The 108,584-nt window shown below is 56.7% G+C and carries 115 protein-coding genes, 5 tRNA genes, 1 riboswitch and 2 other annotated features; of the genes, 50 read left to right on the plus strand and 70 right to left on the minus strand.

Annotated elements, in window-relative coordinates; translation table 11 throughout:
* Nucleotides 1–143 precede the first annotated feature (143 nt).
* Nucleotides 144–749, minus strand: coding sequence for a sugar O-acetyltransferase (locus ACTQ34_RS02610; RefSeq protein ID WP_441362366.1), 606 nt, complete (start codon nt 747–749; stop codon nt 144–146).
* Between the two features lie 36 nt (nt 750–785).
* On the minus strand, nt 786–1,970 hold the full coding sequence (gene metK, locus ACTQ34_RS02615) for a methionine adenosyltransferase (protein ID WP_373163882.1): 1,185 nt from the start codon (nt 1,968–1,970) through the stop codon (nt 786–788).
* A 78-nt stretch (nt 1,971–2,048) separates the two neighbouring features.
* A riboswitch (SAM riboswitch) is annotated at nt 2,049–2,152 on the minus strand.
* Nucleotides 2,153–2,389: 237 nt separating this feature from the next.
* Here metK and ACTQ34_RS02620 point away from each other — a divergent pair.
* Both ACTQ34_RS02620 and ACTQ34_RS02625 read left to right on the plus strand, forming a co-directional pair.
* Nucleotides 2,390–5,353, plus strand: coding sequence for an acyl-CoA dehydratase activase (locus ACTQ34_RS02620; protein WP_441362367.1), 2,964 nt, complete (start codon nt 2,390–2,392; stop codon nt 5,351–5,353).
* Nucleotides 5,328–6,596 carry a 2-hydroxyglutaryl-CoA dehydratase gene (locus ACTQ34_RS02625; RefSeq protein ID WP_441362368.1) on the plus strand — a complete coding sequence of 423 codons (1,269 nt, stop codon included), beginning with the start codon at nt 5,328–5,330 and terminating at the stop codon, nt 6,594–6,596. Before ACTQ34_RS02620 ends, ACTQ34_RS02625 begins: the two co-directional genes overlap by 26 nt.
* 51 nt (nt 6,597–6,647) lie before the next feature.
* On the opposite strand, the gene ACTQ34_RS02630 is transcribed toward ACTQ34_RS02625, so the two are convergent.
* Both ACTQ34_RS02630 and ACTQ34_RS02635 read right to left on the minus strand, forming a co-directional pair.
* Complete coding sequence (locus ACTQ34_RS02630; RefSeq protein WP_441362369.1) at nt 6,648–7,481, minus strand: zf-HC2 domain-containing protein; 834 nt, start codon at nt 7,479–7,481, stop codon at nt 6,648–6,650.
* Entirely contained in the window at nt 7,465–7,941 is a 477-nt protein-coding gene (locus tag ACTQ34_RS02635; RefSeq protein ID WP_441362370.1) for an RNA polymerase sigma factor, read from the minus strand. Before ACTQ34_RS02635 ends, ACTQ34_RS02630 begins: the two co-directional genes overlap by 17 nt.
* A gap of 176 nt (nt 7,942–8,117) precedes the next feature.
* On the opposite strand from ACTQ34_RS02635, the gene ACTQ34_RS02640 reads away from it, so the two are divergent.
* The 7 genes from ACTQ34_RS02640 to ACTQ34_RS02670 all read left to right on the plus strand — a co-directional run bounded on the left by ACTQ34_RS02640 (nt 8,118) and on the right by ACTQ34_RS02670 (nt 16,955).
* Entirely contained in the window at nt 8,118–8,363 is a 246-nt protein-coding gene (locus tag ACTQ34_RS02640; RefSeq protein WP_441362371.1) for a FeoA family protein, read from the plus strand.
* Nucleotides 8,363–9,523: a FeoB small GTPase domain-containing protein gene (locus tag ACTQ34_RS02645; protein ID WP_441362372.1), complete on the plus strand. Its 1,161-nt coding sequence runs from the start codon at nt 8,363–8,365 to the stop codon at nt 9,521–9,523. Before ACTQ34_RS02640 ends, ACTQ34_RS02645 begins: the two co-directional genes overlap by 1 nt.
* A 134-nt stretch (nt 9,524–9,657) precedes the next feature.
* Nucleotides 9,658–11,574 carry a metallophosphoesterase gene (locus ACTQ34_RS02650; RefSeq protein ID WP_441362373.1) on the plus strand — a complete coding sequence of 639 codons (1,917 nt, stop codon included), beginning with the start codon at nt 9,658–9,660 and terminating at the stop codon, nt 11,572–11,574.
* 148 nt (nt 11,575–11,722) lie between these two features.
* A complete protein-coding gene (locus ACTQ34_RS02655) occupies nt 11,723–12,877 on the plus strand; it encodes a YibE/F family protein (protein ID WP_441362374.1) in 1,155 nt (384 codons plus the stop codon).
* A 259-nt stretch (nt 12,878–13,136) separates the two neighbouring features.
* The gene (locus tag ACTQ34_RS02660; protein WP_441362375.1) at nt 13,137–13,661 is read left to right on the plus strand and encodes an adenine phosphoribosyltransferase; all 525 of its coding nucleotides are present in this window, start codon (nt 13,137–13,139) and stop codon (nt 13,659–13,661) included.
* A gap of 42 nt (nt 13,662–13,703) precedes the next feature.
* Nucleotides 13,704–15,065 (plus strand): NCS2 family permease, encoded by a 1,362-nt coding sequence (locus ACTQ34_RS02665; protein WP_441362376.1) that lies wholly within the window; start codon nt 13,704–13,706, stop codon nt 15,063–15,065.
* 138 nt (nt 15,066–15,203) lie between these two features.
* Nucleotides 15,204–16,955, plus strand: a complete 1,752-nt coding sequence (locus ACTQ34_RS02670) for an S-layer homology domain-containing protein (RefSeq protein WP_441362377.1) — start codon at nt 15,204–15,206, stop codon at nt 16,953–16,955.
* A 53-nt stretch (nt 16,956–17,008) separates the two neighbouring features.
* Here ACTQ34_RS02670 and ACTQ34_RS02675 read toward each other — a convergent pair whose 3' ends face one another.
* Nucleotides 17,009–18,631, minus strand: coding sequence for a recombinase family protein (locus tag ACTQ34_RS02675; RefSeq protein ID WP_441362378.1), 1,623 nt, complete (start codon nt 18,629–18,631; stop codon nt 17,009–17,011).
* Between the two features lie 193 nt (nt 18,632–18,824).
* Here ACTQ34_RS02675 and ACTQ34_RS02680 point away from each other — a divergent pair, with 193 nt between their 5' ends.
* Nucleotides 18,825–19,769: a nucleoside recognition domain-containing protein gene (locus ACTQ34_RS02680; protein WP_441362379.1), complete on the plus strand. Its 945-nt coding sequence runs from the start codon at nt 18,825–18,827 to the stop codon at nt 19,767–19,769.
* Nucleotides 19,770–19,884: 115 nt separating this feature from the next.
* On the plus strand, nt 19,885–22,287 hold the full coding sequence (locus ACTQ34_RS02685; RefSeq protein WP_441362380.1) for an ATP-dependent helicase: 2,403 nt from the start codon (nt 19,885–19,887) through the stop codon (nt 22,285–22,287).
* Nucleotides 22,288–22,381: 94 nt separating this feature from the next.
* Here the strand turns inward: ACTQ34_RS02685 and ACTQ34_RS02690 are convergent, their stop codons facing one another.
* The 4 genes from ACTQ34_RS02690 to ACTQ34_RS02705 all read right to left on the minus strand — a co-directional run bounded on the left by ACTQ34_RS02690 (nt 22,382) and on the right by ACTQ34_RS02705 (nt 27,109).
* Nucleotides 22,382–23,365: a sugar ABC transporter substrate-binding protein gene (locus ACTQ34_RS02690; RefSeq protein ID WP_441362381.1), complete on the minus strand. Its 984-nt coding sequence runs from the start codon at nt 23,363–23,365 to the stop codon at nt 22,382–22,384.
* 51 nt (nt 23,366–23,416) lie between these two features.
* Nucleotides 23,417–24,379: an ABC transporter permease gene (locus tag ACTQ34_RS02695; protein ID WP_441362382.1), complete on the minus strand. Its 963-nt coding sequence runs from the start codon at nt 24,377–24,379 to the stop codon at nt 23,417–23,419.
* 1 nt (nt 24,380) lies between these two features.
* On the minus strand, nt 24,381–25,886 hold the full coding sequence (locus ACTQ34_RS02700) for a sugar ABC transporter ATP-binding protein (protein ID WP_441362383.1): 1,506 nt from the start codon (nt 25,884–25,886) through the stop codon (nt 24,381–24,383).
* A gap of 62 nt (nt 25,887–25,948) precedes the next feature.
* A complete protein-coding gene (locus ACTQ34_RS02705; RefSeq protein ID WP_441362384.1) occupies nt 25,949–27,109 on the minus strand; it encodes a zinc-dependent alcohol dehydrogenase in 1,161 nt (386 codons plus the stop codon).
* 255 nt (nt 27,110–27,364) lie between these two features.
* Between ACTQ34_RS02705 and ACTQ34_RS02710 the strand changes: the two genes are divergently transcribed.
* Nucleotides 27,365–28,402, plus strand: coding sequence for a LacI family DNA-binding transcriptional regulator (locus tag ACTQ34_RS02710; RefSeq protein ID WP_441362385.1), 1,038 nt, complete (start codon nt 27,365–27,367; stop codon nt 28,400–28,402).
* Between the two features lie 85 nt (nt 28,403–28,487).
* Here the strand turns inward: ACTQ34_RS02710 and ACTQ34_RS02715 are convergent, their stop codons facing one another.
* From ACTQ34_RS02715 to ACTQ34_RS02755, 9 genes are all read right to left on the minus strand, one after another.
* Complete coding sequence (locus ACTQ34_RS02715; protein ID WP_441362386.1) at nt 28,488–28,925, minus strand: DUF5391 family protein; 438 nt, start codon at nt 28,923–28,925, stop codon at nt 28,488–28,490.
* Nucleotides 28,926–29,035: 110 nt separating this feature from the next.
* Nucleotides 29,036–29,743 (minus strand): sigma-70 family RNA polymerase sigma factor, encoded by a 708-nt coding sequence (locus ACTQ34_RS02720; RefSeq protein ID WP_441362387.1) that lies wholly within the window; start codon nt 29,741–29,743, stop codon nt 29,036–29,038.
* Nucleotides 29,740–30,156 (minus strand): anti-sigma F factor, encoded by a 417-nt coding sequence (gene spoIIAB, locus ACTQ34_RS02725; protein WP_441362474.1) that lies wholly within the window; start codon nt 30,154–30,156, stop codon nt 29,740–29,742. Before spoIIAB ends, ACTQ34_RS02720 begins: the two co-directional genes overlap by 4 nt.
* Before the next feature lie 22 nt (nt 30,157–30,178).
* Nucleotides 30,179–30,496 carry an anti-sigma factor antagonist gene (locus ACTQ34_RS02730; RefSeq protein WP_441362388.1) on the minus strand — a complete coding sequence of 106 codons (318 nt, stop codon included), beginning with the start codon at nt 30,494–30,496 and terminating at the stop codon, nt 30,179–30,181.
* An 87-nt stretch (nt 30,497–30,583) separates the two neighbouring features.
* The gene (locus tag ACTQ34_RS02735) at nt 30,584–31,888 is read right to left on the minus strand and encodes a bifunctional folylpolyglutamate synthase/dihydrofolate synthase (protein WP_441362389.1); all 1,305 of its coding nucleotides are present in this window, start codon (nt 31,886–31,888) and stop codon (nt 30,584–30,586) included.
* Nucleotides 31,889–31,991: 103 nt separating this feature from the next.
* Nucleotides 31,992–33,059, minus strand: coding sequence for a hypothetical protein (locus tag ACTQ34_RS02740; protein ID WP_441362390.1), 1,068 nt, complete (start codon nt 33,057–33,059; stop codon nt 31,992–31,994).
* A 186-nt stretch (nt 33,060–33,245) separates the two neighbouring features.
* Nucleotides 33,246–34,121, minus strand: coding sequence for a hypothetical protein (locus tag ACTQ34_RS02745; RefSeq protein ID WP_441362391.1), 876 nt, complete (start codon nt 34,119–34,121; stop codon nt 33,246–33,248).
* Between the two features lie 163 nt (nt 34,122–34,284).
* Nucleotides 34,285–36,906, minus strand: a complete 2,622-nt coding sequence (locus ACTQ34_RS02750; RefSeq protein ID WP_441362392.1) for a valine--tRNA ligase — start codon at nt 36,904–36,906, stop codon at nt 34,285–34,287.
* Between the two features lie 265 nt (nt 36,907–37,171).
* Nucleotides 37,172–37,387, minus strand: a binding site (T-box leader).
* 40 nt (nt 37,388–37,427) lie between these two features.
* Complete coding sequence (locus ACTQ34_RS02755; protein ID WP_441362393.1) at nt 37,428–37,610, minus strand: hypothetical protein; 183 nt, start codon at nt 37,608–37,610, stop codon at nt 37,428–37,430.
* Nucleotides 37,611–37,723: 113 nt separating this feature from the next.
* On the opposite strand from ACTQ34_RS02755, the gene ACTQ34_RS02760 reads away from it, so the two are divergent.
* The 20 genes from ACTQ34_RS02760 (at nt 37,724) to ACTQ34_RS02855 (ending at nt 58,663) form a co-directional block, all read left to right on the plus strand.
* A complete protein-coding gene (locus ACTQ34_RS02760) occupies nt 37,724–37,885 on the plus strand; it encodes a hypothetical protein (RefSeq protein WP_441362394.1) in 162 nt (53 codons plus the stop codon).
* Nucleotides 37,886–37,960: 75 nt separating this feature from the next.
* Complete coding sequence (locus ACTQ34_RS02765) at nt 37,961–38,755, plus strand: hypothetical protein (protein ID WP_441362395.1); 795 nt, start codon at nt 37,961–37,963, stop codon at nt 38,753–38,755.
* 14 nt (nt 38,756–38,769) lie between these two features.
* Nucleotides 38,770–39,234 (plus strand): hypothetical protein, encoded by a 465-nt coding sequence (locus tag ACTQ34_RS02770; RefSeq protein ID WP_441362396.1) that lies wholly within the window; start codon nt 38,770–38,772, stop codon nt 39,232–39,234.
* A 76-nt stretch (nt 39,235–39,310) separates the two neighbouring features.
* Nucleotides 39,311–39,549, plus strand: a binding site (T-box leader).
* A gap of 61 nt (nt 39,550–39,610) precedes the next feature.
* Nucleotides 39,611–40,630 carry a phenylalanine--tRNA ligase subunit alpha gene (pheS, locus tag ACTQ34_RS02775; protein ID WP_441362397.1) on the plus strand — a complete coding sequence of 340 codons (1,020 nt, stop codon included), beginning with the start codon at nt 39,611–39,613 and terminating at the stop codon, nt 40,628–40,630.
* Between the two features lie 223 nt (nt 40,631–40,853).
* The gene (gene pheT, locus ACTQ34_RS02780; RefSeq protein WP_441362398.1) at nt 40,854–43,262 is read left to right on the plus strand and encodes a phenylalanine--tRNA ligase subunit beta; all 2,409 of its coding nucleotides are present in this window, start codon (nt 40,854–40,856) and stop codon (nt 43,260–43,262) included.
* Between the two features lie 77 nt (nt 43,263–43,339).
* Complete coding sequence (locus tag ACTQ34_RS02785; RefSeq protein WP_031475480.1) at nt 43,340–43,585, plus strand: IreB family regulatory phosphoprotein; 246 nt, start codon at nt 43,340–43,342, stop codon at nt 43,583–43,585.
* A gap of 307 nt (nt 43,586–43,892) precedes the next feature.
* A complete protein-coding gene (locus tag ACTQ34_RS02790; RefSeq protein WP_441362399.1) occupies nt 43,893–45,809 on the plus strand; it encodes a YgiQ family radical SAM protein in 1,917 nt (638 codons plus the stop codon).
* Between the two features lie 186 nt (nt 45,810–45,995).
* On the plus strand, nt 45,996–46,391 hold the full coding sequence (locus ACTQ34_RS02795; protein ID WP_441362400.1) for a MarR family winged helix-turn-helix transcriptional regulator: 396 nt from the start codon (nt 45,996–45,998) through the stop codon (nt 46,389–46,391).
* Nucleotides 46,392–46,449: 58 nt separating this feature from the next.
* Nucleotides 46,450–47,802, plus strand: a complete 1,353-nt coding sequence (locus ACTQ34_RS02800) for an MATE family efflux transporter (RefSeq protein ID WP_441362401.1) — start codon at nt 46,450–46,452, stop codon at nt 47,800–47,802.
* A 181-nt stretch (nt 47,803–47,983) separates the two neighbouring features.
* Nucleotides 47,984–48,850 (plus strand): class I SAM-dependent methyltransferase, encoded by an 867-nt coding sequence (locus ACTQ34_RS02805; RefSeq protein WP_441362402.1) that lies wholly within the window; start codon nt 47,984–47,986, stop codon nt 48,848–48,850.
* 46 nt (nt 48,851–48,896) lie between these two features.
* Complete coding sequence (locus ACTQ34_RS02810; RefSeq protein ID WP_373163916.1) at nt 48,897–49,043, plus strand: hypothetical protein; 147 nt, start codon at nt 48,897–48,899, stop codon at nt 49,041–49,043.
* Nucleotides 49,044–49,065: 22 nt separating this feature from the next.
* On the plus strand, nt 49,066–49,914 hold the full coding sequence (locus ACTQ34_RS02815) for an energy-coupling factor transporter ATPase (RefSeq protein ID WP_441362403.1): 849 nt from the start codon (nt 49,066–49,068) through the stop codon (nt 49,912–49,914).
* A 43-nt stretch (nt 49,915–49,957) separates the two neighbouring features.
* Nucleotides 49,958–50,827, plus strand: coding sequence for an energy-coupling factor transporter ATPase (locus ACTQ34_RS02820; RefSeq protein WP_441362404.1), 870 nt, complete (start codon nt 49,958–49,960; stop codon nt 50,825–50,827).
* Entirely contained in the window at nt 50,827–51,630 is an 804-nt protein-coding gene (locus ACTQ34_RS02825) for an energy-coupling factor transporter transmembrane component T family protein (protein WP_441362405.1), read from the plus strand. Before ACTQ34_RS02820 ends, ACTQ34_RS02825 begins: the two co-directional genes overlap by 1 nt.
* The gene (truA, locus tag ACTQ34_RS02830; protein WP_441362406.1) at nt 51,627–52,397 is read left to right on the plus strand and encodes a tRNA pseudouridine(38-40) synthase TruA; all 771 of its coding nucleotides are present in this window, start codon (nt 51,627–51,629) and stop codon (nt 52,395–52,397) included. Before ACTQ34_RS02825 ends, truA begins: the two co-directional genes overlap by 4 nt.
* A 74-nt stretch (nt 52,398–52,471) precedes the next feature.
* Nucleotides 52,472–53,734, plus strand: coding sequence for a DUF5711 family protein (locus ACTQ34_RS02835; protein WP_441362407.1), 1,263 nt, complete (start codon nt 52,472–52,474; stop codon nt 53,732–53,734).
* Nucleotides 53,724–54,338, plus strand: coding sequence for a CvpA family protein (locus ACTQ34_RS02840; protein WP_441362408.1), 615 nt, complete (start codon nt 53,724–53,726; stop codon nt 54,336–54,338). Before ACTQ34_RS02835 ends, ACTQ34_RS02840 begins: the two co-directional genes overlap by 11 nt.
* Nucleotides 54,339–54,373: 35 nt before the next feature.
* A complete protein-coding gene (locus tag ACTQ34_RS02845) occupies nt 54,374–56,674 on the plus strand; it encodes an ATP-dependent Clp protease ATP-binding subunit (RefSeq protein WP_441362409.1) in 2,301 nt (766 codons plus the stop codon).
* Nucleotides 56,675–56,785: 111 nt separating this feature from the next.
* On the plus strand, nt 56,786–57,283 hold the full coding sequence (locus ACTQ34_RS02850) for an RNA polymerase sigma factor (RefSeq protein ID WP_441362410.1): 498 nt from the start codon (nt 56,786–56,788) through the stop codon (nt 57,281–57,283).
* Nucleotides 57,284–57,286: 3 nt separating this feature from the next.
* On the plus strand, nt 57,287–58,663 hold the full coding sequence (locus ACTQ34_RS02855) for a DUF4179 domain-containing protein (RefSeq protein ID WP_441362411.1): 1,377 nt from the start codon (nt 57,287–57,289) through the stop codon (nt 58,661–58,663).
* Between the two features lie 89 nt (nt 58,664–58,752).
* Here the strand turns inward: ACTQ34_RS02855 and ACTQ34_RS02860 are convergent, their stop codons facing one another.
* From ACTQ34_RS02860 to ACTQ34_RS02870, 3 genes are all read right to left on the minus strand, one after another.
* Entirely contained in the window at nt 58,753–59,448 is a 696-nt protein-coding gene (locus ACTQ34_RS02860; protein WP_441362412.1) for a hypothetical protein, read from the minus strand.
* Between the two features lie 123 nt (nt 59,449–59,571).
* Complete coding sequence (locus ACTQ34_RS02865) at nt 59,572–61,251, minus strand: sensor histidine kinase (RefSeq protein ID WP_441362413.1); 1,680 nt, start codon at nt 61,249–61,251, stop codon at nt 59,572–59,574.
* A complete protein-coding gene (locus ACTQ34_RS02870; protein ID WP_441362414.1) occupies nt 61,235–61,933 on the minus strand; it encodes a response regulator transcription factor in 699 nt (232 codons plus the stop codon). The genes ACTQ34_RS02865 and ACTQ34_RS02870 overlap by 17 nt, the downstream gene beginning before the upstream one ends.
* A gap of 176 nt (nt 61,934–62,109) precedes the next feature.
* On the opposite strand from ACTQ34_RS02870, the gene ACTQ34_RS02875 reads away from it, so the two are divergent.
* From ACTQ34_RS02875 to ACTQ34_RS02895, 5 genes are all read left to right on the plus strand, one after another.
* Nucleotides 62,110–62,183 (plus strand) — tRNA-Gly (locus tag ACTQ34_RS02875).
* Nucleotides 62,184–62,217: 34 nt separating this feature from the next.
* Nucleotides 62,218–62,294, plus strand: a tRNA-Arg gene (locus ACTQ34_RS02880).
* A gap of 25 nt (nt 62,295–62,319) precedes the next feature.
* Nucleotides 62,320–62,396 (plus strand) — tRNA-His (locus ACTQ34_RS02885).
* 75 nt (nt 62,397–62,471) lie between these two features.
* Nucleotides 62,472–62,546 (plus strand) — tRNA-Gln (locus ACTQ34_RS02890).
* A gap of 152 nt (nt 62,547–62,698) precedes the next feature.
* A tRNA-Lys gene (locus tag ACTQ34_RS02895) sits at nt 62,699–62,774 on the plus strand.
* An 89-nt stretch (nt 62,775–62,863) separates the two neighbouring features.
* On the opposite strand, the gene ACTQ34_RS02900 is transcribed toward ACTQ34_RS02895, so the two are convergent.
* The 45 genes from ACTQ34_RS02900 to ACTQ34_RS03120 form a co-directional block, all read right to left on the minus strand.
* Nucleotides 62,864–63,040 (minus strand): hypothetical protein, encoded by a 177-nt coding sequence (locus tag ACTQ34_RS02900; protein ID WP_441362415.1) that lies wholly within the window; start codon nt 63,038–63,040, stop codon nt 62,864–62,866.
* A gap of 137 nt (nt 63,041–63,177) precedes the next feature.
* A complete protein-coding gene (locus ACTQ34_RS02905; RefSeq protein WP_441362416.1) occupies nt 63,178–64,620 on the minus strand; it encodes an N-acetylmuramoyl-L-alanine amidase family protein in 1,443 nt (480 codons plus the stop codon).
* A gap of 9 nt (nt 64,621–64,629) precedes the next feature.
* Nucleotides 64,630–64,893, minus strand: a complete 264-nt coding sequence (locus tag ACTQ34_RS02910) for a phage holin (protein WP_441362417.1) — start codon at nt 64,891–64,893, stop codon at nt 64,630–64,632.
* 12 nt (nt 64,894–64,905) lie between these two features.
* The gene (locus ACTQ34_RS02915) at nt 64,906–65,349 is read right to left on the minus strand and encodes a hypothetical protein (RefSeq protein ID WP_441362418.1); all 444 of its coding nucleotides are present in this window, start codon (nt 65,347–65,349) and stop codon (nt 64,906–64,908) included.
* A gap of 102 nt (nt 65,350–65,451) precedes the next feature.
* Nucleotides 65,452–65,859: a putative ABC transporter permease gene (locus ACTQ34_RS02920; protein ID WP_441362419.1), complete on the minus strand. Its 408-nt coding sequence runs from the start codon at nt 65,857–65,859 to the stop codon at nt 65,452–65,454.
* Nucleotides 65,856–66,533, minus strand: a complete 678-nt coding sequence (locus ACTQ34_RS02925; protein ID WP_441362420.1) for a DUF4376 domain-containing protein — start codon at nt 66,531–66,533, stop codon at nt 65,856–65,858. Before ACTQ34_RS02925 ends, ACTQ34_RS02920 begins: the two co-directional genes overlap by 4 nt.
* Nucleotides 66,534–66,541: 8 nt before the next feature.
* Nucleotides 66,542–67,477 carry a hypothetical protein gene (locus ACTQ34_RS02930; RefSeq protein WP_441362421.1) on the minus strand — a complete coding sequence of 312 codons (936 nt, stop codon included), beginning with the start codon at nt 67,475–67,477 and terminating at the stop codon, nt 66,542–66,544.
* A gap of 9 nt (nt 67,478–67,486) precedes the next feature.
* Nucleotides 67,487–68,026, minus strand: coding sequence for a hypothetical protein (locus ACTQ34_RS02935; RefSeq protein WP_441362422.1), 540 nt, complete (start codon nt 68,024–68,026; stop codon nt 67,487–67,489).
* Nucleotides 68,019–69,080: a baseplate J/gp47 family protein gene (locus ACTQ34_RS02940; protein ID WP_441362423.1), complete on the minus strand. Its 1,062-nt coding sequence runs from the start codon at nt 69,078–69,080 to the stop codon at nt 68,019–68,021. Before ACTQ34_RS02940 ends, ACTQ34_RS02935 begins: the two co-directional genes overlap by 8 nt.
* Entirely contained in the window at nt 69,064–69,519 is a 456-nt protein-coding gene (locus tag ACTQ34_RS02945) for a DUF2634 domain-containing protein (RefSeq protein WP_441362424.1), read from the minus strand. The genes ACTQ34_RS02940 and ACTQ34_RS02945 overlap by 17 nt, the downstream gene beginning before the upstream one ends.
* Nucleotides 69,520–69,868: 349 nt before the next feature.
* Entirely contained in the window at nt 69,869–70,141 is a 273-nt protein-coding gene (locus ACTQ34_RS02950; RefSeq protein WP_441362425.1) for a hypothetical protein, read from the minus strand.
* Nucleotides 70,142–70,150: 9 nt separating this feature from the next.
* Nucleotides 70,151–71,659, minus strand: coding sequence for a CHAP domain-containing protein (locus ACTQ34_RS02955; RefSeq protein WP_441362426.1), 1,509 nt, complete (start codon nt 71,657–71,659; stop codon nt 70,151–70,153).
* Nucleotides 71,660–71,671: 12 nt separating this feature from the next.
* The gene (locus ACTQ34_RS02960; protein ID WP_441362427.1) at nt 71,672–72,103 is read right to left on the minus strand and encodes a hypothetical protein; all 432 of its coding nucleotides are present in this window, start codon (nt 72,101–72,103) and stop codon (nt 71,672–71,674) included.
* Between the two features lie 362 nt (nt 72,104–72,465).
* Nucleotides 72,466–74,607 carry a hypothetical protein gene (locus tag ACTQ34_RS02965; RefSeq protein ID WP_441362428.1) on the minus strand — a complete coding sequence of 714 codons (2,142 nt, stop codon included), beginning with the start codon at nt 74,605–74,607 and terminating at the stop codon, nt 72,466–72,468.
* Nucleotides 74,594–74,761, minus strand: a complete 168-nt coding sequence (locus ACTQ34_RS02970; RefSeq protein WP_441362429.1) for a hypothetical protein — start codon at nt 74,759–74,761, stop codon at nt 74,594–74,596. Before ACTQ34_RS02970 ends, ACTQ34_RS02965 begins: the two co-directional genes overlap by 14 nt.
* 38 nt (nt 74,762–74,799) lie before the next feature.
* Complete coding sequence (locus ACTQ34_RS02975) at nt 74,800–75,192, minus strand: hypothetical protein (RefSeq protein WP_441362430.1); 393 nt, start codon at nt 75,190–75,192, stop codon at nt 74,800–74,802.
* 12 nt (nt 75,193–75,204) lie between these two features.
* Complete coding sequence (locus ACTQ34_RS02980) at nt 75,205–75,633, minus strand: phage tail tube protein (protein ID WP_441362431.1); 429 nt, start codon at nt 75,631–75,633, stop codon at nt 75,205–75,207.
* 12 nt (nt 75,634–75,645) lie between these two features.
* On the minus strand, nt 75,646–76,743 hold the full coding sequence (locus tag ACTQ34_RS02985) for a phage tail sheath C-terminal domain-containing protein (RefSeq protein WP_441362432.1): 1,098 nt from the start codon (nt 76,741–76,743) through the stop codon (nt 75,646–75,648).
* Nucleotides 76,744–77,178 (minus strand): phage tail terminator family protein, encoded by a 435-nt coding sequence (locus ACTQ34_RS02990; RefSeq protein WP_441362433.1) that lies wholly within the window; start codon nt 77,176–77,178, stop codon nt 76,744–76,746.
* A complete protein-coding gene (locus ACTQ34_RS02995) occupies nt 77,175–77,645 on the minus strand; it encodes an HK97 gp10 family phage protein (protein WP_441362434.1) in 471 nt (156 codons plus the stop codon). Before ACTQ34_RS02995 ends, ACTQ34_RS02990 begins: the two co-directional genes overlap by 4 nt.
* Nucleotides 77,635–77,973, minus strand: a complete 339-nt coding sequence (locus ACTQ34_RS03000) for a head-tail adaptor protein (RefSeq protein ID WP_441362435.1) — start codon at nt 77,971–77,973, stop codon at nt 77,635–77,637. The genes ACTQ34_RS02995 and ACTQ34_RS03000 overlap by 11 nt, the downstream gene beginning before the upstream one ends.
* Nucleotides 77,957–78,265 (minus strand): head-tail connector protein, encoded by a 309-nt coding sequence (locus ACTQ34_RS03005; RefSeq protein WP_441362436.1) that lies wholly within the window; start codon nt 78,263–78,265, stop codon nt 77,957–77,959. Before ACTQ34_RS03005 ends, ACTQ34_RS03000 begins: the two co-directional genes overlap by 17 nt.
* A gap of 4 nt (nt 78,266–78,269) precedes the next feature.
* The gene (locus ACTQ34_RS03010) at nt 78,270–79,481 is read right to left on the minus strand and encodes a phage major capsid protein (protein ID WP_441362437.1); all 1,212 of its coding nucleotides are present in this window, start codon (nt 79,479–79,481) and stop codon (nt 78,270–78,272) included.
* Between the two features lies 1 nt (nt 79,482).
* Nucleotides 79,483–80,094, minus strand: coding sequence for an HK97 family phage prohead protease (locus tag ACTQ34_RS03015; RefSeq protein ID WP_441362438.1), 612 nt, complete (start codon nt 80,092–80,094; stop codon nt 79,483–79,485).
* Nucleotides 80,069–81,271 (minus strand): phage portal protein, encoded by a 1,203-nt coding sequence (locus tag ACTQ34_RS03020; protein WP_441362439.1) that lies wholly within the window; start codon nt 81,269–81,271, stop codon nt 80,069–80,071. The genes ACTQ34_RS03015 and ACTQ34_RS03020 overlap by 26 nt, the downstream gene beginning before the upstream one ends.
* Nucleotide 81,272: 1 nt before the next feature.
* Nucleotides 81,273–83,027 (minus strand): terminase large subunit, encoded by a 1,755-nt coding sequence (locus ACTQ34_RS03025; protein ID WP_441362440.1) that lies wholly within the window; start codon nt 83,025–83,027, stop codon nt 81,273–81,275.
* A complete protein-coding gene (locus ACTQ34_RS03030) occupies nt 83,020–83,175 on the minus strand; it encodes a hypothetical protein (RefSeq protein WP_441362441.1) in 156 nt (51 codons plus the stop codon). The genes ACTQ34_RS03025 and ACTQ34_RS03030 overlap by 8 nt, the downstream gene beginning before the upstream one ends.
* Nucleotides 83,172–83,534, minus strand: coding sequence for a hypothetical protein (locus tag ACTQ34_RS03035; RefSeq protein ID WP_441362442.1), 363 nt, complete (start codon nt 83,532–83,534; stop codon nt 83,172–83,174). The genes ACTQ34_RS03030 and ACTQ34_RS03035 overlap by 4 nt, the downstream gene beginning before the upstream one ends.
* An 81-nt stretch (nt 83,535–83,615) precedes the next feature.
* Complete coding sequence (locus tag ACTQ34_RS03040) at nt 83,616–83,942, minus strand: HNH endonuclease (RefSeq protein WP_441362443.1); 327 nt, start codon at nt 83,940–83,942, stop codon at nt 83,616–83,618.
* Nucleotides 83,911–84,117 (minus strand): hypothetical protein, encoded by a 207-nt coding sequence (locus tag ACTQ34_RS03045; RefSeq protein ID WP_441362444.1) that lies wholly within the window; start codon nt 84,115–84,117, stop codon nt 83,911–83,913. The genes ACTQ34_RS03040 and ACTQ34_RS03045 overlap by 32 nt, the downstream gene beginning before the upstream one ends.
* A gap of 66 nt (nt 84,118–84,183) precedes the next feature.
* Nucleotides 84,184–84,405, minus strand: a complete 222-nt coding sequence (locus tag ACTQ34_RS03050) for a cysteine-rich KTR domain-containing protein (protein WP_441362445.1) — start codon at nt 84,403–84,405, stop codon at nt 84,184–84,186.
* An 87-nt stretch (nt 84,406–84,492) separates the two neighbouring features.
* On the minus strand, nt 84,493–85,242 hold the full coding sequence (locus ACTQ34_RS03055; RefSeq protein WP_441362446.1) for a rolling circle replication-associated protein: 750 nt from the start codon (nt 85,240–85,242) through the stop codon (nt 84,493–84,495).
* Between the two features lie 161 nt (nt 85,243–85,403).
* Nucleotides 85,404–86,069: a DNA methyltransferase gene (locus tag ACTQ34_RS03060; RefSeq protein WP_297274533.1), complete on the minus strand. Its 666-nt coding sequence runs from the start codon at nt 86,067–86,069 to the stop codon at nt 85,404–85,406.
* Complete coding sequence (locus ACTQ34_RS03065) at nt 86,066–86,683, minus strand: hypothetical protein (RefSeq protein WP_441362447.1); 618 nt, start codon at nt 86,681–86,683, stop codon at nt 86,066–86,068. The genes ACTQ34_RS03060 and ACTQ34_RS03065 overlap by 4 nt, the downstream gene beginning before the upstream one ends.
* Nucleotides 86,680–87,003: a hypothetical protein gene (locus ACTQ34_RS03070; RefSeq protein WP_441362448.1), complete on the minus strand. Its 324-nt coding sequence runs from the start codon at nt 87,001–87,003 to the stop codon at nt 86,680–86,682. The genes ACTQ34_RS03065 and ACTQ34_RS03070 overlap by 4 nt, the downstream gene beginning before the upstream one ends.
* Entirely contained in the window at nt 87,000–88,556 is a 1,557-nt protein-coding gene (locus tag ACTQ34_RS03075; RefSeq protein ID WP_441362449.1) for a ParB/RepB/Spo0J family partition protein, read from the minus strand. Before ACTQ34_RS03075 ends, ACTQ34_RS03070 begins: the two co-directional genes overlap by 4 nt.
* Nucleotides 88,540–89,340 carry a ParA family protein gene (locus ACTQ34_RS03080; protein ID WP_441362450.1) on the minus strand — a complete coding sequence of 267 codons (801 nt, stop codon included), beginning with the start codon at nt 89,338–89,340 and terminating at the stop codon, nt 88,540–88,542. The genes ACTQ34_RS03075 and ACTQ34_RS03080 overlap by 17 nt, the downstream gene beginning before the upstream one ends.
* Nucleotides 89,337–89,687, minus strand: coding sequence for a hypothetical protein (locus ACTQ34_RS03085; protein ID WP_441362451.1), 351 nt, complete (start codon nt 89,685–89,687; stop codon nt 89,337–89,339). Before ACTQ34_RS03085 ends, ACTQ34_RS03080 begins: the two co-directional genes overlap by 4 nt.
* Nucleotides 89,688–89,698: 11 nt before the next feature.
* Complete coding sequence (locus ACTQ34_RS03090) at nt 89,699–91,018, minus strand: replicative DNA helicase (RefSeq protein WP_441362452.1); 1,320 nt, start codon at nt 91,016–91,018, stop codon at nt 89,699–89,701.
* A complete protein-coding gene (locus tag ACTQ34_RS03095; protein WP_441362453.1) occupies nt 91,009–91,776 on the minus strand; it encodes a hypothetical protein in 768 nt (255 codons plus the stop codon). Before ACTQ34_RS03095 ends, ACTQ34_RS03090 begins: the two co-directional genes overlap by 10 nt.
* Nucleotides 91,777–91,876: 100 nt before the next feature.
* Complete coding sequence (locus ACTQ34_RS03100; protein ID WP_441362454.1) at nt 91,877–92,077, minus strand: hypothetical protein; 201 nt, start codon at nt 92,075–92,077, stop codon at nt 91,877–91,879.
* An 84-nt stretch (nt 92,078–92,161) separates the two neighbouring features.
* The gene (locus ACTQ34_RS03105) at nt 92,162–92,641 is read right to left on the minus strand and encodes a helix-turn-helix domain-containing protein (protein ID WP_441362455.1); all 480 of its coding nucleotides are present in this window, start codon (nt 92,639–92,641) and stop codon (nt 92,162–92,164) included.
* A 35-nt stretch (nt 92,642–92,676) separates the two neighbouring features.
* Entirely contained in the window at nt 92,677–92,895 is a 219-nt protein-coding gene (locus tag ACTQ34_RS03110; protein ID WP_441362456.1) for a helix-turn-helix domain-containing protein, read from the minus strand.
* Nucleotides 92,896–93,096, minus strand: a complete 201-nt coding sequence (locus tag ACTQ34_RS03115; protein ID WP_441362457.1) for a helix-turn-helix domain-containing protein — start codon at nt 93,094–93,096, stop codon at nt 92,896–92,898.
* A gap of 28 nt (nt 93,097–93,124) precedes the next feature.
* Nucleotides 93,125–93,304 (minus strand): hypothetical protein, encoded by a 180-nt coding sequence (locus ACTQ34_RS03120; RefSeq protein ID WP_297274521.1) that lies wholly within the window; start codon nt 93,302–93,304, stop codon nt 93,125–93,127.
* A gap of 75 nt (nt 93,305–93,379) precedes the next feature.
* Here ACTQ34_RS03120 and ACTQ34_RS03125 point away from each other — a divergent pair, with 75 nt between their 5' ends.
* The gene (locus ACTQ34_RS03125) at nt 93,380–93,553 is read left to right on the plus strand and encodes a hypothetical protein (protein WP_441362458.1); all 174 of its coding nucleotides are present in this window, start codon (nt 93,380–93,382) and stop codon (nt 93,551–93,553) included.
* Here ACTQ34_RS03125 and ACTQ34_RS03130 read toward each other — a convergent pair.
* The gene (locus ACTQ34_RS03130; RefSeq protein ID WP_441362459.1) at nt 93,513–93,653 is read right to left on the minus strand and encodes a hypothetical protein; all 141 of its coding nucleotides are present in this window, start codon (nt 93,651–93,653) and stop codon (nt 93,513–93,515) included. The two genes, ACTQ34_RS03125 and ACTQ34_RS03130, sit on opposite strands and share 41 nt — an antisense overlap.
* A 163-nt stretch (nt 93,654–93,816) precedes the next feature.
* Between ACTQ34_RS03130 and ACTQ34_RS03135 the strand changes: the two genes are divergently transcribed.
* The 3 genes from ACTQ34_RS03135 (at nt 93,817) to ACTQ34_RS03145 (ending at nt 96,590) form a co-directional block, all read left to right on the plus strand.
* Nucleotides 93,817–94,167, plus strand: coding sequence for a helix-turn-helix domain-containing protein (locus tag ACTQ34_RS03135; protein WP_441362460.1), 351 nt, complete (start codon nt 93,817–93,819; stop codon nt 94,165–94,167).
* 300 nt (nt 94,168–94,467) lie between these two features.
* On the plus strand, nt 94,468–95,376 hold the full coding sequence (locus ACTQ34_RS03140; protein ID WP_441362461.1) for a BRCT domain-containing protein: 909 nt from the start codon (nt 94,468–94,470) through the stop codon (nt 95,374–95,376).
* A 101-nt stretch (nt 95,377–95,477) separates the two neighbouring features.
* Nucleotides 95,478–96,590 carry a tyrosine-type recombinase/integrase gene (locus tag ACTQ34_RS03145; RefSeq protein WP_441362462.1) on the plus strand — a complete coding sequence of 371 codons (1,113 nt, stop codon included), beginning with the start codon at nt 95,478–95,480 and terminating at the stop codon, nt 96,588–96,590.
* Nucleotides 96,591–96,987: 397 nt separating this feature from the next.
* Here the strand turns inward: ACTQ34_RS03145 and ACTQ34_RS03150 are convergent, their stop codons facing one another.
* On the minus strand, nt 96,988–97,680 hold the full coding sequence (locus ACTQ34_RS03150) for a response regulator (RefSeq protein WP_441362463.1): 693 nt from the start codon (nt 97,678–97,680) through the stop codon (nt 96,988–96,990).
* 17 nt (nt 97,681–97,697) lie between these two features.
* Nucleotides 97,698–99,308: an ATP-binding protein gene (locus ACTQ34_RS03155; RefSeq protein WP_441362464.1), complete on the minus strand. Its 1,611-nt coding sequence runs from the start codon at nt 99,306–99,308 to the stop codon at nt 97,698–97,700.
* Between the two features lie 192 nt (nt 99,309–99,500).
* Here ACTQ34_RS03155 and ACTQ34_RS03160 point away from each other — a divergent pair, with 192 nt between their 5' ends.
* From ACTQ34_RS03160 to ACTQ34_RS03200, 9 genes are all read left to right on the plus strand, one after another.
* A complete protein-coding gene (locus ACTQ34_RS03160) occupies nt 99,501–100,187 on the plus strand; it encodes a F0F1 ATP synthase subunit A (protein ID WP_441362465.1) in 687 nt (228 codons plus the stop codon).
* Between the two features lie 37 nt (nt 100,188–100,224).
* Entirely contained in the window at nt 100,225–100,440 is a 216-nt protein-coding gene (gene atpE / locus ACTQ34_RS03165; protein ID WP_373163965.1) for an ATP synthase F0 subunit C, read from the plus strand.
* A 16-nt stretch (nt 100,441–100,456) separates the two neighbouring features.
* On the plus strand, nt 100,457–100,948 hold the full coding sequence (gene atpF / locus ACTQ34_RS03170) for a F0F1 ATP synthase subunit B (protein ID WP_441362466.1): 492 nt from the start codon (nt 100,457–100,459) through the stop codon (nt 100,946–100,948).
* Nucleotides 100,945–101,460: an ATP synthase F1 subunit delta gene (gene atpH / locus ACTQ34_RS03175; protein WP_441362467.1), complete on the plus strand. Its 516-nt coding sequence runs from the start codon at nt 100,945–100,947 to the stop codon at nt 101,458–101,460. Before atpF ends, atpH begins: the two co-directional genes overlap by 4 nt.
* Nucleotides 101,461–101,466: 6 nt before the next feature.
* Entirely contained in the window at nt 101,467–102,975 is a 1,509-nt protein-coding gene (gene atpA / locus ACTQ34_RS03180) for a F0F1 ATP synthase subunit alpha (protein ID WP_441362468.1), read from the plus strand.
* A complete protein-coding gene (atpG, locus tag ACTQ34_RS03185; RefSeq protein ID WP_441362469.1) occupies nt 102,963–103,916 on the plus strand; it encodes an ATP synthase F1 subunit gamma in 954 nt (317 codons plus the stop codon). Before atpA ends, atpG begins: the two co-directional genes overlap by 13 nt.
* Nucleotides 103,917–103,932: 16 nt before the next feature.
* Nucleotides 103,933–105,330 (plus strand): F0F1 ATP synthase subunit beta, encoded by a 1,398-nt coding sequence (gene atpD, locus ACTQ34_RS03190; protein ID WP_441362470.1) that lies wholly within the window; start codon nt 103,933–103,935, stop codon nt 105,328–105,330.
* Nucleotides 105,330–105,731, plus strand: a complete 402-nt coding sequence (gene atpC / locus ACTQ34_RS03195) for an ATP synthase F1 subunit epsilon (RefSeq protein WP_441362471.1) — start codon at nt 105,330–105,332, stop codon at nt 105,729–105,731. The genes atpD and atpC overlap by 1 nt, the downstream gene beginning before the upstream one ends.
* Nucleotides 105,732–105,962: 231 nt before the next feature.
* The gene (locus tag ACTQ34_RS03200; RefSeq protein WP_441362472.1) at nt 105,963–108,347 is read left to right on the plus strand and encodes a phosphoketolase family protein; all 2,385 of its coding nucleotides are present in this window, start codon (nt 105,963–105,965) and stop codon (nt 108,345–108,347) included.
* Here the strand turns inward: ACTQ34_RS03200 and ACTQ34_RS03205 are convergent.
* The coding region (locus ACTQ34_RS03205) for a hypothetical protein (protein WP_441362473.1) at nt 108,292–108,584 on the minus strand (293 nt) is incomplete at its 5' end. The genes ACTQ34_RS03200 and ACTQ34_RS03205 overlap by 56 nt on opposite strands.

Consider the following 108,584-nt stretch of genomic DNA (forward strand, 5'->3'; position numbering starts at 1 on the left):
ATCTTCTTGAATTCTGGTGTGTAGCGTTTGTTTGGTATTCCTTTTGGCATAATAAAGCACCCCACTTGTTATCCAGTATATCATACTGTCTAACAAATGGGGTGCAGTTCAGAATCCCGGCAGGACTTTTCTATATTTTTCGTTCAAAGCAGATCCATCTTGGAGTCCGCTTCCGTAATTTGCCGCAGCGGGCGGCACGGCACGCCGACTGCGAGGTATCCCGCAGGAATATCCCGCGTCACTACACTGCCCGCGCCAATAACCGCGCCATCTCCGATGGTTACACCGCCCAGCACCACAACATTCGCCGCAAGCCAGACGTTGCTGCCGATGTGGATGTCCTTGGCAAACTCGGACATGGAAACATGCCCGTCCGGATAGCGCATGCTGGTGCGCTCGGACGCAATGAGCGGATGATCGGTCGCCATGAGTGACACATTTGGGCCGAACATCACGTTATCCCCGATAAAGATGCGCGCATCGTCCATGACGGTCAGGTTGAAATTGCAGAAGAAATTCTCTCCGATAAAGGTATGAGAGCCATAATTAAACTGAATCGGCCCTTGAAAATAGTATTTCTCACCGATCTGCCCGATGAACTCACGCACAATGGGCAGCCGCGCGGGGTCGTATTCGTCCATCGCATTGAATTTCTGACACAGGATGTGCGCCTTATGCTTGATGTCGCGCAGTTCCTTGGTGCGCGCGTCAAACAGCCTGCCCGCAAAAATTTTTTCTTCCTCCGTCATGCTTTGCCGCCTCCCGCAAGTTCCTTTACCGTGCGCTTACGCGAGCGCGGCCTTGAGTTCCTCTACCTTGTCGGTATTCTCCCACTTAACGCCCAGCTCCTCGCGGCCCATATGGCCGTAAGCGGCAAGCTGCTTATAAATCGGCTTGCGCAGGTCAAGCGTTTCGATAATTGCCGCCGGACGCAGGTCAAACACCTTGCGTACCGCTTCGGCCAGCTTGCCTTCGTCCACAGTGCCGGTGCCGAAAGTCTCGACCATGATGGAAACCGGCTCGGCTACACCGATGGCATAGGCCAGCTGAAGCTCACAGCGCTTGGCCAGTCCCGCCGCAACGATATTCTTGGCCACCCAACGTGCTGCATACGCCGCCGAGCGATCCACCTTGGTCGGGTCCTTACCCGAGAACGCGCCGCCGCCGTGACGGCCGATGCCGCCGTAGGTATCGACGATAATCTTACGACCAGTCAGACCCGAATCGCCCTGCGGACCGCCAATGACAAAGCGGCCGGTCGGGTTGATGAAATACTTGGTGTTCTCGTCAAGCAAATGGGACGGAATGACCGCCTTGACAACCTGCTCAATCATATCCTTGCGAATCTGCTGGAGCGAAACCTCCGGGCTGTGCTGAGTGGACAACACAACCGTATCCACACGCACTGGGAGATTGTCGTCATCATACTCAATCGTCACCTGACTTTTGCCGTCCGGACGCAGATAATCAAACATGCCATTCTTACGCACTTCGGTCAGGCGCTTTGCCAGCTTGTGCGCCAGGGAGATGGGCAGCGGCATCAGTTCGGGCGTTTCGTCGCACGCATAGCCGAACATCATGCCCTGATCGCCCGCGCCGATGGCGAGGTCGGCGTCCGATGCGCCTTCCTTGCGCTCGAGCGAGTTGTCTACGCCCAACGCGATATCGGCGGACTGCTCATCAATTGCGGTCAACACCGCGCAAGTGTCGCAGTCAAAGCCGTACTTGGCACGGTCATAGCCGATTTCCCGAATGGTGTCGCGCACGACCTTAGGGATGTCCACATAGCAGGTGGTCGAGATTTCGCCCATCACCTGTACCATACCGGTGGTGCAGGTCGTCTCGCAGGCAACGCGCGCATACGGATCATTCGTTAAGATTTCGTTAAGGATCGCATCCGAGATCTGGTCACAGATTTTGTCCGGATGTCCCTCCGTTACGGATTCCGAGGTGAAAAAATGATGTGCCATAATATAATTCCTTCCTTTCTGGTACGCCGGGACACAACAAAAAACGCTCCCGTCAGGGAGCGAAAAAACCGTTTTGCCCCCTCATCTTTCGTCTTTCTACGCCGGATTTGGCACCTTACGCATGGTTTTGCGCAGGTTGCCGGGTTTCATTGGGCCGTTCCCTCCACCGCTCTGGATAAGGTCGTATATTCACTTACGCGGTTTATTTTATATAAAAACAGAATATTTGTCAAGGGAAAAATTCAGCAAATTCGGATATTGTATGCGGATTGACATTTTCTTTGTACACCGTTATATTAAATATGTAGGAATGTGCCTTGCCGCCAGCCGGTCTGTGCGGCTTTTTGATATGTTCTTACTGGCATCCACCATGCGTCCTCCGGACGCATTGTTTTTATCATGGGAGAGAATAAGGATATATGAACGTAAATGTAGGAATCGATATCGGCTCAACGACAGTCAAAATCGTTGTTGTGCGCGATGGAGAGATCATCCACAAGCATTATGAGCGCCACTTTTCCAAGGTACGCGAAAAAGCGGTTGAACTGGTGCGGAATGCGCGCGCGCTGATTGGGGAAGACACCACGCTGCGCTGCGCCATCACCGGTTCGGCAGGCCTGGGCGTCGCCAAGGCTGCCGACATCGACTTTGTGCAAGAGGTTTTTGCCACGCGCAAGGCGGTCGGCGTGCATGTGCCGCAGGCGGATGTGGTTATAGAGCTGGGCGGTGAGGACGCCAAAATTGTGTTCCTGTCCGGCCAGCTGGAGGAGCGCATGAACGGCTCCTGCGCGGGCGGCACCGGCGCGTTTATCGACCAGATGGCTGTGCTGCTGGATGTAACCCCGGCCGAGCTGGACCAGCTCGCGCAAGGCGCGGAGCGCATCTACACCATCGCATCCCGCTGCGGTGTATTCGCCAAGTCGGATGTCCAGCCGCTGCTCAATGAAGGCGCGCGTAAAGAGGACGTTGCCGCGTCCATCTTCCAGGCGGTCGTCAATCAGACGGTCGCAGGTCTGGCGCAGGGCCGAGAAATCAAGGGTGACGTACTGTTCCTGGGCGGGCCGCTGTTCTTCTTTAAGGGCTTGCAGCACCGTTTTCAGGAAACGCTCGGTCTGGATGACGCGCATGCGCACTTCCCCGACCTTGCCCCCTATGCGATTGCAGCGGGCGCGGCGGAATACGCGGGCGACACACAGAAAACCTATACCGTCTCGTCGCTGCTCGACGCGCTTGAGCACGCGGCCGGCGCGCCGGTGGTGGCAAACTATCTGCCGCCGCTGTTTGAAAATGAAGCGCAGTACGAAGAATTCAAACACCGCCACGGCGTACACGACGTCATGACGCAAAACGTTACGATGTACGAAGGCGACGCCTATCTCGGTATCGACTGCGGCTCAACCACAACCAAGCTGGTGCTGATTGGCGAGGACCATCAAATCCTGTACCACCACTACCAATCCAATAAGGGCAACCCGGCGGACGTTATCCGTGAGCAGCTCACCCAGCTGTATGAGCTGTGTGGGGACCGCGTACATATCGTTTCCAGCGCGGTCACGGGCTACGGCGAAGCGCTCATCCAGAACGCCTTCGGCGTGGATTTCGGTCTGGTCGAAACGGTCGCGCACTTCCGCGCGGCGCGCCACTTCTGCCCGGACGTTGATTTCATCATCGACATCGGCGGACAGGATATCAAGTGCTTCAAAATCCGCAACAAGTGCATCGATAACATCTCGCTTAACGAGGCCTGCTCGTCGGGCTGCGGCTCGTTCATCGAGACCTTTGCCCGCTCGATGGGCTACTCTATCGAGGAATTCTGCAAGCTCGGTCTGTTTGCCCAGCATCCGATTGACCTCGGCTCGCGCTGCACGGTATTCATGAACTCCTCGGTCAAGCAGGCGCAGAAGGACGGCGCAGGCATCGACGCGATTTCGGCCGGCCTGTCGGTTTCGGTCGTCAAAAACGCACTGTATAAAGTTATCCGCGCGCACTCGCCGGATGACCTCGGCCAGCACATTGTCGTGCAGGGCGGCACGTTCTTAAACGACGCCATTCTGCGCTCGTTCGAGCAGGAAATCGGCCGCGATGTCACCCGTCCGGCAATTGCCGGCCTGATGGGCGCATACGGCGCAGCGCTGCACGCCAAGGACAACCGCCCGGAACAGACCTCGCTCATCGGTACTGACGTGCTTGCCGGTTTTGAACACACCGTGCGCACCGCGCGCTGCGGTCTGTGCGAAAACCACTGCAATCTGACTATCAACGATTTCGGCGGCGGCCGCCGTTTCATCTCGGGCAACCGCTGTGAGCGTCCGCTCGGCGGTGTGAAAAAGACCGAGCTGCCCAACCTGTATAAATGGAAGCTGGATAAACTCCGCAGCTACGGCGAACCGTCCGGCAATCCCGCGCCGCTCGCTACGATTGGTCTGCCGTTCGGTCTCAATTACTATGAACTGCTGCCGTTCTGGACGACTTTCCTGCGTTCGCTCGGCTTTGAAACCGTGCTGAGCGACGTGTCCACCCGCGATATGTACATGAAGGGACAGCACTCCATTCCGTCGGACACGGTATGCTACCCGGCAAAGCTGATGCACGGCCATATTGAAAATCTGCTGGAAAAGGGCGTGGACGCGATTTTCTATCCGTGCATGACCTACAATCTGGACGAGGGCCGCGCGACCAACTGCTATAACTGCCCGGTCGTAGCGTACTACCCCGAACTTTTGAAGGCCAATGTTGCGGCGCTTGCCGATTTCGACTTTATGATGCCGTATTTTGAGCTGGCTGATCCCAAGCGGTTCGGACAGCACGCGGCAAAATATTTCTGCGGCAAATACCCGCAGCTCAAGAAAAAGCAGGTGCTCGCGGCAGCCGATGCCGCCTATCAGGAGTTGGCCGACTATTACGCGCAAATCCGCACGGAGGGCCAGAAGGCCATCGCTTATGCCGACACACACGGGCTGGACATCGCGGTTATCGCGGGCCGTCCGTACCATGTCGACCCGGAGATTAACCACGGCATCGACCAGCTGATCGCCTCGTTCGGACTGGTCATCGTGTCCGAGGACGCGGTCTGGCAGTTGACCGAAGCGCCGCAGGTGCATGTCCTCAACCAGTGGACTTATCATTCGCGCATGTACGGCGCGGCGAAATACGTCACCAAAAAGGAAAACGCGCAGCTGATTCAGCTGGTATCCTTTGGCTGCGGCATCGATGCTATCACCACCGACGAAATGCGCGCCATTTGCGAAAATGGCGGAAAACTCTATACACAGCTCAAGATTGACGAGATCAGCAACCTCGGTGCGGCAAAAATCCGTATCCGCAGTATGCTGGCCGCCGTAGAGGAGGGCAGAAAACTTGCAAAGCAACAACACGACGCCTAAAACCTATGAATACGCGCAGTTTACGGAAGAAATGCGCAAGGATTACACCATTCTGGTGCCCAATATGCTGCCCGTGCAGCTCGGCCTGATGTGCCGCCTGATGAAAAACTTCGGCTATAACATGGAACTGCTCAACACGTTCGGGCCGAACATCGCGGAACAGGGCCTGCGCAACGTGCACAACGACACCTGTTACCCCGCGCTGCTGGTTATCGGCCAGCTGCTGGACGCCATCGAGTCCGGCAAATACGACATCCACAAGATTGCGCTCATCCTGCCGCAGACCGGCGGCGGCTGCCGCGCTTCCAACTACATCCATCTGATGCGCAAGGCGCTGGAAAAGAACGGCTATGGCTTTATTCCGGTCATTTCGCTCAACTTTGCCGGTCTGGAAGAGGATGCCAACCCCGGCTTCAAGCTGACCAAGACCATGCTTATCCAAATTGCTTACGCGCTGCTTATCGGCGATTTGATTATGCTGGTGGCCAACCAGTGCCGTCCATATGAAGTCGTACCCGGCTCGACCGAAAAAGCCATCGAAATCTGCATGAACGCGGTCACTGCCCGCTTTACGGGCGACCGCATGGTGCGTTACAGTGAGGTCAAACACCTGTACCAGTATGTGCTGACTGCGTTCGGCAAGCTGCGTCTGGACAAGACGCAGAAAAAGAAGATGGTCGGCATCGTGGGCGAGATTTACGTCAAATTCTCCCCGCTCGGCAACAACCAACTGGAGGAGTTTCTGCTTTCGGAAGGCTGTGAGCCGGTTCTGCCGGGTCTGGTCGATTTCTGCCTGTATTCCATCTACAACTCGGTTATCGACCATAACCTGTATGGCCGTTCGGCCAAGCGTGCCGCCATTTACAAATTCGTCTATCAGTTCCTGCTGGGCAAACAGGCGGATATCATCAAGCTGATGAAAAAGGACGGCAACTTCCGTCCCCCGATGCCGTTTGACGAGGTGCGCAAAAAGTCGCACGCCATCATCGGCGAGGGCGTCAAGATGGGCGAGGGCTGGCTGCTGCCGGCCGAAATGGTCGAGCTCATCAGCGAAGGCGTAACCAACATTGTCTGCACCCAGCCCTTCGGCTGCCTGCCCAATCACATCGCGGGCAAGGGCATGATCCGCAGAATCCGCGAGGTCTACCCGCAGGCGAACATCGTCGCGGTCGACTATGACCCCGGCGCATCCAAAATCAATCAGGAAAACCGCATCAAGCTGATGCTGTCGAGTGCGGAATAACACCAAAACCGGAACCCGAAGGTTCCGGTTTTGGTGTTTACGGCGCGGGAATTATTTCTCCCGCCAACCAGGGTAATTTTGGTCGAGGTAATACGGGATATAGCCCAACAACTCGTCAGGAGTCGGATAATCTGTCACAGCGACACCCGCAGCCGCTGCTGCCTCCGCAGCGGGCGAGCACCGTGTATCCGCTATACCAAAACGCGCGGCGATCTCGGCCAGCTGTGCGTCGGTCGCACGGGGCAAATCCATGCCCTGCTGCCAAATCAACACCGCATTGTCCCCCTCCCCCCAATAGTAGGCGGTCGTCGGCTGCGCACCATTTTTCACACGGAAGACGTTTTCTTCCTCCCAGTCGTAAATATGCCAATCGCCGCTCTGCCAGTCACGGCCGTCCGGCTCACCCAGTCCAGTAACCGAGTGACAGGGGATTTTGTATTTCTCCCCATTTTCCCCCTCCGCAAAGCGGTATTCCATGTAGCGATCGCCCGGATAGTCCAGCCGGTAGGCGATGCGTCCGTCTGGCAGCACACACTGGTCGTATACCTGCATCTGCGACAGGTCATACGGCACCGCACCGTGCCAACCGACCAAAGCTGCGAACAGGCCGAGCAGCACGGCGCACAGCAGCGCGGTGACTGCACAGCCTTTGAGAAACGCCCGCAGCTTGCCGCGCCGCCACGTTTTTGCCACGCTGTCCAGCGTACGCACCTCGCACTGCTCCTCCTCCGTCTGTCCAAGCGGTGCATCCAGCGCCGCCAACTCCGCGCGGCAAGGCGCGCAGTCTGCTAGATGCGCTTCGACCAGTGCGCATGTCTCGTCCGTACACACGCCGTCCCGATAGAGCGGCAGCAGATCACGGATCACATTACAACTCAGCTTCATCCTGCAATTCCTCCTTCAGTTTCATTCTCGCACGGTGATAGGTCACCCGCGCCCAACTTTCGGTTTTGTCAAACAGCTGCCCAATCTGCGCAAACGGCAGCTCGCCCAACAGCCGCAGCGAAAACACCTCTTTGTATGGCTCGGGCAGCGCGTGCAGCGCCTTGTGGACGGCAAACGCCGTCTCCCGGCGCAGGAACCTGTGCTCGAGATCCTCGATGCGATCCTCCACTGGCTCGCCGCCGCGGTTTTTGTGCAGCCAAGTATAATACTCATTTTTAGCGATCTGGCACAGCCAAACGTACAGGCGACATTCGCCCCGGAAGCCGCCGATCGCCTGCAGCGCCTTGAAAAACGCCTGCTGCGTGACCTCTTCGGCTATTCCCTCGTTTCGGCACAGCGACAATACATACCGGTACACGTCGGTGAAATACATCCGGTACACCTGCTCAAAGTCCTGCACACGTCCACCTCCTTTTCTCACAGATAAGACCAGTCACTCCACCATTCGTTACAGCACGACGGAGAAATTTTTGTCGTTTCCCAGTATAGCACGCTGCGCGCCCGCCGCATAGGATGCAATGACCGCCTTCCTCCGCGGAAAGTGCGGCCGAAATTTTTCAAACTGGGAATGATTGCATGGACCACGAAATCTTTTCCCCGCTGTCCGACCTGCCCGAAGGTTCAAGGGCACGCGTGCATGCGCTGCATCTGTCTGGCGGCATGCGTCGCCGCCTGCAGGACCTTGGGCTGGTGGCAGGCACGCGGGTATCCTGCATCCAACGTGCCGCAGCGGGCGACCCAACGGCTTACCGCATCCGCGGCGCGATCATCGCACTGCGAGCGGATGACGCCGCGCAAATCGAAATCGGGGTGGACACTTGATGGAGTCGGATCGAACCCCGGTCGTGGCGCTGATGGGCAACCCCAATGTCGGCAAATCCACCGTGTTTAATGCGCTGACTGGCGCGCGCCAGCACACCGGCAACTGGAGCGGCAAGACGGTATCAGGCGCACGCGGCACAATGCACTGCGGTGGCCGCGAGATGACGCTGGTTGACCTGCCGGGCACCTATTCGCTGCGCCCCCGCTCGGCAGAGGAGCGTGTCGCGCGAGATTTTCTCTCAGGTGGCGAAGCGGACGCTGCCGTTCTGGTTGCGGACGCGACCTGTCTGGAGCGCAACCTCATTCTGATTTTGCAAGTGCTTGAGGTCATCCCTAATGTGGTGGTATGCCTCAATCTGATGGATGAAGCGCGCAAAAAGCGTATTCGCATCAATGTTCCTGCGCTTGAGCGCGAGTTGGGTGTACCGGTTGTGCCGTGTGCTGCACGGCGCGGACACGGTCTCCCCTCACTGACACAGGCCGTGTGCCGCATATTAAACGGTGAAACCGTCCCCCACCCTGCTTCCATCCGCTACCCCGTTGAAATCGAAAATGCGGTACACGCATCCGGTCTTTCGCGGGCGGAGGCGCTCGCCGCGCTCAACGAGCATCCACCCGAAGGGCTATCCGCCCAACAACTGGATGATTTGCTAACCGCTGCGGCGGCACTGCGCGCCGAGGAAATCGCCCTGACCTGCGTGCAGGTCCCCGCGGACGCAGATGCGCGCGACCGGTGCATCGACCGCATCCTGCTCAGCCGCCGGTTCGGACTGCCGCTCATGCTACTCTTGCTTGCACTTGTGTTTTACATCACCCTGTTCGGTGCCAATGTCCCGAGCGAATGGCTGGGCGAACACCTACTCGGCCTGAGTACACCGTTTGCCACCTTCCTGTCCACACTCGGTCTGCCGCCGTTTGCCGTTTCGCTGCTGGTTGACGGCCTGTGGCGCGTGCTGGCGACCGTTATCTCGGTCATGCTGCCCCCTATGGCCATCTTTTTCCCGCTGTTTACGCTGCTTGAGGACGCAGGCTATCTGCCGCGCGTCGCCTTTCAGCTCGACCATGCATTTCGCCGTGCGCATGCCTGCGGAAAGCAAAGCCTAACCATGTGTTTGGGTAAAAAATGGATGCGAAAAACAACAAATTTCCCTCATCGTTAAAGGCAGTTAAAATGTAGGATAAGCTTTGGCAAGAGTGGTTGAGATGGATATTTTCCGGTGCTATACTCGCTTTTGGACACAGGGAGAATCAATTCATACCCTGCAATTACATGCAAAAAAGGGAGTAATCACGAATGCAGACAAAAAGAGTATTGGCAGGCATCCTGACCAGCACATTGCTGCTCGGCGCCTACCCGTTCGCTTCCGCGGCGGACTATAACGATTCGAGCGTCACCGGTGCTGCGGGCTGGCAGGCATGGACCGAAGCGTGGAATACCATTGCCACCGACTACACGCAGGTTTCCATGACGCCCGGCGCGGACGAGACCCAGCTGAACTTCGCCTGGTACAGCAAGAATGAGAGTGGCAAGAGCGCAACGCCGGCCGTACACTTCGGCACGGACAAAAACAACCTTGCTGGGTTCACCGGCACTTCTGCCGCCGTGGACACCAGCCTGACCGACGGCACGGCATATTCCTACAATCACGTCACAGTAACCGGCCTTAAGGCCAACACCACCTACTACTACACGGTGGAAAAGAACGGCGTGCAGACCGAGGTCAAGACCTACCAGACCGGCGACTTTGAAAGCGCGCAAATCCTGTACGTCGGCGACCCGCAGATCGGCGCTTCCAAGGGGCAGACGCAGAACGGAGAAGCACTTGCCGCGGACAGCGGCGCAGCCAACACCGCCGCACGCAACGACAGCTTTGCTTGGGACCGCACACTGGATATTGCGCTCGAGCAGAATCCGGGACTCGATTTCGTAATCTCCGCGGGCGACCAGATCAACAAGACCAGCAAGCCCAAGGAAGAGGAGTATGCGGGTTACCTTTCCGCCAGCGCGCTGACCAGTCTGCCAGTTGCCACCACGATCGGCAACCATGACTCGCTCAACGCGGACTACCAGTACCACTTCTACAACCCGAACCAGACCGGCTACGGTGAAACCGAGGCGGGCGGCGACTACTATTATTCTTACGGCTCCGGCCTGTTCATCGTGCTCAATACCAACAACTACAATGTGGCCGAGCATGAAAAGACCATCCAAAAAGCCGTGGCCTCCGACCCGGACGCCAAATTCCGCATCGTCACCATCCATCAGGACATCTACGGCTCCGGCCTTGACCACTCGGACACCGACGGCATGATCCTGCGCACCCAGCTCACCCCGATTTTTGACGAGTACGACATCGACGTTGTCCTGCAGGGCCACGACCACACCTACAGCCGCACCAAGCTGCTCTACGGCGACGGCCAAACCCACGGCACCTACGAATTCCGCCTCAACGAGGACGGCTCGGACTACGACTGGGACAATGCGTACAACACGCAGACCGATGAGCAGATCCCGCTCTACCCCGAGGAGGAAGCCGGTCAGGCTAAGCACGATGCGTTCCAGGCCGACAAAGAGTGCTACACCATCGAAGATGTCGAAGGCAACACGGTCACCAACCCGCAGGGCATCCTGTACATGACCGCAAACTCCGCTTCGGGTTCCAAGTTCTATGAGCTGATCGCTTCCCAGCAGGATTGCGTTGCCGAGCGCAGCCAGAACTGGCTGCCGAGCTACTCGGTCATCAACCTGACGGCCGACACCTTCTCGATTGACACCTACCAGATCACCGATACCGGCGCGGTGGAAAAGATCGACAACGCCTTCACCATCAAAAAGACCGATGAGCAGGCCGCAGCGGTCACCGTAGACGGCACAGCGAAGGAGGTTGCAACCGCTTCGGTTGGCGGCGAGACCTACTACCGTCTGCGCGACCTCGCCACCGCAGTAAATGGCACGGCTGCCCAGTTTAACGTCGAGTGGAAGAACGGTGTCATCGTCATCACCGGTGAGCGCTACGACACCGCAGCCCTCGCTCCGGTTGCCGAGGCGACCGGTGTCAAGCAAACCCTGCCCATGCAGGTAAACGGCAAGACCGTGACTACGGCCGCTACCGACGTAAACGGCAACTACTATGTCCCGGCAAGCCTGCTGTCCACGCTGGGCATCAAGGGCACGGTATCGAATGGCACGCTGACCATCACCACCAAGTAATTTTTCCCTCTTTCTTCCGTTCCTACATTCTTTCGGCAGATTCTCCGCGGATGACAACGCATCCGCGGAGAATTTTCCGGTTTTCCCTGTTTTTTGTCTTTGCCTTGCACGCAAGACATTATCCATTTCCGTAAAGCGAGTGATTGATTTGCATACCGACCAAAAACAACCCGTCCGCCGTCTGCTGCTCCGCTGGGCGCCGCCGCTTGTGCTGCTGCTTGTGTTCTGCATATTTGTTGTGCGCATCAATGCGGTAGATAAAATCGGACTCGTCTCCCGCGAAGGGCAGACCTTTGAGAAAGGCGTCGTCACCGAGATCATACAGGACAATTTGCAGTACGACGGCAGCCGTGTGGGCGAGCAGCTGGTGCGCGTGGAAATGAAAACCGGTGCGCGCGCCGGGCAGACGCTCGAAATGACCAGTTCCTCCGGCTATCTGTTCGGCGCAGGCTGCACCGAAGGGATGAAGGTTATCGTCATGCAGAGCGTTTCGGGCGACTCGACCGTCGCAAGCGTCTATGCGCAGGACCGTGAAACCGTTATCTATGTTTTTGCGGGACTGTACCTGCTGGTGCTGTGTCTTGTGGGGGGCAAGCAGGGTGTGAAGGGCGCGCTCGGTCTGGTGTTCACCTTTTTCTGCATCCTGTTCGTGTATCTGCCGCTTGTCTACCGCGACCATTCCCCGTTCTGGGTGTCGGTGTTCATTTGCACGATCACCACGATCGTCACCATGTACCTGATCGGCGGCCCGACGATGAAAACGCTGGTCGCGACCGGCGGTACGGTTGCGGGCGTGTGCATCGCAGGTCTGGCCGCGACCGCATTCAGCGCGGCTTCGGGCATCACAGGCTGGAACGTCAGCGACATCGAAAGCCTGCTGACACTGTGGAACACCAACGGCATCCAGGTTGGCGGCCTGCTGTTTTCCGGTCTGCTGATCTCCAGTCTGGGCGCAACAATGGACGTGGCCATGTCGATCGGCAGCGCCATCAGCGAAATCCACGCCCAAAAGCCGGATATCTCCCGCCGCGAGCTGTTCCGCGCAGGTATGCGCGTCGGCCGCGACATGATGGGCACGGACTCCAACACGCTCATCCTCGCCTTTGCAGGCGGCAGCATCAGTATGCTCGTGCTCGACTATGCGTACGACCTGCCCTATCTGCAAATCATCAACTCCAACAACATCGGCATTGCGATCATGCAGGGGCTGGCCGGCAGCTTCGGCATCGTACTGAGCGTTCCGGTAACGGTGCTGCTCGCCGTTTTCCTGTACACGCTCGGCCGACAAAAACAATCGTCCTGAACCTCCCCAATCGGCGGCATCTTGATAACAAGGCACCGCCGACTGGTTTTCATCCATACACTTTTCCATAATTTGTACGAATAAGTTTTCTCAAATCCGGATAAGGCAAAAAAAGTAGCATGTTTCGCCGGATTTCCATCAATAAAACTCTTGTAATACGCGCCGTTTTTGCTTAAAATGGTTGTGTATGATTTGTCGCCTGCGGGCAGCACAAGTCCACACACAGAATGCGAAGAAAACACTGCATGGAGGAGGAAGCATGAGCAAAATCGAACCATATATCACCAGCATCCCAGATTTTCCCGAACGGGGCGTGATCTTCCGGGATATCACCACGGTCATCGGCAACGCGGACGGCTTGCAACTGTCGGTGGACGAAATGGCCGCGCTGCTGGAGGGGGAAACATTTGATGTGATCGCAGGGCTGGAATCGCGCGGGTTCCTGTTCGGCATGCCGATCGCCTACAAGCTGCACAAAGCCTTTATCCCGATCCGCAAGGCAGGCAAACTGCCGCGTGAGACTGCGGGCATGTCCTACGAACTGGAGTATGGCACTGCCTCAATTGAGGTGCATCGTAATGATATCCGGCCGGGGATGCGCGTTGTGCTGATTGACGACCTCATCGCCACAGGCGGTACGCTGGAAGCAGCGGCCAAGCTGCTCGAGTCGCTCGGCGCAACCGTGGTCAAGATCGTGTGCCTGCTGGAGCTGAAGGGACTGCACGGCCGCGACCGTCTGCAGGACTATCCGCTCGCTACGGTCGTATCCTACGACGGCAAATAAGAAAAGGGAAAAAGAGAAAACAAAAAGGGGCTGAAACCACACATGTTTGAAAAGATGTTCAAACTTTCGGACAACCACACCACCGTCCGCACCGAGGTCATGGCGGGCATTACCACCTTCATGACCATGGCATACATTCTTGCGGTCAACCCAAGCGTACTCGGCTCGACCGGCATGGACCCGACCGCCGTACTGCTGGCAACCGCGCTGGCATCCTGCCTCGGCACGGTCTGCATGGCGTTCATGGCAAACCTGCCGTTTGCGCTGTCCGCCGGCATGGGCCTGAACGCCTTCATGGCATATACCGTTGTCGCCGGTTACGGCTACAGCTGGCAGGTCGCGCTGCTTGCGGTCTTTATCGAGGGCCTGATCTTTATCGTTCTGTCGCTGACCAACGTGCGTGAAGCAATCTTCAACGCTATCCCGCTGACGCTCAAAAAGGGCGTTTCGGTCGGCATCGGCCTGTTCATCGCCTTCATTGGCCTGCAAAACGCTGGTCTGTCGGTCGACTCCTCCACGCTCGTCACCATCACGAGCTTCACCGACAACTTCCACACCTCGGGCATCTGCGCGCTGCTCGCGCTGGTCGGCCTGTTCATTACCGCGGTGCTGTATATCCACCGCGTCAAGGGCGCAATTCTGTTCGGCATTCTGGCGACCTGGATCATCGGTATGCTGTGCCAGCTGACGGGCCTGTATGTCCCGGACGCAGAAGCGGGCTTCTATACCCTGTTCCCGGCCTTCGGCATGACCGACTTTACCAAACTCGGTCTGACCTTCGGCCAGTGCTTCAATGTGGATTTTGGTGCGGTCGGCATCATCAACTTCATCGTGGTCATCTTCTCGTTCCTGTTCGTCGATATCTTTGACACGCTCGGCACGCTGATCGGCGTAGCCACCAAAGCGAACATGCTCGACAAAGACGGCAAGCTGCCGCGCATCAAGCCCGCGCTTCTGTCCGACGCGATTGCGACCTCGGCCGGCGCTATCCTCGGCACCTCGACCACCACGACCTTTGTCGAGTCCGCCTCCGGCGTAGCCGTCGGCGGCCGCACCGGTCTGACCGCGCTGGTCACCGGCATCCTGTTCCTGATTTCCACGCTGTTTGCGCCGATTTTCACCGCCATCCCCTCCTTCGCCACCGCGCCGGCGCTGATTATGGTCGGCTTCCTGATGGTCGGCACGGTTTCCGAAATCCGCTTCGATCTGGACAACCTGACTGAAGCCATCCCAGCTTATCTCGCCATCATCTCCATGCCGCTGTTTTACAGCATTTCCGAAGGCATCTCGATGGGCGTTATCTCCTATGTTTTGCTTAACCTTGCCGCAGGCAAGGGCAAAAAGGTCACCCCGCTCATGTATGTGTTGGCGGTGCTGTTCATTCTCAAATATATCTTCCTGTAAGCAGACTATCGCACGGGCCGCTGTCCTCCGGGACGGCGGCTTTTTGTATATCCTGCATTGAATGATTGACGGCGCGAAAAAAAACGATTACAATGTGGATATCTTACATCCCACGTTTTCCCCGAAAAGGAGACTATTATGAAAAAAAGACTCACCGCCCTATTGCTGATGCTTGCGCTGTTTGTCCCCTGCCTGCCGTTTGCTGCGGCAGCTGAGGAAACACCCGTTGCCGCGAGCGCAAACACCAAACTGATTGCCTTCACTTTTGACGACGGCCCCTCGACCTATACCGCCGCTTTGCTCGACGGTCTGAAAGCACGCGGCGCGAAAGCCACCTTCTTTATGAACGGTACAAACGGCTCGCACGGCATTGTCAACCACAAAGACCTGCTCACCCGCATGCGGGACGAGGGCCACCAGCTCGCAAACCATACCTATCAGCACCTCATCCCGTTTGACAACTATAGCGCGAGCACGATTTCGAGCGAGGTCAGCCGTGTGGAAAGCCTGCTGTTTGACCGCATGGGCGGCTCGTATACCGACATGGTGCGCACCCCCGGCGGCGCTGTAGGCGGCGCGGTCAAGAGCACGGTTGCCGCGCCTATCATTCTGTGGAGCGTGGACCCGCTCGACTGGAAGTACCGCAACGCAAACACGGTCTACAACAACATCATCAAGGGCGCGCATGACGGTGCAATTGTGCTGACGCACGACATCTATCAAACCAGCGTACAGGGTGCGCTGCGCGCGATTGATACGCTCAAAGCGCAGGGGTATGAATTTGTCACCGCGGCCGAGCTGCTGCGCCGCCGCGGCATCACCCCGCAAAACGGCGTCGTCTACACCAGCGCCCCGAACAAGGGAACCAACCTGCCCGCCTATACGGCGCCGACCATCACCTCCACACCGGGTGACAATGGTATTTCGGTCACGTTTTCGACCGCGGACAAGGGTCTGACCCTGTATTACACCACCAGCACCGCGACCCCACACCTCGGCAGCACCAAGTACACCGGCCCGATTACGATTACCAAGGATACAACATTCACCGTGGTCGGCATTGACAAATACGGCACGCGCACGCCGGTGACAACCAAAACAGTTGCGGGCATACCGCCAACGGCTGCGCCGACGGTTTCCTATGAAAACGGCTTGTTGACACTCTCGTGCGCCACTGCGGACGCGTCCATCTATTACACGACCGACGGCTCCACGCCGACCGCTGAAAGCACGCTCTATACCGGACCGTTCACGCCCACAACAACCACCAAGTGCATCGCCATGCTATCCGGACATCTGAACAGCTCGGTTGTCACCTGCACGCTGACCAAATACGGTCGACTATTCACCGATGTGCCTGCGGACAGCTGGTATTATAACAGCGTGGGCGAGATTGTCGAGCAGGGACTGATGAATGGCACGAGCACCTATACCTTCTCGCCTGATACGGTCATCACACGCGCGATGCTGACCACGGTACTCTATAACCTCGCGGGCAAGCCCGAGGTGGGCGACAACCTCGGCTATCCCTATGCCGATGTGGATGCGAATGCCTATTATGCCCTGCCCGTCTACTGGGCGCGGGCGAACGGCCTTGTCACCGGCTACAACGACGAAACCTTTGCACCGAATGACACGGTCACCCGCGAACAGGCCGCCGTGCTGCTCTACCGACTGGCAAATCACCTCGGCATGGATACCAGCGCACGCGCTGACCTGTCCGTGTACACGGATGCCGCACAAGTGAGCGCATACGCGCAGGAAGCCATGCAATGGGCGGTCGCGTCCGGACTGCTGAATGGTCGCACCGCAACCACGCTCGCCCCGCAGGGCAGCGCCACCCGTGCGGAGGGCGCGAAAATTCTGTCGAGTTTTACCGCACTGACCTAATTCCATAAAGGACACAAACAAACGGGACGCACGCTCTAACCGGTGCGTCCCGTTTATTCTATCCAGTCGATTTCGCAAGGTGCGGGCAGAAAGCGGAAATGAATGATAACTTTCTGCCGCTTCATCTTGCCTTTTTCTGTTTTTTCGTATGTACCCTGTCCGACCTCGATCCGCTCGATCAGCTCAAACAACAGAGACGGCGTGAGTTCCTCCACATCCGTATAGCGGTGAATGAGCGTCCACAAACGTTCCTGCAGCCGCCGCAAGCTTTTTACTTCATCATCCGGTTGCAGCGCCTCAATCTGCCGCTCCAGCACGGTTGTCTTACATTCATATCGTTCGAGCAGCGGATAAAAGTTCGTCTCTCCAATCTTGTCCGCTGCGCGGTCCTCATAGAGCTGCGCGACCAGACGCTGTACCCGCGTTAGCTCCTGTGTCAGCCGTTCCCGCTCGCGGCCTGCTTCTCGCCCCCGCTCACCCAGACGCAGACGATGCTGCAACCGCTCGAATAAGGCATCGCAGTCCTGCTCGGACAGGCGGACATAGCGCCGCACCGCATCCAACACGCAGCGATAAAGCGATTCATAGGAGATAAAATGATTGGAGCAGGCAGCGGTGCCCCGGAGTTTATATGCGCCGCAGGCCAGATTAGCCGCTGAGCCTTTCCTGCGCGTTCCGACCGTGGACATGGCCTTGCCGCAGTCCATGCAGAAAGCGAGTCCCGAAAACAGATTGGAAAACGCTCCTTTCCGGTCACAGCGACGAGCCGACCGCTGGCGCTGTACCGCGTCAAAGGTCTGCCGGGAAACCAGCGGCTCGTGGCAATCTGGAACGATGATCCACTCGTCTATCCGTTTTTCGCGAGTCTTTTTGCTTTTGAAGCTGACCTTGTCGGTCTTCCCCTGTGCAATATGGCCCAGATACACCATATCTTGCAACATACGGCTGGCCCCCACCGAGGTCCACGCCTTGCGTTTGGAGTAATGATCCGGATTCAGTTCCGGATGGACCAAAGTGCGATAGACAGCCGGCGGCGGCTCGCCGCGCTCGTTCAGCATCCGCGCGATCTCCGCCGGGCGCTTACCCGCAGCCGCCCATGCAAAGATCTGCCGCACGGTCGCGGCGGCCCGCTCATCCGGAATCAGATGGTTTCTGTCTTGGGGATCTTTTTGATACCCATACGGCGCAAAATTGCCGATAAACTTGCCTGCCTGCATTTTGGTATGCAGCGCGCCGCGAATCTTGCGGCTGGTATCGCGGGCATACATCTCGTTGATGACGTTGCGAAACGGCGCGAGGTCGGTATCTGCCCGCGCAGTATCGATGCCATCCCCCACCGCAATCAGCCGCACATCATGCTCGGGGAACACCAGCTCCAGATACCGCCCGGTTTGGATATAATCGCGCCCCAGCCGCGACAAATCCTTGACCAGCACAACCTCGAACCGGTTCTGCTCCATATCACGGAGCATATCTTGAAAGCGCGGACGGTCAAAGCTGGTACCCGACCATCCGTCGTCCACGTACTCCCCTACAACGGGAAACCCTTCCCGCTCTGCATATGCTTGCAGCAGGCTGCGCTGGTTCTGGATGCTCTCGCTTTCTCCGGGATTATCGTCGTCGTGGCTCAGCCGCAGGTACAGAACCGCCCGGCAGGCAGTCGATTTGTTTTGCATGATTGCCTCCCCTTTCCTATTGCCACCTGCAAGCACTCCTCATGGCCTATGACGGTTTTCGGACTGCTTCTTCCTCAAACTGCGCCGCTATAACATTTTCAAGCAGTTCGAGCAGAACGCGGCGCTGCACCGAAGGCGCGTTTGTTTTGGTACGGTTCACAGGTAGACCTCCTTTTCCCCTTGGTTGAATTCTATGCGTCGCTTGTTCCCGGATTGCCTGACCGGTGCAGAAACTTGCTACAGAAGAACTTACATCAAAGAAGCGCTGACGCAGGTGCTCACCTTCTATGCTGCTTACCCAAGCATGTGCATGGGTTTCGGATGCAACGCCTGCGGCGTGACCGGCTGCCGCATCATTGACTCACCCCGTGAACGACTCATCGCCATTCTGACCAACGCGTTCGCGCCTTGCAATGGGCGGTTTCCGCTGCTGATTTTCCTATGTGCCGTGTTTTTCACGGACAGCGCGGCGGGCGGCGCGCTGCTGCTCACCGCCGTAATCGCGGGCAGTGTCGTGCTGACGCTTGCAGCCTCCCGTCTGCTGTCGGCAACCGTACTGAGAGGCACCCCCTCCTCTTTTACGCTCGAATTGCCGCCCTATCGCGCCCCGCAGATTGGGCAGGTAATTGTGCGCAGCGTGTTCGATCGGACGCTGTTTGTCCTCGGCCGCGCGGCGGTGGTAGCTGCTCCTGCAGGCGCACTGATTTGGCTGCTGGCCAATCTCGATATCAGCGGCATATCAGTGTTTTCGCACCTGACCGCCTTACTCGACCCTGCCGGACGTCTGTTCGGTCTGGATGGCGTGATTCTGCTGGCCTTTATCCTTGCCTTTCCGGCAAACGAGCTAGTCATGCCGCTCATCGTCATGGGCTACCTTGCCACCGGCTCCATCGCAGACGTTGCCGACCTTGCCGCGTTCCGTACACTGCTGCTGGCCAACGGCTGGACCGTCTGCACCGCGCTATGCACACTGGTGTTTGCGGTAGCGCATTGGCCGTGCTCAACCACCTGCCTGACCATCTGGAAGGAAACACGCAGCATCAAATGGACGCTTGCCGCCGTCGCTCTGCCGACCGCATTCGGCCTTGCGCTCTGCCTTGCGACACACGGCATATGCACGCTCATCGGACTTATCTGAAAAAAGCCGCCTTGTGAGGCGGCTTTTTTACGTATGCAGGGCACAAGAACATTTGTTTTCTTTCCCGGTTTATGCTATACTGATTTCGTATCTCCAAAATGAAACGAGGAATCCCATGGAACCGACCAAATTTGACATAAAATACGCCGCCGTACGGCGCGCGATTATCGAGCAATCCTTTGCGCACTTGAACGACCGCCAGCGGGAGGCGGTATTCACCACCGAAGGCCCGCTGCTCATTCTGGCAGGCGCGGGCAGCGGCAAGACCACTGTGCTCATCAACCGCATCGTCAACATCCTGCGCTTCGGGCAGGGACTGACCAGCGAATTCGCCCCGGAGGGCGCAACCGAGGAGGACTTGCTGTTCCTGACCGAATACCTGACCGCACCCAAGCCGGAAAACCGCGCGCGCGCCGAAAAGCTGTGCGCAGTTGATGCCGCGCGCCCGTGGCAGGTCATCGCCATTACCTTCACCAACAAGGCCGCACGCGAGCTGCGCGACCGTCTGCTGGCCGCGCTGCCCGACGAACAGGCGGCAAACGATGTCTGGGCCTATACCTTCCACACAGCCTGTCTGCGCATTCTGCGCCGCCACGGCGACCTTTTAGGCTTTGACAGTGCATTCACCATTTACGACGAGGACGATAAGAAGCGCGTGGTCACGAACTTGCTCAAGCAGTTAAATCTCGACCCGAAAGCCTTTGACCCGCGTACGGTCATCAGCATGATCAGCCGCGCCAAGGACAAGCTGATGACGCCGAAGCAGTTCGCCGCGGACGCTGCGGGCGACTACTTTCGTGAAAAAGTATCGGACGTCTACAAGCTGTACGAAAAGGAGATGCGCAAGGCGTGCGCACTCGATTTTGATGATATCATCATGAAAACCGTCCTGCTGCTGCAAAGCAATCCGGACGTGCTAGACTATTATCAGCGGCAGTTCCGCTATGTGTTGGTGGACGAGTATCAGGACACCAACTATGCCCAGTATGTGCTGACCAGCCTGCTTGCAGGGCATTATGAGAATATCTGCGTAGTCGGCGACGATGATCAGTCCATCTACAAATTCCGCGGCGCGACCATCGCCAACATTCTGGAGTTTGAAAAGCAGTTTAAAAACGCCAAAACCATCCGTCTGGAGCAGAATTACCGCTCGACCGGCAACATTTTGAGCGCCGCCAACGAGGTCATCCGCAACAACGTCGGCCGCAAGGGCAAGGAGCTTTGGACCGATCAGGCGGGCGGCTCGAAAATCCATCTGCACCGCTCGGACAGTCAGGAGGGCGAAGCCGCCTATATCGCGGACACCATCCGCGAGGGCGTGGAAGCAGGTCGGCGGTGGAGTGATTTTGCGATTTTGTACCGCAACAACGTCCTTTCGGATAACATTGCCGCCGCGTTCATCCGCGCAGGCATCCCCTATCGCGTCTATAAGGGTCGCGACTTCTTCTCTCGCGCCGAGGTGCGCGATATGTTCGCCTATCTGTGGGTGCTGGAAAACCCGGCGGACGAACTGCGTCTGCGGCGTATCATCAACGTACCCACGCGCAAAATCGGAGACAAATCAGTTGAGACCGCGTCGCAAATCGCATTGGAAAACGGTATGCTGCTGTATGACGTGGTACGAAATGCTTCACAGTTCGCGCCGCTCACGCGCAGCGCATCCGCGATGGAGAAATTCGGTACGATGATGGAAAACCTGCGCCAGCAGCGTGAATTTCTCTCGCTCTCCGAGCTATACGACGAGCTGCTCGAAAAGACCGGTTATCGCCATGCCCTCGAAGAAAAGGGCGGCATGGAAGAACAGGGCCGTTTGGAGCACATCGAAGAGCTGAAATCTTACATTGTCGACTATGAGGAAAAGAACGAATCGCCTACGCTGGGCGGCTTTTTGGAAAACATGGCGCTCTACACCGACGCGGACCAGTCTACCGAGGACGAGGATGCCGTGCTGATGATGACCATGCACTCGGCCAAGGGCCTGGAATTCCCCATCGTGTTCCTTGCGGGCATGGAGGACGGCCTGTTCCCCGGCTTCCGCGCGATGGAACGCGACGAAGATATGGAGGAGGAGCGACGGTTGTGCTATGTTGCGGTCACCCGCGCCAGAGAACAGCTTTATCTCACCTGCGCCGAGCGCCGTCTGCTGTACGGCCGCACACAGTACGCGCATCCTTCGCGTTTCATCGACGAAATGCCGCGTGAGCTGCTCGACAGCAACATCGTGGAAATTCGGATGTTCTCCTCTGCCACCCAGCCCGAACCCGGCCTGCCCCGCGCACAAATCACGCGTGCACGCACGCTCTCGTCCGCTTCCTCGGTCGCTGCTCCCAAGGCTGCGGGCGCGCCGCTGCCGGATTTCCCGGCGGGCTGCCGCGTGCATCACAAGGCTTTTGGCGACGGCATGATCGTATCGGTAAAGCCGATGGGCAATGACGCACTGCTGGAAATCGCATTTGACCAGAAGGGTACCAAGCGACTCATGGCAAAGGCGGCGGCAAATTTCATGCAGAAAATCTGACAAATGCAAAAAGTAAGGCGGCTGCCAGTTGGCAGCCGCCTTACTTATGCCATAGGCATACAAGTAAATAGGAGAAAAGAGAGAGATTATTTAATTATTGCCATTCCAGATAGGTTTCCGCATTTTCCGAAGTAACAATGTCACATCCCGTATCCACTTCTTTTTCCACGGTTTCACCTGCAAGATATGCTTCAATAGCCTCTACTACCATTTTTCCCATTGTTGCAGGCTTTTGTGCGATAGTAGCGTCGATTTCGCCGTCAATAATTGCCTGCGCTGCGTCCGGCTGACCATCAAAACCGCAAATCTTAGTCTGGTCACGCAGGCCTGCCGCCGCAACTGCCTGCCCCGCGCCGATTGCCATATTATCGTTTGCACAGAAAATGACCTTCAAATCCGGATAGGCCGCCAGGAAATTCTCCGTAACTTCCATCGCCTTGGAGATTTCACAGTTTGCATAATCCGAAGCCACAATTTCAATGTCCGGATACTGAGATTCAATCACTTCCGTAAAACCCTTAACACGTTTGGTGGTTGCATCGTTGCCGGAATTGCCATCCAGAATGACACACTTGCCTGCGTCGACATTTTCACCGACCCATTCGCCTGCCAATTGTCCGCCGGCGTAATTGTCCGTGCCGATAAACGAGATATACGGCCCGCCATCCGCGCCGGAATCCACCAAAAATACCGGTATTCCTTTCTCATCCGCCTGCTCAATGACATCTACAATAGCTGTAGAAGAGCAAGCCGAGGTGACAATTGCCGTTACCCCTTGCTCGATGTATGTTTCAATCAAGCTAATCTGCTTATCCACATCTGTTTCCGCATCCGGTCCGGAAACAACAACTTCATAGCCCGCGGCTTCGCCTGCCTCCTTAATCGCTTCGCCATATGTCACATGGAATGGATTATTCATGGTTTTGGTCACAACGGCAATCGTTCCATTTTCGCCGCCGGAACTGGCTGCGTTGTCCGCACTGTCATCTGTTCCGGATGCATTGTTCTGTCCTCCGCAAGCAGTGATTGCCATGCACAACATTGCTGCCGATAAAATTGCTGCTAACGACTTTTTCATCTGTGATTCCCTCCATACAAGTTTCTCTTGTTGATTTTCTACCGATTGTGCTTATTTATTCGACGCAATCCGCGTACGAATCACATCCAATGAAACTGCGGCGATGATAATCACACCGACAACCAACGTGGTAAAATAGCTTCCCACACCAAGCTGTACCAATCCGTTGCGAATCACTGTAACGATAATGGCGCCGATTACAGTGCCAAAAATACCGCCTTCTCCACCGGCAATGCTGGTGCCGCCAATCACGGTAGCGGCAACCGCTTCCATTTCGTAGCTTTGGCCGGCTGTCGGCTGTGCTGCGGTTAGGCGGGCCAAATAAACGACCGACGCCAACGCAATTGCCAATCCGGACAACACAAATACCTGAATGGTTGTCCGCTCCACATTCACACCGGACAGACGCGCTGTTTCGCAATTGGATCCCACCGCAAAGATATACCGTCCGGATGCCGTATGCGCCAAAAAGACGTATGCCACAATGGCAATGATAATAAAAACATAGACCGGAACAGGAATACCTGCCAAAAATCCTTGGCCAATAAACGAAAACCTGTCATTCTTTACCGCAATTTGTGCGGAATTTGTGATCCATAGAGTCACTGCACGCACAATATACATGGAACCCAGCGTCATGATAAAGGCAGGGATCTTGATGTACGCAACGATGACTCCGTTGATAAGTCCAACCAGAAACCCTGTTGCCAACGCTACCACAATGCATAACAGAATACTTCCTGTCGCATTTAGCGTCAGACCGCTTGTTACACAGCACAATGCCAGGAGCGAGCCTTGCGACAGGTCAATGCCGCCGGTCAATACTACAAAGGTCATGCCGATACCCATGATGACATATACGGCGAACTGCCTCAGGATCTGCATCAGGTTATTGGTACTCCAAAAGGTATCTGTTGTAACGGCAAAGAAGACCAGCAAGAGTACAAGCGGCAACAGCGATCCTATTCCGTTTACCCGTTTTATTTTGACCCAAATCTGTTTTGCCTGCTCCATCTCACTGCCCTCCTAACGCATAGTGCATAATGGCTTCCTGTGTTGCATCCTTTCTATCCAGTGTTCCTGTCAGCCTGCCCTCATGAAACACGGCAACCCTATCGCATATTCCTAAAATTTCCGGCAGTTCGGAGGAAATAACGACAACCGCATGTCCTTGTCCCACCAACATGTTTATGATTTTGTACATTTCGCTCTTGGCACCAACATCAATGCCTCTTGTCGGCTCATCAAAAAAATAAATTTTTGATTCCGCACAAAGCCACTTGGCAAACACGACTTTTTGCTGGTTGCCACCCGATAAGTATTTGATTTGCCGATCCAGCGAAGGCGCCTTAATCGACAGCATATCCCGGTATGCCGCCACATCCGCATACTGCTTTTTTTCATCTAAAAACGGGCCGTGCCTATACTTGTGCAGACTCGCAAACACCATATTCCATGCAATCGACTTGGTTAAAATCAGACCCTCTTCCTTGCGGTTTTCCGGCAGCAAACTGATGCCGCATCGAATCGCATCCTGCGGGTTTCTGATATGCACCTCTTTTCCGTCCACGGTAATTTTTCCCGCCGCTTTTTTCAGCGCGCCAAAAACCGCTTTTGCCGTAGTGGTTCGCCCTGCACCGACCAGTCCCGAAAAGCCCAGCACTTCGCCACGGCGCACTTGAAAGGAAACATCCTCAATCAAGCCCTTTACGGTTAATCCCTGCACATCCAGCAGCACATCGCCGATTTCCGATTGGCGGGCCGGATACTGTTCCTCCAAATCACGCCCTACAATGAGCTTGATGATTTGGTCCATATCCATTTGCTTGACGTCTTCGATGGTGGCAATATACTTTCCATCGCGCAATACAGTTCCGCTGTTTCCAATTCTTTTGATTTCTTCCATGCGGTGTGAGATATAGATGAAAGTAATTCCCTTTTTCTGCATGCGCAAAATAATATTAAACAGGTTATCAATTTCATTATCCGACAGCGAAGAGGTTGGCTCATCCAGAATAACGATTTGCGGGTCCTGTGAAAACATTTTAACGATCTCTACAATCTGCTGCTGCGCAACCGAAAGTTTTTTCACCTGCATATGAGGATCGAGCACAACACCCAGCTCACTGCCCCAACGAACGCATTCGCTATACATTTTGTTCCAATCAATAAAACCTGCCTTATTTTTTATCTCACGTGTCAAAAAGACGTTTTCCGCTACTGTCATATGCGGGATCAGGCTGTTTTCCTGAAAAACGGTGCCGATACGCAGCTTTTGCGCCTGATGAATATCTCCGACGTTTATCTTTTCACCTCGCAAATAGATCTCTCCTGATTCCGCATGGTAAACACCCGTCAAAATTTTCATCAGTGTTGATTTTCCAGCACCGTTTTCACCCAGTAAGCAGTGTACCTCTCCTTCCCGAATACTGAATGACACATCATCCAACGCTTTGATTCCCGGAAACACTTTTGTGACATGTTCAAAACGAATAATCGGAACCGTACCCGCTCCTTTCATCTTCCCACCGCCTTTCTCACCGCATGTTGATGGCTTCATCCGCGTTTTCCGAAGCATTCTGTTTACTTTGCTTCAATTACTACCTTCATACTTTCATCCGTTTGGCTGACTCGAATCGCCTCATCATAATCATCCAGCTTAAATTTGTGGCTGATAAACTTCTTCCACGGAAAATCATTCTGATGGCGCAGCATCATCTCCATAGTCGGCCGATAGCCCGTAGCCGCGTGGTTGTTCATGCCAATGATGCGAATGTTCTTGCCGGTTACCTCCGCCATGTTAATCGGAATACCGCCCATATCCACATACATACCCACTTCAAGAAATACACCGCATTTACGCACCATACGCAATCCTTCCGGAACCACAGACGGCACGCCGGAGCATTCACACACAACATTAGCACCCAGCCCGTGCGTTGCCTCACGCACCATCTGCACCCGTTCGTCCGCTGTTGTATTCCGCACATTCAGTACAACATCTGCACCGAATTCCTTGGCTAAATTGAGCTTATAATCCGAAATATCCGTTGCAATTATTGTGCCTGCCCCCAGCATGCGGGCTTTGATAACATGCGCCAATCCCAGCGGACCACAGCCCAGCACCACCACGGAACCGCCAAATTCGAAACCTTCACCGTCAAACGCAAACATTTCCTTTGCCTTATCCAGCGAATAGGTGACGCACATGAGCTCTGTTAGAACTGCCATATCATCCGGGAGCTTGTCCGGCACCTTGTACAGATATGCCTTCGGCGGCAGAAACATGTATTCCGCATTGGCTCCGAACAAACTTGGCTTCCGCGTTATTGACATGGTATTGCCGAAACACTCTCGTGATGGATCTTCACACCACGGATACCACGATGCCGTTCGGCAATAGTAGCATTCGCCGCATACGATATCCGGGCAAAAGGTAATGCGCTCCCCTGCATGTATTTCCTCTCCGTAAAAGTCTTTTCGAACAACGCCCGGAGAAACTGCATCCAGAATGCCAACTGCCTCATGACCCATGATGTATGGATATGCAACATTAAATTCTGTGTCGCTCCCGCTGTTCTGTTTTGTTTCGCCGCGGTAAGAATGCTTATCCGTGCCACAGATTCCACACTGGATTACCTTCAAAACTGCGCCCTCATACTTTTCCAAATCCGGATAAGGGAAGTGCTGAATTGAAATTTTTCCCGGTCCCTCGATAACAGCCGCTTTCACCTGTTTTGCCATATCCATCATCCCTTCTTTTTAAATTATTTTAAAAATAACTAAATTTATTTTGTGCTTTAATTAAAACATTCTTCTTATTTCTTGTCAATATGTCTATTTTTATGAATTATTCCTCTTATTTTTGTCGCTATTACCCTTTTAATTGGAATGTTTTTCTTCTAAGCGATTTAAAATTTTAAAAATTATTTTTAATTTTTTATTTGAAATTTTGATTTTCATACGTTATCATAGAATCAGTATCAGGAGGCGAGATCCATGAAACTCAAAGAAATTGCCGCTTTGGCCGGTGTTTCTCCCGCAACAGTTTCTCTAGTTCTCAACAACCGCGTTGGCGTGAACGAAAGAACCAGAGCGCAAGTTGCGAAACTGCTATCCGAACACGGCTATTCCATACGGCATGAAACCACTCTTCCCGCCAAAAGAAACATTCTATACATCCGTTTCAGAGGCTCCGGACATCTCTTCGAATCCGTGGACGATTTTTATGAAAAAATATTCGACGGAGCGGATTCCACCGCAAAAAAGCTGGGCTACAACATCAATGTAACCAACACCAATCTGACCAGCTTACCACACCTCCTCGACGAAGCGAACCAGCAATCTTTGGACGGCATTATTTTCTTTGCCTCCGAATTTGATCCCATACATGCCGATTTATTTTCAGCAACTCGCATCCCAACCGTTGTGGTGGACTCTCGTTTTCCCGAACACTCCATCAACTCCGTCACCGTGGAAAGCACTTTCAGCGTGTATCAGGCACTGCGCCACCTATACGATCTCGGCCACCGGCGCATCGGCTTTTTAACCGCTAACGAGGCCACCGGTGCCCTGCCGGAACGACAAAACGCATTTTATCATTCCCAGCAAAAGCTCGGTTTGGAATTGAGACCGGAAGACATTATCACGCTTCCCATTTTTGTCGATCCTGCCTGCCGTGCCTTCAGCCGATATCTGGAGCAAACCACTGATTTGCCTACTGCTTTTTTTGCTTACAATGACATCATTGCTGCCGGGGCTCTCAAGGCACTATCCTTTTCTTCCCTTCGCGTACCGCAAGACCTCTCCATTGTCGGTTTTGACGATTCCCTTGTTTGCTCCCTCTTTTCCCCCGCTTTGACCACGATGCGTATCCCCAAACAAAAAATCGGCGAATTAGCGGTGAAACGATTGGACGAAATTATCAACGGCGATACCACCGTATTGGTGTCGCTTGTTGCCTCCGAACTCATTGTTCGGGACACTACCGCCCCGCCGCGAACCTCCCAATCCCCTACGTTTTCCACGCACGCATAAAAAAGGCTTGATATCTGATACAAACAGATATCAAGCCTTTTGCATATCATTTCAGATGACATACCACGCCATCCGTTATTTCACCTTAAGCCGACCCGCGCACGGGAAACGCCGCCCGAAACCACAAAAACCCCATAATAAATGCTGCGATGCCCAAGACCGCTACAAGAAGGAACCATCGGTCCAGTCCCATGACATACCAGCCCTCAATGCCGATTTGAAAGAGCAGCATAATCACCATCAAACCGAGCAGCACCAGCGTCACCACCATCACCGCGCCGTTGATGACCGCGAGTAAATATTTCGCCCAATGCTGTCCCACGCCATATAACACCGCAGGAATCAGATATACCGCCGCAGCCAGCGCAGCTGCAACCCACATCGTGCGACTGCCAAAGCTGCCCAAATACGGAATACTGCCCTGCATCGTAGGAGAAAGCGCTATGGCAAGCACGATCATGACCCAAATCACAGCCAGACCCGCTGCCCAGCCGACCACCGATTTCCGCACTGTTTTCCGCATCGTTTCCACCCCTTTCCGATATCTGCTTTCAGTTTAACCCAGCCCATGCAACCTGTCAACGCCAATCTGCAAGCGCAAAAAAGCGGGCCGCATTCAACATGCTGCCCGCTCTATTCCATCAGTTTTTTGCGCAGCGCTTCGATTGCCCTCTTCTCGATACGCGATACCTGCACTTGCGACACCCCAATGATTTTGGACACCTGCTGCTGGGTCAGGTCACGCGAAAAACGCAGGGCAAGTACCTGTCTCTCCCGCTCAGGCAGCGTACGCACCGCCTCGCCCAGCGACAAATACAGGCAGGTGCGCTCCTCCATGCCCTCGTCACCCACCAGATCACCCAGCCGTCCGCCGCCTGACAGCTCGCGCTCAAACGAATCCACTGTCACGTCCGCCTGCTCACAGGAGGCGACCTCCTCCACCGTCAACCCGGCAGCTGCCGCAACCTCGGTCACCGTGGGCGAACGGCCGGTGCGACCCTCCAGCTCGGCTTGAATGCGCCGCACGCGCACCGCGCGTTCCTTTACCGCACGCCCAACCTTAACCGCGCCGTCATCCCGCAAAAAACGTCGGATCTCGCCCGCAATTTTGGGTACAGCATAAGTAGAAAATTCGTTGCCGAGCGCCGCGTCAAAACCGCGCACCGCCTTGATAAAACCCACGCAAGCCAGTTGGTACAGATCGTCCGGGTCTACGCCATGCCCGTAGTACCGTCGCGCAATCGACCAGATAAGCCCGCTGTTTTCCTCAATCAGCTGCGCTTCCGCATCGCGGTCACCCGCTGCCGCCCGCTCGAGCAGACCGCGCATCGCTCCGGTCACGCGTCGCGCTCCCGCAACAGTTTAATCATGGTCACCATCGTTCCCTTCCCGGGCGTGGAACGCACGCGCAGCTTGTCCGTAAACGATTCCATAATGGTAAAGCCCATGCCGCTGCGGGTATCGTCCCCTGTAGTGAACATGGGCTGGCGCGCCTGCTCGACATTCTCGATGCCGCGTCCGGTATCTTTGACCTTGATTTCCAAAATACGTCCTTCCAGCAACCGCACCGTGACCGTGATAAACCCGGTTTTATCCGCATAACCATGGACAATCGCATTTGTGACCGCCTCGGATACAACGGTTTTAATGTCGCCCAGCTCCTCCATTGTTGGGTCGAGCTGCGCCACAAACGCGCCCACCGCCTGCCGTGCAAACGCTTCGTTAACCGAGTGACTTTCAAATTTCAGGCTCATTTTGTTGATAACCGCGCGCAAGTTACTCCCCCCTCTCGAAAATCATGACCTGCGGCAGACCCGCCGCCTCAAACACACGCATTGGCTGCGGCGGCGTGCCGCGCACCACAAAATCGCAGCCGCTGCGCGCGCAGGTGCGGTGCAGATGCAGCACGACCGCAAGCCCCGAGCTGTCCATAAACGTCAGTCCTGCCAAGTTGAGCACCAGCTTTTCGCAGGGGTAGAGCGCCATTAAATCCTCGCTCTGCTCAATGGCTTCGCGCGCGGCGTGGTGGTCCAGCTCACCCGACAACGAAACCGTCAGAACGCCGTCGCTCTCCGCCTGTGTGATATGCAGCATAAGTGTTTTTCACCTCATTTTTTCTGTCAAAACAAAAAAGGCCTGTACCTTCCCGGTACAAGCCTTAGTTTACCATTTTTTACCGTTTTATTCTGCCGCTTTCTGTCGCGTGCGCAGGATTTTTTCCGCCTCGCCAATCAGATACAGCGAACCACACACCAGCACACAATCGCGCGGCGCGGCCTTTTCCAGCGCCAGTTCAATCGCGCGCTCAACCGTATGGCAGTCATACACCTCGCCGCAGTGCTGCTCGGCGATAGCTGCCGCAGTCTGCGCAGGCAGCGCGCGCGTATCCGCCTCGGGCGCGCAGGCAAAGAACACATCTGCGCGGCGTGACATCTCGTAAATGCATTCCCCATATTCCTTATCTTTCACCATGCCCATCACGACCAGCAGACGGCGCATTTTGAGCATTTCATCCACCGTGCGGGTGAGCGCCGCCACGCCTGCGGCATTGTGCGCTCCGTCGAGCAGCACCAGCGGCTGATCGACCATGCGCTCGAGCCGTCCGGGCATGCGCGCCCGCGCCAGTCCGCGCACCTCGGCTTCCTGCGGAATGTTCCAGCCGCGCTCCCGCAGCGCAGCCAGCGTGCGCAGCGCAGTCTGTGCGTTTTGCAGCTGATGGCGGCCGGGCATCGGAATGGTGTAGCCCTGCCCTCCGCGCACAAATGCCGAACCCATAATATCGCAGCGCAGCAACTGCATCTCCTGCATGCCGGCATACCAGACCGCACCTGCCGCGTCGCATGCGCGCCGTATGACCGGCAGCGCCTCATCAGGCTGTCCTTCAGCACACACAACCGCACAAGCAGGCTTGATGATTGCGGCCTTTTCGGCCGCGATTTTGGCAACCGTGTCGCCGAGCACAGCCATATGATCGCGTGAAATCGGGGTAATGACACATACCTCGGGTGCAAGAATGATGTTGGTCGCATCGCACCGGCCACCAAGTCCAGTCTCAAGCACAACGATATCGCACCGCTGCTCGGCAAAGTACAAAAACGCCAGCGCCGTGGTGAACTCGAACTCACCGATGTGTTCGCCCTCCGGCAATGTCAGCCCTTCACAGGCCTGCGCCACACGCGCGGACAGACGCGTTAAATCTGCGTCCGGAATCATGACGCCGTCCACGCGGATGCGCTCATGAAACTGCACGAGGTAAGGCGAAGTGTACAGTCCGACATGATATCCCGCTGCGCGCAGCACGGAATCCAACATGCACGCGGTCGAGCCTTTGCCGTTCGTGCCCGCCAAATGCACGAATTTCAGCCCATCCTGCGGATTACCGAGCGCCGCGCACAAGGCGCGGATGCGGTGCAGGCCGGGCGCGCCGGAAAAGCGACCGAGCGAATGAATATAATCAACGGCGGTTTTGGGAATTGCGGTATTCATAGTAAACCCTTTCCTGAAAAAACGATATGCAACATTATACCATGCCTTTCCAAAAAGAAAAAGGAGAAACCGAAGTTTCCCCCTCTTCTGTTGCTCGACTGACTTAAAGCGCAATCTCCGGTCCCAGCTCGACCGCGCCGCCCGCAGCGTCCCCCGCGCCGCCCATATCGCCCGCAGAAACCGAAGGCAGCGGACAGGCCGGTACGGCTGCCGCCGCAAACTCATCATAGCCGTGCTTCCAGCGCTTGTTCTGCACAGGGGTCTGCACGATACCGCCGTTTGCCGTCGCCGCATCCGCACGCTTGCGCTTGGTGCGCTGCTCCTTCTGCGCACGGCGCAGACGATTGGCCTCTTCCTGCTTTTGCTCACGCTCAGCGCGTTTTTTCTTTGCGCTGAGGAGTTGCTCCGCCTGCAGACGGCTGATTTTCCGTGTTGCGCGTTGCAGCAGCGTGCGCAGCGAACGAATGGCGCGCCGCGCCTGCGCTGCGTTCTCGCTCGAGGACATGGCCTCGCCCTGCAAGTTGTTGATTGCGCTATTGATATCCGAAATGAGCAGATTGACCTGCCCCACGCTTGCCGCACGGGACAGCCGATGATACTTTCCCTTGGTCGAGTAGTTGCGCGGATTTGTAACAAAGATTGTTTTTTTCTCCTTTTTCGGTTTGTTCATCTCCGCAAACCAGTGCAGCAGCTGCCTTGCCTTCTCCATCTGCTCGGCCGCCGGCGATTTTTCGAAATATGTCCAAGTCTGCGCCTTCTCCTCGCCGACATATACGCCCGTGATATCCGTGGCGCTCAGCGTGCGCAGCAGCCGCAGCAGCGTATCGCAGCCTTCCTGAAATTCCTCCGGACCCTGCGCCATTTTATCCAAAAACGCCTGATCGATCACCAGATGCTTACCGCCGCCCAGCCCGATGGCGATCTGCTTCAGTTCGTCTCCATCTTGCGCGCTGCCGGTCGCAATCTCGATGCCGGGAAAGCTGTCGCGCAGGCTTTCCAATACCTCATTGACCGCACGCGTCCAGTCTGTCTGCTGCCAGTCGGTGTCCAGCGTCACCGTATCCTGCGGCTCCGTCTGTCCAGCAGCACGGTACGTGTCCATGCCGGTATTCCGGCTCTGCTGTCCTGCCGCACGATAAAGTGCCCGTATTCGTTCAATTCGTTCCACCATGCTCTACCCCTCCATCCCTTTGCTGCCGGTTAAATCCTTTTATATGTAAATATCCGACCAAAACGGCAAAAAAGTAATGGACAGTTTCAACAATTTTTCAATCTTTGTTTCGTCTATCACACAAAAGAAGCAGGCGCTACAGACTAGAGTCTGAAGCGCCTGCTTCCACGCAACCGCGCGCATCCGTCAGTCTTTCTTGACCTGCACAGCAGAGGCATGCAGCGCCGCCCGCTTGCGCCGAAAGCGGCCGTGAATCATGCCCACCGTATCACGCGCCGATACCGGCAGCTGCACACCAAAAATCATCTTGGTCACCCACAGGAAGAACAACAACACTGCGATTGGCAACACACAGTTGGTAATGATCAGCACTGCAACCGCATCGATAAACTGATTCAGCATTTGCTCAGCCTTTTGTTTGAGGTCGGTCACGCCCGAAGTGATGCTCGCACCAATGCCGCTAACCCAATCAAACAGGCCGCCATTCTCATTCTCGGTTTCCTCCCCTACATCGGTCTGCCCAATCTCATCCACGGACTGCTGTACCGCGTCAACCGTCTGCTGGATATCAAATGTTTCTTCCACCAGCGTACTCATCTGAACACTGGCCGGAACAATCAGACAGATAATCACGCCGAACACTGCTAGCCGCACAGCCAACTGCACCAGCACCGTCCGATTCGTGAACAGCCAGATACCGGTCAACACGCAGGCAATTGGAATAAGATACTGGAAAGTCACAAGGAAGGTCATGGTGAGCAGGAATTTTTCCAGCATGATCGCACCAACGACGATCAACAGGTAGGTTGCCATTTCAGCCACCTGGTTGGCAATAGGTGTGGTTGCATCCCCTGGAACGGCCGAAATGATGACCGATCCGGCAGCGACCGCTGCCGTCAGTTCGGTGACCGTTACCTTTTTTTCGTCCAGCACCGCAATTGAAGCCGCATGGAACGCCGGATCAGACAGCCTTCCTGCTAGCACAAATGCGGACAGCAGCGCAATCACGACCAACGCCACCACGGCTATCCATCGTCTCACATTTGGGTTCATTGTTTTCATAGAAAATCTCTCCTCTCGTTTTTTGCATCTCTGCACAAGAGATCCTGTTTTTTTCGCGCATTGATTCTGTTTTTTGCAATATTCGACATTATATCACATCTTGAAGCAAAAGAAAAACGGCATGGCATAGCCATACCGTTTTACATTACTCTATTGATTGCATTTATCCGAGAGCTGCAATGGATTCCTCCAGCTTTGCGAGGTGCTCACGCAGCTTTTCGGCCTTCTCGCGCTCGACCGCGACAACCTTTTCGGGCGCTTTGTCGACAAACTTCGGGTTGTTCAGCTTCTTCATGACGAACGCAATGTCATCCTCAACCTTGGCCTTCTCCTTCTCGAGGCGCGCGCGCTCAGCAGCGAAGTCGATGAGATCGCCCATCGGCATATACAGCTGCGCATCACCCGTGACGACCGAGGCCATCTTGGCCGCGTCCGCGGGCACTGCATCAATCAGCTCGATGCCGGACGCATAAGCGAGTTTCGGGAAGAAGCCTTCGCCAGCAGCAAAGGTGTCTTTTTTCTCGGTCAGGATGAGCACCTTGGCTTTTTTGGACGGCGGAACGTTCATCTCACTGCGGCGGTTACGGATGGCGCGCACCGCGTCCATCAGCGTCTCCATCTGCGCCTCTTCTGCGGCGAAATGCAGCTTTTCGTCATACTCCGGCCACTGGGACACCATAACCGACGGTCCTTCGTGCGGCAGCACCTGCCAGATGGTTTCGGTGATGAACGGCATGAACGGGTGCAGCAGCTGCATCGCGCCGGACAGCACATAGCACAGCACCTTCTGCACGTTCTCGTCGCCCGCCTGCAAACGGGTCTTGGCAATTTCGATATACCAGTCGCAGAAGTTGTCCCAGATAAAGTCGTTGAGCTTGGCAGCCGCCAGACCCAGCTCGTACTGGTCGATGTTGCGGGTGACCTCGGCAACGAGCGTATTGTACTTGGACACGATCCACTTGTCCTCAAGCGCCAGCGTCTCGGGCAATTCGGCGGCCTTATCCTTGCCGATGGTCAGGTTCATCTGGATAAAGCGCGACGCATTCCAAATTTTGTTGCAGAAGTTACGCGACGCCTGCACGCGCTCGTCCGAGAAACGCATGTCGTTTCCGGGGCTGTTGCCGGTCGCCAGCGTAAAGCGCAGCGCGTCCGCGCCGTACTGGTCGATGACTTCCAGCGGGTCGATGCCGTTGCCCAGCGACTTGGACATCTTGCGGCCCTGCGCGTCGCGTACCAGACCGTGAATATACACGGTATCAAACGGCGTCTGACCCATGTGCTCGACGCCCGAGAAAATCATACGCGCGACCCAGAAGAAGATGATATCATAGCCGGTGACCAGCGTGGAGGTCGGATAGAAGTAGTCCAGTTCCGGCGTTTTATCCGGCCATCCGAGCGTGGAGAACGGCCACAGCGCAGACGAGAACCAGGTATCCAGCACATCCTCTTCCTGACGGACGTTCTTCGAGCCGCACTTGGGGCAAACGTGTACATCTTCCTTGGAGACGGTCATTTCGCCGCAGTCGTCGCAGTAGAACGCCGGGATGCGGTGACCCCACCACAGCTGACGCGAAATGCACCAGTCGTGCACGTTTTCCATCCAGCGCAGATAGGTCTTGGAGAACCGGTCGGGCACAAACTTGGTCTTGCCCTCGGTGACAACGTCCATCGCGGGCTTTGCCAGCGGCGCCATCTTGACGAACCACTGTGCCGAGGTCATCGGCTCGACCGTCGTGCCGCAGCGATAGCAGGTGCCGACGTTGTGCTCGTGGTCCTCGGTCTTGACCAGATAGCCGCCCTCTTCGAGGTCCTTGATGACCGCCTTGCGGCACTCATAGCGGTCCATGCCCTCGTACTTGCCGCCGTTTTCGTTGACGGTCGCGTCCTCGTTGAACACGAGAATCTGCTCGAGGTTGTGGCGCTGACCCATCTCGAAGTCGTTCGGGTCGTGGCAGGGCGTGACCTTAACGCAGCCCGTACCAAACTCCATATCAACGTAATCATCACCGAAAATCGGGATTTCACGGTTCATAATCGGCAGGATGCAGGTCTTGCCAATCAGGTGCTTGTAGCGCTCGTCGTTCGGGTTGACGGCCACGCCGGTGTCGCCCATGAAGGTTTCCGGACGGGTGGTCGCCACGACCAAATCGCCCGAACCGTCCGCCAGCGGATAGCGGATGTGCCACAGCTTGCCCGGCTGGGTCTCATACTCGACCTCCGCATCGGAAAGCGCGGTCGTGCAGTGCGGACACCAGTTGATGATACGGTGACCCTTGTAAATCAGGCCCTTGTTATACAGGTTGACAAACACCTCGCGCACCGCCTTGGAGCAGCCCTCGTCCATCGTGAAGCGCTCACGCTCCCAGTCACAGGACGAACCGAGCTTTTTGAGCTGGCTGATGATGCGGTCGCCGTACTTATTCTTCCAGTCCCAAACGCGCTCGAGGAACTTTTCGCGGCCGAGGTCGTAACGGGTCAGGCCCTCTTCCTTGCGCAGGTTCTCTTCCACCTTAATCTGGGTGGCGATGCCCGCGTGGTCGGTACCGGGCATCCACAGCGCTTCGTAGCCCTGCATGCGCTTGGTGCGGATGAGGATGTCCTGCAAGGTCTCATCGAACGCATGGCCCATGTGCAGCTGGCCGGTCACGTTCGGAGGCGGAATGACGATGGTATAGGGTTTCTTATCCGGATTGACCTCGGCATGGAAAAAGCCGGAGTCGTTCCAGAAGCTGTACAGCTTGTCCTCGACCGCTTTCGGGTCGTAGGTCTTGGGCAGTTCGCTCATTGATCTATCTCCTTTTGAATTAAATTGACTGATTTTGGCGCGGTAGCGCCCCCCGGGGTGGCAGAGCCCCTTCTTGTTTCTCGCGACAGATGGGCGGAAACCGTCGGGCGGGGCGCACTCTTGCGCGCACAGCGCGCCCTAAAGGAAGGGGGTGATTCGCAAGAGGGAGGAAACCATGGGTTTCCCCCTCTTGTGCGCCCGCGGCGCGCAGCCGCACGTTTTCCGCTGCCCGCGAAATACGGGCAAACAAAAAAGCACGCCGTCCGTATAGGACGAAGCGTGCTCCGTGGTACCACCTAAATTCGCGGCAAAGCTGCCGCGCACTCGTTGACCCGTAACGTGGGCGGGACGGGACGGCCTACTGGTTTCAACCCTCCTGCTCCAAAGCGACCTTCTTCCTTCCCGCCGAAGGGCTTGCACCGAACCGCCCTCTCTCTTGACGCGCGGGGACAGGAATACTCCTCTTTGTCATTGCATTTTTCGTATTAACTTAATCAGTATATCCACAAAAGCGGGGTTTGTCAAGATTTTTGCGCCTCAGAAATGTCAATTTTGCCGTTTTTCTCTTCGTAGTCACGAATACAGCCGTAAATCAGGTGCATGACTTGTCCGTTGATTGACCGGCCCTCGTATTTTGCGATATAGCGCAGCTTGAGACGGGTTTCGTCATCCAGCCGCAGGGATAGATGTTTTTTCTTTTCCACATATAGCACTCATTTCGCATTTATTATGGGTTCATTTTAAGTGTATTATGTGTTAGAATGAGAATAAGAACCCATAGTGGGTTCTTAATAATTTCTACATGGAGGTCACTGCTATGGACGAACTCAACTACAAGGATGCTTACCTTTATCTGGTGCGCGCGGTGGACGACCTTGTCCGCTACATGGAGCTGTCGGACGAAACCGCCGACCGCCAAACCGTCCTTTCCGGGCTGCGGCAGGCGCTCTCCGGCGCGGAAGAGCGCGCCATCGACTGAAAACCCGTCCTGTAACTTGTGCTTTGCCGCCCCTCTGTTATAATGAAGGTATCCAAACATAGGGAGGCGATCACCATGCGTCAAAAGTTCCGTTCTGTTCTCTGCCTGTTTGCTTTGCTCCTTGTCCTGCTGCCTGTTTCCGCGCGCGCCAACGGCCTGCCGACCTCGTCCATTTATGTCAGCATCGCCGGGATGAACGACAGCATTGTATCTGTCGCCCTGCTTGGAAACGAGCCGTATGACAATCCCTCGCAAAATCCGCCCGAAGCGCTCACCGCCGCCCTGCCGGACGGCTGGTATGTGTGGGACTGCGCACCATACGACGGAGATCAGGTGTTCTTATGGACTTTTCCCTTCCCCTCGCCGTTCCGTGCGGCGCTGCTGCATGAGGACGGCACGGTGCTGCTGACCGGCGAGGCCGAGCGCACCCGCGCAATGCAAACCTTTACCATCAACGCACAGACCGGTGAAATCTCAACCTCACCGATTGGAATTGGTCTGCTCAAACAATTTGTCTGCACCTTTATGGTAACGCTCCTCATCGAGGCAGCGGTGCTGCTGCTGTTCCGTTTCAAGCTGTACGAAAACCTCAAGCCGTTTTTGCTGGTCAACCTTGCAACGCAGGCTTTGATGACGCTTACCTATGGGCGCATTTTGCTCTCCGCCGATTGGAGACAAGCCTTTTTCTGGGCATTTGCCGTCGAAGCGGTTATTTTCGTCGTCGAAGCGCTTGCCTATGCGCGCTTTTTGCACGGGTACACCCGCGCGCGCCGCGTGGCGTATGCCCTCACCGCCAACCTTGTGAGCTTTGTCATCGGCACGCTGTTCATCACACCGGTTTACAGCGCGCTGGCGCATTTGATGTATTAGAAGGAGAAATCGGTATGACCCGCAAACGAAAAATCCTGCTTGTGTTGCTCGCCATGGCGGTGCTTGTCGCAGTGTCCGGCCTTGCGTGGCAGACCGTCGGCAAACAGCAGACCATCCACGCCGAAGTGCGCACTGCGCGCATGACGCAAATTGAAAACACCGTGCCGGACGGCATCCTGTCGGCACAGGAGCTGCTTTCGCAGCCCGTCAGGCAAGACGACGTGACCTTGCACCGCGCGGTCTACTATCCGCAGGCCGAAGCGCTTGTGTGCTTTTTTGAAAACGAGGACCCTAACCGGGATATATACCCTGCCGCTCTGCCCGACTGCAACGCTGCCATACTGCCCGATGCATACGGCATCACGGCATATATTTTTGAAGACGTGCCGGCTGATGCCCTTGCCGGCGGCGTGGTTGCCGAGATGACCGACTGGCAATTTGAAAGCTGCAAACCGCTCACCTTTGCCCTCAGCGGCTGATTGTACACAAATTTGTGCAACTTCCCCTTGCATTTGCCGAAAAACTGTGTTTTAATAATACTGTTATGGAATAACGATACCTGCGATGAACAGGGAAAGTACCGTCATCCCCCTCTTTTCAGAGAAAACGGCCTTTGGCTGCGAGCCGTTCAAAGAGACTTGACACGAAGTTCCCCTGCGAGCACCGGCGCTGAACGGAAACCCAGTAGGCGCAGGCGAAGTAACGCCCCGTTACCGGCGTTCAATGAGTGCCCGGCCTGTCCGGGAATCAGGGTGGTACCACGGAAGATGTATTTTACGCCTTTCGTCCCTATTTTGCGGGACGAAAGGCTTTTTTATTGCGTCCCTGAACGATTTTTCATAAAGGAGAGTCATCATGAAAGAAAAACTGCAAGGCATTTTGCAGGCCGCAAAGGACCAGCTTGCCGCGGCGGGCGACGCCCGTGCGCTCGACGAGGCGCGTGTGCGCTTCCTCGGCAAAAAGGGCGAGTTGACCGCGCTCTTAAAGGGCATGAAGGATGTGGCCGCAGAGGAGCGTCCGGCGGTCGGCCAGCTCATCAACGATGTGCGCGCCGAAATCGAAACCATCATCGACAAGCAGAAGGAAGTCATCGAGCAGGCCGCGCTGGCACATAAGCTGGAGGCTGAGACCATCGACGTCACCCTGCCGGGCGAGGAAGTCGTCATCGGCAAAAAGCATCCGCTCAACATCGTGCTGGACGAGTTGAAAGAAATCTTTATCGGTCTGGGCTTCTCCATTGCGGAAGGCCCGGAGGTCGAGCTGGACCACTACAACTTTGAAGCGCTCAACATCCCGAAGGACCATCCCGCGCGCGACACGCAGGACACCTTCTACATCTCGGATAATGTGGTGCTGCGCACGCAGACCTCGCCCATGCAGGTGCGCACGATGGAGCAGAAAAAGCCCCCCATCCGCATCATTGCACCGGGCCGTGTGTACCGTTCGGACGCGGTTGACGCCACTCACTCCCCGCTGTTCCATCAGATTGAGGGTCTGGTTGTCGATAAGGGCATCCGCATGTCTGACCTCAAGGGCATCCTTGAGCTGTTCGCCAAAAAGCTGTACGGCGAGGACACGGTTGTGCGGTTCCGTCCGCACCACTTCCCGTTCACCGAGCCGAGTGCCGAAATGGATATCCAGTGCTACCGCTGCCACGGCGCGGGCTGCCCGCTGTGCAAAGGCGAGGGCTGGATCGAAATCCTCGGCTGCGGCATGGTGCACCCCAAGGTGCTCGAAATGAGCGGCATCGACCCCGAGGAGTATTCGGGCTATGCGTTCGGCATCGGTCTGGAGCGCACGGTCATGGGCCGTTTCAAGATTGACGACATCCGCCTGTTCTATGAGAACGACGTACGTTTCTTAGAACAGTTCTAAGAACTTCGTTTGAAACCACGCTTTCAAACGAAAAGCCGTACCGCGCCTATGCGCGGATACGTCTCACGCTGCGAAAAGTTGCGATAAACGAAACTGTTCTCCGCACTTGTGAAAAAACCGTGATACATGCTCCCGGTTTTTTCGGCTGCTTTGCAGCTTTTATAAAATGCGCGCCTGACGGCGCGATATCCTGAACATTACGATAAAGGAGCGTTCATCTATTATGAAGTTGCCGCTTTCCTGGCTTTCGGATTACACCGATATTTCCGGCGTCACCCCCAAGGAGTATGACGCCCGCCTGACCATGTCCGGCTCCAAGGTCGAGGAGGTCTACTACCTCGGCGCAGAGATTGAAAACGTCGTGACCGGCAAAGTTCTGTCGGTTGTCGACCATCCGGACTCCGACCACCTGAAAATCTGCCAGATCGATGTGGGGCAGGGCGAACCCATCCAGATCGTCACCGGCGCACCCAACGTAACCCCCGATTCGGTCGGCGAAATCTGCCCGGTCGCGCTGCACAAGTCCACGCTGCCCGGCGGCGTCAAAATCACCAAGGGCAAGCTGCGCGGCGAGGTCTCCAACGGCATGATGTGCTCGTTCCAGGAGCTGGGACTGACGCACGGCTGCGTGCCTTATGCCTGCGAGAATGGCATTCTGTTCCTGCCCGAAGGCACGCCCGTGGGCGAGGATATCAAGAAGGTGCTCGGCCTCGACGACTATGTTGCCGACTTCGAAATCACCTCCAACCGCGCTGACTGCTTCAGCGTCATCGGTCTTGCACGCGAAACCGCCGCGACCTTTGACCGTCCGTTCTCGGTCAAGGATCCGGTCGTCAAGGGTTCGGGTGACGACATCAACAAGTATATGTCAGTTGAGGTGGTTGACACCGACCTGTGCCCGCGCTACACCGCGCGTCTGGTCAAGAACATCAAAATCGAGCCGTCCCCTGCATGGATGCGCGAGCGTCTGCATGCCTGCGGTGTACGCCCGATTAACAACATCGTTGATATCACCAACTATGTCATGCTTGAGTACGGTCAGCCGATGCATGCATTCGACTACTCCTGCCTGTCCGACGGCAAGATTGTCGTGCGCCGCGCGCGCAACGGCGAGTCCATCCAGACCCTTGACGGGCAGGACCACGACCTGACCGACAAGATGCTGGCCATCTGCGACAACGACAAGCCGGTTGCTGTCGCAGGCGTTATGGGCGGCGCAAACTCGGAAATCGAGGATGACACCAAGACAGTCGTTTTCGAGTCTGCCTGCTTCCACGGCGCAACCGTGCGCGTAACGGCCAAGGCACTCGGCATGCGCACCGAGGCATCCGGCCGCTTTGAAAAGGGACTTGACCCGTCGCTGACTATGCCCGCCGTGCAGCGCGCGTGCGAGCTGGTCGAAATGCTGGGCGCGGGCGAGGTGGTAGACGGCATCATCGACGCATGCGCCGCCGATCTGACCCCCAGGGCGCTGCCCTTTGAGCCGGACAAAATGAACGCGCTGCTCGGTCTTGACCTGTCTGCCGACGAGCAGAAGGCGTATCTGGAGCGCCTCGAGTTCCGTGTTGAGGACGGAAAGGTTATCATCCCGTCCTTCCGCGTAGACATTGCGCGCATGTGCGATCTGGCGGAGGAAGTCGCACGCATGTACGGCTACGACAAGATCCCGACTACGCTGTACGCGGGCGAAATGGTACAGGGCGAGTACACGCCCAAACAGCTGGCCGAGCAGAATGTCTCGCTGACCTGCCGGGAGGCCGGTTTTGACGAGGCGATGAGCCATTCGTTCATCTCTCCGAAGTTCTATGACATGATCGGCTGGGATAAGGACGACCCGCGCCGCATCTCCACGACCATTCTCAACCCGCTCGGCGAGGATTTCAGCGTCATGCGCACGACCGTGCTGCCCTCCATGCTGCAATCGCTGGCGCACAACCATGCGCACCGCAACCCGACCGCGTCGCTGTTTGAGCTGGGCACGGTCTATATCCCAACCGTCAAGGACGGCAAAGCCGATCCGGACGTTTTGCCGCGCGAAGAGAAAATCATCACCCTCGGCAGCTATGGCCGCCTGTCCTTCTTCCAGTTTAAGGGCGTGGTGGAAGCCATCTGCCGTGAGCTGAACGTCAAGAACGTGCAGTTCATGCCGGAAAAGAGCAATCCGTCCTATCATCCGGGCCGCTGTGCCAACATTTTGATCGATGGCAAGCCCGTCGGTGTGTTCGGCACGGTGCATCCGACCGTTGCCGCACGCTATGGCCTGTCCGGCGAGGTACTCGCCGCCGAGCTGCCGCTGGACGCTCTGTTTGAAGCGATTGACCCGGTCAAGCTCTATCACCCGCTGCCCAAGTTCCCGGCCTCGACCCGCGATATCGCCGTGCTGGTCGACGATGCGGTACCCGCTGCTTCCATGCAGGCCTCGATCGAAAAGGCCGCAGGCCACATTCTGGAAAACGTTAAGCTGTTCGACGTGTACAAGGGCAAGGGCATCCCCGAGGGCAAGAAGTCGGTTGCCTACTCGCTGTCCATGCGCGCACCCGACCGCACGCTGACGGATGAAGAGTGCGATAAGGCGATGAAAAATGCACTGGCAGCGCTGGAAAAAGATTTCGGCGCGGTTTTGCGCGGATAAGACTTTACTTTTCGGCCGTTTTGTATTATGCTGTTTATAGCAAAAAACCAACCGGTAGGATCGGAAAGGAGACAGACATGCTTGACGGCACAAGAAAATTCAGCCTTGTAGACGAGTCCAACAAGGAAATGAAGCGCACGCTGACCGCAGTATATGATGCGCTTAAGGAGAAAGGGTATAACCCGATCAACCAGATCGTGGGCTATCTCCTCTCTGAGGACCCGACGTACATCACCAACCATAACAATGCACGCAGCCTGATCTGCAAGATCGACCGCGACGAGTTGATGCAGGAGTTGGTGCAGTTCTACCTCGATAACTGAGGCAGGGCTTGACAAACGGAGTAAATTCGTTATAATGAGAGTAGTAGAAGAGGCACCGCCGACAGACGGTTGACCTCAGAAACGTGTTATCTTATGAAAAAATAACCGCAATCTTTGGTCGGAGGGCGGTTATTTTTTTATGGTCTTGATGACTTCCAGCAGAATAAGTAGCAATACAATCTGCAAAATCTGATCCATAAACATCACACTCCTTTCCATGGAGTGTGGTCAACCGCCTGCCGTTTGCGACAGTGCCTTGTCCATATAATAGCCAAACCACCTCTATTTGTAAAGGGAAAGGAAAATGATGAACGGTTTTCTCCCGATAAACAAGCAGGATATGCAGGATCGCGGCTGGTATTACTGCGATTTTTTGCTCGTCACGGGCGACGCTTATGTCGACCACCCTTCCTTCGGAACTGCCATTATCTCGCGCGTTCTGGAGGACGCTGGCTACAAGGTCGCCATCCTCAGCCAGCCGGATTTCCATGACGAGCGCGACTTTGTCGCCATGGGCCGCCCGCGCTATGCGGTGCTCATCAACGGCGGCAACATCGACTCGATGGTCGCGCACTACACCGCTGCCAAAAAGCGCCGCTCGGACGACGCTTATACCCCCGGCGGCAAGGCCGGCAAACGGCCCGACCGCGCAGTGACGGTCTATGCCATGCTTGCGCGGCGCGCATTCCCGGATACGCCTATCTATCTCGGCGGCATTGAAGCCAGCCTGCGCCGCTTCGCGCATTACGACTACTGGGCCGACCGCGTCATGCCCTCAATTTTGGAATCGACCGGTGCAGATGGACTGATGTTCGGCATGAGTGAGCACTCGGTTGTAGAACTCGCAAACAACTTAAAACACGGCAAAAAGGGAGCGGACGCTTGCGTCGGGGTACGTGGTACGGCCTATATGGCGCATGACGCATTCGGCTTGGAAAATGCGGTAGAGTGTCCGTCCTACGAGGACGTGTGCGTGAGCAAGCCGGACTACGCCCGCTCGGTCAAGCTCCAATACGACGAGCAGGACGCGGTGCGCGGCAAAACGCTTTTGCAGCGCCACGGAAAGCGCGTACTCGTTCAAAACCCGCCCGCCCGTCCGTTGACCACGGAAGAAATGGATCACGTCTATGCCCTGCCCTACATGCGCACCTATCACCCGTCCTATGAGGCGCTGGGAGGCGTGCCCGCAATTCAGGAAGTGCAGTTCTCCATCATCCACAACCGCGGCTGCTTTGGCGCGTGCAACTTCTGCGCACTCGCCTTCCATCAGGGGCGGTATATTCAGGCGCGCAGCCACGAAAGCGTGATTGCGGAAGCCAAACAAATCGTGCGGATGCCCGGCTTCAAGGGTTATATCCACGATGTCGGCGGGCCGACGGCCAACTTCCGCTTCCCGTCCTGCAAAATGCAGGAGGAGCACGGCTTGTGCAAAAACAAGCGCTGCCTGTTCCCCACCGCCTGCAAAAACCTCGAAGCCGACCACACGGACTACCTCAATTTGCTGCGTGAGCTGCGCCAAATCGAAGGCATCAAAAAGGTATTCGTGCGCTCCGGCCTGCGCTATGATTATATGATGGCTGACCGCAACGACGCTTTTTTCCGGGAGTTGGTCGAACACCATATTTCGGGCCAGCTCAAGGTTGCGCCTGAGCACATGAGTGATAACGCTCTGTATTATATGGGCAAACCATCATTTTCCGTATATGAAAAATTCCGTGAGCGATACGCCCGCATCAACCAGAAACTCGGCCGCAAGCAGTACCTTGTCCCCTATCTGATGAGCTCACATCCCGGCGCGACGTTGGACGACGCAATTCTGCTGGCGGAATACCTCAACCGCGTCGGCTATATGCCCGAGCAGGTGCAGGATTTCTATCCCACACCGGGCACGCTGTCGACCGCGATGTACTACACTGAAATCGACCCACGCACGATGAAGCCGGTCTATGTTGCCAAAACGCCTGAGGAAAAGGCCATGCAGCGCGCGCTGCTGCAATGGCGGCGTCCGGACAAGCGGCCGATTGTGCTCGCCGCGCTCAAAAAGGCCGGCCGCGAGGACCTGATTGGCTTTGGTAAGGACTGTCTGATTCGACCCGCACGCGGCGAAAAGCCGCCTGTATCGTCCGCTCGTGCGGCAAAATCCGGCAAGAGCGTGCGTCCTGCGGCACACCGCCCAACCGCACCAAAGAAAAAAGGTTGGGCCAAGGCCAAACGTAAAAAATAATCAACATTTACGCAAAACTGCACAATCCAGACCGCCCGCTTTGCGGGCGGTCTGCGCGTTCCGCCGAAACTGTTTACAATCCGTTGACAGCAGGAAACTATCCTGTTAAAATTTATGTAGCAAGCTACTTAATGAAGGGAAGGATATCTATTGGGCAGTCCGGTATTTCCCGGCGAATACATCAAAATGATCAGCATTCAATTCATGGCGCACGCGGACGCGGCACTGCGCCCGCTTGGCCTGACCTGCGCGCAGAGCGACGTGCTGCTGTACCTAAACATGCGCGGTGAACAAGAAACCACCGTGCAGGACATTGGCCAGCATTTCCGACTCAAGCACCCGACCGTGATCGGCTTCCTGCGGCGGCTGGAGGACAAGGGCTTTGTTACAACCGCTGTATCCGAACGCGACCGCCGCTGCCGTATCGTCCGGCTGACGGACAAGTTCAGCGAGGTACAGCGCGTCATGAACGACATCCGCCTGTATCTGGACGCGCAGGCGTCCCGCGGCTTTTCCGAGGCGGAAATGGCACAGCTGGAAGAATATCTGTCCCGCGTCTACCGCAATATCAGCGAGGGCTGATATTTTTTCGTCCATTTATGTAGCTACCTACATTTATATAATTACAGGAGGTAATATAATGAGAAATAATAGCGATTCTGTATTCCGTGATGCCCCTATCCCCAAGGCTGTCGCGCAAATGGCCGTGCCAACCATGCTGAGCATGCTGGTGGTCGTACTGTATAACATGGTCGACACCTTTTTCGTCGGCCAGACGGGCGACGCCAATCAGGTGGCGGCGGTTTCGGTGGCAACGCCGGTGTTTCTCATCCTGATGGCCTTCGGCAACATGTTCGGTATCGGCGGTTCGTCTCTCATCTCTCGCCTGCTGGGCGCAAATGAGGGCGAACGCGCCAAAAAGGTCAGCGCGTTCTGCTGCTACGGTTCGCTTATCTGGGGCGTAATTATGATTTTCGTGTTTCTTGCCGCCATGCCGTTCATCCTGTCGGTCATCGGCACCAGTGAATACACCATTGGTTATGCCCGCGACTACCTGTTCTGGATTTCGCTCGGCGCGCCATTTATCATTTTCGCTAACGGCTTCTGCAACCTGATTCGCGGCGAGGGCGCAGCCACCGCCTCCATGATTGGCAATATGGTCGGCACGGTGGTCAATATCATCCTTGACCCCATTATGATTCTCGCACTGGGCTGGGGCGTTGCGGGCGCAGCCATTGCAACGGTCATTGGCAACATCTGCGCCTGCTTTTTCTACCTGTTCTACTTTCTGCGCGGCAAAACCGTGCTGTCCATCCACCCGCGCGACTTCGCCGTGCGCGGCATCATCGGCGGCGTGATCTCCATCGGCCTGCCGGCCTCGCTCAACAACATTCTGATGAGCCTGTCCAACATCCTGCTCAACAAATACCTTGCCGGCTACGGCGACAATGCAGTCGCGGGCATGGGCGTTGCCATGAAAGCCAACATGCTGGTGGTGTTCGTCCAGCTTGGCCTTGCGATGGGTGTGCAGCCGCTCATCGGCTTTGCCTACGGCGCAAACAACATCCGCCGTGTACGCGGCGTAGTCAACTTCTCGGCTGTCTGCACGACCATTATGGGCGTGATTCTGACCGTTATCTACTGGTTTACCGCCGATTCGATTATTTCCATCTTTATTGACGACGCTGCCGTTATTGAAGCAGGCGTGCCCATGCTGCGCGCGCTGATGTTCTCCGCACCGGTGCTGGGCATCATGTTCGTGCTGCAAAACGCCCTACAGGCGATGGGTCGCGCAGCCGCGGCTCTGGTGCTGGCTGTCAGCCGTCAAGGTTTCATTTTCGTCCCTTGCGTCATCATTGCGGGCGCTTATCTCGGCATGACCGGCATCATTTTCTCCCAGCCGGTTGCCGACCTGTTCTCGGTAGTCATGAGTATCGTCATGTTCATCGTCATCGCTCGCCGCTTGTCCCATACATCCGAAAACAAAGCCTAAGCACTTTTCCCCCTTGTGCGCACATACCCGCTTGGAGCGGGTATGTGCGCTTTTTTTGCTGTTTTACCTAAAGCCACGATTTTAGCTGCGCTTCTTTTTTGATTGCACGCGCCGCAGTTTGGTGTTAGAATAGAGACTGATATATTGTGTAAATCTCACATCTGAATGAGGGATATCTTTTATGTGGATCGCAAACAACTGGAAAGAATACGCCGTTATCGACTGCGGCGGCGGCGAAAAGGTGGAGCGATGGGGCAATCAGGTGCTGGTGCGCCCCGACCCGCAGGCCATCTGGCCGCGGGCAGAGGGCTGTCGCGCCTGGGACAAGCCGAACGCCATCTATCACCGCTCCAAGGCAGGCGGCGGACAATGGGAGATTCGCAAGCTGCCCGAGCAGTGGGCGATCCATTACGGCGACCTGACCTTTCAGCTCAAGCCCATGAGCTTCAAGCACACCGGCCTATTCCCCGAGCAGGCCGCCAACTGGGACTTTATCGACCGCATGGTGCGGGGCGCAGGCCGTCCGGTCAGCGTCCTCAACCTGTTTGCCTACACGGGCGGCGCGACGCTTGCGGCGGCGAACGCAGGCGCGTCGGTCTGCCATGTGGATGCGTCCAAGGGTATGGTGCAGTGGGCGCGTGAAAACGCCGCGTCCAGCGGCCTTGCTGAACGGCCCATCCGCTGGATTGTGGATGACTGCAAAAAGTTCGTTCAGCGCGAAATTCGGCGCGGCCGCAAATACGACGCCATCATCATGGACCCGCCGAGCTACGGACGCGGCCCTTCGGGTGAAACGTGGAAAATCGAAGAGGACGTGGCCGACTTCGTCGAGCTGACCATGGGTGTTTTGTCGGATAATCCTCTGTTTGTGCTGATTTCCAGCTATTCGACCGGGCTGGCCCCGTCGGTGATGGCCTATCTGCTGGGCATCACGGCGGCAAAGCGCGCCGCGGGACACATTGAAGCGCAGGAGCTTGGCCTGCCGGTCGAGGCAACCGGACTGACGTTGCCGTGCGGCTCAAGCGCGCGGTTTATCGCAGAAACCTGAAACAGACAACCATCAACCGGGATAGAGAGATAAGGAGTTGAATGTTATGCCTTCCATGCTTCATTTTACCAATGTTCTTTTCTCACTGATTGTCGCCTTTGTGCCGATGGCTATCGGCCTGCTGCTGCTGTATTTTGTTATTAAAAAGGCGGTTAAGGATGCCATCAACGAATCCAACCGACCGAAATTCTAATTTTTTGCAAGGACGAAAAGCGATGTCTGAAATCATCAAAACCGAAAACCTGCAATACGCCTACCCCGTCGAGGAAGGGCAGCTTGCCGTACCCGTGCTCAAGGGTGTGAACCTGTCCATCCAGCGCGGCGAATTCGTCGCGGTGCTGGGGCACAACGGCTCGGGCAAAAGCACGCTCGCAGGGTGTTTCAACGCCATCCGCCTGCCGACCGGCGGCGTATGCTATGTGGATATGATGGACACGCGGGACGAGAACAACACCTATGAGGTGCGCAAGACCGTCTCGATGGTGTTCCAAAACCCGGACAATCAGTTGGTTGCGACCGTGGTTGAGGAGGATGTGGCGTTTGCTCTCGAAAACATGGGCATTCCACCCGCAGAAATCCGCAAACGCGTGGACGGAGCGCTCAAGGCTGTCGGCATGTACGAATACCGCGCGCAGGCGCCGCACCGTCTGTCCGGCGGACAAAAGCAGCGCGTGGCCATTGCGGGTGTGATTGCCATGATGCCGCGCTGCGTCGTGCTCGACGAGCCGACCGCTATGCTCGACCCGCAGGGCCGGCGCGAGGTGATGGCGGTTGTGCGCGAACTGAACCGCAAATTCGGCATCACGGTCATTTTGATTACCCACCATATGGACGAGGCCGTGCAGGCCGGGCGCGTGGTGGTCATGCACCAGGGCAATGTGCTGATGGACGGCACGCCGCGCGAAATTTTCACGCAGGTGGACACGCTGCGCGCCGCGTCGCTGACCGTGCCGCAGACCATCGAGGTGCTGTACGACCTCGACCGGCAGGACGGCGCGGATTTACCGATTGACGCGCTTTCTGTGGATGAGTGCACCAACATCCTCGAAACCTACCTACAGTGAGGCGTGCGCCCACTGATTTTTGACACACGGGAGGACGAATCCTTTGTCAACCATTCTGGAAACACGGGGCTTGACCCATATCTATGGCGCAGGCACCCCTTTTGAGCGCAAAGCGCTCGACCACGTCGACTTGAAAATCGAAAAAGGCGAAATTCTGGGCGTTATCGGCCACACCGGTTCGGGAAAAAGTACGCTCATTCAACATTTTAACGGTCTTTTAAAGCCCGATGAAGGCGAAGTGCTGCTGGGCGGTCAATCCATCTGGAACGAAAAAGGCAAATGCGCCAGAGAAACGCGCTTTCGCGTCGGTCTGGTATTCCAGTACCCGGAATATCAGCTGTTTGAGGAGATGATTGCCCGAGATATCGCCTTCGGCCCGACCAACATGGGGCTGAAGCAATCCGAGATCGATGAGCGTGTCATCGAATCCATGCGCGCGGTCGGGCTGGACGAAAGCATGGCGAACCAGTCGCCGTTTGCGCTGTCCGGCGGACAAAAGCGCCGCGTCGCCATTGCGGGCATTCTTGCCATGCGGCCGGAAGTGCTCGTGCTGGACGAGCCAACCGCAGGCCTTGACCCGCAGGGCCGCGATGAAATCCTAGGTCTTATCCGCGACTACCACCAGCAGTCGGGCGCAACCGTTCTGATTGTGTCGCACTCGATGGAGGACATCGCGGGTCTGGCTGACCGCCTGCTCGTGATGAATCACGCGAAAGTCCTGTTCTGCGACACGCCGCGCGCGGTGTTTTCGCACGCAAATGAAATTATCGCGGCAGGACTTGACATCCCGATGATTACCAAGGTGATGCTGGAGCTGAAAAAACGCGGGTATGACGTGGACACCTCGGTCTATACGGTGCAGCAGGCGCTGGACGCACTGCGCGCCTGCAAAGCGAAAGGGGGCGCGCGCTGATGCTCAAGGATATTACCATCGGTCAGTTTTTCCCCGGCGACAGCGCCGTGCACCGACTCGATCCCCGCGTCAAAATTGTGCTGACGGTCGCGTTCATCGTACTGCTCTTCCTTGCAGAAGGGCCGATTTCCTATGCGCTGATTGTCGCATTTCTAGCTATTATCATCGGCATTTCGCGCATCTCCCCCAAGCTGGTTGTGCGCGGACTGCGACCGATTCTGTTCATTGTCGCTTTCACAGCGGTACTCAACCTGTTCTATACACCGGGTGAGTATATCTGGCAGTGGGGCTTTCTGCATATCAGCCGTGAGGGCATCCGCACAGCGATTTTCATGGTCATCCGCCTGATGCTGCTGATTATTGCAACCTCGATGCTGACCTATACGACCAGCCCTATCCAGCTGACCGACGGCTTGGAGCGGTTGCTTTCGCCGCTCAAAAAGCTGCACGCTCCCGTGCATGAGCTATCCATGATGATGTCGATTGCGCTGCGCTTTATCCCCACGCTTATCGAGGAGACCGAGAAAATCATCTCGGCGCAGAAAGCGCGCGGTGCGGATTTTGAATCCGGCAGTCTGGTGCAGCGGGCAAAAGCCATGATTCCCATTCTGGTGCCGCTGTTTATCTCGGCATTTCGCCGCGCGGACGAACTGGCTACCGCCATGGAGTGCCGGCTGTACCGCGGCGATGTGGGCCGCACTCGCATGCGGCAACTCAAAATCGCCCGTGTGGATATCTGCGCGATGCTGATCTGCGCGGCGATGTTCGCGGCGATTCTTCTGCTCCGGCGGTACGGCCTATGAACATTGCAGTGATTTTGTCCTACGACGGAACGGCCTACAATGGCTGGCAGATACAGAAAAACGGCCCGTCCATTCAGGAATCCATGGAAACCGCGGTTTTTCGGCTGCTCGGCCAGAAGGTGCATGTTTCCGGCGTCGGGCGCACGGACTCAGGCGTGCACGCGCGCCGTTATGTCGCAAACTTCAAAGCGGACTGCACCATCCCGATGGACCGCCTGCCCTATGCGCTCAACAGCTTTCTGCCGGAGGATATCGCGGTTTCGGGTGCAGTAGAGGTGCCGGAAGACTTTGACGCGCGCTTTGACTGTACCAAAAAGGAATACGCCTATTATATTTTCCCGTCCACCCTGCGCAACCCGTTCCACGCGCGCTACGCCTACCGATACAACTATCCGCTCAACATCGAGCGCATGCAGGCCGGCGCGCAGCGCTTTGTCGGGAAACAGGACTTTGCCGCTGTGCGCAGTCAGGGCACGCCGGTCAAAAGCACGGTGCGCACCATCTTCTGGTGCGAGGTCGAGCCGGCGGACGACTTAATCCGCATCCGTGTATGCGGGGACGGCTTTCTCTATAATATGGTGCGTGCCATCGCGGGCACACTGACCTATGTCGGCGGCGGCAAGCTGACGCCGGACGACGTGACCGCTATTCTGCGCGCGGGCGACCGCGAGCAGGCCGGCCCTACCCTGCCCGCCTGCGGCCTGTTCATGAACCGGCTGTGGTACGAGCACACCCCCGAGCTTGCCCGCTTCCATCTGGATGCGTAAGCGGCTTTCGGATAATTTATTTTTTATTCACATTTTCCACCCCCAAACGCGATACAATGAGGAGACGGAACAACATGAGCGAACAACAGCCCACCAAGTCCAAACAGAATATCATCCGTTTCCCGTCCTCACGGAAGGAGCGCCGCCGTCTGCTGCGCGAAAGCAAGGACCCTCGCGTACGCTTAACCGCGCTGCTGCGCTCGGTATGCGGCTGGCTGCTGGTGGTCTGCACGTTCCTGTTCCTGCTCTCCAACTACCGGCTGTTCTCCCCCACCTCCATCCGCAGTCTTGCGGAATATGCGGTGGCAGGGTTTAAACAGCACGAGGGGGACATCACCACCATCAATTATGAAAACGGCACGTTTTCGGATGCCGCGCTGTTTGAAGCGGGCATTGCCTATGCGGACAACGATTCCCTGTTCCTTGCGCGCCCCGGCAGCGTGACCACGATGAAATACACGCTGGGATATTCCTCCCCTGTAGTGGAGGCCAGCGACGATTATGTGCTGGTATATGACCGCGGCGGCATGCAGGCGGTGCTGACCAACTCCGCTTCAGCGGTGGCCGAGCTGACCCTCGACTCTGCAATCCTTACCGGCAGCATCGGGCAGGACGGGCGATTTGTACTGGTGACCGACGAACAAGGCTACCGTACTGCAGTCGCTGTCTATGACACCTCCGGCAAGGAGGTATTCAAATACCAGTCCTCGGAATACTATATCGTATCGGCTGATCTGTCCCCGGACGGCAAAACGCTCGCCGCACTTGCCTTCCAGCAGGATGGCGTCGCGCTCAACTCCTACGTGCTGTTCTATGATGTGTCCAGCGGTTCGCTCGATGCAAAAGCGACGCTGGAGGATACGCTTGGCATGGCGCTTTGCTATCCGGAAAGCAATACCGCCGCCGTTCTGTGCGACGATGGATTGTACCTGATAGACCGCAGCGGTGAAACCGAGCACACGCTCACCATCGCTTCCAGCGACCTCATCTCTCTGACCGCACACGACAACATGCTGGCCATTGCCACACGCTCCTATTCGGGCGGCGCGCGCAGCGACCTGTATACGATACGCGGCGGCACGCTGTCCGGCCCCTACGCGCTGGCGGAGGAGCCCTCCGCGCTGGCGATTTCCGCAGCGGGAACAGCCGTTCTGAGCGCTTCTGGCGTGACCGTTTATGATACGTCATTCCGTCCCCAGTGGCGCAATACCGAAGCGGTGGGCGCGCGTCGCGTACTGCTGACCGACGACGGCACCGTATGCGCTCTTTACACCAAAAATGCGCGTCTATTTACCGCGCATTCCGAACATTCCGAGGAAGTTACCAATGCCAACTGACGTTTTATCCGTTCTCACCGACCTGTGCAACCTGCCCGACCTGATTATTCTGGCAGTTTTGCTTATCAATCTCATTCTGGGTTTCCTGCGCGGTTTTTTCGGTGCGCTTACCGGATTGGTCGGCCGCGTAATCGCGGTAGCCGCCGCCTTTTTTGCGGCCCGTGCTGCCGCGCCCTATGTTTCGGAATGGGTTGTCACTCCAATTGTCGGTGATATATTTGAAAAACGGGCGGGCGTGAGCGGCGCTGTCGGCGCGTTGGACGCGCTGCGTCAGACCGCGACCGAAGCCGCTGTCTCCATGGCAGAAAGTGTGGCGTTCGTACTGCTGCTCATCCTATTTTGTATTCTGTTCGGCTGGCTGGTTGGCCTAGCCGCCAAAAGTCTGCACGCTATCGCACATCTGACCCCGCTTGGCATTCTCGATTCGCTGGCGGGCGGTGCGGTTGGGCTTGTGGCCGGCGCTGTGCTGATTTCTTTGATATTACTGGGCGTCTGGTGGGTCTATCCCATTGCCTATTCCCCGCTCGGCTGGCTGTCTCCCGAACGGGTTTCCCACAGTCTGCTGCTGGCGGCGCTGATTGACGTGCTGCCGGTCGCCATCTGATTTTGTTTTCCCACTTCCCAAAAGGAGTTTTTCTTATGAATATGCCAATGTGCTCGCGGTGCAAAAAGAACATCGCAGTGGTGTTTATCACCAAAATCGAAGGCCCGGATAAGACCACGCAGGAGGGGCTGTGCCTCAAGTGCGCGCGCGAGCTGGGCGTCAAGCCACTCGACAACATCATGGAACAAATGGGCATCACCGAGGATGACCTCGAAGCCCTTTCGAGTGAAATCGGATCGCTGTCCGACTTAAACGACCTGGTCACCGCCGGTGCGGACGGATCGGACGACGACGCGCCGCACGAAACCGACCCCATTTCCAATCCGCCTGCTCCTTCGTCGCTGCCGCCGCAGCGGCCGCTGCGCGGTGGAGAAGGCGCGCGCACACGCACGCAGGCGCCTCCGCGTGATGACAAGAAGCGCAAATACCTGAATAACTACTGTGAAAACCTGACACGCAAAGCCGCAGAAGGTCGAATCGACCACATCGTCGGCCGCGACCGCGAAACCGACCGCGTCATTCAGATTCTCAACCGCCGCCAAAAGAACAACCCTTGTCTGATTGGCGAGCCGGGCGTCGGCAAAACGGCTGTTGCGGAAGGGTTGGCCGTGCGCATCAACGAGGGGCGCATCCCATTCAAGATGCGGAATAAGGAAGTGCATCTGCTCGACCTGACCGCACTTGTCGCGGGTACGCAGTTCCGCGGCCAGTTTGAGAGCCGCATGAAGGGTCTGATTGACGAGGTAAAAAAACTCGGCAATATCATCCTTGTTATCGACGAGGTGCATAATATTGTCGGCGCAGGCGACTCGGAAGGCTCGATGAACGCCGCGAATATCTTAAAGCCCGCGCTTGCCCGCGGCGATATTCAGGTCATCGGCGCAACGACGCTCAAGGAGTACCGCAAGCACATTGAGAAGGACGCCGCGCTCGAGCGACGCTTCCAGCCGGTGTATATCGGGGAGCCGTCGGTCGCAGAGACAACCGAAATCCTCAAAGGCATCCGCTCGTATTATGAGACTTTCCACGGCGTACAGGTGCCGGACGATATCTGCCGCCGTGCCGCCGAAATGAGTGAGCGCTATATCACCGACCGTTTCCTGCCCGACAAGGCCATCGACCTTATCGATGAAGCATGCTCGCGGCTCAACCTGGATTCGCCGCAGCTGTCCGAAATCCCCGCGCTGCAAACCGAACTGGAGGGCCTGCAAACCCAGCTTGACTTGCTGACCCAGTCGAGTGCACGCGATGAGCAGGAGGACACCTACGCCCGCATCGCGTCCTGCCGTCAGCGGCTGCTACAGGTCGAAAGCCGGCTGCATGAGCTGATGTGTAAGCCCGCGCCCACAGTCGACGAGCAGATGCTTGCCTCGGTCATTGAGCTGTGGACCGGTATCCCGGCTGCCAAGGTCGCGGCCAAAGAGTCCGCGCGTCTGCGCGGCATGGAGGAGCGCCTGAAAAGCCATGTCATTGGACAGGACGAAGCGGTCGACGCGGTCTGCGCGTCCATCCGCCGCTCGCGCGCGGGCATCAGCCCCAAGCGCAAACCTGCGTCTTTCCTGTTCGTCGGCCCGACCGGCGTGGGCAAGACCGAACTGGTCAAGCAGCTTGCGCTCGACCTGTTCGACTCGCCGGACGCGCTGGTGCGACTGGATATGTCGGAATATATGGAAAAACACACGGTCTCCCGCCTGATCGGTTCACCTCCGGGCTATGTCGGCTATGATGAGGCCGGTCAGCTGACGGAAAAAATCCGCCGCCGTCCGTACTCGGTCGTGCTGTTCGATGAAATCGAAAAGGCACATCCGGATGTTCTCAACGCACTGCTGCAAATTCTTGACGACGGCCGTCTGACCGACGCGCAGGGCCGCGTGGTCAGCTTTGAAAACACGGTCATTGTCATGACCTCGAACGCCGGCTCGCAGACCGGCGGCGCGCCCGCAGGCTTCGGCCGCACGGTCAGCCAGCAGAGCCGTGAGCGCGCGATGAAGGCGCTCGAGGACATCATGCGCCCCGAGTTCTTAAACCGCATCGACGAAATTATCGCCTTCAATCAGCTCACTGAAGCGGACTTCCGCCGCATCTCGGTCATCATGCTGAACGAACTGCGCGACAATCTGGCTGATAAGGATATCCGCCTGACGTGGGACGACAGCCTGCTCGACTGGCTGGTCGAAAAATCCTTCTCGCTCAAATTCGGCGCGCGCAACCTGCGTCGCCTGATTGAAAAAGAGGTGGAAAACCCGCTGGCGACTGCCATCGTCACGGGCGAACAGCCGCTCAAGGGTGCCTATCTACGCGCCGAGGACGGCAAGCTCATCATCGACACGATTTAATACAATGCCGCCGGGCTTTGGTCCGGCGGCAAATTTTTTCTTCTTCTCCGGGAACAATCCCCCGCCTCCGTGCATCCTTAAAGTGTCCGGACAACGAGACGAGGTGATACAATGGAAATGCTGCTAAGCCAGATACAGGACGACCCGCGTGAGCGCTTTACCGCCGCTGTGACCGAACACCGCCGCGCGATGTACCGCGCCGCCCGCGCGATGCTTGCGAGCAACGCAGATGCGGAGGACGCAGTCAGCGAAGCCATCTTGCGCGCGTGGCAGGCCTTCGGGCGACTGCGCGACGAGAAAGCGCTCAAGGGCTGGCTGATTATAATTACGGTCAACTGCGCCTATGAGCACCACCGCCGCAGCGCGCGTGTGACCTATACGGACGACTTGGAGCCGCTTGCCGGCGGCGCAGAGGATAAGCACGACTTTACCCTATGGGACGCGGTGTGCGCCCTGCCCGAGGACTACCGCGTAGCGACCGTACTGTTCTATTATGAGGATATGACGACCGCCGAGATTGCAAAAACGCTTGGCGTGCGCGAAGGGACAGTGCGCAGCCGCCTATCCCGCGCGCGAAACCGCCTGCGCACGCTGCTGGAGGAGGAATGAGACATGACATTTGACGAAAAGCTCAAGGCGCGCGCACAGCGCGAGGACAGCCCGATTCCCAAGGGCTTTGACGAGCGCATGGACGCGCTCTTGCACGACCTGCCGGAGCAGGTGACTCCCATCAAAAAGCGCCGCGCACCGCGCACCGCCGTCTGTATCGGCATTGCCGCTGCGCTGGTGGTTGGAGCGGCGGCGGCAGCGCCGACCGTGCTGGAAATGGCACGCAACGCCATCGGCTACTTTACGCAAAACAGCGGCTCGGAGTATACCGAATATCAGGGCAAATACGAGAAATACAACGCCGCCGTCGGCATGAGCGACACCAACGGCGACCAGACGCTCACCATCGACAATATCGCCGTGGATGACAGCTATATGCTGGTGTTCTATACGCTCAAAAGCAAAACACCAATCGAGGTAATAAACCGCGAAAACGTCCCGCTTTCTACCCGTATCGACTGGACTGCGCCTTTCTTCTCTGTAGAAGTCAATGGAAAGCAGCTCGACACGACCGGTACAATCGAAAACGAGACAACCATGCCAGACGAATATACTCTAACAGGTGTAAACCGCATCGTACTGAAGGAGGAGCTGCCTGACCAGTTCGATTTACTGCTACAAGCGCGTGGCGCAGCCAACATTAGCATAGCTAATTTCCGATTCGAGATGTCGGTAGACAAGAGCGCGGTCGCAGTCGAAACGCTGACCGTCGAACCGAAGCAGGATTTCACCGTCGATTTTTCCACAGAATATGACGGGCAAACCTATCATATGCACTATGAACCACGCATTGAGCGTGTTTCGATCTCGCCGTTCGGCTCGACCATCACGCTGAGCGAACAGGCGGAGGCTCCCATGACCAATTTTGTCCTGCGCGACGACAAGGGCAACTACCTGCCGGTCATCTCGAACGGCAGCGTCGGCGGTGGTATCAGCCGCGCGTCCAACAGCTTCGAGTTCCTCGGCGCAGGGATGGATACCCAGTCGGTCACGCTGATTCCCTGCATTGGCCCGTATCGCTCACACGAGGTCAAGGGTACGCTGGACAGCCTGCCGCTGACCGATGACAGCACGGGCGGCTATACGCTCGAAAGTCTGGACGTTGGCGAGCACCGCGCCGTTGCAACGTTCTCTTTCCATGGCCCGATCACGGAAAGCAACGCGCAATTCTTCCTGCTGAATGCGGACGGCACGGAACTGGATGCCGACTGCTATATCGACTATGCGTATGATCGCGAAAACAGCCTGTGCATCACGACGATCGAATACCCCGACGCAACACCTGAGCAGATCGCACAGATCACCAGCGTATGCTTCTGGCAGCCGGACGACGATCTGGAATTGCTCGAAGATCAGGCGGTCACCATTAACCTGCAATAACGCGAAAAAGCCACCCGAACGGGTGGCTTTTTATATCGGATACCAGCAGACAGCAAAAAACAGCCGGTTTCCGGACCGGCTGTTTTCTCTTATGCCACAGACTGGAACTGGCTGGGTGCCTGCTCCTGCTGCTGATACATCTGCGCAGCTTTCTCCTGACGCGTGGTGGTGCGGGTCGTGCCGCCGGAGACGTAAACCCTGCCGCACTCGGGGCAGATAGCGGTATGTATCGTGACTGACTGGCTGACTACCTCCCGACCTTCCTGCTGTGCCTTGGACTGCTCCCGGCTTACATGCTCCTGCTCATGGCTGCGAACAGCGGAAGCCGCCGCCTCAGGGGCGATATTGGTTGGCGTTTTATACGAAACGCCGGGGTCATCCGAACCATCCTGATATTTGCGCTCCTTACAGGTCTGGCACTCGCTTTCCTCCATGACCTCTTGCGCAGACTTGGTTTCCGACGCGGCCTGTCCTTCCGCCGCAGCGGCATCCTCGGATGCCGCCTGACCAGTGCCATCGGCATACTGAATACGGCCACGGACAGCCCATTCAACCGGGTCTACGCCCTCCCGCTGAGAAGGAAGCTGAGGCCCCTCCTGCTCCGGTACGGCCTGCGCCGTGTCCGGCTGTACCGCAGCCACCGCCGGTACCGGGGAGACAGCTGTGGTTTGGGCAGGCTGGACGGAACCGATTGGCACCATACTGCGCGCACCGGCGGCCTGTTCGAGGTATGCGGACGCATATGCACTATTGCCGCCGAACCCTACTGCATTCCAACCAAACATGTTTCTCACCCTTTCCGCGCATCATACGTTTTATTTGTACTACCAGTTTACCCCATTTGGTCACAATTCTCAAGCGTAATCTGCACAAAAAGGAAAAATGTTTGACGCATGGACAAGCGTCTATCATGCCTTGCCGAAACGGAACCAGAAACGCGGCCCTGCGGGTGTATTCTCTGCACCATAGGCGTAACCGTGCAGGTCGAATACGGTTTTTGCAATCGACAGCCCCAGCCCGTCGCCCTGTTTGCTGCGTGCCGAATCAGCCTGATAATACGCCTCCCACAAGCGAGGCAGCGCTGCGGGAGGAATTGCCTCACCCGTGTTGATTACCGCGCACACGCCTTTCTCGATGCGCACGGTGATGCTGCCATCCGGCGGGGTGTGCTGCACCGCATTCTCGAGCAATGCGTCGAGCGCACGGATAAGCAGCGCGCGGTCGGCCTCGGCCTCATCTGGTCCATCCACCACAACCGACGTGTGCAGACGGCTGTCCGGCGGGACGGCGGCATCCAGCCGCTCACGCACCAGGGCGGAGAGAGTCACCTGCGCACGCCGCAAGGCTTTCACGCCCGCCTCCAGCCGGGACAGCTCCAACATGTGCCGCACGCTGCCGTCCATGCGCTGCGCCTGCTGCCGGATGACATCCAGATAGTGCGCGCGCTTATCTTGCGCCATGTCGTCGGAGAGCAGCTCGGCGGTCGCGGACAGCACAGACAGCGGCGTTTTCAGCTCGTGCGCGAGCGCAGCGGTTGTGTCGCGGCGCGCCTGCTCGACGCGCTCCTGCTTGCGCCAGACGCGCAGCAGTGCGAGGGCCAGAATAGCGGACATGGTCAGCATGGCCAACAAGCTCATCCCGTAAACCGTCTTCAGCTCATCCATCGCGTCGCGCAGCGGATAGTACGACCAGATGTAAACCATAGAATAGTCCGTCGGCTCCATGGTGACCATATCCTGTCCGAGATAGCTGCCAACCTCCACATAATAATGGAAAATCGTATTATTCTCGTTCCATGCACCGATGACAAAATTCATATTCTCCACGCCCTGCGCCAACGTCATCATGCGTGTACGCATCTGCGCCAATTCCTCAGAATCCCGCACCTTAACATAGCCCGAAACGCCGTCCTCCACATCAAATCCCGATAACGTGAAGTTATCGGGGATATGACCCATCAGACATTCAAACGGCTGGTCGTTCCAGAACAGGCCGCTGGTGTCGATATCCGGCTGGCGCTCCATCAGCACGGTTTCGCCGTCCAGTTCGGTTTCCATAATTCCGCCGTCCTCGAGCACATGATACTCGGATGTGGTATAGGTCAGCCGGTAGGGAATGAACATACCGTTGTCCTGCCAGCCCTGATAATACAGCTTGTGAAAGGTATTGCCGGTTTTCACCGGGTACGCTTTGCGGCTTTCCTGCTCTAACCGGATGAGCTGAAACACCTCTTCCTCAGTCAGCCAACGCTCCAAATCGAGATACAGTCCCGTCCCCAGGCTGTAATAATTGCCCGACGCCGCAAGCAAATTGCGCTCTTTGTCGAAAATACCGACCATTGTCAGCGGCTGCGTTTCCTGGTTGCAGATGTAATATTGCATCCTGCCGTATCCGATCTCTCCTTGCTCCGTTTCGTGATTAGCTGTATCCAGCAACTCATTGTAGTCACCGCGCGTTTCGCGCGCCTCGTCCAGCTTGCGCTGTGCCGTCACATAGGTGAACACGCCCATCACCGCCAGATAAAACGCCAAAAACCCCGCGCTCACGCGCCAGAAGAAACTCCAGAAATTCCTATGCTTGCTTTTCATCTCCATCCACCTCCAATTTGTAGCCTTGCTTGACCACAGTTTTGATACAACCCGCGTGCGCACCAAGCGCTTTTCGCAGCTTTTTGATGTGACTGTCCACGACGCGGTCTGTGCCGTCAAAATCCCAGCCCCACGCGAGATTTAACAGCTCGTCGCGCGTCAGCACGCGGTTTTTGCGCTCCATCAGCGCCCGCAGCAACGCAAATTCTTTGGGCGGCAGCGCAACCGGCTGCCCGCCTACCGTCACCGTGCCGCGCGCGGGGTCGAGAACAAGCGTACCCGCCGCCAGCACATCTCCCTGCGTCAACCCCTTGGCGCGGCGCAACAGCGCCTGCGCCTTAGCGTACAGCACCGCCAGCGAAAACGGCTTGACCACATAGTCATCTGCGCCGAGGCCGTAGCCGTGCAGCTTGTCCTGCTCGTCCTCACGTGCCGTGACGAACAGGATGGGCATATCCCCCCGCTGCCGCGCCACACGGCACAGCGCAAAGCCGTCCGTTCCCGGCAGCATCACGTCGAGCAGCAGCAAATCGAACGCACGCTGCTCAATGAAAGTGAGTGCGGTGTCACCATCTGGCGCTGCCACCACCGTCATCGCGCCGCCGCTCTTTTCGGTAAAATAGTCGGCAACCACCTCACGCATGGCAGGCTCATCCTCCGCCAGTAAAATCGTGTATCCCACGCTGCATCCCCCCTTCATGCTTTCAGTATACCATTCCCTTATGCCCTTTTGATGACGTGCAAACCGCTTTTTGAAATTTTTCAATATGGCCGATAAAATTTTCTTGAAAGAAAATAAAAAAATCTGTTGACAAAATCCGCATTCATTGTTATACTGTTTAAGCGTCAGAAAAACCCGCGGGTGTAGTTCAATGGTAGAATGTCAGCCTTCCAAGCTGAACACGTGGGTTCGATTCCCATCACCCGCTCCACTTCTTTCAGGCATCGGGTTGCCGGAATTGATATGCGCCAGTAGCTCAGCCGGATAGAGCAACTGCCTTCTAAGCAGTAGGCCGGGGGTTCGAATCCCTCCTGGCGTGCCAAATTCCGCTAGCGAAACAAAATATGGTGGGTATAGCTCAGTTGGTTAGAGCATCGGATTGTGGTTCCGAGGGTCGAGGGTTCGAGTCCCTTTACCCACCCCATATGACCCTATGACGCGCTGCCTACCGCAGCGCGTTATGCTTAGGGTACGGCCTGTTTTTTGATTCAACGGATACAGGGGCGTCGCCAAGCGGTAAGGCATCGGCCTTTGACGCCGACATTCGCTGGTTCGAATCCAGCCGTCCCTGCCATTGTATCTTCTGTGACCGGATTCGAAAGGCGGCTCTTGCAAACAATCCGGTGGATTGTTTGAACCGCCGTGGCTTTTCCGCAGAAAAGCGAATCCAGCCGTCCCTGCCATATCTATCCGCACAAATCCGGCATCCATGACACAACCCAATATGACCCAGTAGCTCAGTCGGCAGAGCACCTGCCTTTTAAGCAGGGTGTCCGGGGTTCGAATCCCCGCTGGGTCACCAAAGCAAACCCGTCACTTTCGTGACGGGTTTGCTTTATTTCTCTTTCTTTTCAGTATTTAAAAAACCAAACAGTTCATATTTTGTATAAATTATTTTAATAAATTTAACGCAGAACAGCAAAGAAGAACAAAAACATTAAAAATAGCGTGTTGCAAATTCGTTGCAAATTCTCTATTGACTTCGTTCTTTTCTAAAAGAGCAGCTACACCGAATGTGATTACAAATACAACAATAGAAATCCATATTGCCCACTTTTGCTCTTTCATCTGCAAAACCTTCCTTTTTACAGTTACATTTATTATAACATACCATTTCACTTTTCCATATGTTTCATCTTGCATTATAAGCATAGGGAAGCCCCGGCCTTTCGGCCGGGGCTTTCCCGTGTCCAAATTGAACACCGTTATTTGCTCTCTGCTACCTCCGCGCGACGCGCAACAATCGCCGCCTGCAGCGCCTCATGGCGCATGTTGACGTCGTTCGGATTGTCCGCTGTGCCGCCGTTGATAGCGCCGCTGTCGAGCATCTCGCGCACGTCCTGCTGCCAATAGCTCGGCACGTCGTCGATGGTCTTGTACAACGGGTTGACCTTATTGTACATTGCTTCAAATTCTGCCTGTGTCATACTATCTGCTCCCTTCTCCAGCTCTGCCAGTTCATCGTCCGGTGCTTCCTCCGGCTCGTCATAGGCCAGGCCCAGCGTGTCGAGGATACCCTTGGCGTAAGCCACGCCGAATGCCTGCTGCTCGGCCAGCGTGTCCGCCTGCGCAGCATCGGCCTTGGTGTCTACGAACACTCCCTCGACGATGACCGCAGGTGCGACCGTCTCTCGGATGAACGCATAATAGTCGCCGCTCGTGCCCTGTCGGGTTTTCACGCCGCGGCTGTTCTGGCCCATGGCCTTGACATGCTTCTCGATGTTCTGCGCAAGCGTCTTGCCCGTGCCGCCGTGGATCGTGTGAAACACCTCGAAACCATCGCCACCGCCGCTGTTATTGTGGACGTCAATTGCCAGATCGGGCGCGTAGGCGTTGCACTCCGCAACCTCCTCATTCACCGCATCATCCTCGTCTTTGGTGCGGCTCATCTTGACATCCACGCCGTAGGCGGTCAGAAAATCACGGCACGCGATCGCCATCGTAAGATTGACGTCCTTCTCAACCAGATAACCAACCGCGCCGGGGTCGCTGCCGCCGTGACCTACGCCGATAAATACCTTTTTCTTGCCCATAGGTTTTTCCTCCTTGTTTTTCTTTCTCATACATACTACGCTGCACACCGGCCTGCCGTCCGCGCCCTCTTTCTCGGGTGCGAACAGATAGCCGTCGCTCACGCGGTACATGCCGGTGCTGCCACCCGCGTCCTGCACCAGCAGGAGTTCGATTGTGTACCGCCCGGCGGCATAGCGCGCCACCTGCTCCTCGGTGCAGCCGTCCGAGGACTGCACGACGATGATGCGGCCGTCGGCGAGCATGCCAATCATGTTGCGGCTGCGATAGGTGGACTTGTCCAGCCCGGACAGCACCACGCCGTCGCGCACTGCAACCTTCACGCCCGCAACCACATTGCCCTCGCTGACGGTCAGATGCTCGGCCGTGCCGCCGTAGCCGCAGTCCACGTTCTTGGCGCGTAAGTATTGCAGCGTGCGGCCTTTAATCACACCGTACTTGTCGCTGCCGCTGCCGGTCATGTTGAACAGACAGAGGTTGTACACCACGTCGGCCTGTTCCTCTGCCGCCCACTGTTTGAGCGTCTTGGCGGGCTTGCTGGCCGCGCCATAGGGCGCAGCCGCAAACCAAATGTCATATTCCTTGGGGTCGTAAATATCGCAACGAATGCTGCTCATGTCTGCACCTCACTTTTCCAGCGGCTTGTCGTAGGTCATGGCGCGGTCAGAGTCGGTCAGGCCGCTGGTTGTCGGGTCGATGAAAACGCCCAGCACTGCCAGCGCCATCGTGACCAGCTGCACCGGATTATTGAGAACGGATTTCATTCCCTCCCATACAGCCGGCCAGCTTGTGAACGACTGAGGATCTACGCCAATCGCGGTGATAGCCACCGACGCAACGCTGACCCAAAACCACGGGTTTCTGAATCTTACCGGAATGTTTACCTTCATTGTACTTCCTCCTTATAAAAAGTCATGTTTTTGCAGCCGCTCGGCATAAACGCGCTTGATATTTGCGACCGCGTGGACTGCTCTGTTGTTTTGATAGTCCGGATGCGCGCGGCAAAACGCCTCATATCCGTCTATCTCGGCGAGAATTTCAATAAATTCCTCGCGCGTGTGCGGGATGTCCCGCAGCAGCTCATTGTTGAACCGCAGAATCTTCGCGCGGTGCATGTCCGCATCGCGCTCGTCATCGAGCTTGATATGGTCATCCAGCCGCCGCTGCGTGTCACGTTGCACCCGGCTGATGTCATCCAGCCGCGCGATGACGTCGCGGTTGATGACGCTGCCGAGTGCGCGCGCAATCGCCGACCACGGGTTGACTTTAATCGGCGCAATCTCGACCAGCGACAGCACCAGAAAAAGCAGGCCGCTCCCGCTGGCGAATAGCTCAAGGATATTCATACTTCCTCCTATGTACCAAGAGAGACAACGGCCTCCCCTCCTCTCTACTTCCGCGCCCTGTGTGGGCGCTTTTTTACATCCTTTGGTCAACCCGGCAAGAAATCACCTCCCCCGCCGGTGCGTAAGCCACGCCGCCAGTCGGTGTAGGGCGTTCTCCAGCCACACTGCCGCTGCGCTGAGGAAAAACCACGCGACCGCGAATTGCAAACACACCTGTCCCCAGAGGTTTAACGGCATGTCGGAATAGTCCCACACATTCCAGCCCAGCCAGCGGTTGACCACCAACCCCACCAGCAGCTCCAGCACGGTCACGATCGCCGCGCCCTCCAGCATTTGCAGCCACATCGGCGGATGGTCTTGCCACTCGTCGAGCAGGCCGATGAGGGCGAAGCACACCCCGCCCAGAACGCCCATACTCCAGTGGGTGTATCCGCGCCACAGGGTTTCGATACCCATGTACACCACGCCGCCGATGACGGCGAGCACGATATGTAACAACAGTTTTTTCACGTGACAGCCTCCGTTTCCGCTACCGCGCCCGCCTGCGTCAGAATCTCCTGCATGTGCGCCGCGAGATCGTCCGGCAGCTCTGCGCCGTAGGTGATGCCCGCCAGCTCTGCCGCGTCCGCGCGCCGAATCCATTCAAACAGGTGGTTGCAGTAGGTTGTGTGGTAAATCTTATGCGCGATACCGGCCTGCGCAATCGCTTTGATTTCGTCCGCCGTGAAAATGCGGCAAAGCGTGTCGTCTGTATGGTATAGGTAAACAGGTGCGCCCTTGTCAATTTCATTTTTCGCGGTTGTCAGGTTGATCTGGTCTTTCTCGGTCAGCGAGAAATGCTCTGTGCCCTGCGTGGTCTCCACGTCCATACCTGCATAGATGGCGGCTTCACTTGCCGCGGATATTTCGGCATGCTTGGCTTCTCGCAGGCTCGGCAGCCTGTCCGCCGCGATCTCCTCCTCGCTGCGCAGCACCGGCTTACCGTCTACGAGTTTATAACGCGGAATGCTGTCGTCGGTATACAGTCCACCATCAAAATAGTGACTTTGACAAAGGTTATATTTGTCACCCGCTCCCTCGTCGATTTGCACCCATTCTGTGAGATTGCAAGGTGTCGTTATACCACCCTCGCATCGAATGATGCGGCTATATGTATCTGCTTTAACATAAACCTTTGATAACATCTTGCACCTCACAATTCCGCGGATAACAGCACTTTGCTTTCATCTTCCGCCGTTCTGAAATCGCATACTGCATACTCTGTTAATCCGGTATCTGGTATTTTGCATCTGATTGTTACATAGTTGTTTCCATAGGTCACGACACTAACACTTATTGGAGTTACATAAAATGCTCCTTTTATCGCAATTTGAATTTGGCTTGGGTTGCAAATTACAATAGGAATGGTTCTCATTGTCGTTGGAGTGGGAACCATGAATATAGCATCTTCACCGCTCACAAACCCGACATATGACTCATTGAATTTTCTATCAGGCGTAATATCTAATAGATATGCTTGGCAATTCTCCAGCTGTATCGCATAATCTCTCTCCAGCTGCGGGAGTTGTTGCCATTCACCATTCGCATCTTGATAAGCCGCTGTTTGCCCCACACCCCGTTCCAGCTTGGCAAATACAAACGTCTGTCCTGTTCCGGTGACGGTGAAAGTGCGGCTTACATCGTCATATTGTAAGGTCACAATCCCGGTCGTAGTCAGTGCTGTCGCGGTGTAAATGCTACCGATTGAGCTAGGCAAAATCTGTGCGATCGTGCCGTTGAGAACCAGACCGGCCGCTGTGATCTGCACCGTTCCGGAAACTAATTTCCAGCGGTCGATGAAATAGCCCGGCGTGCTGATCGTGCCGGAAACGCCCCGCTGATTGACCGGAAACACACCCCAGCCCGTGCCGCCTCCGACAAAATAGGCATTGTCAAGTTCGTTTAGCCGTACACCTGCACCGAGTGCCGCAAGTGCCGCCTGTGCGGTTGTCGCGCCGCCAAGCGGAGCCACCGCCGCATCGATCTTCTCCCAGTTCTCATTGAGCGCTTTCGGGATATTGAACGTGTTAGCCCCGTCCGTCTCCGGGTCGTAGCAGAACAGCTTCAAAACTTTGGTTAATATACTCATGCCCGCCTCCTAAAAAGCAAAATCGCGGATCAGATGGCCTTGCAGCTCGTTTATCGTCATGCCATGCACCTCGCGCACCAAAAGATAGCGGTAAACGTACTGCACCGCAAGGTGCGCCGGGATGACCTCGAGCACCGCGGCCTGCAAAGCAGCTTGTGCCTGCTCGGTCGGCACGCCATACGAACCGACAAACCGCAAAATGATCTCGCCCGGCTGGTAGTCCACCTCAACCTCGCCGTTCTCCCATGCGTCGCACACGCGCTGAATGAGGTCGATGTCGCACTTGCCAGTCGCTGACCGCCACTTCGCCTGCAGCACACTGCGTCGCTCGGCTTCCGTGTCGCCTTTGCCCGGCGTCAGCCCCGCGATGCGCTCCTCCACCGGCAGGATATAGGTCATGGTGTCCAGAAACAGCTGCGCCGCCGCCTCGCGTGCCGCATCCCGCTGCCCCTCGTCTACCGCCTGCACCGCGCCGAGCAGCGCGATCACCCATGCATCGCGCCGGTAGGCGGTCGGCAGGCTTTGCAGCATGTCGTCGAACTCACGCATAGCTGATGCTCACCTCCCCCAGCACCGCACACTCCCGCTCGCCGACGGCGACGTTCCCCGTGCCGCCGTTCACGGTCAGGTTTTCGAGGTCGAGTACGCCCTCCACGTCCAGAATGCGGTCGGTGATGCGGGCAAAGCTGACATAGTCCTGCCGGAACACGATTTCGGCAATGTACGCGGTCACCGCCGCTTGGATGCCCGCCGTGATCGTCTCCTCTTCCGCGGTGTTCAATTTGGACACGGTAGCCGAGAGCGTGATTGGCTTCTTAGTAGCCGCCTCGACATAGCACTGCGCACCGATCGGCGCCTGCCCCTCACCGCGCCCCGTGCTGCCGGGGTCGATGTAAGTCTGCACCTGCTCAACCAAGTCCTCCGGCGCGGGCTGTCCGGTGCTGTCCACCAGCACCACGTCCACCGTGTTCGCGCCATGTCCCAGCGGAAACACCTTGACCGCGCCCACGCCGCTGACCTCCAGCGCCCAGCTTTGATAGTGGTAGATGTTGCCCGAGGTCGCGGGCGTGCGGATTTTGAGCAGATAGCGCGCGTAGTAGTCCGCGTCATCCTCCTCGTCGTAGCCGCCCGTGGTCGGCTCTGGGTTGTCGCAGGCCGCGATGCCCTGCAAGGTGACCGGCATCTGCGTGATGCTGTGCGCGGGCAGATTGCCCGCCGCGCTGTCCACCCGGCAAGTGACGCGCACCTGCCCCTCGCCGGTGATCTGCACGGTCTCGCTTGCCGCAAACTGGATGCCGCCCCCGCTCTCAAACAGCGCACCCTGCTGCACCGTCCCCGTGCCGGTCACGGTCAGCACGCCGGTGGCAAACGTCGCCTGCCGCCGCTCCAAACCGCTGCGCGGGAACACATAGCGGTCGAGGTCGCCGCCCGCGAGGTTCTCCGGGTCGAGCGCGTCGCGCATTGCCGCGACTTCCTCGTCCGTGCCCTCCATGCGCAGCGAAACCGCCGCGAGCAGGTCGCGGGTCGGGTAGCCGACCGTTTTCTGATAGCTGTCCGGCATCGCCGCCAGCAGGTCGGTCAAAATCTCATTCGCCGTTGACATAGGCTGTCACCTCCGTATCCTCTCCGGTGCGCAAGTGCGCGGTAAATTCCACCTGCAGGCCGCGCCGCAGGCGGGTGAAAACGAAACTGTCCACCGCGCGGACAGCGGGGTTGAACGCTGCCGTCTCACGCACCTGCCGCTCAATCTCGGCAGTGATGAAGCCCAGCGGCGCGCGCTTTTGCAGCAGCGTGCGGTCAACGCCAAGCGCGGTGGATGCGTCCGTGCGGTACACGGGGATTGCGTCCGGCGGCTGGCGCAGCATGAGCGCGAACCACTGCTTGACTGCTTCCACGCCCGACCGCTCGACCAGCGCGCCGTCCACCAGCCGGAACGCGCCGCGCCCCCGCTCGTCGAAGTCGAACGCAGGCACACGGCCGACCTGTGCCGCCGGGATGCCTTGCAGCTCGGTAGGCGAAAAGGAAAATTTCGCGTCTGCCATGGTCTGTACCTCCTTTGAATGCAAAAACGCCCCGTCTCTGCCAACTTGACAAAGACGGGGCGTATGCTATAATATCTATACAAAGGGACGCTGTTACAGCAGTCAGACCTTAAAACAGCAAAGTGACTAAGTCACTGACCGTTCGGGGGCCAGCCGAGCGGTCAGTGCGCTTTTATAAGCAAAATATGTAGCAACAGAAGTGCCCATATTACAATTCTTGCGAATCGTCTCATAAAGCATCACCCCCTTTGTGGGGAGTGCCTGACCGCTATATGTAACAGCGTCCGCCCTGATTATAGCATACGCTGTCAGTCTTTGTCCACGTTGCCGCCCTCCGGGGCGGCTTTTGTTATATCCGGTCGAGGATGAGCAGCCCGCCGCCGGACAAGATCGCCGCGGCACGCTCGCCCTTTTTCCAGTCCCGCGCGGCGGCGGTCGCGGTCAGCGTGAGGTTTACCCCCTCCTCTGCCCGCACATTGCCGTCCACTGCGCTGAAAATCAGCGGCTGCGGACGTTCCTGCTCGCACACCGCCTCGTACCACGCCGCCGCATAAGGCGACTTTTTGGCGCGTCTTCCACCATGCTTCATAATCGCTTCCGCGAGTTTCGTCTCGTATGCCATACGCCCTCCTTACGCTGCCCACGGCGTGCAGAAACCGGAAATCTCCGAGTAGTACCGTGTCATCGGGCGCACGCTGTCCGAGCAGTTGCCCTCGATGGTCTGCACGCTCGCCCGCGTCGCGCCGGTCACAATGCCGATGTGCCGCGTGCCCTGTATCATCAGGTCGCCCGCCTTGGGGATGTAGCCGCTTGCCACCGTCTTGTACTGCCCGCGCGCGCGGAAATAGTCCGCCATGTCACCGACATAGCCGTAGCCCGTCGGGATGGGCGCGCCCGACTGGTCGGCACACCAGCAGACAAAGTACACGCACCACGCCACGCCGTTGTGGCCCGCCCACGCGCCATACTTGTTGATGTTGCCGGGGCTTTCCTTGTAGCCGACCTGGCTGCGCGCGACCGCCACAAAGCTGGACGCGCTGCCGTTTCCGCCCGTGCCGGATGACCCTGCGCCGATGGTGTCAGGCAGTCCCCAGACGGACACCGCATCCGTGCCGTCCGCCGCGCGCGGCTCGTCGAGGGCGGTGATTTCCAGCTCCATCGTGTGCCCCGCGCCGCCGTAGTGATGCACGACGCGCGTCACACGGTTGCGCCCCTCGATGCCGAACGCCGGGGAGTTGAAATTCAGCACCGTGCCGCTTGTCACCTCGTCGCAGCCCCAAATCTCGCTGATGGTGCGCGTGCGGCCGATACGGTCTTTCTGCGCCAAGAGCGTCCGCACCATCTGGCCGAGCTGCGCCGTGCCGGGGTTCTCCCTGACCCGCTCGACGTACTGCAAAAAGCCGTATTTCTCGATGGACGCAGCGTTACTCGCCTGCGCGCCGATGTACACCTTGCCGCTGTCCTCGGCAGCAAGCACCACCGCGTTATACAGCTCTGTGATACTGTCCTCGCCTGACACCTGCCCCAGCGCCCATGTGATGTCAAAGGGCGCAAGGTTCCACGCCGGGCGGTGAAACGCCTTGATGGCGGCGGTCGGCAGTTCACGCACGACCAGTCCCTCCGGCGACATGCGCGCCTGATAGTCCTTGCCGGTCTCCGCGCTGCATCGGTCGAGAATGTCCGCGATGATGTCTCTCACCGCGTCGCCCAGCCAGACCTCGGAAATTTTGGTCGGCAGACTGCACACGCTCTTGACCCCCACGCCCGCCTTGCTGCACGCCGCGCGGATGGCTTCATCCGCCGCCATGCCGCTGCACTGCAAAATGATGCCGCTGCGGCCAAGATACCATCCGCGGTCGTAGGCGGTGATTGCGCCGTCCAGCCCCACGGTCACCAGGTGCCCGACAAACACATCCGCGCCCGCCGCTTCATTGCGCAGGCGCAGCTTGTCGCCCGGCTGTAGCGCGAGCTTGGGGACGTACTTGTCCCACTGGCTGACGAGCTGCGTGCCGGTCAGCTCGACCGACAGCGCGGTGATATCGTCCGTCGCGGTCAGGTCACCGACAAAGGCCGTGATGTCGCGGGCCTTGCCGCTGCGCTCAAGGTACAGCCGATGCTCGTCCACATATCCGTAAGCCACGCCCGCACCTCCTTAATCCACAAAGCGGTATTCCGTGATGGAAATTGTATAAGCAATGTCGCCGTTGCGCCGCACGGACGGCTCAAACGCATCCACCGTGCAGGGCATGTTGAGACGGCACACGCCGCCACTGTCCAGCACAATCACGCGAAACGGCACCTTGCGATCACGCCAGCGCTCGAAAAAGCTGACGTATGCCCAGCCGTCCTCGAGCGCTTCGGCAGGCATCCAGCTGTATCGCTTCCCGACGGGGAAAAAGCTCGACCAGCTGAGCGACCGCAAGCCGAGCGTGCCAATGCGGCGGTAGTCGTAGCTCAAACCGGTATAGGTTTCGTTGTACTGCTCGGGCTGCGGCAGCGGGAAGTCCACCGGCACATGCGGCAGCGTGAACACTTCCTCGTTGTTATTGACCGAAAAAATAACCTTGTAGGCGATTGCCGCCACCTCCCTGCATACAAAAAGCGCCCCGCCTCTGCCAACTTGACAAAGACGGGGCGCACGCGCTATAATGAACATACAAAGGGACGCTGTTACAGCAGTCAGACCCGTTATACCATCAACAACATGTTGACCGTTCGGGGCCTAGTCGAGCGGTCAACGCGCTTTTATGGTGAAAATGTACAGCACCATGGCCGCACACATCAAAAGCTGAAAAGCCTTTTTCTACATACGCACCACCTCCCCTCGCGGTAAAATGCGCTGGGGAAAGGTGGGTCTGACCGCTATATGTAACAGCGTCCGCCCTGATTATAGCATACGCTGTCGTACTTTGTCTATCCGCCGCCCTCCGGGGCGGCTTTTGTGTTTTACATGTTTTCGATTGCGCGGAGAAGCTTGCCCGTGATCCGCTCGCCCAGCTCGTCCGCGTACTGCTCGTTGCCGATGACGTTGCCCGCGACCGTGACGTTAACCGTCACCCGCGGCCCGCCCGCCATGCGCGCGGAGATGTCGTGCGGGATAATCTGCGTGCCGTTCGGCAGGTTCATGATCTCGCCGCCGCGCTCGTTGACCCGCGTCAGGCCGCCGCGCCAGTAGGAAGTTCCGAGGGCGTTGCCCGCGAGCTGATCACCATCAACGTATTCGGTCGAAAGCTTGACCGTTTTACTCGTGTCCATACCGAGGAATTCCTTGACCTTGTCGATCAAACCGCCGACCGCGCTTTTGACCTTGTTAAACACATCCTTAACCGTATTCAGCGCACCCAGCAGCTTGTCCACAAGGAAATCCCGCAGTTCGCCCAGCTTATCGATAAAATCACCCAAACCGGGCAAAAAAGTATCCCGAATAAAGCTGAACACAGGCTCCATCTTTTCCAGCACCCAGCTAAACGCTGCGGAAAGTTGGTCAACAAGGAAGCCTGCCACACGACCGCCAACCTCGAGAAGAATCCCAAAAACCGGAACGGCGATATCACGAACAAACCCGAACACCATCTCCATTACTGGCTGTGCAAGTTGAAACGCCGCCACCAGATTACCGACAAAAAGCCCTGCGACCTTCTTGATGACCTCGAACAACCCCTGTCCGATCGGGATGACCGTATTCTGGATAAAACCGAACACCGTCTGCATAATCGGCTGGATATGCTCGATTGCCCGCACGAAAAAGCTCCGGATGTACCCGGCAACCTCCAGAACGACCGCGATCACCGGCGCAAGCGCCTGTAGCACCGCATCCTTGATCGCAAAGAACTTTTCTTTGACCACACCCCAAAGCGTGATCGCAGCTGCCTTGATCTTGTCCCAGTTCTTATAAATTAGGGCTCCAGCCACCGCGATGGCCGCAATGCCCGCCGCAATGGCCAGCAAAATCGGATTTGTCGACACAATCCCGGCAAGCGTAAACGCAAACCTCTTGATGGTCTTAACCAGATTCGCCACGCCTGACACAAATTGCATGATTTTGATTGCACCGAACGCCGACCCGATACCGACCAGCACCGCAGTGATATTCTCCCGGTTGTCCACCAACCACTGGAAAACGCTTTTCGCGGCGCCCATCGCACCCGCAATGCCCTGATCGACCTTGGCTGCAAAAGAAGAAAAGTCTACCGACTGCACCCAAGCCGAAAGGCGCTCAGCCTGCGCAGACAAAATCGCAAATACCGAGCCCTCGCGGAATCCGCCGCTTTCCGACGCACCGAGCATCTCAAGGATACCGGTTTTCACAGTCTGGCTGACTTCGCCCAGCTTGGCCATCGTGGCCGTCACCTGCGTCTGGTACGCGCGGTTTTTGACCAGCTGCGTGTTATTCTGATAAAACGCATCCGCGTAACCGTCGTAGGCAGCTGTCAGGGTGTCCAGAATCAGCGTCGTGCGTCCGGCGGTCGTGCCGGTGGCCTCCAGCCGCTCGTTGAATTCGTCCTCTGAGATATTCAGCCAGTTCAAGGCGTCCGCGAGCGCACCCGTTACTGAGCCGCTGACGCTGGACTCGCCGATATCCTGAAACAGGCTGTTGATGCTGATGCCGTCGCCAAACTTGCCGACCACACCGGCGGCGACGCGCGTCCATTTTGTCACGTCCTGCTGGCTTTGCGCCAGCGTGGAAAGCGCCTGCGCGGCCTCGGTTGAGGTATCGCTGTCTCCCAGTATCTTGTACAGCTCGGCATACGCCGTGCGCGCGCCCTGTGTGCCGGTCGCAGTACCCGCAAACGCCGTCAGCAGCTTGCCTTGGCTCACGCGGAAGTCCTCGGTCGCGCCGTCGAGCGCGATAAAAGCTGTGGTCAGCGCGGTGACACCCGCGACGCCGACGCCCGTGGCGGCCTTGGCAAAAGTCTTGATGCCGTCGACCGCCTTGTTTTTAAACGCCACCACCTGCTTGGTGGCTGAGATCATGCTGTCGTCAATATCCGCGCCCGCCTTTTTGGCGTTGCGCGCAGCCTTGATCAACCCGCCGGACATGTTGTCGCGCATGGTCAGGACAGTATTGATAACCTTACTTTTCGCCATCGCGCGCGCCCTCCTTTTCGCCCGGGAATGCCGTGGCCACGCCCGCCGCGATCAGCAGACGCATCTCCTCATAGTAGCGCGCCCGCCCGACCCGCAGCACCGCCCGGTCGAGGACGCTCATGCGCCGCAGCTCGTCCGGGGTGATGCCGCGCACGGCATAAAACGCTGCGAGGTCGAGAAACGGGTCGCGCGCTACGAGTTTTTTGCCATATCCTCGATTTTCTCCTTTGCTTCTTGAGGTAGCAGACCAATCCAGCCCATCAGCAACCCGCCGAGCACATCAATTTCATGCACATCCAGCAGCTTACGGACGGTGTCATACGGATCGGTCACGCCGAGCGCCTTGTGCAGCTCCGTGTCCTGCAAGTCCGGGCAGCAGTCATAGATCAGCGCGGTCGACAGTTCCACCAGATCACCCGCGCCACTGGCCTCGGACATGCTCTCATAGATTGCAAGCTGATCTTTCTGACTCGGTTTCACAAACGTGGCTTTCACGCCACCCAGATCAAACTCCTTTGTCTCCGTGCGGCTCTTGGCTTTCTGCTCCGCCCGTGCCGCGAGCGCGTCCAGCAGTTTCTTATCCATGTAAAATCCTCCTTATAGCGTCTCCAAAACCTCGAAGTTGCCGAACTTAAACGGGATTTCCTGCTCAGTTTTGGCCATTTTCTCAAACTTGGCGAGCATGAACTCGTCGATAGTCACATCGCTGTACGCGACGCGCTCGACTTTGTTCGTGCCCTTCTGCGTCTGCGCGGTGATGACCGTGATCTCGGGCATCACGCCCGTGCGAAACGCCTCGGCCATCTGGATGAGAATTTCGCTGTCGATCTTCAGCACCGTCAGCGTGCCCTCGCCCGCGTAGCCGTTATAAATCTTGTAGGTCGCCGTGTCGCCGCAGACGTTGATGTCCTCAAAGTCGCCCGTGACCTTGGCTTCGACGCTCTGCAAGGTGGTCAGTTTCTTGCCGTTCCACCACGCCGCGCCGCCGCTGCCGTGCATGATATGATTGGGGTTAAATTCCGGCATGATTTACACCTCCTAAAACAAATTGATCGGGAAGAACAGGTTGGTCATGCTGCCGAGGATCTTTACGTTGCCCGCAAGGTACACGGTACGCTTAAACGGCGTGGCCTTTACCTTGTCATCATCCCAGTCCGCGGCCTCGGCCTTGCCGCTCGCCACCCACGCCGCGCGCTGCGCTTCCACGTCGATGCTGGCGGCGTTTGCGTAGTCCGGGTCGAGGATCAGCTCCTGCGCCAGCTGCCGGAAATAGGACGAATTGAGCGCCGCAATGAACAGCATCTGGTTGTCACGCGTGTTGCGGTAGTTGCCGAGGTAGGTGCTGCGGAATGTGCTGGTAATGTCATCGCGCATCAGGTCCATTGCCTCGACTGTCTCGATGAACTGCATGTCCTCGGTTTTTGTGTTGCCGTCGAGCGTGGTCAGGCTGTTGATGCCCTGACCGATGCGCACTGCGCCCTCCTCGTCGTGAAACAGGATGAACTTGCCTGCGCCGACCGCCGCGTCGTTGTCCTCGACCTCCTGCACAGACGCGAGATTTGAGCACAGATAGTTCGTGCAGCCGCGCTCGACATTGCACACCGCCAAAATCGCCAGCAGGCTCGGCAGGTAGGTGACACCCTCCTGCTCGCCGCGCTCGTCCGTGAAAGTCACCTTTTCGTTCACGAAATGGACAACGTGCATGTCGTCCGGCAGCGGCGTGATATTGTGCACGATGCACTTGTAGCTCTTGGCCTTGGCTGCCTGCGACTTGACCCAGCTGGCCAGCGCCGCGCCGTCCTCGGCGCTCTGCCCCGCAATGGTCAGCCAGCCGGTTTTGACCGTGCGGCTGATTTCGCTGAGCGTGTCGCCCAGCGTGCCCGCGGTGTCCAATCTGAACACATGCGACTGATAGGGCGCAAAGCTCAGCATGTCGCTGATCGCGTTGTAGTTCTCGGTCGTGTACAACGCCTTGTCCGCCTGCAAAGCGGCAAGGTCGGTGTACTGTTTATGCGTAAAGCCCTTGTCGGTGTCGTCCCGGATAATCAGAATGGCGATGCCCCGCGCGCTGCGCGCAATGAGCGAAGTCGCCTGTTGCCGGAACGTCACCTCAATTATCGGCATGGTGATTGCCATTTAAGTTGTCAGCTCCTCTCCGTTGTAGTTGAGGGTTTCCATGTATTCGCCGGTCTCGGCGGCAGTCTCGACCCACGAGATGCCAAACTGCGCGACCAGCACGCCCTGCGAGGTGTCCACCTCAATCGTGTCGTCGAGCGGCAGCCACACGCCGCCAACCGCGAAGCCCTCGCCCAGCGCGTCCAGCAGCTGCTCTGCCACCGCGTCACACTCGTCGCGCGGGCGGTCGCCGGACTTGGGATAATACCAGATGTCGATGTCGGCCTCGTACTCGCGCGCACCGTCGCAGGCCGCGCTGCCACTGACCGGCAGCACGTCGATTTTGAAGGATGGGCGCTTGAGCGGCTTTTTGTCATCCGGCCGCATCACCTCTGCGCCTTGTGCAAGCGGCAAAAGCAATGCAGCCAGCGCCCCGCGAATCTCTCGAATTTTCATATCTTGCGGATCATCTCGTCCACTGCCTCCTCGCTGGCACGCGCATACTCAGGCGCAAACGCCTCATAAGCCTCAAGGAACACCTCTCGCCCCTCTACATGACCAACCTTGCGGCCGATGCCCTTGCCTTTCTTCACGCCGTGGCCATTGCCTTTGCCCTTGCCGGGGTTGACCGTCTGGTCGTGGCCGTCCTCGATCAGATGCGCGTGATGCGCATTCGAGTACACGCGCACCGCCTGCGCGCCGTTTCGCTCTTTCCAGACCTTGCCGCGCTTGATGTGCCTCTTATAATTACCGGTCTTTTCCTGTATTCCTTTCAGCCGCATCTGTTTCAAAGTCTTGCGCTTGAGCTTGTTGCCCTGTTGCTGCAAAAACTTGCGCTGCGCCTTGCTTGCCTCCTTGGAGGACTGGATGAGCCGATCGGTGAACTCGTCCAGCTCGGACAGGTCAATGCCATCACGCGCCATCTTCGATCACCAGCTTCAAAAACACCTCGAGCCGGTCGCGCCGCTTATAGTGCGGCTGCCAATACTGCACGTCGTACCGCTGCCCCTGATACTCGAAATAGGTCACGGTGGTCAACTTGCAAGATCGCGGCCGGATGGTCAGCTTGTGCGTCACCGCCGCCCGCTCGGTTTCACCCGGCAGGGTCTCGGTGCGGCCGGACACGACCGTCAGCGCGCCCCAGATCGTGCCGTCCGGGGCGTACTCGTAATCGGTCTCGCCGATGTCGTTCGTGAACGGCTGCTTATTGAACACCGTCAAGCGGTGCTTGAGGTCATTGGTCAGGCTCATTGGTGTCCTCCTTTTCGGGGTAGCGGCTGGACAAGGCGATGTGATTCAGCAGTACCTGTAGCGTGAACGGCACCTCATTGGTTGCCGCGTCGGTCACCGGCGTGCGGTTTTCGTACCAATGCGCCGCCAGCTGCAAAACCGCCATGTCGAACAGCTCGTCACCCGCTTGGGGCGGGTCTTTGCCCGTCATGTCGCGCACCGCATTGTCCGCCGCCGTCAGCATGGCCTCAATCAGCGCGTCCTCGTCCGCATGGTCAATGCGGGCGTAGGTTTTGAACCGCTCCAGCTCCATCGGCTCAGCCTGTCGCCTTGACCAGCTTGCGCACCGCGTCCGCCTGCGCGGGCTGGCAGTCGAACATCGCGCTGCCGAGGAACAGGAACGCGTTCTTGGTCAGGTCAAAGTCCGAGGTGATCGTCACGTCCTCCGGCATGTTGCCGATGACCGTGGACAGATCGACGAGATACGCCTCATGGTCGGCAACGCGCTCGTCGATCAGCACCGGATAGCCATAAATGTAATAGCTGCCGCCCTCGATGCGCACGAGATCATTCTTGCTCTTGTCCTGCAGCGGCATGAAGTCGGTGAACAGCGTCTTTTTGCTCATCACAAAGTTGGCATTCGCGTCATAGCCGCCGGGCAGCAGCGAAATGAGCTTCAAAACGTCCGCCGTAGTAAGCGAGCCGCCGCTCGCAACGGTCACCGAGTTGCCCTCTGCCCATGTGTTGGCCTTTTCGATGCCCTTGCCCTGGCTCGAACCGGTGCCGGTCAGGATGGTCTCGGTGATCTTCTTGGCGAGCTTCTTTGCAATCATGTCGGTCAGCCAGCTCTCGAATGCGTCGATCGCCATTTTCTGCACCGACTTGGAAATCTGCACGAGCTTGGTCACCTCGTAGGCCGACAGCGTGATCTCGGTCAGGCCGGTTTCGCTGGGGGTAATGTCGTCGTTCTGATTGTGGTAGGCGGCATCCGGCTCCTCGCCCTCGACCGCAAAGGTCACGTTGCCCGGTACGCGCAGCAGCGTGATCTTGTCGAGCAGCGGCGCATACTGGTGTACCTTCTCGATAATCTGGTTTGCCGTCTGCGTCGGCACAGCCGGGCCAGCCGAGCCGGTCGCGGTCGTCCATGCGCGCTGCTCGGTCTCGGTTAGGTCGCAGCGCATCAGCGTGTGCAGCCATGCGGTGCGGTACTCCGGGCTGTCATAGCCGAACGAGCGTTCCTCGGGCGGCTGCGCCGTCGGGAAGCGGCGCACCTCATTGCCCGCCGCGCCGGTGGCAATGCGGCCGAGCAGCTGGCGACGCTGTTCCGCCTTGTCAAGCAGGCTCTTGCGCTCGGCGATCAGGCCGTCGGCCTCGGTGGTGAGTGCATCGAGGTCGGCATCCGGCGCGTCGAGCGCGGTCTGGATGGCTGCCAGGCGCTGCTCGATCTGAGTCAGGCGATCCTCGCCCGCGAAAAACTGGATGCCTACACGGCGGCGAAAATCGCTGAAAGCATTCTGATTATGGGTCATATCACGTTTCCTCCTTTGTGATTCCGCTGATTTTGAGCTTGAGTGCCAGCTTGCGGCGTTTTTCCGCCTCCGCGTGCTCGTGCTCGGCCTCCGCCGCAGCCCACGAGCGCGCCGCAATACTGGTGCCGTCATAAGCCGGAATGTCCACCGCCGCCACGTCGAAGATGCGCCGGAAACCGGTAATCCGGCGCAGATGCTTGGCGCGGTCGTATTCCTGCTTGTTGACGGTGAATGCGAACGACATCCGGTCGATGTAGCCGCCCCGAATTTCCTCGTAGAGCCTCCGCCCTTCCTCGGTGCCGCCGAGATCAGCTGCAATGTGCAGACCCTTGGTGTCGACTGTCAGGGTCAGCGTTCCGTTCTTCGTCCGCGCCACGGGTTTGCCCCCGTGGTTGAAATTCATCACGACGTCGCGCATCTCCGCTCCCGAAAATGCGTTCCGGTCGATAACTTCTTTGTACTCGATGCCGTCGTACTCGTACAGCACGGTTTCCTCGTCGAAAACCGCGGCGTACCCCTCGACACGGCACCGGGTTTGCCCGTCGCCGCCCTCCTGCGGCAGCGCCCGCACCTCAAACGTGCGGAAGTCACGGGTCTCCGGCGTGATCGCCATTGTCGTCACCCTCCTTTGGTTCGGTCGGTTCGGTGTCCCCGGTGTTCAATTTGGACACCTCCGCATATTCCTTGCGGATGAAATACCGGTCGCCGTTCTCGACCGGCGGCATGTTGAAAATCTCCAGACCCATGTTGTGGGTGAGAAAGCCGCGGTCAAAAAGCTGCGTCACGATATTGAGCTTTGTGTTATTGCTCGCGTATTGCAGGCGGTTCGCCGTCGCGATGATGCCCGCGCCCTGCGCAATCTCGGCGGGTGAAAAGGTCATTGCGGTCAGCACGAGCGAAAGCTGGATGGCAAACGGCTCGATGCTGCCCTCGTAGTAGGCGTTCCACTCGTCCTCAGTGTAGGTATTGGTGAGAATCTTCTCATTCGTGCCAAAGTAGCTGAATACGCTCTGACGGATCAGCTCCTGCTGGCGCGGGTTGACCACCAGCGCCGTGCTCTCGATCTGCTTGACATCCGCAAACTTGTTATCAAACATCATCACGCCCGTGTCGTTGCCCGCGAGGTTGTCCGCGGCAAAGCGTTTGCGCTCCGCGTCAATGTCTTTGGGCTTGACATTGCCCGTAATCCGCGCGAGAAAGCGTATCGTAGTCGCGTTTTTGATGCCGTTGATAATGCCCTCGTCCTGCGTGTGCATGACCTGCAAAGTCGGATTCAGCGGGCGGTTATCCGCGCCGAAAAAGTCGTCCTCATACTGGTGCTGGGTCAAAATCCCCGCGCGGGACAGCTCGATTGCCGCGCTCTGTCCGCCCCAAAAGCGGTAGAGCAGATACGGCTCGCCGTCCACCTCGCGAATGCTGGACTGCTGCGGCAGCACGGGGAAATACCCGACGAGCCTGCCCGCTGTGTCCTCCATCGGCACGATAAAGGCGTTGTTCTGCACCATGTAGATGGTGGCGAGCCGCGCCAAAAACTTGCTCGCGTCCATCCACGGGTTGGGCTGCTGCCCCAGCACGCGCGCCAGCTCCGGCCTCGCGTCGCCCACCAGCTCCAGATGCAGCTTACTGCAATGCCGCGCAAAGGTCGCAATCGCCGCACGCGTCAGCTCCATCTCGTACAGCCCGCCGCGATAGGTCGTGTAAACCGGCTGGTAGGCGGTGAGCGTCTTGAAGAACGCCCGAGCATCCCCGCCCGGCGGCCGCCGCGGGAACAGCTTTTCAAAAAGCCCCATGTCATGCCTCCTCGTTCATGTTCACATAGTCGTCGCGCTTGTCCTGCAGCACCTTGTAGGCGCAGATCAGCGCGACCGTACCGTCGATGCGGCGGCGCCCGTCGGTCACCTTGACCGGCTGGATGTTGCCGTTGATGTCGGCACGCACCTCGGTATTGACCAGGCACCACTTATCGACCGGGTTGTTGTTATCCACCACCAGACCCGCGGCCAGATCGGCCTTGAGGTCTTTCATCGGCTGGGAAAGCGACAGCGTGCCTTGCCGCACGGGGACCATGCACTCCGCGCCGAACTCGGCCTTGAAGCGGTCGAGCAGGCTGTCGTCGATGTGCCACGGGTCGTACCCGATGTATCGCACATACAGGTCGTCCTCGTCGCGCAGCTCTTTGAACCAGTCGAGCATCACCTGTTTATCCACCTTGTTGCCCGGCACAGTGCGCATCAGGCCGCGCTTGACCCAAAGCGAATACGGCACGCTGTCGCGCTCGCGGCGGTTGCCGGCAGCCGCGTCCGCGTCTAAAACGCTTTGCGGCAGCCAGTACATGCTGCGCCGGTAGATTTTCGGGTCACCCGGCCGCTGGCAGATCGCCGTCGCGGCGCACAGGTCGATGCTGTCGGCCGCGTCCATGCCGCCGATGCAGTAATCGAACGCGATGTCGTAGGTCTCGGGGTTGGAGCACTCCGCCCATGTCAGCCACGCGGTCGCGGCGTTCTCCTTGAGGTTGAAGTCCTTGACCAGCACGGTCGGCAGGAAGGACGGGTCGTTGTCGGCCTTTTTGACCATCTGCCGCAGGTATTCGACCTTCTTGATCGTGCCGAGACCGGGGTTTGCCTTGATCCAGTTCTTTTCGTCGTGGTACTCATCCCGCTCGTCCAGCTCGTAAATCCACGCAAGAAACGTGTCGTCCGTAATCGTGCCTTCGAGCACGCCCGCAGCGTAGGCATACTGCGCATCGAAAATGCACTCACGCACAAAGCCGTTGGTCGAAATGGAAAACAGCAGCGGCTGCTCGCGGGCGGACATGGATTGCTTCATGTCGTCGTAGATCGCGCGGTTTTTGATCGCCGCCAGCTCGTCCACCAGCACGCCGTGGGCGTTCAGGCCGTCCAGACTGTTGGCGGCCGACGCCAGCGCCGAAATGGTACCGAGGTTTGCCGGATAATACAGGTCGCCCTGCCGCTTGCGGATGGCGCGGAACAGCTCGGGCGACTGCTTGCGCATGTTGACGCAGGCGTTGTAGCTCTTCGCCGCTTGCTCCCGCTTGGTCGCAATGGAGTAAATCTCGGGCGCGCCCTCGTTGTCGTTGACCAGCAGATCAAGCTCGAGCGCGGCGCACTCGGTCGTCTTTCCGTTCTTGCGCCCCTCGACGATCATGACCTCCTGATACTGCCGGAGACCGGTGTCCCGATGGACAAAGCCGAAGATCGCCTGCCAGCGCGCCTTCTGGAACAGCTCGAGCTTGAGCGGCGCGCCCAGCTGCCCCTGCGGCTGCTTGCAGAACCGCTCGACGAATGCGATATGCACATTAGCGGTGGTGGGATTGAACACCCACGGCTTGTACTTCTCCGGCCGACGAATTTTGTCCAGCAATAGCGCGCACAACAGACGCACCTTGCGGCAGGCGAGGATGTCGCCGGTCAGCACCGCGCAGGCGTATTGCTCCAGCCAATGATCGCCCGGTGGGGCGGGATTTTTCTTCGCTTCGCGCTCCATGCGGTGCAGCAGGCGCTCGCGCGCCAGACGGGGATCAGCCATCCGGCGGTCGCCCCTTCTTGCGCTGCGCCTTGTAAACGGCGCGCCGCAGCTTGTCATGCGGGCAGCGGAGAATGCGTTCCGGGCGGCGCAGCGCCGCGTCGCACACGCCCTGGTTGTTCAGCATCGGGCAAGCTCTGCACATGTTCATCGCAACGCCCTCCCGTTCGCTTTCTGCCATGCGCGCAGCGCGTCGCCCTCAGAGTCGCCCGCGGGCAGCATATCGCACAGCGTCTTGATAATCGCGGTCTGGTTTTTGATCATCGTGTTGTACACCTCGACCTCGGGCGACTTCTTCGTGCCCCACTGGTTTTCGCCGTTCTGGTATTTGGAAACGACGCCCTCTTCCGTGATGGTTTTGCGCAGATCGGCCAGCGTCACGGCCATAAAAGCCGCGTTTTCGATCAGGGAAGCGGCGGTATTCCGACGGTTTTCGTCCAGTCCCGCAAAGATTTTTTCGAGCTGCTCGCGCTCGCGTTTGATTCTTGTGTCAATCGTGATTTTGGGCATTTCGCCGCCTCCTTTCTGCTACACCCCTCCCGCATGCCCCACCCAGCAAAATTCTTCTCTGGGGATGCGGTCTGAGGGCGGTCAGCGATTTTTCGGGAATGGGGGGAGTATATTTCCGTCCGCATCGAAGCGGCAGCGCGCCGCCGGATGCTTTGCCATGTGCTCGAGGTCGTGACAGCGGTGACACAGCAGCTCGAGGTTGTCCCAGCCGAGCGTTCGCTTGGGGTTCGCCATGTCCTGCGGCCGCAGTGCCTTGCGGTGATGCACGATCAGGCCCGGAGCGCCGCAGCGTTCGCACAGTCCGTGCCGGTGCGTCATGTAGGCCAGCCGCGTCTGCTGCCACGCTGCCGAGTTGTAGAACGCTTTCGCCCACGGTTTAGCCACGGATATTCCCCCGCATGACCGCAATCGCGTACTGGCTGTCGCCGATGGCCTTGCTGATCGAGTTGATTGACCGGTACAGCCGGAAGCGCACCTCCGCCTGCGGCTCAGCCTGCATGCGCTCGTACAAAGCCGCGCGCTGGCGCTTCATGCTCTCGACGTTCGCGGCGTACTCGTCCGCAATCTCGGCAATGGTTTTCATGGCGTGCCCTCCTTTCGGGCAAAAGAAAAAGCGCCAGAACGGATCACCACACACTCTCGGTGGTAATCAGCTCTGGCGCTCGCTTTTCAGCTGAGGCTTTCGCTCCGGCAATGTTCCCAATGGCCGTTCGGCTCGAAGGGCGACATCGCCAATATTCACGATTGCATCAAGTTTACATTTTCGGCAGTGCAGTGGAAAATCGTGCAGCACCGTGGTTGGCAGCATCAGATGCAGTTTATTGCCGCATCGCGGGCACGTTAACCAATACTCTTGATTTTTATTGTACACTCGTTTTTGCCTCCTGTCTACGCCGTCGGCGCAGTTTCTATGCTCTTGTTCGTTATATATACATGGGTTTCGAGAAAAAGAAATAGGCTATTCGTTTTTCTTCCGTCTGCTGGGGCGACATCGTCGCGGCTTCGGGTCGGGCAACAGGTATTTGAGATACACATATTCGCCCCACTCGTTGCGCTCGGTGACCGACTCCAGCACGGTCGCACCGGGCGGCGGCTCCAGCGTCGCACGGTCGTCGATCCAATCGGATTGTACAGTCGGCCGCGTCAGTCCTTTCGACGGCGTCCACATTCGCTTGCCGTTGGATGACCCAGCCTCGCGCGGTTCTTTGGCAAGATATTCAGCCAGCGCGCGGTACTGGGTATCGTCGAGCGGTTCGATGTTGACCTGCTCACCGTATGTCCATAGCGACCGAATCGTTTCCATGTCGTTGCCCGTGCCGTTTAAGATCACATGATGATGCCAGCGGCCGTGTTCGTGCTTGCTTTCCGTCACATAGATGTATTTCAAATCAGGCAGTCCCTGCCGTCGTCTCGTTTCCCGCAACGCCCGAAAGAACTTTTTCAGATTCTTCACCGCCTCAGCGCGGCTCTGCGGCAGGTGCTCATCGTCATAGGTCAGCGTCGCAACCAGATCGCGCCGTGTGAAGTTGGCGGCGATCAGCAGCTCAAGCTGTCGGCACGCGGCCTTGAGGTTGAGCCGTCGTCGCGCTGCGCTCGACATCTTCATCTTCGCCTGCCGCACATGCTCCGCATCCGAGGGCAGCGCCGCCGTGTATGCTGTTTCAAACACCAGTCGCCCCGCGACGACTGTTTTGCGCCTTTTGGACATTTCTACCTCCGTGTTCAAATTGGACACCGATCGAAACGGGTGCAGGGAGGCCACAGCCTCCCATGCCCGTTTTGATGATTTTTCAGAATATCCGCAGATTTCGGATTTGTCAAGAGCGATTATTTTATTTACCCATGCAGGCCCATTTCAATACAGCATTTTCATTCCGCTCTCTCCATTTGTAAAAACAAATTCTCTTGAGCCGTATATATCGCAAATCGATCTTCTTGCGCCTTGAAATAGTCGGAGTCGATCTCGCACCCCACAAAATCAAGACCTGCGTCGTAGGCCGCGATCCGACTGGAACCACTCCCCAAATGCGTGTCGAGAATTTTGTCACCGGGCTTTGCGTACCGGCTGAATATCCATGCATACAGCGCAATCGGCTTTTCACATGGATGGATGCGAAATTGATGATTTTTCCCTTGCCGTTCCTGCCGCATTCCAGCCCACAAATATTTAAACTTTCTTACAGCTCCCGGAAAACTTGTCCATGCAAGTTCACAATCTGCATAATTCGTATCGCCATTGTTTTTATCCCACACAAGCCAACATGAAGCATTTTTGCCAAATGCAGCTATAAAATGGTTTGCTCCCCAAATCACTTGATGTTTTGACACACGAAAGAGCTCCGCAAAATACTCCTCCGTTGGCGGATCATCACACACTGGTTTATAATCTATTCGTTTGGCTAACTTTGCACGGCTTCCAGACTTTGCACCATTTTCGCCTATACCGTACATGGGATCTACGCAAGCCAGATCAAACGCCTTGTCCGGTAATGTCCGCATGTACTCCATGCAATCCATATTGTAAGCCATATTCATTTAACGGGTTCCACCTCCTCTCTACCAATCTGCTCGAACTCGATCACCCATACCCATGGATTATCATTCCAGTAATATGTGTATCTCTTGGTTTTATTTGGATGCTTTGGAATAGTTCTATCCCAAACGGTTTGGAAACGTTCGATGCTGAAATCTTTTGTAATGCAGGAAAGAACACCTTCCGCTCCATTACTTGGGCAGTCGCACCGTCCATCGCATCCCTCTGCTAACGCACCGGCGCAGTCAATATCCTGCAACCGCTCTACCTTAATATCCGTCACCCGCAGAAAGATGCGGGCGGCCTCGCGCGGCATGTGAATAGAAGGACGCCAAAGGATATTTTGCACCTTAGAATCTGCCTTGTACCAGAAAGTGTGTTTAGCTGGTTGCGCAAATGTCTCCCGCACCCACAGCACATCGCCGGGCTGGTATGGCGGTTTTACAATTCTGGCGCTTCTTGCTTCCGACCAATATCCCGGCCAGCAACTTTCCTTTTCCATCGGGAATAGTTTCCCGGCAGGCTGCGGTTTCACGACGCGCCTCGTCACCGTCTTTCGACCTTCCAGCAGCGCGCGCACCATTTCGGTGTTAAACAGGATCGGCTTTAGGCTCATTTCATTTTCACTCCCATCAACTTCGCCCACTGCGCATTTGCGGCGCGAGACTCGGCCAGCGCGGCGTCGGCCTGCTTCAAAACGTCCATCGGCACCTCTATGAGCGGCATGCCCTCATACGGTTTAATCAATTCAATATACCGCTGGGATGCGTCGCGTGCGGTTTTCGCCAGCTGATCCGCACGGTCAAACCGCTCCTGTTCTTTTTCATATTCCAGATCATTGAGTGCAAGGCGCAGATTGCGGTCGGACAAATCATATTTGCACATTGTTTTGATGATCCATAGCAAATCAGCCTTTGTACAGTCAGACAGGTTCATTTGCTCCCCTCCTCTGGCGGCAGCTCGGCAGACCACCATCTCACATCTACCGTCATCAGGCCATCATCCGGGAACTCGGGCAAGTACCAGCCGCCCGCGCGATAGACATAGGCGGCATAATTGCCCCGGTTGTAATTGTTATGGCTCAGCGTCAGCACCGTCTGCCCCTCCTCCGGTCGCTCGTCCGGGTACGGGTGCCAAACCGGTGCGGGCTGCGGGGCAGCTGCCTGCTGCACCGGCTCGGTGTACACTTCGTCGTCCGGGTGGAGAGTCCAGCGGACGACCTCATTCCACTCCATGATGACCGAATCGAGTCCACCGCCAAGGAACTTCCCTTCATCGACAAACCCGTCCTGATCCTGCGCAATGATGCGCGCACCATCCGGTGGCTGCACATCAGGCGAAAACCACGCTGCGCATGGCAAGCACGTTTCCTTGCCCGTGGTGATGATGGTATCTGGCGCTTCCAGGATGGATGGTGCAGCGGGCTGCGGCTCTTGCACCGCCTGCTGCATCTGCTCGTCCAGCTGGCGCAGCACCTGCGCTTTGGGCGTTGGCTCGGGTTCGTCCGCTGGCGGCGCGATCTTGCCGCTCTCCACCATGCCGCGCAGCCGCTGCACGATCTGCGACCACGACAGCTTGCCCTGAAACGACTTTTTCACTTCCAGTCCGCTGCCTGTGAGATCAAACTGCACGCCTTCCGAGTTATGTCCCCAATACCCGTAGAATTGCATTGATTCCTTGACCTCCGGTATCAGCTGGATCGCCGCCATGCTCTGGCTGTCATGCAGAACACGGTACAGCGCGGCTTCGTGTCCTTTGGCGATATGCCGCAGCAGGAATGCATCGACCACACCGTCCGACACAGTCGGCTTATCCCGCGCGGCCTTAACATCCTGCGCGCGGAAGGTTTCGCCGCGTGCGAGCCGTTGCTCGAATTCTTCCTGCACCTTCTTCGGGCTATGCGCCAGCTCGTCCGCGACCGATTCGCCGATCTGCTCACGCCGCAGTGCGCCGCGCAGCGCTGGAGACAGGTTTTTGTGAATGTACTGCATCCGGTGCACGGCAGACGCGCTCTCGCTTACTTGCTCGGCGAGGTGGTCTCGCAGACGGCCTGGCAGCTCCACGCCGCGCTCTTTCATGCTGCGCAGCGCCTTCTCCAGCAGCACTACCGCCTGCATTTTCTCGTAGTAGGTCAGCTCGCGGCTGGTCAGGTTGGACTGAATCAGCGCGACCATCTCGCTGTCCTCGCCGTCGTAGGTCTTGACGATGCAGGGCGCGTCCTTGCGTCCCAGCAGCTCAAGCGCCTTGCGGCGGCGGTGTCCGGCGACGATGCGGTACTTGCCCTCCCCTGCCGCGCATACGGTCAGCGGGCTGTACAGCCCGTTCAGCGTAATATCGTCTGCAAGCTCTTGCACGTCCTCGACCGTGAAAAAGTTGTGTTCGTTGACGATCAGCTGGGAGAGCGGGATCTGGACAACCTGCATGTCGGGCGTGTCCAATTTGAACACATCTTGCGCGACCATCGCGCCGACGTTAACTTTGCGCGCCATCTGCGCCACCTCCCAGATACTCGCGCACCCACGCGCGGTAATCGCGTGCGGCGGCCGATGTCGGTGACCACTGGCAAACCGGCTCGCGCGCAAAGGTGCTTTCGTCCACCTTGTCTGTGCGGCGGATGCGGGTGGCGAACACCGGCACGGGACAGTGCTCCCGCAGCCAGTCCTCGCCCTGGCGGACCACATCCGCGTTGTGCCACATGGTCAGCAGCACACCTACCTGCACCGCGCCGTTGACACGCCGAATGCCGTCAATTTGTCGCAGCAGCTCAGCCATGCCGTCAATCTCGAACGCGCCCGGCTTGACCGGGATGACAATATCGCTCGACGCCGCCACCGCGCTAATCGACGCGACCGAGAACGCGGGCGGGCAGTCGATCACGAGATAATCGTATGCGTCGTCCTCGATGACCGCATCGCGCAGGTCGGTGAGTACGCGCAGCGCGCGGTCGCGCGGCGTGCCGCCGTTTGCATCCCCCGGCAGACTACCGTCAAGGTCGAGCGCCGCGAGCGACATGTCCGCAGGGATCACGTCCAGTCCGCGGTAGATCGTGTGCTGAACAAGGTCGGAATAACACACGATCATGCCCTCGAACAGGTCGGCCAGCGTGCCCGGCTCGGCCGGGATGCGGTAGAACCGCGAGGCGTTGCCCTGATGGTCAGCGTCGATCAGCAACACGCGCGCATTGTACTCGGTGGCGAGGATCGCCGCGAGGTTGACCGCGGTCACTGTCTTGCCGACACCACCTTTGAGGTTGACGATACTGATGGTTTTCATGTCTCGTCGTCCTCCTCATCCAGCACGTCCTCCTCGTCCGTCCCCTCGATGATCTTGCCGCAGTACGGGCAGCAATTAAAACCGTTTTCCTCTGGACCGTCGGCTTCGAAGCGGTGCAGCGTTTCACAGAACCCACACCGCCAGACGTTGTGTTCCTCGTCTACGCACGTCCAGACGGCAAGCGAACCGTCGTCCGTGAGCGTGCGCGCCTGCGCCGGGTTGATGCCGGTTTCCTCGTAATCCTTGAGCTTGTACAGCGCGCCGTACAGGCTGTCCGGGATCTCTGCCCACGGAACGCCTTTGACGCCCCAGTTCCCGTTCGGCTCCCGGTAAATCATCTTGCTCATGTATGTACCTCCTATGCGGTTTCAATTTTCGTCTGTTTATACGGGTCGTCCTCCATCTGGACAACCTGTGCCTCGTCGAAGCCGTCCCACTGCTCGACGAAGCGCTGATACCGTCCCTCGAACCAGAATGGCAGCGTGCGGCGCGAACCGTCGCGGTTTTTCGCGATCTTGATGACGCGCAGCTGGTCGGCGTCGCACGCCTTGAACTGTTCCGGCGTTTTCAGTTTCTTCCGATCGGGCGCGCCGATGCGCAGCACCGCGTCTGCGTCCTGAAAAATCTGACCCGAGCCGCGCAGGTTGCCCTCTTTGTTCAGCTGGCTGAGCGCCAGCACTACGCGCCCCGAGCGCGTCAGCTGCTGCAGTGTTTTGGTGCTGTGCGTGATCGTGGTGTACTCGTCCGCACGCGGGTCGGACGGCTCAATCAGCTGCAAATAGTCGATGATCGCCACGTCGGTGCGCGATGCCTTGACATCGGCCGCGATCTGCTCAGCCGTGCAGCCGCTCGCATGCACGATGCGAAACGGCAGGTTAAGCAGCTTGGCCTTGGCGCGTGCCTGCGCCTCCAGCTCGGGGGCGGTGAACCGCCGCGCCTTGATGTGTCCCAGATCGACCAGCGCGGTGCGCGCCATGATGCGCTGCATCAGACGGCGCTTGTCCGTCTCCAGCGTGTAAAATGTCACGCGTGCCTGCCGCGCGAGCGCCACGGCAACCGACAATGCAAATGCTGTTTTTCCTGCCGACGGCTCGGCGGACAGGATGACATACTGCCCGAGGTTCAACTCGGTTTCGAGCGCCTGCGTGACCGACGGGAAACCCCAGTCGAGGAACTTCGGCCGCTCATCCATCTGGGAAAAGTAGTCCAGCAGCAGCGCGTTCATGTCGCTGCCGCGATCCTCGCTGCCCGACGCCAGCACGGTCTGCATGCGCTCGATCAGCGCGGCGACTTCGGGCAACGGTGCGGCGTAGGCGATGTGTGAGCGTGTCTCATGCAGCAGCGCGTCCAGCCGATAGCGGATAGAACAGTCGCGCAGCTGGCGGATGTAGGCGGCACAGTTGCTGGGCGTCATCATCATGCCGCACAGGGCTTTGACCAGCTCGATGTACTCGGTGCCGCACGCGGCGCGCACGGTGTACGGGTCGATCTGGTCGTTACGGGCGAACATCGCCCGGCAGGTGTCGAAAATGTACCGGCGCTCGCCGTTGAGAAAATCCTCCGAGCGCACCTGCCGAAACACGTCGGCGGCGTTCATCGGGGCATCCGCGATCAGCGCGCCGAGTACGCTTTGCTCCGCGTCGTTGTATAGCTTGAGCGCTTGTTCCGTCAAAGCCATGTGTACTCGTCCTCCTTGCGTTCAGGCGGGGTCGGCGGCGTGGAGTTTCCGACATACTTGCCCTCAAGCACTTTGACGATGTTGTTCTCATCCATCAGCCAGTCAAAATCGGCTCGCCAGCCGCGATCGTTGGTGCCTGTACAAAAGCTGCTGGCCTGTGCGCGGTGGAACACATCAATCAGCTGCTCCGAGGTGTACCCCTTGGCATACAGCTTCCGTACCGCTTTCGCACGCTTTTCGGTCAGCTTGACCGCCTGCGGCAGACCAGTGCAGATCGTGTTATACCGCTCCATCACTTCCAGCGGTTTGATGTTTCCGTCCGGCTTTTCCTCTTCTTCTTTTAACTGTGTTATTAACTGTTCCTTATACATTTCACCGTTTCGTGACAGGTTGTCCCCATTTGGTGACAGGGGGGTGTCACGATTTGGTGACACCTCTGCACCAAACGGTGAAATGGGCAATTTGCTCTCATCAAGCGTGTAAAACAGCGTGCGGTCATGGCTGTCGCGGTTGTAGTTTGCGGTCAGCACCACGCCCGCCTCCTTGAGTTTTTTGATGATACGCTCGATCTGACGTCTGCTCCACCACGGGAACAGCCGCTCCATGGCGCGGATGGAGTTATACGTCCAATATCGGCCATCGTGGAAGTGCCGGTCGTTAGCTTCATTCTTGGCAATCCAAAATTGAAGCATGGCGATAAAGACCGCCTCATCCACGCCGTACATCGAAGCGATCTGCCCATCAAAATGAAAAGTCACCGCCGTCCCCTCCGTTCCATCGGCTGGGTGAGCCTGTCCACCAGCATGCCAAGGGCGAGGTAGGCGCAGCCCACCCCGAGTATGGCAAGGATGGCATAGATCATACCGCCACCTCCCCTGACAATTGCTCTCGCAGTTCTCTTTCCGCCCGCGCGATCGAGCTGCGCAAGTGCGTGACAAATCCGTCCCACAGTAATAGCTGCGCAGCCAAATCAAAAGATAACCCCATTTCCGCAGCTAACGACGCAATGCGCGGCTCGAGTTCTTCCGGTATCTCGAATTTCACCTCTACGAGTTTCATGCTTTCCTCTTTCCCCCGGCGCGGCCCTCTTGACAGCGCCGGGCTTTTCCGGTATCCTGTATGTAAGTTCAATTTTACTTGCGCTCAGTCGCGGTTGCCGCCGCACTGGGCGCTTTCCTTTTGTGTTATGCTGGCGATCCATGCCATTTCGGTCAGATACGATCTGCGCATCATACGCCCAAGAATTGCCTGAAACCGCGGGAACTCGTCATCATCAATTTTTCGGTCGAGTGCGATCCGCGCCAGTTCATACGTGTCTCGATGCTCCTGTTCCGGGTCTTCGGCCTCAAGGCCGACCTCAAGCGCGAGCTGCTGCAACTCAACATTACTCTCGGGCCGATGCCAGACACAGCCCAGCGGACAGCGGTTGCAGTAATAGCCCCGCAGCCACGGCGCGCGGTACAGCTCCGCCATCTGAGCGACTTTCTCCGGTGACGGGTCGCGGCTCTCCTGCTCGATGTCCTGCAAGGCGCGCACCGACCATCCCAGACGCTCGGCTGCGGCTTCCTGCGTCAAATCCGCACCCTCACGGGCACTTTGATAAATATTTTGATAATTCCGCATCGTGGTATTTCACTCCTTTTCATGCTATAATGCGGTCAAGATGGCAACCAACCGACGCGCATTGCCGCCTGTTCGGCCATATCGGCCTTTTCTTTCGATTTCTCAAAGCGCAGAACTTCATCCGAACGGATATTCCATGCGCGACCCAGTTTGACCGCGCTCAGCTGCCCGGCATGGATATACTGCAGCACCGTCATGGTCGTGCAGTTCCAACGCTCGGCCACTTCGGCCGTGGTCATGTATTTGCTGGACAATCAGCTCACCTCCTTTTTCGTTTCATACAGTTCGTCGGTCGTGCAGCCGAGAAAGGCCGCAAGCTCAGGCATCACCTGGCAGGGTGGGTACACACCCTCCTGCTCCCATCTGACAACCGTCGGCTGAGATACACCAAAGTGCGCCGCAAGCTCAACTTGCTTGATGCCGCGCGCTTCGCGGTATCGCTTGATGCTTTTCATGGGTTTCCCCCCTTTCCGGTTCTTGTTCTCAGGAATCTGAATATACGGTCGAATGCTCAATCAGGTAGGAAGCGACTTGCGTCGGAGATGCCGCAATCGAAAAGGCTTTCACATCATTTTGCCGTATACCGTCGATAATGACTTCCTGCAATCGACCCTGCCTAAACCTCAAGATGATTTCATCATGAAATTGCAAGGATTGATCCAAGCGCTCACCTCCCTATCGCTTCTTGCCCCTTCCCGTTGTGTGTGCTAATATGGAACGAGAAAGGAGGCAAAACTGATGCAAAATATTGATTTTGAGCAACTCCGCAAAGACGCACTGGAAAGCTGCACCGCAAACTTACCGGATGATAGCATTGGCCGGATGATCCAAAAGCAAGCTGAGCTTTCCTCGAAAGTCACAGCGGAAATGCTCAAGAAATATCACGCATTGCTCGATCAAGACAAGCAGTGATATTCTCCGCAACCTGATCCGCGATGATTTCTTGCCGCCCTTGCAAAGCTACAACAAGGGCGGCGACTTCCTCAGGCGTTGCTTTAACGATGATTTCCATCCCCTCTCACCTCCTTTCTGATATTTTATGATATATTAGTATTTCTGATATTTAATATAACTGATATTTTCTGATATGTCAATGTAATTTTTCATATTTTCAGATATTTCATTGCGACGCCTTCTAATATCAGTTAAACTAATATCAGTAAGGGGGCGAGTATGTGCGTATCATAAAGCAGTTGCGTAAAGAAGCAGGAATGAAACAATCTGAACTCGCCAAAATTCTTAATGTTGGGCAGTCTACTGTTTCTGGATGGGAAAATGGAACATTTGAACCAGACAGGAAAACATTGCGCAAAATAGCAAATCTGTTCAATGTTTCAACCGATTACCTGATTGGCAATACAAATATCAAAAACCCGCTCACATCCGAAGATATAAGCGGGTTAACGGAAAAGCAGATTAAGATTTTGGAAATGATGGATAATCTTCCTGAGCAGGATCAGGACGATTTGATTCAACAGGCGGAGTATCGAATTTGGCTAAAACAGCAGAAAGAATCTGGTCAGTGATTTCTGCGTCTGATTGAATCAGCAGTTCTTTCATTCGCTTTTGTCTTTCTGTCATCCTAACCCCTCCCAAAATCGAACAAGTGTTTGCATTTTCAATAATACACCACATCTTGGATTTTGGCAAGGGCAAATCAATATATTGCATATCATCAAAATATTGGTGTTCAATTTGGACACATAAAAAGCGCCCGTCCCAGTGCACCACCACCGGAACGGGCAAATATGGAGTGTTTCACACAGTCCTCCAACACCATTATACATGATTGGCTAAATTTGTCAATCTATCAGGGGGAATATCTTATGGAACAGGATTATCGTATGTTTACCGGCCCGGCTGAACTGCACAAGGCCATCAATACACTGCGTGGTATTGTCGCGGGCATTTCTACCGACGCAACCGTACAAGCCGATGAAATTGCAGAACTTGCGCACTGGTGCGCTTTACATGAGCCGCTGCGTGATAGACATCCCTTTTCCGAAATCATCCCCATCGTTGAAAACGCATGTGCTGATGGAGTAATTACTGATGAGGAAGCCAAAGACATTTTATGGGTGTGCAGCAGTTTCGCTTCCAGCGGCAAATACTATGATGAAATCACCTCGTCGATCCAATTTCTTGCAGGCATGATCCACGGCATGATGGCCGACTGCGATTTAAGCGATGCGGAACTTCATGCGCTTCAGTCGTGGATTGATGCAAATGATTTTCTGGCGGGTACTTATCCCTTTGATGAAATCAACAGCCTTTTGTCGTCTATCATGGCCGATGATGTCATCACCGAGACTGAACGGAATACCCTGCTTGCTTTTCTGAGCACAGTGATCGACTTTAAGGATTCCTTAAATCTGACGGAAAAGGAATTCCTCAATCTACGTAAAGAATATTCAGTGGCTGGCATCTGTGCTATTTGCCCGGAAATCACATTTGCAGATAAATCTTTTTGCTTTACAGGTGAATTCAACCGAGGGCAACGGAAAGAGATTGCGGCCAAAGTAACCGAACTGGGCGGCATAGCGAAATCCGCTGTTTCCGGTAAAACCGATTATCTTGTTGTCGGGAATGCTGGCAATCCGTGCTGGGCGTATGCCTGCTATGGTCGAAAAATCGAAGAAGCAATGAACCTGCGCAAGCAAGGCGCCCATGTTATAATCGTCAATGAGAACGACTTCTGGGATGCCGTTGACGACGCAGAAGCCGGTATCCTTTAACAACCCCGCAGACCACAACCGAACACTGTTTGTTGTGGTCTGCATTTTTACACCCGCTTAAACCGAACAAATGTTCCTATTTTAACTAAGGAGGAAACAAAATGCCCGAACAAGCCAAGAAAAAATACACCTACAAATACGTCAAGGCGATCACGGTCGGGCATAAGCCGGACGGCAAGCCGATTCGCAAATACATCCGCGAAAACAACAAGGCGATTTTCGAGCAAAAGGTGCGCTATTACCAAAACCTTAACGCTCGCGGCGTACAGATTGTCGGCCGGTCTCTCACGGTCGAGCAATGGGCATGGCAGTGGTACCACACCTACAAAGAGCCGAAAATTGGCGCAAGCCAGCGCATCACCTACGAGCGTATCATCAGGCTGTATATCGTCCCCGCAATCGGCGCAATGTCGGTCAGCGCGGTGCGGCCGTATCACCTGCAGCAGATCATCAGCGGCGCGGTCAACCACCAGACCGGCGCACCGCTTGCGCGCAGCAGCATGACCAAGATCATCTACACACTCAAGCAAATCTTTGAGCAAGCCGAAGCCAATGGATTGATCGAACTGACGCCTGCGCGCCGTCTGGAGAACACTGCAACCGCCAAACAGGTGCGCCGGGCATTGACCCGCGAGGAAGAAAAGATTTTCCGTGAGGTCGCAGCGACACACTGGGCGGGGCCGTGGGTGCTGCTCATGCTGGATTGTGGCCTGCGGCGCGGCGAAACCGTACCGATTGGCAAAGCCAACATCAAAGGCGACTTGCTTTGCATCCATGAATCGGTCAGCTATGCGGACACCAACCACGGCACGAAAAAGGCGACCAAGACGGCCGCAGGCGAACGTAAGGTGCCGCTGCCGCCCGAGCTGAAAAAGCGGCTGGACAAGTCAGGCAAATACTTCTTCCACAACGCGGACGGCAGCATGATGAGCATGACCAAAATGCGGCACATGTGGACGTACTTTTTCCGCGCCTGCGACCGGGCCGCTGGAGCCAAAACCGAGCGCAATCGCATCGTCGAGCACGCACTCGATCCAGCGATCACGCCCCACTACCTGCGACACACCTACTGTACCAACCTGCGCCGCAAGGGTGTCGACTTGAAAACCGCACAGTACCTTATGGGGCACGCCAGCATCACCACCACGGCGAATATCTACGACCACGTTGACGAGGAGGATCTGAAAGCCCTGCGCCTGTTCGATGCAGAATAAAGTTGCAAAACTGTTGCAAATCGTCTAAAGCTGACCTCTGTTTTTCCCGCATCCTGCCTTGCGTTTCCCCCGTTTTCGATGGGCTCCCTTTTAAGCAGGGTGTCCGGGGTTCGAATCCCCGCTGGGTCACCAGAATAAAAGTCTGCGCAATCCTTTGGATTGTGCAGGCTTTTTCTTTTTCTGCGCACGTTCCAAAGCATCAGAACCCAAGGCACCAAGCGTCAGACCATTTCGTTTCATTCCTATTGTTTACACAGCCAAAGGGGCTTGCTGTCTGTAAAACGCAGGCAGCAAGCCCCTTCGGCTTCATCTTGATATAAAATGCATCCGATTGACCATGGCAGGACGCTCTTTCAAAGCTCCTATCCTGTCTTGCCGGTCAAGCATATATGAATGGCTAACCTGACTCAGGCAGACTGCGGTATACGATGCACGGGCGGCCGCCGGTACTGTAATCCATTTCGCTTTCGACGATATTCTGTTCTGATAAGTAGTTCATATAGCGGCGCACGGTAACAACCGACAGGCCTACATGCGAAGCAATGTCATCACTGGTATGCGTTTCTTCGGGTTTGGAGCGGAGATAGTGTTTGATTCTCTCAAGCGTCTGGGCTTGCAGTCCTTTCGGCGGTACGGAAGAAACTGCAGAAAGATTGCCGTGAGCATTGGAAAACAGCGCGCGATCCAATAAACCCTGACTAATGGTACCGTTTTGTATCGCCTCACGTCGCTGACAAAAGTGTTCCAGCGCCAGTTGAAAACGCTCATATGCAAACGGCTTGACCAAATAGTCGATTACCCCCAGCCGCATCATTGTCTGAACTGTTTCCGCGTCGTTTGCAGAAGTAACCATGATAACATCCGCATTCACTCCTTTTACCCGGAGGATGCGCAACAATTCTGATCCGTTCATCTGCGGCATGAACACATCCAGCACAATCAAATCAACCGCATGATTCTGCAAATAAACCAGCGCAGGATTGGCTGAAGAAAAAGTTTTAACGACAGTAAAACGGGGATCCAGATCAATATAGCGTGCATTTAGACGGGTGATAATAGGATCATCCTCAATAATTACGGCGGTATACATAATGCCTCCTGCTCTTTTTAATAGGGGTCGACAACGGTAATGATAAACGATGTTCCAACCCCAAGTTCGGATTCAACCCGGATGGCGCCATGATAGGACGAAACCATGTCCTGTACCAAAGACAGACCGGTGCCGTGTCCATGCCCCTTGGTGGAATACCCTCGTTTAAAAATGCGCTGGACGGTTTCAGAGGACATACCGGGACCGGTGTCGTCTACACTGATCAACAGGCCATGCCCACCATCCTGAATGCTGACTGTGACCTCTCGAGGGGCGGAATCCGGTACATTCCGTAGTGCGTCAAATGCATTTTCCGTGAGATTCCCAATGACAGTTACCAGTCCTCCGGCAGGCATATATCGGTTATCCACACCGAGATGGCTGGACGGCGTGAGCACAAACCGGATGCCAAGTTCCGCTGCGCGGTAGGCTTTGCCGATCAAAAGCGCGGCGATTGAGGGTTCATGAATTCGGTCCGAGATAAAGCTGATGGACTGCGCGCGTGTTTGCGTAATTTGCAGTACATAGTCCTCTGCTTGTTTTATTTCACCAAGCTGCAGCAGACCCAGAATCACATGAAGCTTATTGGTGAATTCATGCGTATAGGAGCGCAGTGCTTCTAAGATATGGCGCACACCGGTCAGATCCTGTGCCAATTGAATGACTTCGGTACGGTTGCGAAAAATCGCAACTGCGCCCTCAATTTTTCCATTGCGCCAAAGCGGAATACGGTCAGAAAGGACGGCGATATGTTTAATCGATTCCAGACTGACGTTATATTCCGGACAACCGGTCTCCATAACACGCGCCATGGTAGAACGGGGATAGAACGTGCTGAGTAGTTGGCCGAGTGCGTCCTGCTGGGTCGTCTTGAGCATATCGGCGGCAACCTGATTGAGATACGTGATGCGTCCGGTTAGATCGATGGCCAGCAGCCCTTCATCCAGCGCGTTCAGGATATCGCTGCGTTGCAGAAAGAGACGGCGGAAGGCATCCGGCTCGTAGCCGAGCAGTTCCTGCTTGATGTGTCGGGTCAGGCGCAGACTGAGCAGATTACCGAGCATGAGCGCAGCGACGGCGATGAACAGGTGCACCGCAAGGGTGCGCAACAAGGTCTGGTGAATGGACTGTATATAGATCGCTGCCATGGTAAAGCCGCTCACCTGGCCGTTATTGTCGTAAATCGCGGCGTATGCACATCGGTCCGCATTGGCGGGCGCTTCATGGTTATACAGCAGCGTTGTTCCGCCCGACTGGAAATAGGAGAGAATATCTGCACTCAATGTGGACAGCCCGGACAGTTCGCTGGAATCTGAGTCGAGATCATAAAATGCGATGGGAGTGCCCGCGGCATTGTAAACCGCAAAAACGTCAATGTTGGGGACCTCGCGCACCGTGTGCTCGACATATTGCTGCAGCCGTTCCGCATTGTTCTCTTCCGTCAGCAGCGAGGTGCCTGCCGCCACTTGAACCGCGCTCAAGAGCACCTGATCACGTACTTTGGCATCTTGCTTCAAGCTGAGCCATAGGCTCGCGCTAAAGGCCAACAGCAGGGTAACACCAATGCAAACCACCAAAATCCTTCGGATTTGCCCATATAACTGCACTGATGGGGTGTTGCATTCCATCAACACTCCCCTCCTTTTTCGTTTTTTTCTATCATAACATAATTGGCGAAACGCATCAAATTAAATCAGGCACCAACGACAGAAACCGGCATTTTGCGCATTTTGTTTTTTTTACTTTCGTAAGGTAACGTTTTAGCGGTACTACCGTTATAATAGGGCACAAAGTTAAAAAATAAAAAGGGGTGATACCTGTTGGAGGCAATCAAAGCGGAGCTCAATGCGCAGCTGCAAACACATACGGCGTTTGAAATCCCACTGTTCGGCGGAATACCGGTACCGGAATCCACAGTCGTTACATGGGCGATCATGCTTGTGCTCACGCTCGCAGCAATCTGGCTGACACATGGGATGCGCAAAAAGCCCGGACGACGACAGATGGCCGCAGAGATGCTGGTTGGTTTTATCAACAACTTTTGCCGCGATTCGCTCGGCGAGGCCCATTGGCACACATTCGCACCGTATCTGGGCACGGTCGGCCTGTATCTGGCTCTGGCAAATGTGTCCGGCCTGTTTGGCGTTGCTCCGCCGACAAAGGACCTGAACGTTACAGCCGGTTTGGCGCTGATGAGTGCAGTGTTAATCTACGGCGCGCAATTCCGTTATCACGGATTGGGCGGCGGGCTGAAAAAGTTCGGCGAGCCGGTGGCAATTGTGGCGCCGCTCAACATTATGGAGATCGGCATCCGCCCATTGTCGCTTTGTATGCGTCTGTTCGGCAACATTTTCGCGGGCTTTGTTATCATGGAGCTCATCAAACTGGCCGTCCCGGCCATCATACCGATTCCGTTCAGTCTGTATTTCGACGTGTTTGACGGCATGATTCAGGCAATCGTGTTTGTCTTTTTGACAACGCTGTTCCTTGCGGAATCAATCGAGTAATCAACTTTTAGCAACAAAAATTTAGGAGGAAATAAAAATGGGTATTGCAATTGGCGCGGGTATCGCGGTTCTGACTGGTCTTGGCGCAGGTATCGGTATTGGTTTTGCTACGGGCAAGTCTTCTGAGGCAATCGCACGGCAGCCGGAATCTGCCGGCCAGATCAGCAAAAATCTGATTCTCGGCTGTGCACTGGCTGAGGCGACCGCGATTTACGGCTTTCTGATTGGTATCCTGCTCATCTTCATGGGCTGATCGGGGGCGTTATCGGATGATCCTGAATCTGAACGCTCAAATTATATGGGTATTCGTCAATCTGCTGGTTCTGCTCCTGCTGATGAAGAAATTCCTTTTCGGGCCGGTCACCAAAATGCTGGATGATCGGGCGCAAAGCGTGTCTGATACCATCGACCAGGCGAAAAGCCGTCTGGCCGATGCCGAACAGCGCAAGGCGGAATCCGACCGCCAGCTGGCGCAGACCCAAGAGGAGGCGGCGCGCATTATTGCCGCTGCCAAGCAACGCGGGGAGAGAGAGTATGCGCGCCGCATTGCCGAGGCCGAGCAGGCCGTACAGCGACTCAATGCGCAGGCCGCGCAGCAGCGCGAAGCAGACCGCGCGGCTATGCTGGCGGATGCCAAAAAGCAAATTGCGGCACTGGTGCTGCTGACTACGGCCAAGGTTTCTCAATGCCGCTTGGATGCGGATACGGATCGCACCATGCTGGATTCTTTCCTGCAGGAGGAAGCGGGTGACGCACTATGAGCACGGTGGCGGCCCGCTATGCTGCTGCGCTGCGGGAGTCCGGCTGTACGCTGGAGGAACTGCGGCGAACCGCAGACTATCTGACCGATTGTGCACCGCTGTGGGAGGCGCTCTGCAGCCCAGCGGTGGAAGTGCGGGAAAAGCACGCCGTGCTCGACCGTCTCCCGGACTTTACCGCGCACGACAAACTGCTGCATTTCTATAAACTGCTGGCGGAAAAAGGCCGGATGGAACTGCTTCCTGAAATCGTGAAGGCATATCGCCTGCTGGAACTGCATGCAAACAAGGAAGGTCTGTGCACGCTGCGCTGTGCCCGCGAACTGGACGATGCTCAGCTGGGCGAACTGGCACGGCTGTTGTGCCGCAAGCATGGCTATCAGGCAATGACGATGGAAATTGTAATCGACCCAGCGGTGCTGGGTGGTTTTGTCGCCGAACTGGACGGCGTTACCTATGATAAGAGTGTAGGCGGGCAGCTTCATGCACTGGCGCAAAGCCTGCAAAAGGGGTGAAAATTGTTGAACCATTCTGATGAAATTATATCCATTCTCCGCGAGGAGATTGAACAATATGATAATCGTACCCGCCGGGATGAAACCGGCACGGTGCTCGAAATCGGCGACGGCATCGCAACGGTTTACGGTCTGGGCCGCGCAGTATACGGCGAGCTGGTGGAATTTGAAACCGGAGTGCGCGGCGTCGTACTCGGACTGGAGCGGGACAGCGTAGGCGTTGTCCTTCTTGGCAGCGAAACCGGGCTGCATGAAGGCTCACAGGTTCGGCGCACCGGTCGCGCGGCAGACGTACCGGTCGGTGATGCGATGCTCGGCCGAACGGTCAATGCCCTGGGTGAACCGATCGACGGTCTGGGACCGATCGCCTGCACCGAGACACGCCCAATTGAACGCGAAGCACCGGGCGTCGTCACACGCGAACCGGTCAACCAGCCGCTGCAAACCGGTATTTTGGCAATTGATGCGATGGTGCCGATTGGCCGCGGCCAGCGTGAGCTGATTATTGGCGACCGACAGACCGGCAAGACTTCGATTGCAGTCGATGCCATTCTGAACCAGAAGGGCCAAAACGTAATCTGCATCTATGTTGCGATTGGCCAGAAGGCATCTACGGTTGCTAAGCTGCGTGGCACGCTGGAGAAACACGGCGCGCTGGAATACAGCATTATTCTTTCAGCAACCGCAGCCGATTCCGCACCGCAGCAGTATATTGCGCCTTATGCGGGAGCGGCGATCGGCGAATATTTTATGGAAAAAGGCCGAGACGTGCTGATTGTCTACGACGACCTGACCAAGCATGCAGTCGCCTACCGAACCCTGTCGCTGCTGCTGCGCCGCTCACCCGGTCGCGAGGCGTATCCGGGCGATGTATTCTATCTGCATTCGCGTCTGCTCGAACGCGCCTGCCATCTGACCGAAAAATACGGCGGCGGATCAATGACCGCGCTGCCCATTATTGAAACGCAGGCGGGCGACGTTTCCGCTTACATCCCTACCAATGTCATTTCGATTACGGATGGACAGATTTATCTGGAAAACGATCTGTTCTTTGCGGGTCAGCGTCCGGCAGTCAACGTGGGTCTGTCGGTTTCCCGTGTGGGTGGTGCTGCACAGACCAAGGCAGTCAAGAAAACAGCCGGCACGCTGCGTATCGACTTGGCTCGCTTCCGCGAGCTGGAAGTATTCACCCAATTCAGTTCGGATTTGGATAAGGATACTCGTCGAACGCTTGCCCACGGCAAACACTTGATGGAGATTTTGAAACAGCCGCTCTGCCACCCGTTGCAGGTATGGCAGCAGGCGGTTATCCTGTACGTTGCGACGAGCGGCCTGCTTTCCGATGTTCCTCTTGATCGTGTCAACCAGTTTGTCCACGATTTTGCTGACAGCCTGCCCGATGCCCTAACAAGTGAGATCCAGTCCACCGGTACCCTGACCGGCACGGCAGCAGAACAGATCCGCGAAGCGCTGGAAGCATATAAAAAGCAGGTGGGTGCGGCATGGCAGGAATAAAAGAGATCCGCACGCATATCAACAGTGTACAGCAGACGCTTAAGATCACCAATGCAATGTATCTGATCTCGTCCTCCAAGCTGCGCAAAGCGCGGCAGCAGCTCAATAACGTGGAGCCGTACTTTTTGAAGATCACATCCACGATCTCAGATATTCTGCATCGTTCGCCTGAAATTGAACACATATATTTTGACAAGCGGGAAGATGTAGCGGAACACAAAGTAGGATTTATCGTTATTACCGGAGACAAGGGCCTGGCTGGCGCTTATAATCCCAATGTTCTGCGTCTGGCAGAGGAACACTTGGCGAAAGTTGCGCATCCGACTCTTTTCCTGATAGGACAGACGGGGCGCAGCTATTTTGCCGCGCGCAACATCCCGATTGACGGCGAGTTTATGTATACCGCGCAGGACCCGACGGTTTCGCGGGCACGCGATATTGCGGATACTTTTATCCGATTATTCCGTACACGGGAGCTTGACGAGGTCTATGTGGTCTATACCGAAATGGTCTCGCCGGTTCGGCTTGAGCCTAAGGTGCGCAAGCTGCTGCCGCTGGATATTGACGCCTTCCAATGGGAGCCGCGGCAGGGCGAGGATGGCCCATACCGACAGACGGTTACCTATGTGCCCTCGGCTGACCGAGTACTCAGTCAGGTCGTACCAGCCTATGTCAAGGGCACGCTGTTCGGTACGCTGGTCGAATCCTTCTGCTCGGAGCAGAACGCCCGTATGACGGCGATGGACACCTCAACCGATAATGCGCGTGATATGCTCAAGACGCTTTCACTGCGCTATAACCGTGCGCGCCAAGCGGCCATTACGCAGGAAATTACCGAAATTGTAGGCGGCGCCCAAGCCAAAGATAATGACCTGCCGCAGCACCGGCAGCAAAAGCCGGTACGCGTCATTCGCTTCCTGGCGGATGGCAGTCGCGCATAGAAAGCGAGGAAACAATATGGAGCAAACAGGCATCATAGTGCGGGTGGCCGGCCCGGTCGTTGATGTGGAATTTGACGGCGGCCGCCTGCCTGAAATCAATGAGGCTCTCTCCGTTACAGTCGGAGACGAGAAACGAACCATGGAGGTTGCACAGCATATCGGCGGCGATACAGTCCGCTGCATCATGCTCTCCCCCAGCGAAGGACTTGGCCGAGGCGACAAGGTGAACGCTACCGGGCATCCTATCCGCGTTCCGGTCGGCGAAGGCACGCTGGGACGCATGTTTAATGTATTGGGCGATCCGATCGATGAGAAGGGCGCAGTAGATACCGCGGAGCATTGGTCGATCCATCGGGATCCCCCGCCCTTCGAACAGCAAAATCCTACCACTGAGATTCTGGAAACCGGCATTAAGGTAATCGACCTGCTGGCGCCGTATGCGCGCGGCGGCAAGATCGGCCTGTTCGGCGGCGCAGGTGTCGGTAAAACCGTTCTGATTCAGGAGCTGATCCACAACATTGCCACCGAGCACGGCGGTTATTCAATTTTTACCGGCGTGGGCGAGCGTACACGAGAAGGCAACGATTTGTGGCGCGAAATGGGCGAATCAGGCGTTTTGAACAAGACCGCTCTGATTTTCGGCCAGATGAACGAGTCTCCCGGCGCGCGTATGCGCGTTGCGCTGACCGGCCTTACCATGGCGGAATATTTCCGCGACTGTCAGAAGCAGAATGTTCTGCTGTTTATCGATAACATTTTCCGGTATGTGCAAGCAGGCTCCGAGGTTTCGGCCCTGATGGGCCGTATGCCGAGCGCGGTCGGCTATCAGCCGACGCTGGCAGACGAAGTCGGTGCACTGCAGGAACGTATTACCTCGACCCGCGACGGCGCAATTACCTCGGTGCAGGCAGTCTATGTCCCTGCGGACGACCTGACCGACCCCGCGCCGGCCACCACCTTCTCGCATCTGGATGCAACGACCGTGCTGTCGCGTAAGATTGCAGAACAGGGTATTTATCCCGCAGTCGATCCGCTGGAATCCACTTCCCGTATTCTGGAGCCGGATGTACTCGGCAACCGGCATTACACGGTGGCACGCGGCGCACAGGAGCTTTTGCAGCGCTATCGCGAATTGCAGGACATTATTGCCATTCTGGGCATGGAAGAGCTCAGCGCGGATGACCGTAAGACGGTAGACCGTGCACGCCGCATGCAGCAGTACTTCTCGCAGCCATTCTTTGTAGCCGAGCCCTTTACCGGTCTGGAAGGACGTTACGTAAAGCTGGAACAGACGTTGAGCGGCTTTGAGGCATTGCTGGGCGGCGAGCTGGACGAGTATCCCGAGTCTGCCTTTGCCATGGTCGGCACAGTGGACGAGGTTCGCGAAAAAGCGCGCACGCAAGGGGCGGTTTAATGGATAACCTGTTTTATTTGGAAATTATCACGCCGGAAAAGCAGTTTTATGTCGGGCCCGCTGAGGGACTGGTGATCCCTGCGATTGACGGCTTATATGGTGTGCAGCCCGGTCACGAACCGGTCGTGACTGCGATTGAGCCGGGCATTGCCCGCTTTCAAGTGAACGGCGTTTGGCAGGAAGTCGTAGTCAGCGACGGGCTTGCCGAAATTATGCCGGATTACACGATTCTTTTGGTGTCAAGCGCCGAGCGTCCCGACGAAATTGACCGTGCACGAGCTGAACGCGCGAAAGAGCGCGCCGAGGAACGGCTGCGCCAGCAGCAAAGCGTACGCGAATACCATCTCTCCAAGGCTGCGCTTGCCCGTGCCATGGCGCGTTTGCGCGCACGGCCCAAGTAAACAGGCTGTGGTAACAGCTTGTTGTTTACAGAAAAGCAACCGTAATCTGCGCGGAGAAAACCACGTTCCCAACAGGTATTGTGAAATTATTCACAATAAATAAAAATGAGAATTTTACGTCTAAAAAGATTGTTAAATTTTTAATTATAAAAATCTGGCCTGCTGCGCAACAGTGGTATACAATAATATCGAAAGCAAAAAGCATTGCAGGTAAGAAAGGGGAATTCATAAATGGAAGGCAACACCAACGCTGTATGCGAGGAAAAAGGTGCACTGACCGACAAGTTGCTGCACAAGATGGACGCATACTGGCGTGCAGCCAATTACTTGGCAGCAGGCCAGCTTTATCTGCTCGATAACCCGCTGCTGCGGGAACCTTTGACGATGGATCAGATCAAAAAGAAGATCGTTGGACATTGGGGTACCGTACCGGGGCAGAACTTTGTATATGTCCACCTCAATCGTGCCATCAAGCGATATGACTTGGATTTGATCCTGCTGTCCGGACCGGGACACGGCGGCAACTTCTTCGTTGCCAATACTTATCTGGAAGGCACATACAGCGAGGTTTATCCCAATGTGAGCGAGGATACCGAGGGAATGAAGCGCCTGTTCAAGCAGTTCTCTTTCCCGGGCGGTATTGCCAGCCACGTCGCGCCGGAAACGCCGGGTTCGATCAATGAAGGCGGCGAGTTGGGTTACTCCATTGCGCACGCATTCGGCGCAGTGTTTGATAATCCGGATCTGATCGCAGCCGTTACGGTTGGCGACGGAGAGGCGGAGACGGGACCGCTGGCAACCTCGTGGCAGTCCAATAAGTTCCTCAATCCGATTACGGATGGCGCGGTTTTGCCGATCCTGCATCTGAACGGATATAAAATTTCCAATCCGACCATCTTCTCCCGCATCTCGCATGAAGAATTGCAGAAGTATTTCGAGGGATGCGGCTGGAAACCCTATTTTGTCGAGGGCGACGACCCGATGACGATGCACAAAAAGATGGCCGAAACCCTCGATCAGGTGGTAGAGGAAATCCTTGCGATCCAGAAACATGCCCGTGAAACCGGCGACGCGACACGCCCTGTGTGGCCGATGATCGTGCTGCGCACGCCCAAGGGCTGGACCGGTCCTAAGGTGGTGGACGGCCAGCAGATCGAAGGCAGCTTCCGCGCGCATCAGGTGCCGATCATGATGGATAAGCCTGAGCACCTGCAGATTCTGAACGACTGGTTGCACAGCTACCACCCGGAAGAGCTGTTTGACGAAAACGGCCGCTTGATTCCGGAACTGCGCGAACTTGCCCCCAAGGGTGACCATCGCATCGGTGCCAATCCGCATGCCAACGGCGGACTGCTGCTGCGCGATCTGCGTCTGCCGGATTTCCGGGATTATGCATTCAATGTCCCGGCGCCGGGCGCTGTCGAAGGACAGGATATGATCGAACTGGGCGCCTATGTGCGGGATGTATTCAAGCTCAACGAGAGCAGCCGCAATTTCCGTGCATTTGGACCGGACGAAACCATGTCCAACCGTCTGTCGCATATCTTTGAGGTCACGAACCGCGACTGGAACGCAGAGAAGCTGGACACGGATGAATTTCTGGCAACCGATGGCCGTGTCATGGATGGTATGCTTTCTGAGCATATGTGCGAGGGCTGGCTGGAAGGCTATCTGCTGACGGGCCGTCATGGTTTCTTCGCCAGCTATGAAGCATTTATCCGTATCATCGATTCGATGGCGGCGCAGCACGCCAAGTGGCTCAAGGTATGCAATCAGCTTCCCTGGAGACAGAAAATTGCCTCGCTCAATCTCATCTTGGCGTCCAACGTATGGCAGCAGGACCACAATGGTTTTACCCATCAGGACCCGGGCTTCCTGGATCATATCGCAAACAAGAAGGCCGACGTTGTGCGTCTGTATCTGCCGCCGGATGCAAACTGCCTGCTCAGCTGCTTTGATCACTGCATCAAGAGCCGCAACTATGTCAACGTAATTGTTGCCAGCAAGCATCCGCGTCCGCAGTGGCTGACGATGGAACAGGCCGTGAAGCATTGCACGCAGGGTATCGGCATCTGGGATTGGGCTTCGAACGATCAGGGCGCCGAGCCGGATATCGTAATGGCTTGCTGTGGCGAAACCCCGACGCTGGAAACCCTTGCGGCTGTATCCATTCTGCGCAAGGAACTGCCGGAGGTCAAGGTTCGTGTCATCAATGTGGTGGACCTGATGAAGCTACAGCCTGCCACCGAGCATCCACATGGTCTGACCGACGCAGAATATGATATGCTGTTTACCAAGGATAAGCCCATTATTTTTGCTTTCCATGGTTATCCGACTTTGGTGCATGAACTGACCTATCGCCGTCACAATCGTCATCTGCATGTACGCGGCTATAAGGAGGAAGGCACGATCACGACTCCGTTCGATATGCGTGTGCAGAATGATATCGACCGCTTCCATCTGGTACAGGATGCAATGCTGCGCCTGCCTCAGCTTGGCAACCGTGGCGCTTATCTGTATCAGAAAATGAGCGACAAACTGGTTGAGCACAAGCAGTATATCACAGAATACGGAATCGATATGCCCGAGATTCGTGACTGGAAATGGGATAACTGATTGGCTTTCTCAATCCATGCTTGCAGAAAACCTGAAAAGGGCGTGCCGCAGCCTTCATGTGGTAGCCGTCAGGCAGACAATAAAAAATAGTTAATACCAGCAGCACGCTTTCCAGCGTGCTGCTGGTCAGTCTGTCGAAAAAGTCCAGCAAAAGCTGGGCTTTTTCGTTTGAGCGCGGTAAAATAGGAATAGGTGGTGAGAGCAATGCTGGAACGAGGAAAAATGGATCGGGATGTA

Source organism: Agathobaculum sp. LCP25S3_E8, from assembly GCF_052117165.1.
Taxonomy (GTDB): Bacteria; Bacillota; Clostridia; order Oscillospirales; family Butyricicoccaceae; genus Agathobaculum.

Bases quoted from the DNA above. Each gene is read 5' to 3' on its own strand.
- ACTQ34_RS02610 (WP_441362366.1), bottom strand. From the start codon at position 749: ATGACGGAGGAAGAAAAAATTTTTGCGGGCAGGCTGTTTGACGCGCGC.
- metK (WP_373163882.1), bottom strand. From the start codon at position 1,970: ATGGCACATCATTTTTTCACCTCGGAATCCGTAACGGAGGGACATCCG.
- ACTQ34_RS02620 (WP_441362367.1), top strand. From the start codon at position 2,390: ATGAACGTAAATGTAGGAATCGATATCGGCTCAACGACAGTCAAAATC.
- ACTQ34_RS02630 (WP_441362369.1), bottom strand. From the start codon at position 7,481: ATGAAGCTGAGTTGTAATGTGATCCGTGATCTGCTGCCGCTCTATCGG.
- ACTQ34_RS02640 (WP_441362371.1), top strand. From the start codon at position 8,118: ATGGACCACGAAATCTTTTCCCCGCTGTCCGACCTGCCCGAAGGTTCA.
- ACTQ34_RS02645 (WP_441362372.1), top strand. From the start codon at position 8,363: ATGGAGTCGGATCGAACCCCGGTCGTGGCGCTGATGGGCAACCCCAAT.
- ACTQ34_RS02650 (WP_441362373.1), top strand. From the start codon at position 9,658: ATGCAGACAAAAAGAGTATTGGCAGGCATCCTGACCAGCACATTGCTG.
- ACTQ34_RS02660 (WP_441362375.1), top strand. From the start codon at position 13,137: ATGAGCAAAATCGAACCATATATCACCAGCATCCCAGATTTTCCCGAA.
- ACTQ34_RS02665 (WP_441362376.1), top strand. From the start codon at position 13,704: ATGTTTGAAAAGATGTTCAAACTTTCGGACAACCACACCACCGTCCGC.
- ACTQ34_RS02670 (WP_441362377.1), top strand. From the start codon at position 15,204: ATGAAAAAAAGACTCACCGCCCTATTGCTGATGCTTGCGCTGTTTGTC.
- ACTQ34_RS02675 (WP_441362378.1), bottom strand. From the start codon at position 18,631: ATGCAAAACAAATCGACTGCCTGCCGGGCGGTTCTGTACCTGCGGCTG.
- ACTQ34_RS02680 (WP_441362379.1), top strand. From the start codon at position 18,825: ATGCGTCGCTTGTTCCCGGATTGCCTGACCGGTGCAGAAACTTGCTAC.
- ACTQ34_RS02685 (WP_441362380.1), top strand. From the start codon at position 19,885: ATGGAACCGACCAAATTTGACATAAAATACGCCGCCGTACGGCGCGCG.
- ACTQ34_RS02690 (WP_441362381.1), bottom strand. From the start codon at position 23,365: ATGAAAAAGTCGTTAGCAGCAATTTTATCGGCAGCAATGTTGTGCATG.
- ACTQ34_RS02695 (WP_441362382.1), bottom strand. From the start codon at position 24,379: ATGGAGCAGGCAAAACAGATTTGGGTCAAAATAAAACGGGTAAACGGA.
- ACTQ34_RS02700 (WP_441362383.1), bottom strand. From the start codon at position 25,886: ATGAAAGGAGCGGGTACGGTTCCGATTATTCGTTTTGAACATGTCACA.
- ACTQ34_RS02705 (WP_441362384.1), bottom strand. From the start codon at position 27,109: ATGGCAAAACAGGTGAAAGCGGCTGTTATCGAGGGACCGGGAAAAATT.
- ACTQ34_RS02710 (WP_441362385.1), top strand. From the start codon at position 27,365: ATGAAACTCAAAGAAATTGCCGCTTTGGCCGGTGTTTCTCCCGCAACA.
- ACTQ34_RS02715 (WP_441362386.1), bottom strand. From the start codon at position 28,925: ATGCGGAAAACAGTGCGGAAATCGGTGGTCGGCTGGGCAGCGGGTCTG.
- spoIIAB (WP_441362474.1), bottom strand. From the start codon at position 30,156: ATGAGCCTGAAATTTGAAAGTCACTCGGTTAACGAAGCGTTTGCACGG.
- ACTQ34_RS02730 (WP_441362388.1), bottom strand. From the start codon at position 30,496: ATGCTGCATATCACACAGGCGGAGAGCGACGGCGTTCTGACGGTTTCG.
- ACTQ34_RS02735 (WP_441362389.1), bottom strand. From the start codon at position 31,888: ATGAATACCGCAATTCCCAAAACCGCCGTTGATTATATTCATTCGCTC.
- ACTQ34_RS02740 (WP_441362390.1), bottom strand. From the start codon at position 33,059: ATGGTGGAACGAATTGAACGAATACGGGCACTTTATCGTGCGGCAGGA.
- ACTQ34_RS02745 (WP_441362391.1), bottom strand. From the start codon at position 34,121: ATGAAAACAATGAACCCAAATGTGAGACGATGGATAGCCGTGGTGGCG.
- ACTQ34_RS02750 (WP_441362392.1), bottom strand. From the start codon at position 36,906: ATGAGCGAACTGCCCAAGACCTACGACCCGAAAGCGGTCGAGGACAAG.
- ACTQ34_RS02760 (WP_441362394.1), top strand. From the start codon at position 37,724: ATGGACGAACTCAACTACAAGGATGCTTACCTTTATCTGGTGCGCGCG.
- ACTQ34_RS02765 (WP_441362395.1), top strand. From the start codon at position 37,961: ATGCGTCAAAAGTTCCGTTCTGTTCTCTGCCTGTTTGCTTTGCTCCTT.
- ACTQ34_RS02770 (WP_441362396.1), top strand. From the start codon at position 38,770: ATGACCCGCAAACGAAAAATCCTGCTTGTGTTGCTCGCCATGGCGGTG.
- pheS (WP_441362397.1), top strand. From the start codon at position 39,611: ATGAAAGAAAAACTGCAAGGCATTTTGCAGGCCGCAAAGGACCAGCTT.
- pheT (WP_441362398.1), top strand. From the start codon at position 40,854: ATGAAGTTGCCGCTTTCCTGGCTTTCGGATTACACCGATATTTCCGGC.
- ACTQ34_RS02785 (WP_031475480.1), top strand. From the start codon at position 43,340: ATGCTTGACGGCACAAGAAAATTCAGCCTTGTAGACGAGTCCAACAAG.
- ACTQ34_RS02790 (WP_441362399.1), top strand. From the start codon at position 43,893: ATGAACGGTTTTCTCCCGATAAACAAGCAGGATATGCAGGATCGCGGC.
- ACTQ34_RS02795 (WP_441362400.1), top strand. From the start codon at position 45,996: ATGATCAGCATTCAATTCATGGCGCACGCGGACGCGGCACTGCGCCCG.
- ACTQ34_RS02800 (WP_441362401.1), top strand. From the start codon at position 46,450: ATGAGAAATAATAGCGATTCTGTATTCCGTGATGCCCCTATCCCCAAG.
- ACTQ34_RS02805 (WP_441362402.1), top strand. From the start codon at position 47,984: ATGTGGATCGCAAACAACTGGAAAGAATACGCCGTTATCGACTGCGGC.
- ACTQ34_RS02810 (WP_373163916.1), top strand. From the start codon at position 48,897: ATGCCTTCCATGCTTCATTTTACCAATGTTCTTTTCTCACTGATTGTC.
- ACTQ34_RS02815 (WP_441362403.1), top strand. From the start codon at position 49,066: ATGTCTGAAATCATCAAAACCGAAAACCTGCAATACGCCTACCCCGTC.
- ACTQ34_RS02825 (WP_441362405.1), top strand. From the start codon at position 50,827: ATGCTCAAGGATATTACCATCGGTCAGTTTTTCCCCGGCGACAGCGCC.
- truA (WP_441362406.1), top strand. From the start codon at position 51,627: ATGAACATTGCAGTGATTTTGTCCTACGACGGAACGGCCTACAATGGC.
- ACTQ34_RS02835 (WP_441362407.1), top strand. From the start codon at position 52,472: ATGAGCGAACAACAGCCCACCAAGTCCAAACAGAATATCATCCGTTTC.
- ACTQ34_RS02840 (WP_441362408.1), top strand. From the start codon at position 53,724: ATGCCAACTGACGTTTTATCCGTTCTCACCGACCTGTGCAACCTGCCC.
- ACTQ34_RS02845 (WP_441362409.1), top strand. From the start codon at position 54,374: ATGAATATGCCAATGTGCTCGCGGTGCAAAAAGAACATCGCAGTGGTG.
- ACTQ34_RS02850 (WP_441362410.1), top strand. From the start codon at position 56,786: ATGGAAATGCTGCTAAGCCAGATACAGGACGACCCGCGTGAGCGCTTT.
- ACTQ34_RS02855 (WP_441362411.1), top strand. From the start codon at position 57,287: ATGACATTTGACGAAAAGCTCAAGGCGCGCGCACAGCGCGAGGACAGC.
- ACTQ34_RS02860 (WP_441362412.1), bottom strand. From the start codon at position 59,448: ATGTTTGGTTGGAATGCAGTAGGGTTCGGCGGCAATAGTGCATATGCG.
- ACTQ34_RS02865 (WP_441362413.1), bottom strand. From the start codon at position 61,251: ATGAAAAGCAAGCATAGGAATTTCTGGAGTTTCTTCTGGCGCGTGAGC.
- ACTQ34_RS02900 (WP_441362415.1), bottom strand. From the start codon at position 63,040: ATGAAAGAGCAAAAGTGGGCAATATGGATTTCTATTGTTGTATTTGTA.
- ACTQ34_RS02905 (WP_441362416.1), bottom strand. From the start codon at position 64,620: ATGAGCAGCATTCGTTGCGATATTTACGACCCCAAGGAATATGACATT.
- ACTQ34_RS02910 (WP_441362417.1), bottom strand. From the start codon at position 64,893: ATGAAGGTAAACATTCCGGTAAGATTCAGAAACCCGTGGTTTTGGGTC.
- ACTQ34_RS02915 (WP_441362418.1), bottom strand. From the start codon at position 65,349: ATGAATATCCTTGAGCTATTCGCCAGCGGGAGCGGCCTGCTTTTTCTG.
- ACTQ34_RS02925 (WP_441362420.1), bottom strand. From the start codon at position 66,533: ATGTTATCAAAGGTTTATGTTAAAGCAGATACATATAGCCGCATCATT.
- ACTQ34_RS02930 (WP_441362421.1), bottom strand. From the start codon at position 67,477: ATGAGTATATTAACCAAAGTTTTGAAGCTGTTCTGCTACGACCCGGAG.
- ACTQ34_RS02935 (WP_441362422.1), bottom strand. From the start codon at position 68,026: ATGCGTGAGTTCGACGACATGCTGCAAAGCCTGCCGACCGCCTACCGG.
- ACTQ34_RS02940 (WP_441362423.1), bottom strand. From the start codon at position 69,080: ATGTCAACGGCGAATGAGATTTTGACCGACCTGCTGGCGGCGATGCCG.
- ACTQ34_RS02945 (WP_441362424.1), bottom strand. From the start codon at position 69,519: ATGGCAGACGCGAAATTTTCCTTTTCGCCTACCGAGCTGCAAGGCATC.
- ACTQ34_RS02950 (WP_441362425.1), bottom strand. From the start codon at position 70,141: ATGGCATACGAGACGAAACTCGCGGAAGCGATTATGAAGCATGGTGGA.
- ACTQ34_RS02965 (WP_441362428.1), bottom strand. From the start codon at position 74,607: ATGGCGAAAAGTAAGGTTATCAATACTGTCCTGACCATGCGCGACAAC.
- ACTQ34_RS02975 (WP_441362430.1), bottom strand. From the start codon at position 75,192: ATGGATAAGAAACTGCTGGACGCGCTCGCGGCACGGGCGGAGCAGAAA.
- ACTQ34_RS02980 (WP_441362431.1), bottom strand. From the start codon at position 75,633: ATGCCGGAATTTAACCCCAATCATATCATGCACGGCAGCGGCGGCGCG.
- ACTQ34_RS02985 (WP_441362432.1), bottom strand. From the start codon at position 76,743: ATGGCAATCACCATGCCGATAATTGAGGTGACGTTCCGGCAACAGGCG.
- ACTQ34_RS02990 (WP_441362433.1), bottom strand. From the start codon at position 77,178: ATGAAAATTCGAGAGATTCGCGGGGCGCTGGCTGCATTGCTTTTGCCG.
- ACTQ34_RS02995 (WP_441362434.1), bottom strand. From the start codon at position 77,645: ATGGCGCGTGATGGCATTGACCTGTCCGAGCTGGACGAGTTCACCGAT.
- ACTQ34_RS03000 (WP_441362435.1), bottom strand. From the start codon at position 77,973: ATGAGCCTGACCAATGACCTCAAGCACCGCTTGACGGTGTTCAATAAG.
- ACTQ34_RS03005 (WP_441362436.1), bottom strand. From the start codon at position 78,265: ATGGAGCTGGAGCGGTTCAAAACCTACGCCCGCATTGACCATGCGGAC.
- ACTQ34_RS03010 (WP_441362437.1), bottom strand. From the start codon at position 79,481: ATGACCCATAATCAGAATGCTTTCAGCGATTTTCGCCGCCGTGTAGGC.
- ACTQ34_RS03015 (WP_441362438.1), bottom strand. From the start codon at position 80,094: ATGGCGATCACGCCGGAGACCCGTGACTTCCGCACGTTTGAGGTGCGG.
- ACTQ34_RS03020 (WP_441362439.1), bottom strand. From the start codon at position 81,271: ATGGGGCTTTTTGAAAAGCTGTTCCCGCGGCGGCCGCCGGGCGGGGAT.
- ACTQ34_RS03025 (WP_441362440.1), bottom strand. From the start codon at position 83,027: ATGGCTGATCCCCGTCTGGCGCGCGAGCGCCTGCTGCACCGCATGGAG.
- ACTQ34_RS03030 (WP_441362441.1), bottom strand. From the start codon at position 83,175: ATGAACATGTGCAGAGCTTGCCCGATGCTGAACAACCAGGGCGTGTGC.
- ACTQ34_RS03035 (WP_441362442.1), bottom strand. From the start codon at position 83,534: ATGCCCAAAATCACGATTGACACAAGAATCAAACGCGAGCGCGAGCAG.
- ACTQ34_RS03045 (WP_441362444.1), bottom strand. From the start codon at position 84,117: ATGAAAACCATTGCCGAGATTGCGGACGAGTACGCCGCGAACGTCGAG.
- ACTQ34_RS03055 (WP_441362446.1), bottom strand. From the start codon at position 85,242: ATGTCCAAAAGGCGCAAAACAGTCGTCGCGGGGCGACTGGTGTTTGAA.
- ACTQ34_RS03060 (WP_297274533.1), bottom strand. From the start codon at position 86,069: ATGAATATGGCTTACAATATGGATTGCATGGAGTACATGCGGACATTA.
- ACTQ34_RS03065 (WP_441362447.1), bottom strand. From the start codon at position 86,683: ATGAGCCTAAAGCCGATCCTGTTTAACACCGAAATGGTGCGCGCGCTG.
- ACTQ34_RS03070 (WP_441362448.1), bottom strand. From the start codon at position 87,003: ATGAACCTGTCTGACTGTACAAAGGCTGATTTGCTATGGATCATCAAA.
- ACTQ34_RS03075 (WP_441362449.1), bottom strand. From the start codon at position 88,556: ATGGCGCGCAAAGTTAACGTCGGCGCGATGGTCGCGCAAGATGTGTTC.
- ACTQ34_RS03080 (WP_441362450.1), bottom strand. From the start codon at position 89,340: ATGAAAACCATCAGTATCGTCAACCTCAAAGGTGGTGTCGGCAAGACA.
- ACTQ34_RS03085 (WP_441362451.1), bottom strand. From the start codon at position 89,687: ATGAGCAAGATGATTTACCGGGAGCCGAACGGGAACTGGGGCGTCAAA.
- ACTQ34_RS03090 (WP_441362452.1), bottom strand. From the start codon at position 91,018: ATGGCTTTGACGGAACAAGCGCTCAAGCTATACAACGACGCGGAGCAA.
- ACTQ34_RS03100 (WP_441362454.1), bottom strand. From the start codon at position 92,077: ATGAAACTCGTAGAGGTGAAATTCGAGATACCGGAAGAACTCGAGCCG.
- ACTQ34_RS03105 (WP_441362455.1), bottom strand. From the start codon at position 92,641: ATGCGGAATTATCAAAATATTTATCAAAGTGCCCGTGAGGGTGCGGAT.
- ACTQ34_RS03115 (WP_441362457.1), bottom strand. From the start codon at position 93,096: ATGAAAAGCATCAAGCGATACCGCGAAGCGCGCGGCATCAAGCAAGTT.
- ACTQ34_RS03125 (WP_441362458.1), top strand. From the start codon at position 93,380: ATGCAAAATATTGATTTTGAGCAACTCCGCAAAGACGCACTGGAAAGC.
- ACTQ34_RS03130 (WP_441362459.1), bottom strand. From the start codon at position 93,653: ATGGAAATCATCGTTAAAGCAACGCCTGAGGAAGTCGCCGCCCTTGTT.
- ACTQ34_RS03140 (WP_441362461.1), top strand. From the start codon at position 94,468: ATGGAACAGGATTATCGTATGTTTACCGGCCCGGCTGAACTGCACAAG.
- ACTQ34_RS03145 (WP_441362462.1), top strand. From the start codon at position 95,478: ATGCCCGAACAAGCCAAGAAAAAATACACCTACAAATACGTCAAGGCG.
- ACTQ34_RS03150 (WP_441362463.1), bottom strand. From the start codon at position 97,680: ATGTATACCGCCGTAATTATTGAGGATGATCCTATTATCACCCGTCTA.
- ACTQ34_RS03155 (WP_441362464.1), bottom strand. From the start codon at position 99,308: ATGGAATGCAACACCCCATCAGTGCAGTTATATGGGCAAATCCGAAGG.
- atpE (WP_373163965.1), top strand. From the start codon at position 100,225: ATGGGTATTGCAATTGGCGCGGGTATCGCGGTTCTGACTGGTCTTGGC.
- atpF (WP_441362466.1), top strand. From the start codon at position 100,457: ATGATCCTGAATCTGAACGCTCAAATTATATGGGTATTCGTCAATCTG.
- atpH (WP_441362467.1), top strand. From the start codon at position 100,945: ATGAGCACGGTGGCGGCCCGCTATGCTGCTGCGCTGCGGGAGTCCGGC.
- atpG (WP_441362469.1), top strand. From the start codon at position 102,963: ATGGCAGGAATAAAAGAGATCCGCACGCATATCAACAGTGTACAGCAG.
- atpD (WP_441362470.1), top strand. From the start codon at position 103,933: ATGGAGCAAACAGGCATCATAGTGCGGGTGGCCGGCCCGGTCGTTGAT.
- atpC (WP_441362471.1), top strand. From the start codon at position 105,330: ATGGATAACCTGTTTTATTTGGAAATTATCACGCCGGAAAAGCAGTTT.
- ACTQ34_RS03200 (WP_441362472.1), top strand. From the start codon at position 105,963: ATGGAAGGCAACACCAACGCTGTATGCGAGGAAAAAGGTGCACTGACC.